Genomic DNA, 115343 nt, shown 5'->3' on the forward strand with positions numbered 1-115343 from the left:
GCGTGGGCGAGGCGGGTGTACAGGCTGCCGCCCGCGGCGAGTGGGAGCAGGACGCCGTCGAGTCCGTGGACTTCGGCCGGGCGGGTGTCCGGGTAGACGAGTTCGCTGTCCAGGGCGCGCGGTGCGGAGAGGGCGTCGTCGGTTGCCGAGTCGCGGCCGAGGTGCAGGCGGTGGCGCAGGAGGGGGGTGTCGCCGATATCGGCGAGGAGGTCACCGCGCCATTCGCCATCGTCCTCGCCGGTGCGGCCGATCTGGATGCGTTCGCGGATCCGCAGGCGCGCGTCCGGAGCCACTCGCACCGTGGTGCGCGCGTGATGCTGGGCGCCGCCCGCGATGATGGTCGGTTCCGGGTCGAAGTCCAGCTGACCGCCGGCGCCGACCTCGAAGTGCCAGTGCGCCGACGACAGCGCGGTCGCCGCGCTGGGCAGCGCGATGGTCGCGGCGACCGAGCGCACCGTGAGGCGGGCGCCGGCGCCCACGAGGATGCGGATGTCGAGTTCGTCGCCGCCGAGCGGGGTGGCGGCGGTGCCGATCAGGTGCACCTGGTCCGGGGCCGTGCGGCGGGCGGCCAGCCCGCCGACGGCATGGATCTCCGGTAGCGACCCGGCGGCCGCCACGATCCGTAACTCAGTGCGCAACAGCGGAATCGGAGGCGTGCGCGTCCGCGTGGGCGATCACCCGGAGCTGCTCGCGGACCCAGGCCAGGACCGGAGTCGCGGCCGGGTCGTCGGTGAGCGAGATCAGCGCGGTCGGGCGGTTCTCCCGGACCTTGGCGGCGTCGCGCTCCATGACGCCCAGATCCGCGCCGACCAGCGGGGCGAGGTCGGTCTTGTTGATGACCAGCAGGTCGGAGAAGGTCACGCCGGGCCCGCCCTTGCGCGGCACCTTGTCGCCGCCGGCCACGTCGACCACGAAGATCTGCACGTCGATCAGGCCGGAGGAGAAGGTCGCGGTCAGGTTGTCGCCGCCGGATTCGACCAGGATCAGATCCAGCGGCGGGTTCGCCGCGATCAGGTCGTCGATGGCGTCCAGGTTCGCGGTGATGTCGTCGCGGATGGCGGTGTGCGGGCAGCCGCCGGTCTGCACGGCGGTGATCCGCTCGTCCGGGAGCACCGCGTGCCGGCGCAGGAAGTCGGCGTCCTCGGTGGTGTAGATGTCGTTGGTCAGCACGGCGATGGACAGTTCTTCGCGCAACTGCCGGCACAGCGCGGCCGTGAGCGCGGTCTTGCCGGAGCCGACCGGGCCGCCGATCCCGATCCGCAGCGCCTCCCCCGGCGTGCGCTGCCGCTTCGGGCGATCCTGGGAATGATCGTGCGGTTCACCATCGATCAGGTGCGGGGGCATGGTGCAATCTCCTTCTCTCGGTGCGTGTTTCAGCTTGCGAACAGGGGCATGTCGCGATGCGGATGACGTTCGGCGAGCACGTCCTGCAACGGATCCGACAGCGCCGCGAGGCCGGTGACCGCCGCTGCCGCGGTCTGATCGCAGAGCTCGGCCAGGCGGACCGTGCACATCGCGATGGCCGCCGGATCGAGCGCGAGCAGGCGTTGCGCGGCGGTCGCGGCGCCGGTCAGCGTGGTGTAGACCACGACGCCCGCGATTTCCTGCGCGCTCACCCCGCTGGCCGCGCCGACGACTCCGAAGACGGTGGAAAGGTGCGGGCGAGCTCCCAGCCGGGCCCAATCCTCTTGCGGCCACAGCTGTTTCGCCAAACGCAGCAGCCCCCGCCCTTGCGCTCGCGAGGCGGTGCGCGCGGCGGGCGCGGGCGTGCGCGCATCAGCTTCGAGTTCGGCCCGCTCTACCGAGAGTTCCCCCAGGCACACGGCGGCGGCCAGCGACGCGGCCACCAATCCCGAGGTGCGAATCCGGCGGCGCAGATACAGCTCCACCGACCGCACGTCCCGCACCAGCCCGGACGCGACAGCTTCCTCGACTCCCCCGGAATGCACATGCCCGCCGATCGGCAGCCGCGAATCCGCGAGGGCGAATAACATCGCCAAATTTGTCGCGGAGGTCTTGTGCACCGCCCGATCCTATGCTCCGGCGTGTCGCTGCCGCGCGCCGGTCGGCCTGTGGGCGGCGCCGCACAGGTGGCGGCGGACTACAACCGGCCGAGACGGAAAGCGCGCTCCATGAAACGCGCGGCCTGACTGCGGCCGAGGTCGGTCCACGCTTGTACGGGCGCCTGCCACCACGGGGCGATCTCGCGCGGCCGGGCGGTGACCGCGTGGCAGATCAGGTCGGCCGCTTCGTCGACGGTGAGGCCCGGGATGTTGCTGAAGTCGGTGGGGGCGCTCATGCGGGTGTGCACGAGAGGCATGTAGATGGAGGTGGTGGTGACGCCGTCGCCGGCTATTTCGGTGGCGACCGTGCGTAGCCAGGTGTCGAAGGCGCCCTTCGAAGCCCCGTAGGCCGCCCAGCGGGGGGTCGGCGGCATGAGCAGGCCCCAGGTGGAGACGTTCACGATGTGCCCCTGCTTGCGTTCGCGCATGTGCGGGAGCAAGGACAGCAGCAGGCGCACCGGGCCCAGGTAGTTGATGTCCATGGTGCGCGTGAAATCGTGGAAGCGGTCATAGGATTGGTCGATCGGGCGGCGAATCGACTTGCCCGCGTTGTTGATCACGACGTCGATATGGCCGTGCTCGGCGAGCAGGTTGCGGGCCAGCGTTTCGACCGCGTCGAAATCAGTGAGGTCGGCCGGATAAGCGTGCGCCACACCGCGTTCGGCGCGAATGTCGGCCGCGACCGTCTCCAGATCGTCGACCGTGCGCGCGACCAGCAGCACCACCGCACCGGACGCGGCGAGTTTGCGGGCGCTGGCTTTGCCGATGCCGTGCGAGGCGCCGGTGATCAGGATGACGCGCCCGGAAACCGCCGCCCGCAGGGATTTCTCGCGCGGGCGCGTGGTCGGATAGAGCAGACGGGTGGCGACCCGTTCGGCGAGCGGTCGCCCGTTGGCAGGGGGCTGCGTCTCAGTCACCCGTCAAATGTATTGCATCTTCGGCCGCTGATCAGTGGATGTGGGCGTCGGACAGCACGGTGTTCTTGCGCAACGCCAGCCGCGCCACGACCGCCATCGCCAGCAGGATGATCGCGCCGGCGGTGGTCGCGAGATGCATACCGTTGACGAAGGATTCGCGGGCGCTCTCGGCCAGCGCGGTGTCGTTGCCGGCCTCGTGCAGCGTTTCGCCGAGGGTCTCGGCATAGTCGCCGCCGTTGCGGAAGACCAGCGCCGCAAGCGATCCCAGCAGCGACAGGCCCAGGGCGTTGCCGAGTTCGAAACTGGTTTCGGAGATGCCGACCGCCGAGCCTGCCCGTTCCGGCGGCACCGAGGACACCGCGACATCGGAGACCAGGGTGAAGGCCAGACCGTAGCCGACGCCCGCGATCGTGGATCCGGCGATATACCAGCCGATTCCGCCGTGCACGCCCACGCCGAGCAGCATCAGGTTGCCCAGCGCGGCCAGCAGCAGCGCCAGCACGAAGGTGGATCGCACGCCGATCTGGCGGCCCAGCCGGGCGCCGCTCATCGACACGATGAACACCGCCGCGGCGCTCGGGATGCCGAGCAACGCCGCGGCCAGCGGATCACGCCCGGTGACCGACTGCAAGTACATGCTGGTCAGATAGCCCATCGCGGCCAGCGACATCATGCCGGTGAGGCTGGACCCGATCGCCACGGAGAACGCGGGCCGGGTGAACAACCGCAGATCCAGCAGCGGTTCGGCCAGATGGGTCTGCCGGCGCACGAACAGCGCGAGCACCACCGCGCCGACCAGCGCCAGCACCAGCGCCTCGGGGTCGATCCCCTCGGCCGCGACGTGCTTGATCGCGTAGATCAGCGGCAGGATGCCGCCGATGGACAGCACGACGCTCGGAAGGTCCAGCGGCCCCAGGGCGCTCGCACGATGCTCGGGCAGCAGGACCGGGCCGAGGGCCAGCAGTACCAGCAGGACCGGCAGGTTGATCAGGAACACCGAGCCCCACCAGAAGTGGTGCAGCAACAGCCCGCCGATGATCGGCCCGACCGCCGAGCCGCCCGCGAAGAAGGCGGTCCACACGCCGATCGCGGCGACGCGCTGCCGGGCGTCGGGGAACAGGCTGGAGATGAGCGCGAGACTGGAAGGCAGCAGGGTCGCCCCGCCGACACCCATCAGCGCGCGGGCGGCGATCAGCACCGGGGCGCTCGGCGCGAACGCGGCCAGCACCGTCGCCAGCCCGAATATCGCGGCGCCGGCCAGCAGGATATTGCGCCGCCCGATGCGGTCGCCGAGGTTGCCCATGGTGATGAGCAGGCCGGCGATCATGAAGCCGTAGATGTCGAGGATCCACAGTGCCTGGGTCGCGGAGGGGTCCAGGTCGACCGTCAGCGTCGGCATCGCCAGGAACAACACCGAGACGTCCATCGACACCAGCAGCACCGGTAGCAGCAATACCGCCAATCCGAGCCACGCCCGCCGGGTGGCGGCGGGCGACTGCACCTGTGTCATCGAGGGTTCCTCTCACTGCTCGCGTACGGCGTACGCACGACCAACGGTACAGTGTACGCATGCTCCATCGGACCGAACAAGAAGACATGGGATGACCGAGCCGAAACTCACCCGGGCCGCGATCGTGGACACCGCGATCACCATTGCCGACCTCGAAGGTCTCGACGCCGTGTCGATGCGGCGCCTGGCCGACCGGATGGGCGTCGGCACCATGTCGCTGTACCGGCATGTGGCCAGCAAGGACGAACTGATCGCGGCGATGACCGACGAGGTCTCCCGGCGCAACCCCTACCCGCCCCCCGCGGGCCAGGGCTGGACCTGGCGCGATCGGATCCGCATCGCCGCCGAGATCGATTGGGCGCTCTACCAGCAACACCCGTGGGTACTGCTGACCTTTGCCATGCCGCGCTACAGCTTCGGCCCGCACGGACTGGCCTGCCTGGCCTGGCTGGTCGAAGGGTTCCGCGAACTGGACGTTCCGCCGCGCGAGGCGATGCAGATGTCGTTCACGGTGTGGAACTTCATCTCCGGCGCGACGCTGCCGCACATCAGCTCGGACCTGCTGGAACGCAAGAAGATACAACCCGAGGAGACCAACGGGCTGCGCGCGCTGCTGGAGGGCAGGCCCTCCACCCCGGTGCCGGACGCGCTCGCGGATCTGATCGGGGCGGGTGTCAGCGAACTGACCCAGGAGGACCTGCTCTACGCCGGATTGTCCACGCTCTGCGACGGATTCGAGGCGCGGCTCCGGCAGCCTTGACCGCTAGTCGAGAACCAGGGCGTAGGCGAACCCGTCCCAGCCCTTCGAACCCACGGTCTGCAGCACGGTGGCGTCCAAACGCGGTTCGGCGGACAGCAATTCGACCACCTCGCGGCTACCGCGGATCGCCGGATCGGTCGAGGACGCGTCCGCGAGGCCGCCCTCGCGGACCACATTGTCGACGATGATCACCGAGCCGGGACGGGTCAGCCGCAGCGCCCACCGCACGTAGTTCGGGTTGTTGACCTTGTCCGCGTCGAGGAACACCAGATCGAACGGCTCCGGGTTCTCCTCGGCCAGTACCGGCAGGCTGTCCAGGGCCGCGCCGACGCGGATCTCCACCCGATCGCCGACACCGGCGCTATCCAGGTTCCGGCGCGCCACCTCGGCGTGCTTCGGCTCGTATTCCAGGGTCAGCACCTGCCCGGCCTTCCCGACCGCCCGCGCCAGCCACACCGTGCTGTAGCCACCGAGGGTGCCGACCTCCAGCACCCGCCGCACCCCGGCCGACCGCGCCAGCAGATACAGGAACTTCCCTTGCGGTGCGGACACGTCGATCGCGGGCAGACCCGCCTTCTCGTTCTCGGTCAAGACCGCCGCGGTCTCCGGGTCTCGCACCAACTGCTCCACCAGGTAGCTATCGACTTCCGCCCATTCAGCACTCGTCATGCATGTCAGTCTGCCACCGGAACGCCGCGCTCGGCCGCGGCGATCAGAGCGCCGATGTGACCGGCGAAAACCGGCCACAGTTCACGAGGCAGGCTGTGCCCCATCCCCTCGAACACCACCAGCTTCGATCCCGGGATCGCCGCGGCGGTCGCCCGGCCGCCGCTGATATCGAAGATGCGATCGGCGGTTCCGTGCATGACCAGGGTCGGCACGGCTACGGCCGGCAGCCGTGCGGTGCGGTCGCCGGAGGCCAGGACCGCGACCGCTTGCCGCATCATGCCGGCGAAGTCGACGCCGCGGTCGAAGACGCGTCCGGCGTGCGCGCGCACGAAGGCTTCGTCGAAGGCGAACCCGGGCGAGCCCGATGCGCGCTTGGTCGCCACCGACCAGTCCTGATACGCCGCCCGGTCCGCCGGCGGCGGGCCCGCTTGCCCGAACGCGTCCGGATCCGATTGCCCCACAGCGGGATTGCCGGTCGTGGACATGATCGAAGTCAGCGACCGCACCCGCTGCGGGTATTCCAGCGCGATCGTCTGCGCGATCATCCCGCCCATCGACGCTCCGACCAGGTGCGCACTCTCGATGCCGAGCGCGTCGAGCAGACCGATGGAATCGGCGGCCATCTCCGAGAGCGTGTACGCCGCCGAAGACACGTCACCGGCCATCGCCGCCATGATGTCGGGCGGGGGCGCCGCGCTGAGATGCGTGGATCGCCCGGCATCGCGGCTGTCGAAGCGGATCACCTGCAACCCGCGGCCGATCAGTTCCGCGCACAGTCCGTCCGGCCAGTCGATCAGCTGCCCGGCCGCACCCATGATCAGCAATACCGGCGGATCGCCCGGATCCCCGAGCCGCTCATAGGTGATCTCGATGCCCGCCGGTTCCACTCGCGCCTGCTGTTCAGCCATCCGCACTCGCCTTCCCCTGACCGCCGGATACGGCTCAGACCTGCGATTATGGACCCTGTCCGGGCCCTTGCCGCAAGCCCACCTCGCCGGGTTATGGTGGAAGGGGCGAGGGATCCCCTGTACCACGGCAAACCTGTGGCATATTCGCGGCCATGCGCCTCGGAATGCTCGCTCTCGCCGCCGCACTCGCCATCCTGCCGTTGACGGGCTGCAGCGCGGACCAGTCGGTCGGCGACTCCACCACAACAGCCTCGACCTCTGCCGCCGCGGGCGCCGAACAGTTCGAGATCGACGTGGCCGACAAGGAAGCGCCCTGCACCGGTGTCGCGCCCATGCAATGCCTGCAAGTCCGAACCGAACCGGACGGCCCCTGGGAACTGCACTACTTCGGCATCGAGGGCTTCGATTACCAGCCCGGCTACACCTACCGCCTGCTCGTCGAAGAGCGCCCATGGGTCAACCCGCCCGCTGATGCCCCGTCGCGCACCTGGCACCTGGTGCGGGTCATCACCAAACAGCCCACGTCCTAGCGGATCATCGTCGTTGACGAGTTATGCCGAATCGGTGCCGGTTGGGCGGGACCGGTAGTAGTGTGCCCAAAAGCGGAACCAGCGCGTCTCACTTTGGCGTTCGATGCGGATGGAGCAAGGACATGGGTGGCAGCCGGAAGCTGTGGCGTGCGGGCATTGTGGCAGCGGGTCTGTTGTGCTCGACGGCAACGGCATTCACGCCGACGGCGCTGGCCGCGCCTGCCGACGGCGGGGCGGAGTATGTGGCGCTCGGGGATTCGGGGGCGGCGACGACCGGTGTGCAGAAGTTCGATCCGAGCGCGCCGCTGATGTGCATTCGGTCGACGGCGAATACCCCGAAGCTGGTGGCCGAGGGGCTCGGGCTGCGACTCGACGATCGGACCTGCAGCTCGGCCAAGATCAAGGATCTGACGACGTCTCAAGGGGCCGGTGTCGCACCGCAATTCGACGCGCTCGGGCCGAATACCAAGCTCGTGACGGTGCATATCGGCGCCAACGACACCAATGCGACCAAGTACATCTTGAACTGCCACACCGCGGGTGCGCGACCGTGCGCGGATCCGGCGTGGGACGGCGACATCGACAGCATCGCCGCCGCCTATTCCGCCGCGCTGCGCCGGATTTCGGAGCTCGCGCCGAACGCGAAGGTCTTCGTCGACGGCTGGCCGCTGTACGTGCGTGACGGCGGCTGCCCCGCACTGGTCGGTCTGCGACCGTCCGACGCCGCGACCGTGCAACGCGCGTTCGACCGGCTCAATACCGTGGTCGCCGCAGGCGCCGCCGCCAACGGCGCGACCTATGTCGACACCCGCGCCCGCGCCGCCGGGCACGATATGTGCGCGCCCGAAGGTGAGCGTTGGTTCGACCCGGTCCTGGCCACCGAGACCCTGATCCCCTACCACCCCACCCTCACCGGCATGCGCGGCGTCGCCGACATCATCCTGGATGCGATCCGCGCGAGTCGCTGACTCGAGCCCGAGATCACCACGCCCGGTTGCTCTTTCGATCACACCCGGGAGCGGTAGGCGGGATCGGACTCCGCCCGGTGCGATTCCACCGTGATGGCGAGGATGCGGTCCAGGTCGGCCGCCAGCAAGGAGCGATCAGCTGGTGACGCCTTCAGGGTGCCGCCGTTGCGGACCACATAGCGGCCATCCGGATAGTCCATGATGTGGAAACCCCGCGACGGCGCGGGCCGGTTGTCCCAGGCCGGGCCCGCGTAGACCGCGACATGCACCACCGCGCCGCGCGGGCGCTCGAAGAACCGGGCTGCCAGCTTGCGCGGCGACACCGGGGCGTCGTCGTGGAAACCGCGGAACGGACCGTCCTCGTCCAAGTCGTGGCGCGACACCTCGATCCCCTCGCCGGTCCCCCGCGCCGTATTCGGTAGCTGACCCAGCACCCGGCGTGAAATCTCGTGCGCCGGAACCATTGTCATCCGCACCCTGCCGCCGCGATCCGGGGCGTCGGTCGGCTCCTGCACCAGCAGCACCGCATGCTGATAATGCACCGCCGCGTGCACTCGCAGCTTGTCCCGGCCCAGCTTGCCGGCGACCTCGATGCGCGCTTCCGGTTCCGCGAGAATCCGCAGCGCCCCGAACATCGTCTCGTCGAAATGCTTGTGCAGAGCCGCCGCTTCGGCCTTCCACGCCTTGTCGTAGTCGGCGATCGTGTCCGCGGTCGACCGATACTGCAACGGATACGGCAGTACATCCCGATCCGCCGCCCGCCACAGCACCTTGAACGCCAGCGGCGTGAACGTCCACTCCCGCTTGCTCATTCGCCGATCACCGGCGGAACCGTCTTCACCCGATGCTCCGGATCCAAACCGGTCAGGATCTCGCCGTTCTCCTGATTGATCAGATAGTCCTTGGTCTGGTGTTCCTTGTCGTCATCACCCTGACCGCGGGCGCCACCCATAGCGCCCATGCCCGGCATGCCCGAGGTTCCCGTGCGGGCCGCCGCGGCGCGGTTCGCGCCCTGCGCGGCGGCAGCGGCGGAGCCCGGGGTGCCCGAGATCGTCTTTCCCGCACCGGGATTGGCGGAGCCGGGAGTGCCCGAACCGGGGGTGCCGGAACCTGGGACGTTCGAACCCGGTACTCCGGAACCGGGCACGCTCGAGCCCGGGAGATTCGAGCCCGGCTGACCCGTATTCAGTTTCGGATCAGTCGATTTCGGTGTCTCCGCGGCGGTCGGGACGGTCGATGCCGGAGTGGTCGGCACATCCGTCGTGGCCGGTTTCGTCGACGGATCGTCCGTGTTCTGCGGTTCGGTGCTGGGAACCGACGATGGAGGCAGCGTGGTCTCCGGGTTTTCCTCGGACTTCGGCTCGTCCGTGGTCTTCGGAGCCGACGGGCCGGCGGTCGGGGGCTGCGCGCCGTCCGAAGTCTTGGGAACCACGGTCCCCGGAACATCGGTGTTCTGCACCGGGTTGTACGGCTTGGGAACCAGCGGCACCTTGTCGTCCGCTTCCTTGACCGCCGGATAGAAGACGTTCTTCACGACGTTCGCGGCCGCGGTCTGATACGACTCTTCCCGATGGTCGTTCAGCTTCCAGGTCGGGCCCGGTACCCAGCTGGCGATATTGCTGGTCAGAGTGGTGTCGGGGGCTTCCTGCACGTTGGGTTTGGTGATGTCGATGGCGGAACGCACCAGCTTCACTTTCTCGGAGACCAGCGCGACCGAGTCGATCAGTGTGCTCGACTTCTTCACGTACTCGGTGATGCCCGTGGCAGCCGAACTCGCAGCGTCCCCCTGCCATTTTGCCTCGATGGCCTTCGTCATCTCCAGGCCGAAGTTGACGAATCCGTCGTTGAGCTGGTTGCGTAAGCCTTCCCAACGATCGTGCAATGTCTTAACCGCGCCAGGGTCCATGGCTTGAACGCGCTGGTAGAGATCATCCATGGTCTCCGGATTCTTGAAATTGGAATCTGGTACCTTCGACCCTTGAAAGTCCAAGCCACTGCCGCTGACCAGCTCTTGAATCCGGTTGCGCGCCTGCACTGCTTCGGGACTCTCATCCTTGCCAACGTCCGGCGGCCCGGACTTGCTCGACTCCCAGAGTGCGGCGGCGATACCCGCGAATAGCAGACCCACGTGTCCTCCCCCGATCAGTTCAGTAGTTTGTCTTGTTCGCCCGCGTTGGTCGTGTCCTGAGCTTCGTACTTGTCGACGGAAACCTGGATCGTGTCGCGGATGAGCGTTATTACCGAGATGTGCTCCATGAGTGCGGTGTAGACGTCCCCTTCACCGCCTCGCGCCTTCTGCCCAAGCATCGCCGCCAAGTCGTCAGAACAGTCGAACCGCCCAAAACCTGTAACTCGCTTCATAACGTCAAGCTTGCTGATCAGGCTTTCATACAGCGATATCTGCTTGTTACAGGCATCGCGACAATCCTTTGCTACCGATTGATCCAGATATAGACGACCAGCTTTGGCTTCGCTGGCGAGGTAGCTCCACCGAGTTTTATCTTCCTCGATTGTCATCGTCAGTCCTTCTGGTCAACTCGGCAATAGCGGCACAAGAGCCTCTGCCGCTGTACTGGCACGCAAGCAAGGCGCGACCTTATTCTTCGACGAGATGCGATTGGAAACCATCACATCAAACGACCCTTGCTTCGCGGGGAATATTAGATCGCAGATCCTGTCGTCCTTGTCGTCAACCTGTCGATAGCGCATTCCCGAGCGGCCTCCGACCGTCGTATCCACGAAGTCGACATTTTCGCTCTTCTTTTTGAACTCATCCACGGTTCGGAAGGTCGAGAAGACCACGAGGTTGAAGTCGTCGTTGTTCCACGTGCAGATCTTCCAGCCAGGCTCTTCCACTCCGGCGGCACCGGACGTCTTCGTCGCCGGATCGACCCCGACCTGCCGCAGCACCTGATCCGAAATCTGGGTGCATGGATCCCACAGCACCGTCGTGGCCGCGGAGGTGTCCGTTGTGGTCGGCTCCGGTTTGCCGTCGGTCTTCGAATTGCATCCCGAGGCCAGCAGCACCACCCCTGTCAGCGCCGCTACCGTCGCCGTCATCTGTCGTCCCACCATGCCTCCAGTCCCCGCGGTCAAAGTTGCCCCAAAGTCTAGGCCGCGGTTCGGGTCGTTCGGTTCGCGAAACGGGGCCTGGCGTTCTCGGTGATGCGGTCGTGCAGCGAGTTCAGCACCGATTCCGCGTAGGGCTTCACCAGGGCAACCCCTCGGGGTCAACCTTCACCTCATCAGTGCTCACATGCCCCGTCCTCACACTCGTCCGGCGTCGCCTTCGATCTGGGGGCCGCCCACCGGGCCCACATTAACTTCGACGCGGCCCGGCCAGTTCCGGTTCCATCGGCGGTGGTACGGCCGGCGGCGTTGGTGCCTGCCTACTTCGCTGGTAGCCGCTCCAAAATCGCGTGCAGCAGCTTCGTGTGCTCATCCAGAGTCTTCGAATGATCGCCGACAGTCTTCTCGAGCGCGGCGACAGACTTCTCGAGCCGTCCCAAGGACTCGGTGTGCCCACCAACAGTCTTCTCGAGCCCACCAACAGTCTTCTCGAGCCCACCAACAGTCTTCTCGAGCGCGCCAACCGACTTCTCGAGCGCGCCGACAGACTTCTCGAGCCGACCGAGCGACTTTGTGTGCTCGCCCAGGGTGTCCTTGATGTCGGCCAAGTCGTTGTGGACGTGGCCGAATTCTTCGATCACCTTTGCGTGGTTGCCGTTCATGCGGCGGCGTAGGCCGGGCAGGTCGGCTTGGTCGAACTTGGTCTCGAGCGTGGTGAGGCGTTCCTCGACGGATGGCATTCGTCTCCCCTTCTAGCCGACTGCGCGCAACTCGAACAGGGGAGCGACATTACCTCGATAGCCTTTGTGTATCAATAGGTTTCCGGCGGCTCAGAAGAGGAAGTAGCGCTGGGCCATGGGGAGTTCGGTGGCGGGTTGTTCGGTCCAGACCTCGCCGTCGATGCGGACGGTGAAGGTGTCGGGGTCGACTTCGATGTGGGGCATCGCGTCGTTGTGGGGCATGTCGGTTTTGGTGACGCCGCGAACGTTCTTCACCGGGGCCAGTTTGCGGCGCAGGTTCAGGCGGTCGGCCAGGCCGTCGTCGATCGCGTGTTCGGAGACGAAATGCAGCGAGGTGGCGGCCGCGGCGACGGGGGCGGCGCCGAACATGGGGCGCGGGAGGACCGGTTGCGGGGTGGGGATGGAGGCGTTGGCGTCGCCCATGGCGGCCCAGGCGATCATGCCGCCCTTGAGGACCGCGTGCGGGCGCACGCCGAAGAACGCCGGTTCCCAGAGCACGAGGTCGGCGAGTTTGCCGACCTCGATGGAGCCGACCTCGTGGTCGAGGCCGTGCGCGACCGCGGGCGCGATGGTGTATTTCGCGATGTAGCGCCGCACACGGGCATTGTCGGCGGCGCCGTCGCCGGGCAGGGCCCCACGCCGCTGCTTCATCACGTGCGCGGTCTGCCAGGTGCGCATCACGACTTCGCCGATGCGGCCCATGGCCTGGGAGTCGCTGCCGATCATGGAGATCGCGCCCATGTCGTGCAGCAGGTCCTCGGCGGCGATCGTCGACGGCCGGATGCGGCTTTCGGCGAAGGCCAGGTCCTCCGGGATGGAGGCGCTGAGGTGATGGCACACCATGAGCATGTCCAGATGCTCGTCGAGGGTGTTGACGGTGTGCGGGCGGGTCGGGTTGGTAGAGCTGGGCAGCACGTTGAGATACGAAGCGACAGTGATGATGTCGGGCGCGTGCCCGCCACCCGCACCTTCGGTGTGATAGGCGTGGATGCCGCGACCGGCGATCGCGCCGAGGGTGTCCTCGACGAAGCCGGCCTCGTTCAAGGTGTCGGAGTGCAGCGCCACCTGGACGCCGCTGGCGTCGGCCACGCGCAGGCACGCGTCGATCGCGGCCGGGGTGGAGCCCCAGTCCTCGTGCAGTTTGAAACCCGCCGCGCCGCCGCGCAATTGCTCCCACATGGAGTCGGCGCTGACGGTATTGCCTTTGCCGAGCAGCACGATGTTCATCGGCCAGCCGTCCAGGGCTTCCAGCATCCGGGCCAGGTGCCAGGAGCCGGGCGTGACAGTCGTGGCCTTGCTCCCCTCGGCGGGTCCGGTGCCGCCGCCGATCAGGGTGGTGATGCCGCCGCCGAGCGCTTCCTCCATCAGCTGCGGGCAGATGAAGTGCACGTGGCAGTCGATGGCGCCGGCGGTGACGATGCGACCGTTGCCCGCGATGATCTCCGTCGACGGGCCGACCACCAGATCCGGATGCACCCCGGACATGGTGTCGGGGTTGCCCGCCTTGCCGATACCGCAGATGCGACCGTCGCGAATACCGAGGTCCGCCTTGATGATCCCCCAGTGATCGATGATCACGACGCCGGTGATGACGGTGTCCGGGGCGCCCTCGGCGCGGGTGGCGCGGGACTGGCCCATGGACTCGCGCAGCACCTTGCCACCGCCGAAGACAGCTTCCTCGCCCGCGAGACCCGGTCCGCCGCAACGGTCTTCGGTGATCTCGATCAGCAGGTCGGTGTCCGCCAGCCGGATTCGGTCACCCGTCGTCGGCCCGAACAACTCGGCGTAACGGGCACGGCTCAGTTCGGTCATGTCCTACCTTGTCGAATCCAGGTGACCGGGCGGGGTCAGGCTGATGCCGTGCACTTCCCGGGAGCCGCCCAGGGGCACCAGCGAAACCCGCTGCGCCAGACCGGGTTCGAAGCGCACCGCGGTACCGGCGGGAATGTCGAGGCGATGCCCGTGGGCCGCGGCGCGGTCGAACTCCAGCGCGGCGTTGGCTTGCGGGAAATGTACGTGGCTGCCGACCTGCACCGGGCGGTCGCCGGTGTTGACGACCTCGAGGGCGACGCGCTCGGCGCCCGCGTTCAGCTCGATAACGCCGTCGGCGCACAGGTATTCACCGGGGATCACGGGAGCTATCCGATCGGCTGATGGACGGTGACGAGCTTGGTGCCGTCCGGGAAGGTGGCCTCGACCTGCACGTCGTGGATCATCTCCGGCACACCCGCCATGACGTCGGCGCGCGCGAGCACGGTGCGCCCGGAGGACATGAGCTCGGCGACGGTGCGCCCGTCCCGCGCCCCTTCGAGCACGTGATCGGTGATCAGCGCGACCGCCTCGGGATGATTGAGCTTGAGCCCGCGAGCCTGCCGCCGCCGGGCCAATTCGGCCGCGTAACTCAACAGCAGGCGTTCCTGCTCGTGCGGCGACAAACGCATTCGGGCTCCTCACCGAGTCGCGGGGCGGGTCGTCGGTCATTCTGGCACGCCCCGCGTTACCTGCGTGTTTCGGCGACGCTCAGCCGCGTTTGGGCAGATTCTGCAATCGCACCTGGCCGCGCGCGATCACCCGGTCCTGCTCGTCGGTCACCACGACCTGCCACAGCTGCTGCAACCGCCCGCGATGGATCGGGGTGGCCTCGGCGCGCAGGGTGCCGTCGCTGGCGGCGCGCAGGAAGTCGGTGTTGTTGTTGACGCCGACGACGTTGCCCTGGTCTCCGTACCAGTACTGCCCGCCCGTGCTGGCGAGCGATTCGATGACGGTGCACAGCACGCCGCCGTTCTGAATGCCGGCCGGCTGGTAGAGGTGCGGCTTCACCACCCATTCACCGCAGACCCGGTCGGGACCGAGCTCGGTGAACCGCAGACCGATCAGATCGGTGAAGGTGCCTTCGCTGAACTTGGTCATCATCTCGGGGGTCAGTTCCCCGATCGAGGTGGGCGCGAGCGGTTTGTCGGTCATGCAAGCCAGCCTAAACAGAGCGGCGGACCCCACCCGAAGGTGGAGTCCGCCGCGGCAAGGAACGGGGAGTCGACCGCAGCCCTCGGGACTCCCGCTCGATCCGAACGCCGAGATCGAGTATAGGTCAGGCTTACCTAAGTTGGCAAGCGTCCGGGACGACGGAGGGGCTGCGCCGCACCGGCAACCCGCGTTCCTCCAGCGCCAGCAGCAGACCCTGGCCGTGCCGGGCCGCCTCGACCGGACTGGTACGGGCGAGTTCGGGCACGTAAGTACTTGCCCCCACAATGGATTCACCGACCAGCGCCCAGAACCGGCGCGCACCCAGACCGGCACAGCGCGCCAGCGCGTGCTGAATCAACGTCAGCGAGGAGGCACAGCGATGCGCGAGCCACACATACATCGCCTGCTCGCACGGGAAGGTCACCACACCGGATTCGCCCGCCAGCCGATCGCCGGGCAGCACGCGAATCGTGGTGTCCAGCAGGCCCGCCCAGTCGATCCCGCCGTCGTTGTCGTTGTGGATCCACAGGTTCTCCAACCCCGGATCCCAGGCCCGCCCCTCGGCCATCAGCAATGCGCTGACCCGCCCGATCACCGCGTGAATCAGCGCCGTCGCAACGACTTCCGCCGCGATGTCCGCACTGATCATCTCCGCGGCGTGCCGGCGGTACATCAGCTCGATGCGGCCCTCGGCCAGTCCGGCGGACAGCTTCCACCAGCGCCGCTTGCCCTGATCAGCCATGTCGGCAACGGCGTAGACGCGCGGGTGCTCCGGTTGCAGTGCGCGCAATCGGGCGCAGGCGCGGTCGAACGGCTGCTGCGAGCGGATGGTCATGGGCTCGAGCATCGAACCTCCTCGGTGTCGGCTCCGTTGTGGGTCGCCACAGAACATAGGTTAGCCTTACCAGACCTAGCAAGAGCAAATGTTGAATCAGTCAGGAGAAGTTCGACCCAGTGACACCTCTCGGCACGATCAGGCGACGACGCCTGCTCGGACTTCTCCTCGGCGCCGCGCTGCTCTGTCTCGCGGTGCTCGCCAGCGTTGCCATCGGTACTCGATCCCTGTCCCCCGCAACGGTTTACGATGCCCTGCACAACGCGCTGACCTGCGCGGGCGGCCCGTTCCAATGCCCGGCGCAGTCGACGGCGGAGGAGATCGTGCGCGAACTCCGCCTGCCGCGCACGGCACTCGCCCTGGTCTGCGGAGTGGCGCTGGCTGTCACCGGTGCGCTGATTCAGGGCTACACCCGCAATCCGCTCTCCGACGCCGGGTTGCTCGGATTGAACTCGGGCGCGGCCTTTCTCGCAGCGCTGAGCATCTACCTGTTCAGTTTCACCGCCCCGCAGCAATACATCGCCTTCGCCTTCGCCGGGGCGCTGCTGGCCGGGCTGGTCGTCTTCGGGGCGGCGTCCCTGGGCGGCGGCAAGGCCAGTCCGCTGAGCCTGGTGCTGGCCGGCGCGGCGGTGGCGGCGTTCCTGCAAGCCATGACCAATGCCGTTGTCCTGATGGACCCCACGGCCCTGGACACCTACCGATTCTGGGTGGTCGGCGATGTCGCCGGACGCGACGCACAGGTGTTCTGGCAAGTGCTGCCGTTTTTGGCTGTCGGACTGTTGCTCGCGGTCGCCGCCGCGCCTGGGCTGAATCTGCTCACCCTGGGCGACGACGTGGCGCGCGGACTCGGCGTGCACCTCGGGCGCAGCCGCGCACTGGGCCTGGCCGCGGTCGTCCTGCTCTGCGGCGCGGCCACCGCGGCGGTCGGGCCGATCGTGTTCCTCGGGCTGATCGCGCCGCACCTCGCGCGCATGCTCACCGGACCGGATTATCGCTGGCTGATCCCCTATTCCGGATTGTTCGGCGGACTGCTGCTCCTGCTCGCCGACATCGCGGGCCGGGTGGTCAACCGGCCGGGCGAGCTCCAGGTCGGCGTTATGCTCGCGGCTATCGGGGCACCGTTCTTCATCGCCTATGTGCGCCGCCGGAAGCTGGTGAGCCTGTGATCGATTCGCAAGTGCTCGAACAGGTTCGCCCCGCCGTCCGCCTGGGACCGATGTCCCTGGTGTGGCGGCCGGCGATGGTGGCGATCACCGTCATCCTCGCGGTCGTGCTGTTCGCCGCGTTCTGCTGGGATGTGGCGCAAGGTGATTCGCAGATCCCGATCAGCCGGGTGCTCGATGTGCTGACCGGCGGCGGCACGCGCTCGCAGCGCTACATCATCCTGGAATCGCGACTGCCGCGCGCGCTCACCGCGGTACTCGTCGGTGCGGCGCTGGGGATTTCGGGCGCGCTCACCCAATCGATCCTGCACAACCCGCTGGCCAGCCCGGACATGCTCGGCATCACCACCGGCGCCAGCGTCGGCGCGGTCGCCGTGATCGTCGGCACCGGCGCGACGACCGGTTTCGCGGCCAGCGTCGGCACGCCGCTGGCCGCGCTGGCCTGCGGCCTGCTCACCGCCGTGCTGATCTACGCGCTCGCCTGGGGCCGCAGTCGCACCGGCGAGAGCGGCGCCACCGGTTTGCGTCTGGTGCTCATCGGCATCGGCGTGAACGCGGTGCTGGCCGCCCTGCTGAGCTGGCTGGTCGCGCGCGCGTCACTGCTGGACGCGATGCGCGCCCAGCAGTGGCTGACCGGATCGCTCAACGCCGTCGACAGAACCAAACTGGTGCCGACCGCACTGGCATTGGCGCTGGTAGTCACGGTGGCGATGGTTTCGGCCCGGACCCTGGCCGCGCTGCGCCTCGGCACCGAAACCACCCGGATGCTCGGCGTGCGGATCCAGACCCAGCAGGCGCTGCTGATCGGCGCGGCCGTGGTCGCGGCCTCGGTGGCGACCGCCGCGGTCGGGCCGATCGCCTTCGTCGCGCTGGCCGCGCCGCAAATCGCGCGGCGCCTGCTGCGTACCCCCGGCGAACCGCTCATCGGCTCGGCGCTCATCGGCGCTATCGGTGTGGTGGGCGCGGACGTGGCGTCCCGGACACTGTTTCCCGTCGATCTGCCCGCCGGCATCGTCACCGCCGCGTGCGGCGGACCGTTCCTGTTGTATTTGCTCGTGCGTATGAATCGGAAGGCGACCCTGTCATGACCACCGCGAAGGCCGAGCACCGACTAGCCGCCGAGGACGTCACCCTCGGCTACGGCGACCGCGTCATCGTCGACGGCCTCACCCTGGAAATTCCAGCCGGCGTCGTCACCACCGTCATCGGGCCCAACGGCTGCGGCAAGTCGACGCTGTTGCGTTCGCTGGGCCGGCTGCTCAAGCCGCACGCGGGCCGGGTCGTGCTGGACGGCAAGGCGATCTCGTCGATGAAGACCAAGGACGTGGCGCGAGTCGTCGGCATGCTGCCGCAGACCCCGGTCGCACCCGAGGGCCTGACCGTCGCCGACCTCGTCGCCCGCGGGCGGCATCCGCATCAGTCCTGGCTCCGGCAGTGGTCGGCGACCGACGAGGCCGAGGTGCAGACCGCGCTGGAGCAGACCGGCATCGCCGATCTCGCCGACCGTCCGCTCGACGAACTGTCCGGCGGCCAGCGCCAGCGCGCCTGGATCTCGATGGCGCTGGCCCAGGGCACCGACATCCTGCTGCTCGACGAGCCGACCACCTATCTCGACCTCGCGCACTCCCTGGAGGTGCTCGATCTGGTCGACCGACTGCACGACGACATGGGCCGCACCGTGGTGATGGTGCTGCACGATCTGAATCTGGCGATCCGCTACAGCGACCAGCTGATCGTCATGCGCTCCGGGCGGATCATCGCCCAGGGCGCGCCCTCGGACATCATCAGTGCCGAGTTGTTGCGGGAAGTGTTCGGGCTGAGCGCGACCGTGCTCGAGGATCCGGTCTCCGGGCGCCCCATGATCGTGCCGATCGGTACTCGCCATGTTTTGGCGTCCACGACCACCAAGTAATACAGTCGGACCCCGGGTATGACGAATCCCACACAGCAATCAGGCAGTTACGACATCGTGTAGTACGCAATTGTGTCGTTGAGTCCGTAAACTTGTGGGATGGCAGGACTTGGTGAACTCGAGAAAGCGGTCATGGACCAGCTGTGGTCCAGCGACGAACCGCAAACGGTACGGCAGGTGCACGAGGCATTGGCCGCACGTCGCGAGCTCGCCTACACCACGGTGATGACCGTGCTGCAGCGTCTGGCGAAGAAGAATCTGGTGGTTCAGCGCCGCGACGATCGTGCCCATCGGTACGCCCCCGTGCACACGCGCGACGAGCTGGTCGCGAGCTTGATGTTCGACGCACTCCAGCAGGCCGAGGAAAAGGGCAGTCGCGCAGCGGCACTCGTGCACTTCGTCGAACAGGTCGGACGCGACGAGGCCGACGCGTTGCGTGAGGCACTCGCTAAGCTGGAGGACAACGAGGGGAAGTAGACTCCTCACGTCCAGGCCCCACAACGCAGTGAGCTGAGTCGATGAACGCAACCGCGCCGGTATTCGCCGGACTCGCATTGCTTCTCGCGGGGCCTGCTCCAGCTCTGCTGAGCCGTGCGACCTGGCCCTACCGGGTTCCGCGTGCGGCGCTCGTGTTGTGGCAGGCCATCGCGCTCGCAGCCGTACTCTCGGCGTTCGGGTCGGGGCTGGCCATCGCCTCCGAGCTGCTGGTACCTGGGCCCAACGGTCGCCCCACCACCTCACCCACCCGTGAGATCGACGCGCTCGGCCTGCCGCTGTGGCTGGCCTACGTGACGGTGTTCGCGTTGACCCTGCTGGTCGGTGCGCGGCTGATCTTCTCCATCGTGCGGGTCGGCGTGCACACCCGGCGCCGGCGCAACCGGCATCGGATGCTGGTCGACCTGCTCGATCAAGGCGGGCTGCGCGGCGATCCGACGGCGCGTAGCGGCAATCACCTGCGCGCCGCCGACATCCGGGTGCTCGCCGCCACCGAGCCGATCGCCTACTGCCTGCCGGGCCTGCGGCAGCGCGTGGTGCTCAGCGAGGGCACGCTGACCAACCTCGACGATGCCGAGGTCACCGCGATCGTGAGTCACGAGCGCTCGCATCTGCGGGCCCGGCACGACCTGGTGCTCGAAGCGTTCACCGCGGTGCACGAGGCGTTTCCGCGGGTGGTGCGCTCCAAAGCGGCGCTCGGCTCGGTCAAACTCCTCATCGAACTGCTCGCCGACGACTCCGCGGTCAAGGTCACCGGCCCCAAGCCGCTGGCCCGCGCGCTCGTCGCGTGCGCCAAGTCCACCGCACCGCAGGGCGCGCTCGCCGCGGGCGGGCCCACCACGCTCATCCGGATCCAGCGGTTGAGCGGACAGATCGGTGATCTGCGTCTCGCCTCGGCCGCCTACCTGGGCTCCGCCGCAATCCTGGTGGTGCCGACCCAAGCTGTCGCGGTACCCTGGCTGGTCGAGATCGGCCGGCTTTTCTCCAGCTGACGCAGCTACCACCCCGATCCGCTATCCACCACGAGTGCCCGAAAACGGCGCACCGTGCGGTGAACCCCGACCCGTGTTCACCGACTCCGAACAGTGCGAGTTGCGCTGAACACGAAAGGCACCACTTGACCCCCTCGACTCCTGCCACCACGGCACCCGCCGTGACCTTCGCGGAGCTGGGCTTACCTGCCGTCCTCGTCCAGACGTTGCGCCGCAACGGCATCGAGGCGCCCTTCCCGATCCAAGCCGCCACCTGCCGCGACGCGCTGGCCGGCAAGGACGTCCTCGGCCGCGGTCCGACCGGCTCCGGCAAGACCCTGGCCTTCGGCCTGCCGATGCTGGCCACCCTGGCCGCGAACGCCGGCGCCAAGCCCGGCCGCCCGCGCGGCCTGGTGCTGGTCCCCACCCGCGAGCTGGCCATCCAGATCGAGCGCGCTCTCGACGAGCCCGCGCTCTCCCTCGGCCTGCGGGTCGCCTCCGTCGTCGGCGGCGCGCCCATCAAGCGCCAGGCCGACCGGCTCGCGCGCGGCGTCGACCTGCTCATCGCCACCCCCGGCCGCCTCGAAGACCTGATCAAGCAGCGCGCGGCGGACCTGTCCGACGTGCGCATCACCGCGCTCGACGAGGCCGACCACATGGCCGACATGGGCTTCCTGCCGCAGGTCACCAAGTTGCTCGACCGGACACCCAAAGATGGTCAGCGGCTGCTGTTCTCGGCCACCCTCGACGGTGACGTCGACAAGCTGGTCAAGAAGTACTTGCGCTCACCCGTCACGCATTCCACCGCGCCGCCGTCGGCGTCGGTCGCGACCATGTCGCACCACCTGCTGTTCGTGCGCGACAAGTTCGACAAGCGCGCGGTGGCCACCGAGATCGCCGCCCGCGACGGCCTGACCATCATGTTCGTGCGCACCAAGCACGGCGCCGACCGCCTGGCCAAGCAGCTGCGCGGCGCGGGCGTCAACGCCGGCGCCATGCACGGCGGCAAGGCCCAGAACAATCGCGAACGCACCCTGGCCGCGTTCGCCGACGGCACCACCCCCGTGCTGGTCGTCACCGACGTCGCCGCCCGCGGCATCCACATCGACGGTATTTCCCTTGTCGTGCACGTGGATCCGCCCGCCGAGTCCAAGGCCTACCTGCACCGCGCCGGCCGCACCGCCCGTGCCGGCGAGGACGGCGTCGTCGTCACGCTGGTCACCACCGAAGAGCGCGCCGACGTGGAGAAGATGACCCGCAAGGCGGGCGTCGACGTGGTCGGCGTCACGGTCCGCCCCGGCGACAAGAAACTCATCGAGATCACCGGCGCCAAGCAGCCCTCGGGCACGCCGATCGCACCGGCGAACGCCCCTGCGGCCAGCACTTCTCAGGGCGGCGGACGTCGGGGTGGCGGCGGGCGTCCCCGTCGCGGCGAAGGCACCGAGCGTCCCGGCGGATCCGGCCGCCCCGCAGCAGGCTCTGGCCGCCCCGCAGCAGGCTCTGGCCGCAGCGCAACAAGTTCCGGCCGCCCCGCAGCAGGTTCCGGCCGCAGCACAACAAGTTCCGGCCGCCCCGCAGCAGGCTCTGGCCGCAGCACAACAAGTTCCGGCCGCAGCACAACAGATTCCGGCCGCTCCGCAACAGGCGGTTTGGGCCGCAACACTGCAAGCAGTTCCGACCATGGCGCCACAGGCAATTCGAGCCGTGGGGGCGCGGGCGCGTCCGGCCGCAGCGCTGGATCAGGCCGTGGCGCAACCGCTCCCGCGCGGGGCGAGGGCGCTAGCCGCTCCACCGGCGGTGCGCGCACCGCCACCGCACCCAAATCGACTGGCGCGCACAGCCGTTCCACCGGGGGTGCGTCCACCGGTCGCGCGACGCGCGCGGGCGGCACTGACACGCCCGGAAACGCCCGCCGACGCGCCGGACGACCACAGGGCTCCCCGGCCCACCGCAACCACGGAGCAAACTAGCAATTCACGCTAGGTCTCGAGACCCATATACGGTGCTCTCCAACTCTGAGCGACAAAATCCGTCGCGAGCCGAGATTGTCGCTCAGAGTTGGAGTCACCCATATATGGTCCGAGAGATCTGGCCGGGAAGCCTGCTCAGCTCGTTGGTTGCTGGACGTCCAGGGCACGCAGGCGTGTACGGAGGCGGCAGCACCCAGCTGCGGCATTTCCCTCACCTATCGAGTTCTCGGATGACCCTGCGCGCCCGGCGGACCTCACAGGCCGCATTGGAGGCCGCATTGGAGGCTCAGAGGGGGTCACCCACCCGACATGGGTCGAGAAGCCTAGCCCCTGAGCCTCCTCAGATCGCCGGTTGCTGGCTGTCGAGGGCGCACAGGCGTGTACGGATGTAGTACATGCTCGACTGCGGTATCTCCCCGCACCGATAGCGTCCTCGGCCTATCCGGTACACCCGGCCACGGCGGACCTCACAGCGCAACGCATCGGAGATCGCCTTCGAGGCTCGTCCGGAAGGCGCGAAACCCTTCGCCGCCACGGCAGCCGCGAGCTCGGCCACAGACAGTGGCCCGCACACGAACAATTCGTTGATCAGCACGTAACGCAACTCGGCCCCGGTGAGCGCAATGTATGCCATGCGCAGAGTATTCCGGCAGGCACCGACAGGTAGGCGACATTTGTCAGTCCGGTCGGACGCACCGACCGAGTCCAAGGTCCAGGACCACAGTCCCTAAACAATGAGCAATTGCTCGATGCCCCCGATCTGGAGTAACGCTCAACCAGCCGACGCTCCCGGCGTGCCGAGCGTCGCCGGTGACACCTGCGGGTGGACACTGGCTCGATGTCGCATCATCCGCTGGGTGCCATCATCTGCGCGCTGGTCGCCGCGCTGTTGTTCGCGGTGGCGGCGGTCGCTCAGCAGCGGGCGGCTGCGGCGGTCCCGGAGGGCGCGTCGCTGATGGGGTCTCTGGCGCGGAATCCGCGCTGGTGGGCCGCGCTACTCGGGGACGGGGGCGGTTATGTCATGCAGGTTGTGGCGCTTGCGCTGGGGCCGGTGCTGCTGGTGCAGCCGATACTGGTGAGCGCCTTGGTTTTCGCGTTGCCGTTGTCGGCTCGGCTCAATGGCAGTCGGATCTCCGCTCGCACCTGGGGCACGGCGCTCGCATTGGTGGCCGCACTGGCCTGTTTTCTGATCATCGGTGATCCGACCGAAGGTAATTCCGATGCGCCGCTGGGTGATTGGGTGTGGCCGCTCGCCGTGCTGCTCGGCCTCATCGCCTTCGCGGTGGTCGTCGGGCTGCGGAGTGATCCGACTCGGCGGGCTCTGCTGCTCGGGGCGGCGGGCGGCTCGCTCTATGGGCTGGCGGCGGCTCTCACCGCCTGCGTCGCCGACCAGTTCGCGCGGGGATTCGTTCACCTGCTTACCAATTGGCAGACCTGGGCGCTGGTGGCCGCGGGCCTGATCGGCCTCTACCTCCAGCAGCGCGCGTTCCACGTCGGACCGCTCGCCGCGTCCCTGCCCGCGGTCACCATCACCGAACCGCTCGCCGCGGCCTTCCTCGGCCTCGCCGTCCTCGACGAACGCCTGCGCACCAACGGCTTCGGCGTGCTCGCCATCGGCATCGCGGTAATCGTCATGTGCGTCACCACGATTCGCCTGTCCCGCACGCAGGCCGACGCCGGGCTCAGTGCACCGTGAGGTGATAGGTCGTGTCGACCCAGAATTCGTCCTTGGTGCTCGCTTTGATCTCCAGCACGTACTGACCGGGCGTGAGCGGAGCCAGACCGGCCCACAGTCCCCAGGCGCGACGCCGCAGCAGCGACGCCCAGAGCGGCCGCACTCGCGCCCAGAACGGCGGCGAGACGAATTCGCGTAGTTCCAGCGGCACGCCGTTGAGGTAGGCCTTCGCCGAGGCGACGTCCATGGTCAGCGGTTCCTTCGACACCCGCATCGGATGCACCGTGTTGATCACCGGGAAGAACAGCGGCAGACCAGAGGGCACCGCACACCGCCGCACCACGCGGCCGCCGTAGGTCCCGGCCAGGAACCAGATCTCCGCGGGCTGGTTCCATCCGGCATGCTCGCCGGTCTCGTCGGCCACCGGGCTGCGATCGTCCGGCGCCGACAGCGCCCACTGCCACCAGCGCGCCGCCAGATACCCGCCGTCCTGCTCGTTCAACTCCCAGGAGCTGCCGCTCACCGACCCGATACCCATGCCACACACTCCGCGAACAGCCCGTCGTCGGGCAACAAACTCCAACGCCTAGACCATATCGTTGCGGCTGGGATGCCAGGCGATTGCACGGAACGCGGGCAAGCCGGTTAGTATTGGTCAAGTGCAGTTTCTCCCCGGCCATCAGCCGCCCTACGACCTGACCTACGACGACATCTTCCTCGTCCCGAATCGGACGGATGTGGCGTCCCGGTTCGACGTAGATCTGTCGACCGTCGATGGGTCCGGTACCACCATCCCGATCGTCGTGGCGAACATGACCGCCGTCGCGGGCCGCCGGATGGCCGAGACGGTCGCCCGCCGCGGCGGCATCGTGGTGCTACCGCAGGATCTGCCGATCAGCGCGGCGGCCGACACCATCGCCTTCGTCAAGAGCCGCTCGCTCACCGCCGACACCCCGGTCACGCTCGACCCGGAGCGTTCCGTCTCCGAGGCCGTCGCCCTCATGCACAAGCGCGCCCACGGCGCCGTCGTGGTGCTCGAAGGTGACAAGCCGGTCGGCGTCGTCACCGAAGCCGCTTGCACCGATGTCGACCGCTTCGCCCGCCTGCACGACGTGATGAACACCGACTTCGTCTCCGCGCCGGCCGACACCTCGCCGCGCGAGATCTTCGAACTGCTCGAGGCCGGCCGCGCCAAGTTCGCGGTCCTGACCAACGCCGACGGTTCGCTGGCCGGCGTGATGACCCGCACCGGCACCGTCCGCGCCGGCATCTACCAGCCCAATGTCGACGCCAACGGCCAGCTGCGCATCGCCGCCGCCGTCGGCATCAACGGTGACGTCGCGGCCAAGGCCAAGGCCCTGGTCGACGCGGGCGCCGACCTGCTGGTGCTCGACACCGCGCACGGCCACCAGGAGAAGATGCTGGAATCGCTGCGCACCGTCGCCGATCTCGGTCTCGGCGTCCCGCTGGTCGCCGGCAACGTGGTTTCCGCGCAGGGCGTGCGCGACCTCGCCGCCGCCGGCGCCACCATCATCAAGGTCGGTGTCGGCCCCGGCGCCATGTGCACCACCCGCATGATGACCGGCGTGGGCCGCCCGCAGTTCTCCGCGGTCACCGAATGTGCCGCCGCCGCCAAGGAACTCGGCGTGCACATCTGGGCCGACGGCGGCGTGCGCCACCCGCGCGACGTGGCCCTGGCCCTGGCCGCCGGCGCCGCCAACGTGATGATCGGCTCCTGGTTCGCCGGTACCTACGAATCCCCCGGCGACCTGCGCACGGACCGCGACGGCAACCGCTACAAGGAAAGCTTCGGCATGGCCTCCAAGCGTGCCGTCGCCGCACGCACCGCCACCGACAGCGGTTTCGACCGGGCCCGCAAGGCGCTGTTCGAAGAGGGCATCTCCAGCTCGCGGATGCGCCTGGATCCGGAACGCCCCGGCGTCGAGGACCTGATCGACCACATCACCTCCGGCGTGCGCAGTGCCTGCACCTACGCCGGCGCCCGCAGCCTGCCGGAGTTCCACGACAAGGCGGTGCTCGGTGTGCAGTCCGCGGCCGGTTTCGCCGAAGGCCGCCCGCTGCCGAGCGGCTGGTAGCCTCTCCCCGCAGAATTTCCGGTTACCGGCCCACGCGTTGCCTCGCGTGGGCCGGTAGCATCATTGGCACGCCGGTATTTCCGGCACCCCTGTTTTCCCCCGCCGAAAGGAACAAGTTGTCACCCGCGTCCAAGGGCGCCACCAAGGAGGGCTCCTCTACCGAGCCGGGTGACAAACCCGGCGCTCTCCATCCCGCAGCAGTCCCTGCCGATTCCGACGACCCTTCTCAACCCATCCGCGACGGGTGGTGCTGATCATGTCCGTCGCGCTCACCATCCTCAGTCTGGTCGGGTTCATCGCCCTGACCGCCGGCACCGCGCTGTTCGTCGCCGCCGAATTCTCGCTCACCGCGCTCGAGCGCAGCACCGTCGAATCCCATGCCCGCGACGGCGACCGCCGCGCCCGCATGGTTCGCCAAGCCCATCGCACGCTGTCGTTCCAGCTGTCCGGCGCGCAGCTCGGCATCACCATCACCACACTGATCACCGGTTACATCGCCGAACCCATCCTGGCCCGCCTGCTGTCCCCAGTGTTCCGCGCGGCCGGTCTCAGTACCGGTGTCTCGCAGGGCATTTCGCTGGCGCTGGCGCTGATCCTGGCCACCTCGCTGTCGATGATCTACGGCGAGCTGGTGCCCAAGAACATCGCCATCGCCAAACCACTGGCCACCGCGCGGTTCACCGCGGGTCCCATGGTCGCGTTCTCGGTGGCGTTCAAGTGGATGATCAATTTCCTCAACAACACCGCCAACTGGGTGGTGCGCCGGGTGGGCATCGAGCCCGCCGAGGAACTGCGTTCGGCCCGTTCCCCACAGGAACTGGGTTCGCTGGTGCGCACCTCCGCGTTGCGCGGCGCGCTGGATCAGCGCACCGCGCTGGTCGTGGATCGGTCGCTGCAGTTCGGTGAGCGCAGCGCCGAAGAACTCATGACGCCGCGCGTGAAAATCGAATCGCTGGACCAGGACGACACCATCGCCGACCTGATCGAGGCCGCCGGCCGCACCGGCTACTCCCGATTCCCGGTGATCGACGGCGATCTCGACAACACCCTCGGTGTCGTGCACGTCAAACAGGCGTTCACACATCCGGTGAGCGCCCGGCGCACCATTCCGCTGCGGCAGCTCGCCGCGCCGGTGCCGATCGTCCCCGCCAGCCTGGACGGCGACGAAGTGCTCGAGCGGGTCCGCGCCGACGGCATGCAGGTCGCGCTGGTCGTCGACGAATACGGCGGCACCGCGGGCATCGTCACCATGGAGGACCTGATCGAGGAGATCCTCGGCGACGTGCGCGACGAGCACGACGAAGAGGAGCGCGATGTGCGCCGGGTCGCCGACGGCTGGGACTGCTCGGGTCTGCTGCGGATCGACGAGGTCTCGCGGGCGACCGGATACGACGCGCCCGAGGGCGAGTACGAAACCCTGGGCGGTCTGGTGCTCACCCGCCTGGGCCGGATCCCGGAGGTGAACGACGAGGTCGTCCTGCCGAATTCGCCCGCACATCACCGTCATCCGTACGAGACCGAGGAGGGCGGTTGGATCGCCCGCGTCGAGCGCATGGACGGGCGGCGTATCGATCGGATCCGGTTGATCCCGGTCACCGGCGAGGTCCTCGAGGCCCGGGAACGCAAGGCCGACCGCAAGCTCGCGCCCGCCGCCGAAACCCCCGACGACCTGAACCAGGCGGACCAAGCCGAGTTGACCCAGACCGAGTACAACCACGCGGAGCACAGCCATGGGTGATCTGTTCGGAATCGTGCTCACGGTCGTCCTGCTGGCGGCCAACGCGTTCTTCGTCGCCGCCGAGTTCGCGCTGATCTCGGCCCGCCGTGACCGGCTGGAAGCGCTTGCCGCACAGGGCAAGCGCAATGCCAACACGGTGATCCGGGCCGGGGAGAATCTGTCCATGATGCTGGCCGCGGCGCAGCTCGGCATCACCATCTGCTCGATCCTGCTGGGCCGGGTCGGCGAGCCGGCCGTCGCGCATCTGCTGGAGGGTCCGTTCGACCTGCTCGGCCTGCCGCAGGGTCTGCTGCACCCGGTGGCCTTCGCCGTCGCGCTCACCATCGTGGTGATCCTGCACATCCTCTTCGGCGAGATGATCCCGAAGAACATCGCCCTGGCCGGACCGGAACGCAGTGCGCTGCTGCTGGTTCCGATCCATCTGGCGTGGTTGCGGCTGGCGCGGCCGCTGATCGCGGTCTACAACTTCGCCGCGAACCTCACCCTGCGGATGCTGCGAATCGAACCGAAGGACGAGCTGGAGGCGACAGTGTCCAGCGTGGAGCTCGCCGAGATGATCGGCGAATCCCGCTCGGAGGGCCTGCTCGACGAGGAGGAGCACCGCCGCCTGACACAGGCGCTGGGCACCTCCGACCGGACCATCGCCGATGTGATGGTGCCGTTGGCGACCACGCGTTCGGTACCGCTGCGCGGCAACGGCACCACCCTGGGCGATATCGAGACCGCCGTGGCCGAAACCGGGTTCTCCCGCTACCCGGTGCGCGCGGACGACGGCTCGCTGGTCGGCTATCTGCACGTCAAGGACGTGCTGGACAAGGTCGCCGACGAGAGCGCGGGTCCGAGCACGCCGATCCCGCGCACCGATATCCGTCCACTGCCGACCATGGGCGCGGCGACCACGCTGTACGAGGCGCTGGCCCGGTTGCGCCGGACCAGCAGCCATCTGGGCCGGGTCGTGGACAACCATGGCAACACCATCGGCATCGTGGCGCTGGAGGATCTGGTCGAAGAGTTCGTCGGCACCGTGCGCGACGGGACGCACCGCGTCGTCGAATAATGACCGTCCTGACCGCAGTCGAATGGCGGGCGCGTGCCGCCGTGCACCGCGCCCGCCTCGGCGAGCTCGCCGGCCCGTACCTGGAACGGCGGGCCGCCGGCTCGACGCACCCGGTGATCGACTTCCTGTTCACCTACTACGGGCACAAGCCGGCCCAATTGCGGCGCTGGCACCCGGGTTTCGGCGTCACGCTGGCAGACGCGGGCGAATACGACGGCGCGCGAGGGTATCACCGGGTCGAGGCGGGTTACACCGCCGATCCGGCCTACCTGGCCAAGCGCCGCGACACCATCGAGTTCATCGCGAACCTGCTGCGCGCCACCGCGGTCCGGCCCGCCCAGCTGTCCTGCTTCGGCCTGCACGAGTGGGCCATGGTGTACCGCACCGACGAGGTGCGCCACCAGCAGGTGCCGCTACGCCTGGGCCACGCGGGCACCGACGCCGTGGTCGAGTCGATGTCGTTGCGCTGCACGCATTACGACGCCTTCCGCTTCTTCACCCCCGACGCGATCGGCCGCAACATCGAGACGCTGACCCGCGCCGATCAGGTCGCCCGTGAGCAGCCCGGCTGCCTGCACGCCAACATGGACCTCTACAAGTGGGCGTTCAAGCTGGCCCCCCTCACCTCCTCCGACCTGCTACTGGACTGCTTCGAACTGGCCTGCACCGCACGCGAACTCGACATGCGGGCCAGCCCATACGACCTCACCGAATACGGCTACGAGCCGATCCCCATCGAGATCCCCTCCGGGCGCGCCGAATACGTGCGTCAGCAGGCCGCCATCGCGGAGCACTCGGCCGCCCTCCGAGCCGACCTGCTCGCCGTCTGCACGACCCTGCTCGATCGCGCCTGACATTGCCCTTGAAACGGAATGAATCATTCTGCTACTCTTCGAACAGAACAAATCATTCCGTTCCAAGGAGATCATCATGACCGACATCCGCCCCTTCCGGATCGACATCCCCCAGCCCGACATCGACGACCTCCGCGACCGCCTCACCCGGGCCCGCTGGACCCCGGCCCTGCCCGGCGCCGAGTGGAGCAAGGGCGTTCCGGTCGACTACCTGCGCGAGCTCGCGCAGTACTGGGCGAACGAATTCGATTGGCGCAAGATCGAAGCCGAGCTCAACCAGTTCCCGCAGTTCGTCACCGAAATCCAGGGCCAGCCGATCCACTTCAAGCACATCCGCAGCGAGCGCCCGGACGCGCCGGCGCTGCTGTTGCTGCACGACAACCCGGGCGGCGCGATGGGCCTGCTCGATATCCTCGAGCCGCTGTCGCGGGACTTCCACCTGGTCGTGCCGTTCATGCCGGGCTTCGGCTTCTCCACCCCACTCACCAGCATCGGCTGGACCGTTCCCCGGGTCGCAGCGGTCTTCGCCGAGCTCATGGACCGGCTCGGATACGAGCGCTTCGGCGCGCACGGCGGTGGCGGCGGCGCGAACGTGTCACTGGAACTCGGCCGCCAGGTGCCGGAGCGCCTGATCGGCCTGCACGTCAATGCCTATGTCGCGATGCCCGGCGAGGACGTCGAAGGACTCACCGAGGCCGAGCAGGCGCGCATGGCGACCGTGGAGCGATTCATGCAGGACGGGTTCGGCTTCAACATCATGATGTCGACCCGCCCGCAGACCATCGCGCACAGCCTCAACGACTCCCCCATCGGCCTGCTCGCCTGGGTCGTGGAGAAGTTCGGCGAGTGGAGCGATCCGGCCGCGCAGTTGCCCGAGCAGGCCATCGCCAAGGACCGCATGCTCACCGACGTCAGCATCCAATGGTTCACCGGCACTTCGGGTTCCATCGCGCAGAGCTACCACGATGTCGCGCACGACCCGGGCGCGTGGGGCCCGAAGGACCGGGTCACCGTGCCGACGGCGTTCGTACTGTCGGCCGGGGATGTCACCATCCGGCGCTGGGCCGAGCGGGACGCGAACGTGGCGCGCTGGACCGAATTCGACCGGGGCGGCGCCTATATCGCGCTGGAAGCGCCCGAGCTGGTGATCACCGACATCCGGGAGTTTTTCGAAAACCGTCCCTAAGTTACCGGCAGTTACTACTATTCAGTCAGTTCGATGCCGACTGTCTGAGTCGGTCGATTGCCGAAGAGATTTTGAGGGACGCAACGATGCGCTCACGGACGAGATCGCGCCGCACCAGACCACTGGCCTTGCTCACCGCGGGCGTACTCGCGGCCATGCTGCTGCCGAACAGCGCGACAGCCGACCTGCAGTCCGATATCGGCACCGCCGTCCAAGAACTCCTCGATGTCGGCCGCACCGCACCGCCGCGGGCGGATTGCGGACCGGGCTCGATGCCGGAACCCGGTCTGCAAGGCGATGTTCCGGCCGCAGACCGCGACAGCGGACGCTCCACGCTCGGCTATCGCTGCAATATGACGATGCTCGGCCAGTTCGCCGGCCGCGGCGCGGGCATCACCTCCACCAGCTTCGAGCACTGCGCCTACATGGGCTCGTTCTTCCCGGGTGACCTGATCAGCGAGGGTCGCGGAGTGCAGGTCCTCGACGTCTCCGACCCCGCCAATCCGCGCCCGACCGCCACCCTCACCGAACCCGCCATGCTCGCGGGCACCTGGGAGAGCCTCAAGGTCAACGTGGAACGCAAGCTGCTCATCGGAACGGGTGTCCCAGTCGGTACGGGTGTCGGTTATCTCTCGGTCTACGACATCTCCGATTGCGCGCACCCGCGCCTGCTCAACCCCGGGCCCGGCACCAATCTCCTGATGCCGCTGCCGATTACGACGCACGAGGGCGGCTGGTCGCCCGACGGCCGCACCTACTGGGCCTCGGGCATCGCGCCCGGTTTCGTCAGTGCCGTCGACCTGACCGATCCCGCCAATCCGCGCGTCATCTGGCAGGGGCTCACCGGCATCGAAGCGCACGGCTTCGGCATCAGCCCCGACGGCAACCGCATGTACCTGTCCGCGCTCGCCGGTTTCACCGTGCTCGACATCAGCGCGGTGCAGCGGCGCGATCCGAACCCGCAGGTGCACCACATCGGGCGCACCTTCTGGACCGACGGCTGGGCGACCCAGCACAGCGTCCCAGTCACCTATGACGGCAAGCCGTATCTGTACACGGTGGACGAAGGTGGTTCCGGCGGTGTGAAACTCATCGACATCTCCGCCGACACCAAGCCGAAGGTCGCGGCGAAGATCAAGCTCGAGATCAATCTCCCGCAGCACATCGACAGTAATATCGGCTCCTCGATGGGCGGTTCGGTCTTCGCCTACGAATCGCACTACTGCACCGCCGACCGCCCCGCGAACCCGACCGCGCTGGCCTGTGGCTGGATCTCCTCCGGCATCCGGGTCTTCGACGTCCGCGACCCCTTCGCCATCCGCGAGATCGCCTATTTCAACCCGCCCGCCCGCACCGGACGCAATCTGGAACTGTGGAACTCCCCGCACGCCCTGGCCTCGATCATCGGCATGCCGCTCATGACCGCGCCGCCGCTGGCCCGTTCGGTGCTGGAAGGCCAGTTCAATCCGTGGCAGGCGCTGACCCAGCGCTCCGGCCGCGTGGCCTTCGGCGACGTGTCCACCGACTGGTGCCTCTCGCCACCGGAGTGGCGCGGCGATCAGCTGTTCGTCACCTGCTCCGACAACGGCTTCATGGTGCTGCAGCTGGACAACGACGTGTACACGGCTCCGGCGGACCAGCAGTCCGTCGTCGGGTCGTAGCGTGCGGCGGAACATCCCGGTCCGGCTCCGGATCGCCGCGCTGGCGGCGGCCGCGTTCTCCCTGCTGGTTCTCGGCGCGGCCCTGCGCCCCCTCTTCTTCGCCGAGAACCACACGGCGGCACCGGTTCTCAACAGCATCGAAGTCGGATTCGCGCAGGACATGACCGCACACCATCAGCAGGCCTTGCTCATGGTGCAGCGCCTGGACCCGGCTGCGGGCCCGCCGGTCCGGCGCCTGGCCCAGCAACTCGCCGACACCCAGCGCATGGAGATCGGCACCATGCTCGGCTGGCTGCGCCTGGCCAACGCCTCCCCGATGTCACCCCGCCCCATGGCCTGGATGCAGACTGCCGCACATCATCATTCGGGCACCCCGGCCGCTTCGCCGACCAGCATGCCCGGCATGGCGACCATGCCAGAACTCGACGCCCTCGCGGCAGCCAAAGGCCGCGACGCGGAAATCCTGTTCCTGCAGTTGATGATCCGCCACCACGAAGGCGGCACCGCCATGACCAAAGCCGCCGACGAACTCCTCGAAGCCGGCCCGGTAAAGGAAGCCGCCCGCTCGATGTTCCAATCCCAGAGCCAGGAGATCGGCGTCATGAGCGTCCTGCTGACGCAACTGCTGCCGAAGGACGTTCCGACCGGCTCGAGCACCAGCGACCAACCACCTCCGGCAGGCCGGTGAACGTTTCTCGATGGCAATATTGCTGATAGTCGCAGGAATTGCGACAGCGGCGATTTCAGCTGGGATTCACGGGTCAACGGTGTCTCTCCCTGCCCCACGATGACCGCCGGTCGTCGGTCGTAGAAGCCCGCCTCGCCTGGGTGGCCAGCGTGCCTCCACCTCTGTTCTTGGTCAGCGAGGATCGCGTCATCGCGAGTTCGGGCCACGCGATATCACAGTCCACCTTGGTCGGTAGCGCTGAGCCCATCACCATCCCAGAACTGATTTTCCAGCGACCAGGCCAACGGGAGACGTCGAATCGCGCATTATCGGCCTGCTGGCCCTGGCGGGTGTCAAACTTGGTGTACCACGACCAAATCCAGCCCACATGAGTAAACGGTCACCCGTCCGGACAAGCGAGAACACAGAGTCGATTTACCTTTCTCCGCTGCAGTCGAGCAAACATCAGGGCGCTGCGCTCACACACGCTATCGAGCTTGCGGTGACGAGGGTTGGGCCGAGCGGGGAATCGATGCCTCGGGTGCGGTCGGAAGATCTCGTGGATGGAACGGCCACGGCCGTGGAGGAGGATCCGAGTGGACTCGGTATCGATCGTTCGACCAGACCTCATGCTCGTTGCGGTGCAACGGATTTATCCGACGGTGCGGCAACGAGTGACCCCCGACGAGTGGCGCAAGATTGAAGGTGAGCTCAACCTCGCGCTCGAGACGCTGGCCGACGGCCGCGATTCGCGCGGCCATTCCGCTGCGGTGCTGACCCTCGTCCGGCTGCTCTCGACGACCGAGGCAGGGCGTGAACTCCTCGCTGGCAGACTCGCCGCGCAGGACGCCGTTGCGGCATTGCCCCGAGCCCGGGACAACACAGCGGCGTTGTCGACGGTTCTGGCCGTCCTCGATCTGGATGCGGCACCGGCGTCAACAACAGAACGCGGTATCACTCTCAAGGCGGGCGGTCTCGGCGGTGGCAAGAGCTTCAAACTGAAGAACTTCCGTCTCGACACCGTCGAACTGCTCAAGCTCGGATCGGCCTCGGTCGTCGCCGCACAGGCTGCAGTTGCTGCCGCACTCACTCCGATCGCCCCGCTGGTGATCGTCGCCGGCGTCCTGACTGTCGTGCAGTCGCTGGTCGCCTCGACGACAGTGGCGATCGGCGAGGATGAAGCCAGCCTGTTCTGGAGCTTGATCCAGACCGCGGCTGAGCGTGAGGACAAGACGGCGACTGAGATCGAATTGCGCGCGGCCTCCGACCGGCACCGCCAGGAATTCGGTCTGGATCCGTTCACCCCGGCCGACTTCCTGCGCGCGTTGCGTACGCTCCAAGGTCTGTCCAGCATCACCGCCGCCGGCGAGGGCCGGTGGCGTCTTACCGAGTCCTACCGTGTCTCCTGACGATGACCCGCATGCCCAGATCATCGAGCAGACCATTCAAGACCTCACCGCGGCGTGGCACGCCGATCCGTCGGACCGGATCCGCGCGCAGCTGGCCATCGCCTACGGCCAGCGAGTCCTGGGCTCGCGTGAGGAGAACATCCACCAGATCCTGGTGCACACCGATTCGCTCGACGACCTGGACGACCAGGACAACGAACTCCTCTTGACAGCTCGTGTACTCCGAGGCCGCGCATTCCGCGACCTCGGCGATGCCTCCGGAATGGGCCCCATGAATCTTCAAGTGGCCCTTCACTTCTTCGAGGATGTTGTGCAGCAGCTCGACCCCGGTTCGGTGGAATGGGCCGACGTCGAGGTCGATATCGCGAAGACGCTGCTGCGGATGAATGACGTCTGGACAGACGCGATCGACCATCTTCATTCCGCCCTGCTCACGTATCGGCAGAACAGGTCGGCCCAGGGCGTCGGCGCCGCCCACGAACTGCTCGGCGAGCTCCATCATCGGCTTGCCGAACAAACCCGCACCGCCGCGCCACGATCGACGGCCCTGAACCATTATTCGCAGGCCCTGGCGAACACCGACCGAGTCACCTGCCCGGAACAGTGGGCGAGAATCCAGACCGCGATCGGCCGGCTGACATTGGGAGCAGGACCGGCGGCCTTCGAAATCGCGGAGTCCCACTTCCTCGCAGCCCGTGACGCAACAGCAGGCCTGTCAACTTCAACAGCCCGCCTCGACGCCCTGACGGGACTCGCGCACCTCCATCTCGCCGCCTCTCGCTGGGATGATGCGATCGCTCCGATTCAGGAAGCCCTCGAGATCGCCACCGACGGCCTGCGTATCGCGCGAACGGTGGACGGTATGCGCACGGCTGTCATCGACATCTCGACAATGTCACGCAACCTCGCATTCTGCTACTACAAGACAGGACAACTGGACCTGGCCGCTGTCACCGTGGAGTCAGGCAACGCACTGCTGCTCGCCAGCAGACTGCACTGGAACACAGACAACACCGACCTACCCTCCACCCAGCAGATGCGACAACTGCTGCGCCTGAGTCGAAAGATCCGCAAACTCGAGGCCCGCCAGTACGGCGGCGTGAGCTGGATCGAAGACAGTGATCGACTCACGAGCCTGCGCAATCGTTTCGACGCCGTGTTCGCCGGCGCGGACCCTGAGCACCAGCTAGCAGCAGGACGGGCTCTGACGGTGGCGCAGATTGCGCCCACCGAATCGGCGACCGCGCTGGTCCTGCCGCTCGTCAGCCCCAACGGCGGCGCCTGGTTCATCCTTACCCAGGGTGATCAGCACGTAGCCGCCGAGAACGTGCTGGACTTACCCGAGTTCACCACCGCCGCCGTCGACCGATGGCTGATCGGGGACCAGAACGCGCCCGGCTGGTTGGCGGCGATGCAACACCGCTACGACGCCCCCAACGGCCCTCAACGATGGCGCTCGACCATGGTCGAGGTCTGTGAGCAGGTCGGGGCGACGGTCTTCGACGCGCTGCACAGCCGACTTCTCGAACTGGGCGCGACCCGCGTGGTGCTGGTCCCGGTCGGCGGATTGCAGTTCTTGCCACTCCACGCCGCCGTCGTCGGAACCGGGCCCGGCCAGCAGTTCCTTATCGACGATCTAACCGTCGAATACACGCCCTCCGCCCGAGTCCGCACCTGGGCGAAACGCCGCAGGGAAGGGCTGCAGTTGACCGGCCAGGCACTCGTCGCCGGGGTGGGGCGCTACCAGTCCCACCCGCCGCTGCACGCAGTGCCCGATGAGGTCACGCTGGTCGCCGCAGCGCTCGAGACCACCGCCCTGCTCGATGAGCAGGCGTCCCGCAAGAAGATCTTGCGCCAGATGAGGACTGCGACCGCGATCCATCTGGCCTGCCACGGCGCACAATGGGCCCTGGGCGGAGCGTTGTTCCGGTTGGAGTGGTCACCGCCCGCGGTCCTTCATCTCCACCGCCTCGGGCTGTCGTTCCAGGACATCCTGCTGCAGGATCTGCGCAATGCCCGTCTGGTGTGCCTATCGGCGTGCGACACCGGGCTGGTCGACAAGGGCCTGCCCTGGGACGAGTTCGAGGGACTGGTCAACGTGTTCCTGCAAGCGGGCGCACCCGCCGTTGTGAGCAGCCTCTGGGCCGTGGATGACAGAAGCACCGCGCTGCTCATGGAGCGGTTCTATCGCAACCTCAGCGCCGCCGCAGATGACCCCGCCGCGGCGCTGCGCGACGCCCAGCTGTGGCTGAAGACCAGTACCCGCGCCTCCCTCGCCTCACATTACGAGCAGCACATAGAGCGGGGCATGCACCAGTTCATCGAACCCTATACGCAGCTTCTGCTCGGCGGCGCCCCGGACGAGCGCCCCTACTCCCACCCGGCGCACTGGGCCCCGTTCGTCTTCACCGGAGCGTAGAAAGACCGAGAAAGAGGAAACCCATGGGCCAGGACAGCGAATCCACCGAATCTTTGGCCGCGCGCGAGAACGAATGGGTCCGCGCGGTGCTCCTCAAACCCGACCACCCCATGCGAGACGATGCCCTCGATGTCGCCGAGGACGCACGTGCCATGGCCATGAACGCGCTCGGCGAACACCATCCCGCCTACGCCGAAGCCACCCAAAACCTGGGTATCTACTACTGCGTGCACGCCAACGACATCGCCACCGCGGCGGATTACTTCGACCAGGCACGACAGATCGTCGGCCCCTACCATCCGATCCTCGCACGCGGCTTCTACTTCCTCGGCCTGCACTACCGCGACGTCGGAAACAAAGACAACGCCCGCGAATTCTTCACCGAAGTCCTGAACATCATCCGCCGCGAAGGACACCCCGAGGATCCACGAATCGATCAGGTCACACAACTACTGACCAGCCTCGAAGCCAACTGACAGCGGACCCGATCGCCGGGACGATCAGTCGCCCCCGGACGGCCGGTGAACGTTTTACAGCAGGGTCGCTGAGGCAGGCGCGCCGGCGATCACGACGGTGTTGCCGCCTTGCTGTTTCGCCTGATACATCGCGCCGTCCGCGGCACAGATGGTGCGGCGGAACGGTTCACAACTTCGGGCCGGCCGGCCGGCCGCCGGAATGGGCGCGAGGCCGATGCTGGCGGTGACGGTAATCGCCCCGATCGGCTCGGCTACTGCACGACGCAAACGGTCGGCGACCTCGGCGGCCGGATCGACGGGGAGCCGGACGACGACGGCGAATTCCTCGCCACCGAAACGGGAGACGATGCTGTCGGCGGGCGCGGTGGTCCGCAGGCGGTCGGCGGTGCGGACCAGCACCTCGTCGCCGACAGCGTGGCCGAGGGTGTCGTTGACGGATTTGAAGCGGTCGAGATCGATCATCAGGACACAGGCCGGGACCGGCGCCGGATGCGCGAACCAGATCGCGGAGTAATAGTCGAGGCCACGTCTGCTCAGCAATCTCGTCAAGGGATCGGACAGCATTTCGGCGCGCAGCAATGAATAACAGAACTGCAATCCGGGCGGCACCATGACCGCGGCCGCCATCCCGAGCATCATGATCACCGCGGAGGTGATGTCACCGCCGCGAACGAGCGGTATCGCCAATAGCCCCGCCGACAACAATGACCACACCGTCTGCCCGGCAAGGACTTTCGGACCGTGCAGGGCGCTGACGTAGATGCCGAGGATCAACAGCATCATCATGCCGACCGCGCGCACCACGTAACCGGGGCTCAGCGCACAGACAGCGGTGACACAGACGTCGGCGACGCTGGTCAGGATCAACGACTCGGTCTGTGCGGGCCACGGCCGCAGCCACCAGCGCGCACACCACACCAGCCCCACCCCGACCAGCAGCCACAGCAGCGCCCGCGACCCCGAATCCGCTGGCCGCATGGGTGACAGCAGGATCAGCACGGCGATGATCGGCGTGGCCAGGCCGCACAACCCGACCGCGGTTTTCAGTGCGCCGAGCGCCGAGCGTGCGGCGATCGCGTCCACCACCCACTGGTAGTCGACATCCTCGTGCCACCAGTCTCGAACTAAGCGCAGATCACCGAGCACACCCTGCCCTTTCGGCGAGGAACGGAGCATCCAGCTGTATCGATCACGTCCGCCCGCACCACCTCCGGCCGGAAATCGCAGTCTACTCGCGAGTAATAACCGCATCACCGAATCAGGTGAAATACCGCAGCCACACATAGATCCAGGCCAGGAAGGTGCTCAGGATCGTGACGATGACGCCGGGTTTGGTGAACTGCCAGAACGAGATCGGATGCCCGGATCGCTGCGCGATCCCGAGCGCGACGACGTTGGCGCTCGCGGCGACCGCGGTGCCGTTACCACCGAAGTCGGCGCCGAACGCGAATGCCCACCACAGGCCCTGGCCGTGCACCGGGTCGGGTGTTTGCGCGACCAGCTCTTCGACGGCGGGCGCCATGGTCGCGGTGTAGGGAATGTTGTCGACGAAAGCCCCGACGATGGCGGAGCCGAAGAGGATGGTGGTCATCGCGACGAAGTGATTGTCGCCGAAGGTGTCGACCGCGAAAGCGCCGAGCCCGTCGATCACCCCGGTGTGGACGAGTCCGGCGACCATAACGAACAACCCGGCGAAGAACACCAAGGTCGGCCACTCCACTTCGGCGAGAACCTCGCCCACATCCAGGCCCGAGACCAGCAGCATGACTCCGGCGCCGACCAAGGCGACGATCGAGGGCGCGACATGGAGTACGGAATGCAGTCCGAACCCGATGACCACCCCGAGCAGCACGATCGAGCAGCGGAGCAACAGTCGCGGATCCTTGATCGCGCGACGTTCCTGTAGGGCGAGGACGGTGGTGGAGTTCTGGTGCTCGGCGCGCACCGTGTCGCGGAACAGCAGTCGGGTGAAGACCACGAACAGAAGAAAGATGATCACGACGGCCGGGGCCATATGGATCAGGAAGTCGTTGAAGCTCAACCCCGCTCGGCTGCCGATGATGATGTTGGGCGGATCACCGATCAGGGTCGCCGCACCGCCGATGTTCGCGGCGAGGACTTCGGCGATGATGAACGGTTGGGCGGGTATCTCCAGCCGTTCACACACGACGATCGTCACCGGGGCGACGAGCATGATGATGGTGACGTTGTCCAGCAGCGGCGACGCGATGGCGGTGATCAGCATCAGCATCACCATCAGGCGAAACGGACTGCCGCGGGAACGCTTGGCCGCCCAGATGGCCAGAAAGTCGAAAACACCTGTCTGCTTGATGATTCCGACGATGATCATCATGCCGAGCAAAAGGAATATGACGTTCCAGTCGATCCCTTCGTGCTCGGAATAGAACACCTTCTCCCCCGGCGTGAGGCCGAGCACGGTCATCAAACCCGCGGCGATCAGCACGACCTTCACCTTGTCGGCACGTTCGGTGGCGATGAACCAGAACGCACCGACAAAGATGCCCACGGCGATCAGCCCGTCCATCGGCCCCGCCGCCATCGGGCCGAGATCAGCTGCCGCGCTGGACTATTCATCGTCCGGGCCCGCGACCGCCAAGCTCGCCAGGAGCCGCTCCAAAGTCACCGCGCCGACCAGCGCCCGGCTCTTGTCGACCACAGCCACCAACGGAGTGTGCCGGGCCGCCATCAGCGCGGCGATCTCCAGCAACGTCGCATCGGAGCGAACAGTCGCGGGCTTCAGGGCCTGGGACGGCAGGCAGTCGCCGACGGTGCGGCTGCCGGGCACTTGCCAGAACAGGTCCGCGTGCACCTCGTCGATGGTGCGGACCAGCGCGGAGTCGGACTGGTAGGAGCTGGGGATCGCGAGCCGCAGCACCTGGGTTCCGGGCAGCACCGCCAGCGGACGGCCCGCGTCGTCGACGACGATGATGCCGGGCAGGCGCTTCACCACCATCAACCGGACGGCTTTGGCCACCGGGTCGCCCACCCGGATCGTGGGTAGGGAGATAGCGATCTCGTGTGCTTGCATGGTGTCGCTCCATTGCGGGCGTGCGGGGCTGGTAGTCATGGTGTCGGGGCCCGTCCGTGGGTGAGTTCGGCCAAGCGCCGCTCCAGGCGAGCGACGCGGTCGGTGATCGAGGTGCTGTGCAGCAACTGGGCGCACTCGTCGGCCTCGTCGGGGTCCAGCGCGATCTCCATCGCCGGCTCGTCGGCGTCGCCGTAGATCAGCAGATGCTTGCGGCCGCCGGCGGCGGTACGGATCGCGAAACGCGCGTCGCCGCGCGTTCGCAGATGATGAACAACGCCGAGTCCGGGGATAGTCGTGCGGTCGACCTGCATCCCGAACACCTCCCACCGGTTGCCGACTGAACTCCGAGTGCCTAAGAGTCTTGGGCCGGCGGGCGCGGTTGACTATCGGGGCGAGGCCTCATCTCCTGACCCCGGTGCGGGCTTTCGACGTGCGGAAATGGGGTCCGGACCTCATGGACAGCCGGGATCTCCGGCGCCGAGAATGGTCGGATGGACCGACGTCGCACCGGTGGGCTGGGCCGCCTGCTGCACCACACCCGTACCCCAGCCGGTGCGCTGTTCCGGCGGATCATCCTGATCAACGGCTTGGTGTTCACCTTCGGGACCCTGGTACTGGCGCTGTCGCCCGCCACCGTGTCGACCCGCGTTCGACTCACCGAGATCCCCGTGCTGCTGATCGGTTTGGCAGTCATGCTGGGCGCCAACGCTTTTCTGCTGCGCCGCAGCCTCGCGCCGCTGGATCACCTGATCGCCTCGATGCACCGCTTCGATCCCCTGCACCGCAACGACCGCCTCGACGACATCGACAACGGCGACCTCGGTCACCTCATCGATTCGTTCAACGCGATGACCGAACGACTGGAATCCGAACGCACCGCCGCCAGCGCTTCGGCGCTGGCGGCCCAGGAACGCGAACGGCAGCGCATTGCCCGGGAACTGCACGACGAAATCGGCCAGAGCCTCACCGTCGCCTTGCTGTCGATGAAGCGCGCGGTGGACAAAGCCCCCGACGACGTCGTCGACGTCTTGCACGGCGCCCAGGACGCCGTGCGGCAGTGCTTGGACGAAGTGCGGGGAATCGCGCGGCGGTTACGCCCGGATCTGCTCGACGAACTGGGCTTGCACAGTGCGCTCGCGGCGCTCTGCCAGGAATTCTCGGCCACCGCGGGAATCACGGTGTCCCGCGACATCGATCGCACCCTGGATCGGTTGCCACCCGACGTCGAGCTGGTCTGTTACCGGGTCGTCCAGGAGAGCCTGACCAACGTGGTGCGACATGCCGCCGCCGGCGCGGTCGTCGTCGGATTGCATGCCCGGAACGGGATGCTGGAACTGGGTATCACCGACAACGGGCGCGGCGGGATCTCCCAGGAAGGCGCGGGTATTCGAGGTATGCGGGAACGAGCACTGCTCATCGCGGGGACACTGACCGTGCACTCGCCACCGGATGGCGGTACCGACATCCGGCTGCGCGTCCCCCACGACACCGTCAGGAGCACCTGATGACCAGCCCGGCTCCGGCCCGGATCCTGCTCGCCGACGATCACGCGCTGGTGCGCAGCGGGCTGCGCATGATCCTCGACGCCGAGCCCGACCTCATGGTGGTCGCCGAAGCCGCCAACGGGCAGGAAGCCCTCGATCTGCTCACCGAAGTGCGCGTCGACCTGGCCATCCTGGACATCGCCATGCCGCGCCTGACCGGTATCCAAGCCGCCCGCGAGATCAGCCGCGTCGCACCGCAGGTCCGGATCCTCATGCTCTCGATGTATGACAACGAGCAGTACTTCTTCGAATCCCTCAAGGTCGGCGCCTCGGGATATGTCCTGAAGTCCGTCGCCGACCAGGATCTGATCGAAGCCTGCCGGGCCACCATGCGCGGTGAGCCGTTTCTGTATCCGGGTGCGGCGACCGCGCTGATCCGTGACTATCTGCAGCGTGCCCGCCGCGGATCAGCACTGCCCGACACCATCCTCACGCCGCGCGAAGAGGAGGTGCTCAAACTCGTCGCCGAAGGCCAATCGACGCGCGAGATCGCCGAAACCCTGGTGATCAGCGCCAAGACCGTCGATCGGCACCGCACCAACATTCTGGCCAAACTCGACCTGCGGGACCGAACCGCCCTGACCCGCTACGCGATTCGCGCCGGGCTGATCGAACCCTGAGGATTTCACGCGATGTCCAGGGCAGTGCCGTAGAGCCGGGTGACCCGCAGGGTGATGATCACCCGGTTTTCGCGCGCCTGCTGTTCCAGGTAGCCGGCGGCGTCGGCGGGATGCCCGGCGAAGGCGAGTAATTCCCGCGGGCTCGCCGAGACCTCGGCGTCGCCCTCGGCGACCGCGAACGACCAGACGTCCGGGCCGGAAACATGAAGAGCGACACGGGGATTGTTGCGAATCTGCTTGACCTTGGCGCGGTCGGCGGTGGTCGAGATCCGGATGACGCGCTCGGCGGGATCCCAGCGGTAGAGCACATTGGACATCGCGGGATGGCCCGATCGTTTGACAGTCGCCAGGACACCGAACTGCTGCGCGCCGAGCACCTCGACCAATTCCGCGTCGGTCAGCGATCGGGGGGCGGGTCCGGACTGGTTGTCGCTCATCGTGAATCTCCTGTCGGGCTTGTTAAGTCGGTATTCACACCGTAGAAGCCATCTCGGAGACAAGAAATCATCCATAGTCTCCCATTGATGTCCTATCGTCTTCGGCAGTATCGTTTCGGCATGGACATCCTCAGCGAAGTTCTCGCTACGGCGCGTACCGGGAGCCCGGCCTCTGGGATGTTCGTGCGCCACGCACCCTGGGGCCGCGCCTACCCCCGGATCGAGGGCGCCGGATTCCACGTCGTCCTGCGCGGCTCCTGCTGGCTGACCCGGCCGGAGGCAGATCCGATCGCGCTGGGCGCCGGTGATGCAGTGTTCATGCCGCGCGGGATTGCCCACGGACTCGTCGACCAGCCCGGCACCGCGCTGTCCGAAACCGCCGGACCGGCCGACGTGCGCCATGTCGACGGACCCGGCGCAGCCGCGGTCCTGCTGTGCGGCTCCTATCAACTGGCCGCCGACCGCACCCATCCGATGCTGGCCGAGCTGCCCGAAGTCGTCCACATCCCGGCCCGCCTCGGCGCCCACCCGGCCCTGCGCGCCACCGTCGAGTTGCTCGCCGACGAACTCTCCGACACCCGCCCCGGCAGCGATGCCGCGGTCCCACCCCTGCTGGAACTACTGCTGCTCTACATCCTGCGCGCCTGGCTCAGCGACGCCGCAGCACACGAAATATCCGGCTGGGCAGCGGCTTTCGTCGATCCGGGTATATCGGCGGCGCTGCGCTGCATCCACGAGGATCCCAGCCGCGGCTGGACCGTGGAATCGCTGGGCACCCGCGCCGGGCTCAGCCGCGCCGCCTTCGCCAAGCGCTTCACCGCCCTGGTCGGGGAACCTCCACTGGCATACCTCACCCGATGGCGCATGATCACCGCCGTCCGGCTACTCCGCGATACCGCCGCGCCCTTGGCAGTCATCGCCCGGAACACCGGATACGGTTCGGAATACGCGTTCAGCAAGGCTTTCAAACGCGAATACGGCACCGCACCAGGCCAATATCGCAATTCCGCGGGCGATGTCCTGCTCGCGGGAACCTAGGCGATGCGGCACAATCGCTCGTTCCAGCAAGTCGACGAAAGGATTCAGGTGTCCGGAACGCTCGATGATGGACCGTTCTTCCACGGCACGATCGCGGAACTGCGCGTGGGCGAGTTCCTGACCGCGGGCCGCCGATCCAATTACCGGCCCGAGATCGTGATGAACCACATCTATTTCACCGCCCTCGTCGATGGGGCCGGACTCGCCGCGGAGATCGCCGCGGAACTGTCCGGGGGCGCGGCGATTCCGCGGGTTTACGCGGTCGAGCCGACCGGGGAGTTCGAGAATGACCCGAACGTCACCGACAAAAAGTTTCCCGGCAACCCCACCCGGTCGTACCGCAGCAGCGCACCGTTGCGCATCATCGACGAGATCACCGACTGGACCCGACTCACGCCCGACCAGCTGCAGATCTGGCGGGATCGGTTATCGACCGTGGTGCGAGGCGAAATCCTGAACTGAATCGGCGAACCGAACGTTTTGAGAGCTCAGCTGACGAGGATCGGTTCGGCCGATACCGCCGGCGGCGCGGTGAGACGGCGGCTGCGCAGGTAGCCGGCGGCCACGGTCAGTAGTCCGAGCGCGGACATACCCGCGCCCACCCAGGCGGTGGACGGGTAGCCGAGTCCGGCGGCGACTGCCAGCCCCGCGAGCCATGGGGCGATCGTGTTTCCGACATTGAACGCGGAGGTCACCAGGGCGCCGCCGAGTGTTCGTACCTCCCCTAGGTGCGCGTAGACGCGGGCGTTGACGGCCGGATTGGTGGCCAGTCCGAACATTCCCATCAGGAAGACCAAGAGGATGACCGGGATCGGATGGCTTGCCAGCACCGCGATGCCTACCGAGGTGAGCAGGACTCCGGTCGTCCCGATGTACAGGGTCTGGAAAGGGTGTGCGTCGGCTACTCGGCCGCCGATGGTGATGCCGATCAGCGAGCCGACGCCGAACAGTGCCAGCACGACCGGAACCCAGCTCGCCGCCAGACCGGTGTCGGTGGTCAGCATGGCGCCGAGGTAACTGAACGATGCCATCATCGAGCTGAAGATCAGCGCGCTGGTGCCGTAGACGATCCAGAGTCCGGGGTTGCCGAGGCTGCGCAGTTCGTCGGCGAAACTTGGTATGGCCCTGCTGGTTTCGCCCGTTCGGCGCGGTTCGGTGCGCAAGCTCCACGCGACGCCGACAGCGGCGACGGTAGCCAGTACGGCCACGGTCCAGAATGCGGAGCGCCAGCCGAGGTGCTGACCGATCACGGTGCCCAGCGGGACGCCGAGCACTGTCGACACCGTGATCCCGCCGATCACAATCGACAGCGCCCGGCCGGCCCGGTGCGCGCCGACCAGGTCGACGGCGGTCACCGCCGCGACACCGAAGAAGCCGGCGCACGCGATCGCCCCGAGCACCCGCGTGGCGAACAGCAGCGGATACCCGGTGGCGACCGCGCCCACCACATGGGCGGCGACGAACACGGCGAGGAATGTCAGCAGGGCGCGGCGTTTGGGCCAGCGCAGGGTCGCCATGGCCAGAATGGGCGCTCCGATCACCATGCCGATGGCATAGGCGGAGATCAGCAGACCCGCGTCCGGGATGGAGACACCCAGATCGTGCGCCATGTCGGGCAAGAGCCCGGACAACATGAATTCCGATGTGCCCTGCGCGAAGATCGCGAGTCCAAGCACGTAGATGGCCAACGGCACAGCTATCCCTCTCTCAGTTTTGTATCAATCAGTCCATAACTCGGGCGCGCGCTGACGCGAACATCCGAACCGAATCAGGTCAGAGCGCGGTGAGAGCGTTGGTGGCGATGGCTTCCAGCGTCGCCCGATCGGCGCCACCTCGCGCGGCCACCTGCATCCCACTGATGGTGGCGATCATGAAATGTGCCAATCCGAGCGAATCACGTTCGGCGGCAATCTCTTTCCGGCGACGGCCGGACTCGAACGCCGCCCGGAGCAGCTGCACCCGCTGATCCTGGTCGCGGCGCAGCGAGCGCGCGATCTGCGGGTCGCGCGGCGCCAGTTCCACCATCGAGTTCACCACCAGACACCCGAGTGGTTCCTCGATCTCCTGATCGATCACCCGCCACAGCAGCGCCCGCATCTTGTCCTGGACCGGACCGTCACCGTCCATGAGATCCAGGACCGGCGCGTTCTTGGTGTCCATATAGCGGCGCAGCGCCTTCGCGAACAGCGCGCTCTTGGATTTGAACGTGTTGTAGATGCTGCTGCGCCCCAATCCGGTCGCCGCGCACAGGTCCGCGGTCGAGGTGGCCTCGTAGCCGGACGCCCAGAACGTCCGCATCGCCGCCTCGACCGCCCGGTCCTCATCGAAGTGCCTCGGTCGCGCCATAGGAAGCACGCTAACACAGTTTTGGACCAACCGTTTCAATACCTGACTTGAAGCAATGAGAGACTTCAAGTCTATGCATCTCACCGGCGGCATGCTAGACATGCTGCGGACAGCTAGGAGGAGCTTGTGACACCGCCAGCCCACGATGGCCCGAAGATCGTAGTGTTCGGCGCGACCGGATACACCGGCCGCCTGACCGCCGAAGCCCTTGCCGCCCGCGGGATCTCCCCCGTCCTGGCCGGGCGCAACCCGGCTGCCCTGAACGAACTCGCCGCCGCGCTCGGCGGCGCCCGAACCGCGGTCGCCGATGTCGCCGACCCCGCGTCGGTGCGGGCCCTGCTCGGCCGCGGCGATGTCTTGGTGAGCACCGTCGGCCCGTTCTTGCGCCACGGCCGCCCCGCACTCGACGCGGCGCTCTCCGCGGGCGCCCACTACCTCGACTCCACCGGCGAAGGCCCCTTCATCCGCACGGTCTTCGAGCAGGACGACCGTGCCCGCGCCGCCGGTTCCACCCTCCTGACCGCCTTCGGATTCGACTATGTACCAGGCAATTTGGCCGCCGGGCTGGCCTTGCGCGCGGCGCCGGAGGCGGTACGCGCCGAGGTCGGCTACTTCATGGACCACCCCGGCACCAGCGGCGGCACCCGCGCGTCCATGGCGGGGATGCTGTTCGAATCCGGCTTCGCCCTGCGCTCCGGGCGGGTCGTCACCGAGCGCACCGGAGCACGAATCCGATCCTTCGACGTTGCCGGGACGCCTCGCACGGCGGTATCGATCCCCGGGTCGGAACACTTCGCCCCGACCCGCTCGCACCCGCACCTGCGCGAGGTCGACGTCTACCTCGGCTTGCCCACGCCGGCGGCCCAGGGATTCCGGGCTGGATCCCAGCTGGCCGCGGCGCTCGCGAAGGTGCCCCCGCTCAAACGCGGCCTCGAAGTCGCGCTGACCCGGACGGTCAAGGGCTCGACGGGCGGTCCTGGCGCCGCATCCCGGGGACGCACGCGCGCCTGGGTGGTCGCCGAAGCTCGCGACAACTCCGGAAATCCCTTGGCAACAGTCACTTTCAGCGGCGGCGATCCTTATGACTTCACCGCCGCAATCCTGGCCTGGGCCGCCCAGACAGCGTTGGGCGGCGGGTTACTCGCAGCGGGAGCTCTGGGCCCCGCCGACGCGTTCGGCTTGGACGTGCTCCAAACCGCGGTCGTCGAGGCCGGGTGGACTCGCCACCCGGCCGGCTGATCGCACGCTCGTGCGCGGTCGTGCATATTGGAGGCATGAAGTATGTCTTGCTGATCTGCGATGACGAAGCTTCCATACCCAGCCCTGCCGAGATCGGCGCGGATCCCGCGCATCAGGCGTACACCCGAGAGGTGGAGGGGCGGAACGCGGGACGGGGCGGCGCACGCCTACGTCCGGCCGCCGAGGCGAAAACCATCCGCGTGCGCGACGGTGAAACTCTGGTGACCGACGGCCCTTTCGCCGAGACCAAAGACTTCATCGGCGGCATCGATATCCTCGAGTGCGCGAACCTGGACGAGGCGATCGAGATCGCCTCGCGTCATCCGTACGCACTGCATGGGTCGATCGAGATCCGACCGGTATGGGAGTGACTGCGCCGCAACTCGTTCGGGACGCGGTGGACGCGGCCTATCGCACGGAGTGGGGCCAGATCGTCGCCACACTGATCGGCGCGACCGGGGATTGGGACCTGGCCGAGGATTGCGCGCAGGACGCCTTCGCGACCGCCCTGACGACATGGTCGCGGGACGGCATCCCCGACCGGCCGGGCGCCTGGCTCACCACCACCGCGCGCAATCGCGCTATCGACCGGCTGCGCCGCGATTCGGTCGCCGGCGCGAAGCTGCGCCAGGTCGCCGTGCTCGAACGCACCCAGGTCGAGCCGTCCGTGGAAGCGATCCCCGATGACCGGTTACGGCTCATCTTCACCTGCTGTCATCCGGCGCTGCCGCTTCCCACCCGGGTCGCCCTGACCTTGCGCACGCTGACCGGGCTGAGCACAGCCGAGATCGCGGCGGCCTTCCTGACAGCGGAATCGACTATGGCGCAACGTTTGGTGCGCGCCAAGCGCAAGATCGTCGACGCGGGTATCCCCTACCGAGTGCCTGCGCCGGAGCAACTCCCGCAACGGCTGCCCGCGGTCTCGGCGGTGCTGTACCTGATCTTCAACCAGGGCTACAGCGCGACCGACGACCAGCGCGGGCTGGCTTCGGAGGCGATCTTCCTCGCTCGACTGGTCGCGCGACTGCTGCCCGCCGAGCCGGAACCGGCGGGCCTGCTGGCCCTGATGCTGCTCCTCGAAGCGCGCCGCCCGCAGCGTATCGACGACGGGGTACTGATACCCCTCGAAGAGCAGGACCGATCGCGCTGGGATCACGCGATGATCGCCGAGGGTGTCCAGATATTGGATCGGGCGTTGGCGTCCCAGCGCCCCGGCCCGTACCAGGTACAGGCGGCGATCGCGGCCTGCCACGCGACCGCGCTCGACGCCGCCGATACCGACTGGCCGCAGATCGCGGCCCTGTATCGCGAGCTCTCCCGGCTGACTCCCTCCCCCGTGGTCGAGCTCAACCGTGCGGTAGCGGTGGCGATGGCCGAGGGCATTCCGGCAGGGCTCGAGCTCATCGACGAACTCGCCGACTCCGGGCACCTGGACGGGTATCACCTGTTGCCGGCTACCCGCGCCGATCTGCTGCGCCGCGCCGGGCGCTCCGGGGAGGCCGCCGCCGAGTACGCGACGGCCTTGGAACTGGCGCCCACCGACGCCGAACGGCGGTATCTGGAGAGCCGGCTGCGCCGACTCTGATCAGTCTCGAAAATTTTCTCCGCAGCGTTGTCGATCCAGCCGAAGCCGGTTCGTCGGTGGGGTAAACCACCCGAGGAAAGGAAAAGACAATGCCGAACACCGAGCACCTGACCGCCACGATGTCCGTGAACCGAACCCCGGCCGAGGTGATGGCGGCGATCGCCGACGTGCGTGGCTGGTGGAACGCGAACATCATCGGCAATACCGCCGCCGTCGGCGACGAATTCGTCTTCACCGACGACAGCAAATACCCCGGCGAGACCGCGAAAGAAAAGGAAGGAATCCGCTTCGCCCGCTTCCAGATCACCGAGGTCGTGCCCGATACCCGAATGGTCTGGCAGGTCGTCGATTCGGAACTGACCTTTATCGATGACCACTCCGAATGGACCGACACCACAGTCGTCTTCGACATCAGCGCGACCGACGACGGCGCCACCCTGCATTTCACGCATGTGGGCTTGTCGGCGGCCGAATCCGAGTGCTTCGAGGAATGCTCGCGCGGCTGGACGTTCTACATCACCAAAAGCCTCCCGCAGCTGATGACCACCGGAACCGGCGATCCCATCCCGCACTACAGCACCTGACCCGCCCTATGCGCAGCCCCTTGCGCGAAAGATCCCGATGAATGGGATAGCTCGTAGTCGATCCGCGTGAATAGCTGCTTCTGTGAGACGCGCCACCCCCGAATTCCGATTTTTCGGCATATCTGTAGTGGCGTCGCCACGACGAAAGGCATTCCCACCCATGCGAATCCGATCCCTCCGAGTCTCCCTTGCGGTGGCCGCGACCGCGGTTGCGGCCACAACCGCTACCACCGGCGTCGCGGCCGCCGATATCGACCTCGGAAACTCCGGCAGCGGCTCCGGCAGCAGCTCCGGCGAAATGGTCATCACCCTGGTGCGCCATACCGAGTCCGCCGGTAACGCCTCCGGCCTGATCGACACCAAGGTGCCCGGACCCGACCTGACCGCGCGCGGCCGGACCCAGGCCGACAACGTGGCCCTGCAGCTGGCCGACAAGGACTACGACTGCGCCTTCGCGTCGAACATGGTGCGTACCGAGCAGACGGCGGCGCCGACCGTGGCCAAGCACGGCCTGAACCTCAACATTCAGCCCGGTTTCCGGGAGATCGAGGCCGGCCAGTACGAGGGCACTCCCGAGGCCGAGGCGATGTCGGGGTACCTGCAGGCGCCGATCAAGTGGCTCTCCGGCGACCTGACCGCGCGGATTCCAGGATCCATCGACGGCAAGGAGTTCGACGGCCGCGTCGATCAGGCGCTGGTCGAGGTGCAGCGCCGCAGCTGCGCCAAACCGGTGATCTTCTCGCACGCCGCCACCATCATGTTCTGGTCCATGCTGAACGCAGACAACGCCGACCCGAACAAACTCGGCACCGATCCGATCCGCAACGGCGGGCGCGTCGTCCTCAAGGGCAGCCCGAAGAAGGGCTGGACGATCGTCGAGTGGGTCGGCCGCCCCGACATCGGCTGATTCACCCTTCCGCGCCCGGTGTCACAATCGGTGGCACCGGGCGCGGTTGTGTCTCAGCCGGAGCGTCGAGCGTCCCTTACGCAGGAGCGCTGAGCGGCGGGTGCTCGAGCACTCGGGGCTTGTACTCGACCAACTGGATGCTGTTGTCGAAGGTGCGGTGCTCGATCATCTCGAGCGCCACGTCCGGATAGCCGTCGTAGATGCGTTCCGCACCCGTGGCGCCGGTGATCACCGGAAACATCACCACCCGGAATCGGTCGACGAGTCCGGCACGGAGCAGGGACCGGCACAAGCTCAGGCTGCCGATCGTGCTGAGGAGCCCCGAACCACTCGACTTCATGGCGCGGACCGCCTCGACGGCATCGCCGCGAACGAGCTGGGAGTTGGCCCAGGTCAACGGCTCCGCGAGCGAGTTGGAGAACACCACCTTGGGCGCTTTGGTGAGCCCGTCGACGGACGCCTCTTCTTCGGGCCGGAACTCCGCTTGCCCGTCCGGGACCTCGCCGGCGGCGAAGCCCGACATCAGACGGTAGGTGTTCGCCCCCATCAGCTGCGTGGACTCGGGCTGTTCGCCGAGCCATGCGAGGTACTCCGGGCCTTCCAGACCCCAGAATCCGGGCCATCCCTCGCCCGATGCGTAGCCGTCGAGTGAGGTGATGAAGTCGACGAGAAGTTCCGACATAACACTGTCCTTTCCTCGGGTGTCACAAGTTCTGACCGGCCGGCGGCCGCAAACTCATCGGCCACGCCGACGGCGGGCGGTCATGCGCAACCAGCTAGGGCCACACCGCCCGTGAGGTCTCGTCTACTTGGAGCACGAAGACGTCTTGGCGTGCGTAATGCCCGACTGGATCGAAGTCGAAACGGGCACGGGCGAGTTCACCGAGGTCGAGTTCTGCCAGCAAGATGCCCTCGGTATCGCGCAGCGGCCCGGCCAAGACCGTGCCGAGTGGGGAAATGATTGTGCTGCCGCCACCGATCAGAACGACATCCGCGGCATCGCCTTGAACTGGCGAGACGTCGACGGGCAGATCCGAGCGAAGTAGGTACTGATTCGCGCTCAACACAAAGCAGCGCCCCTCGAGGGCGATGTGCCGCATGGTGGCTTGCCAGGTTTCACGGTCGTCGACGGTCGGCGCACACCAGATGTCGATGCCCTTCTCATACATCGCCGCGCGGAACAGCGGCATATAGTTCTCCCAGCAAATTGCGGCGCCGACCACAACGTCACCGGTCGCCACGACCGACAGCGTGGAACCGTCGCCACATCCCCAGATCAAGCGCTCCGCCGCCGTCGGCATCAACTTGCGATGTTTGCCCTGGAATCCTTCCGGACCAAAATAGAGCGCCACACAATAAAGCGTGCCACCAGCGCGTTCGATCGCCCCCACAACCGCGTGCACACCTAGTTCCCGGCACAGGCCGGCCAGACACTGCGACCCTGGTCCCGGCACGTCGATCGCCGACGCGAAGTATCGACGAAACAGCTCGCGGCCTTCCGCCGTGCGACTTCCGACCGTCACACCGAAGTCGAGCCCCTTGGGGTAGCCGCCCAGAAATGCCTCCGGCAGAACCACGAGTTCGGCACCGCGCCCGGCGGCTTCGCGAATAAGAGCCTCGGCCTTGGCGAGATTGGCAGTGGTGTCGAACAAGCGCGAACCCGCTTGCGCCACGGAAACAACCCGGCTACCGGTGGGAACTGGCATGCCGACACAGTAGGGCTCCAGCGCTCTTCGCTATTTCCATCAACGGGAAGGCCCGGTACGAGAACGCCTTCAGCGTAACGTCGCGGCATGGAGTTCACCGATGAAGACCTGGAGCGGTTCGTGCGGGGCCTGATCGTCCCGGGGTTCCGAACGCTCCCGGAGGTCCTGGAAACCGTCGAGGAATGGGCAGGCGACGAGGGCGTACCCGTAGTCTGGGCGCGCGCGGTGGCATACGAGACCTGGCAGGAGCGGTTGGCCGAACAGCGGGAATGGTCCACCCCCGGCGACTACGACCGGCTGGTCCGCGCCTTCGCCGAGCTGGAGAGCCAGGGATTCCTGGCGCGAATGAACTTCGCCTGCTGCACGAAATGCGCGACCACCGAGATCGCCGCCGAGCGCACCGCCGACCCGAACCCGAAAGACTGGTACCACTACCGCGAATGGGCCTACGTCTTCTTCCACGAACAAGACACCGACCGACTGGGCGGCGATCATCCCCAATTGTTCCTCGGGTACAGCGCGTTCCGAGCCCTCCCGGATACCCCCGACACCCTGCTGGCGGCCGCCAAGGCAGGCGATGAGACCGCGACCCGCGCCATCTTCGCCCGCACCGAACAGGAAGCGGGCCGCCGCGTCACCAATACCCTTGCGCGCCACGGACTCGACGCACTGTGGTCCGGCGACCCCGCCGACCGCATCTCCCTCCGGATCCGCGACTGGCGCAAACCACTTCCCGAGTGATCGATCGCTAGGAAACCTGCAATGTCGCCGAATAGTCCTGCTGATCAATCGAATTCGCAAACTTCCGCCCCGGGGCGAGGGCCTGCAAGGTGACCAGGTGCGGCGCTAGCGTCGCGGCTTTGGCCCCCCAGTCGGTATGCAACTCATAGGTTGCGCCCGACGAGCGGATGACCACGGTGGCATCGCCCGACCAGACACAAGCGACGTCCTGCGCCACCGGGCATCGTGTGTCGTCGACGACCCGGACAAAGGTCAGCGAAATACCGGTGTCCGAGATAATGGCGGTCTGCCCCGGGGACAGGGTGAAGGGCTGGCCCGACGGCACGGTGACAGTCGGCTCGGGTGGAATCGGCGGCGGCACCTTGGCGGCACATGCTGTCGCGCACAACAGCAGCGCCGCGACCGGGAGCCTGCGAATCAGCACCAGCACACCATCTTCCAGCTATTTCGCAGGCCAGGGTGCGCCCAGAACCTGTCCTTCGCGCCGAGGGTCCGCACCGCCGGTCCAGCTGTTGCCGTCGCGCCGTAGCGCGCTCAGGCCACTGATGTGTGGGGCGACCGAGACCTGGTGGCCGAGCTCGCGCAGGGCCCGGACCAAGGGGTCGCGCTCGCCGTTGTCAGCGGTCACGATGAGCGGATGCTCACCGCCGACGCCCGTGGTCGGGGTGTTCCCCGCGCCGAAGGAGACCGCCGAGATCGCCTGCTGCGGATCCAGGCCCCAATCCAACATGTTGACAATCGTTTTGACGACGAACTGGATGATCACCGAGCCGCCGGGTGAGCCGAGGACGTAGGCGAGCCGGCCACGGGCACCGTCCGCGTCGCGGTTGAAGATCAGGGTCGGGCTCATCGAGCTGCGCGGTCGCTTACCGGGTTCCAGGCGGTTGGCAACCGGGTTTCCGTCAGTGCCGATCGGGTTCGCGGCGAAATCGGTGAGCTGGTTGTTGAGCAGGAATCCGCCGACCATCGGGGTCGCGCCGAAGGCGGATTCGATCGAGGTGGTCATCGCCGCCGCGTTGCCGTAGCTGTCCACGACCGAGATATGGCTGGTGCCGTGTTCCGGCGGCTGTGGTCCGCTGCCCAGGGCGATCGGCGCGAAAACGCCCGGGTGCGCGACACCCATGCTGCGGCGCGGATCGATGAGCGCGGCACGGCTCCGCAGATAGTCGTCCCCCAGCAAGGTCTGTGGTGAATTGCCGGGGAGAGCTACGAAATCCGGATCGGCGAGATACTTGTCGCGGTCGGCGTAGGCGAGGCGCTCGGCCTCGGCGATGAGGTGCGCCGCCTGCGGGTGCGGCCGGCCGCCATCACGCTCGACGTGCTCGGGTCGGAGCGTGTACAGGTCGAAGCTTCGCAGCACACCGAGGGTCGCCGCGACGGTGCTGCCTCCGGACGACGGACCGGGCATGCCGCAGATGTCGTGCATGCGATAGGCGATACACAGCGCTGTCCGTTTCTTCGGTTCGTAGGAACTCAGATCCGCGAGTGTCATCACCCCGGGCGTGCGATCACCGGCGGTCGAGGCGGTCGCGTCGACGATGTCCTGCGCTATGGCTCCGGTGTAGAAAGCCTTCGCCCCTTCGGCGGCGAGGGCGTGCAACGTTTTCGAGTAGGCCGGATTGGTGAGAACCGTGCCCGCGGTTTTCGGCTTGGCCTCGGCGTCCAGGAAGTACGCACGAGCGGCGGCATCGCGGGCCAGATCCGCGGCGGAAGCGGAAATCTGTTCCGCCAGCCGGGGACTGATGGCGAATCCGGCATCGGCAAGGTCCGCGGCCGGGGCGAGCAGGTCGCGCCAGGGCTGACGCCCGTGTTCGCGGTGCGCGAGTTCCAGCATTCGCACAACTCCGGGCACCCCGATCGACCGGCCGCTGGCGCGCACTGTGGGTTTCGGCTCGACCTGCTGTTCCGGACTGATCCAGCGCAGATAGTTCTCGGTGGCCGCGAGCGGGGCGACTTCCCGGCCGTCATAGGCGTCGATGGCAGCGCGCTCGGCGTCGTAGTACAGCACGAACGCACCGCCCCCGAGACCCGAGCCCTGTGGTTCGACCAGCCCGAGCACCGTTTGCGCGACAACCAGCGCGTCGGCCGCGGTCCCACCGTCCCGCAGCACCCGGCAGGCGGCCGCGGTGGCAAGCGGGTTCGCGGTCGACACCGCATAACGCCCGGTCCGCACGGCGGTCAACCCGCTGCGGTATCCGGACGCGATCTCGGGATTGGTTGCCAGACTCGAGATGGTCGCGTCCGTGCTGCCGGGCGCCGCCGGCGACGTAGTCCCGATCGCGGCTCTCGGGCAGGGTGGCGCGGAGTCCTCCGCGGCGGCAGTGCATCCGGTGAGCACGCCGAGGGCCAGCAGGGTCGCGGCGGCGGAGTTCCAGAGTGGTCGCAGGCGGCGCATTCGCGAACTCTAAGCGCCGAGTTCGCGACTTCCCGCTGGTGGCAAGGTTTTTCAGAGGATGTCGATCGCGCGGTGGTCGGCCGGGCAGGCAGGCGCGGCGATCATGACGCTGCTCGAGTTTCCGGTGCGCAATGCCCGGATCGCCTGGTATTCCGGTGAGTCGTACCAGGTTCGGACGGCCGCCAGATCGGCGAACTCCACGATGACCGCCATCGCGTCCGAGGGACCTTCCAGAGCGTCCTGCGCACCGCCGTGCACCAGGAATCTTCCGCCGTAGCGCGTCAGCGTCGCGTCGATCTGCCGCAGGTACTCGACCAGCTCCGGCCCAGGCCGGATGGCGTGCAGGTGGGCGATGGCGTAGGCGGGCATGAGAACTCCTGAGGGTGCGGGGACCGGTATTACCAAGTCTGGCAATACATTCGATATCGAGCCGTTGTTCAGCGGTACGTTGCGAGCCAGTATGACCGCTCAGGCTTGAACAAACGAGATAATGATGACCAAGAACAGCGCTCTGACAGTATTCGCTGGAGCCGCTTTGGCGATCGGCTTCGCCACTACCCCTGCGACCGCGGAGTCGCCCGGCGCTGCTTGCCTGTGGGCGGGCGGCGTTCATGCCCAGCAGGCCGAGATCGTCGCGGGCGGCTGGGACTTCGACTGCGGAACCGATCCGCAGGGCATTCCGCAATGGTTCCGTGGCGCGCGGTCCGACCGCGCCGACACCGTGCCGAATCCGGGTGCCCACGCCAACCCGACCGGCGAATTCAGCGCCGGGGCCCTGCAATTCGGCACCGACTACATGGACTACTGCGTGGGTAGTCAGCTGATACCGGGTGTCGAGGATGTCTTCGTCGCGGTTCCTGGCGGGCGCATGCTCTATTGGAAATTCGCCGGTCCGATCTCGCAGTGGCGGTTCGAGAATGCGGCGGCGCGTCCGCGAGCCGGCGGTTCCGCTAGCCAGTGCTATCACTACTGAGACGTTCTCAGTGCACGGCATGGACTTCGTGCCGATAGTGCACCCCCACCACCGCGCTACCATAGGTCGCCACGTCCACGAGACGCAGGCCGGATCGATCGAATGCGCTCGGGAACAACGGGATTCCGCTGCCCAACAGCAGCGGGTGCACGAACAGCCGGAACTCGTCGACCAAGTCGTGCCGGATGAAGGCCGACGCGGTCGCGGCGCCGCCGAACAGCACCATGTCGCAGTTGGGCAGTGCTTTCAGGGCGCGGACCTCCGCGACCAGGTCCTCGCGCACCACCCTGGTGTTCCAGTCCGCCCCGCACAGGCTGCGGGAGAAGACGAGCTTCGGCGTCTGCTTCCAGCAGCGGGAAAAGTCCACGTAGAAGGGGGAAATCGCGGGGTCGGCGTCCGCGGTCGGCCAGAACTCCGACATCAGCTCATAGGTCTTGCGCCCATAAAGGAACAGGTCCGCCTGGCGTAGCTCGTCGAGGAACGCGGCATACAGTTCCTCATCCACGACCGGCCAATGGATCTCGTCGTCCGGCCCTTCGGCGAATCCGTCGAGGGACATCTGCATCCAGAGCGTGACGCTTCCCATAACCCTGCACCTCACCTGCTGAAAACGGGTTTGCGAGGCCCAGACTGTCAGCGTGCGCGCCCGCCCGCATCGGTAGATCGGGTGCGCGTCTACCTAGGTAGGCTCAGATACTTCCGGACCGATGCGCCGACCAGCCCGGCCATCGCCTGCGCCGGAACCATCTGCGCCAGTTCGATCCTCTCCTCGAGCTCGGCGTCGTCGGTCAGCACCGTCCGCTCCAGCAGGTCAGCGAACCGGCGGGCCACACGGTCGGCATCGATCCGTAGCTTCTCCAGCTCCTCGACCATGTCCGCGACCGGAATACCCAGGGCCAGTAGCTGATCGGCGACTCTGGCGAGATCCGGGTCGGCCGATCGATAGGTGGTGGCGTCGACCGGCTCGTAGAGACCCACCGCGACGATCCGGGCGAATCCGTTGGGCACCTCGCGATAGCGGTCGGCCAGCTCGGTCGCCTCGATGGTCTGTCCGGGGGCCGCCTCACCGACGGGCTGCGCGGCCGCGGGCACGCCCACGCCGAGTACGACGCCGAGGTCCTCACCCCGGTCCCACGCTTCGAGCAACTCCCGGATTCCGTTCAGTTTGATGCCGCGCTCGAGCAGCCGGCTGATCGTGCGCACCCGGTTCAGATGGTCCTGGCCGTAGAAACCGGTGCGGCCTTTCACCTGGGGTGGCGGCAGCACGCCGCGTTCATGGTAGACACGCACACTGCGCACGGTGGTTCCCGCTTCCCGCGCCAGCTCATCGATTGTGTACTCTGCACCCGCCACCATGGGACAAGGAAACCATACCGGCGCCTAGCCAGACGGTGCGGCCAGCCGACCCGCGGCCTCGGCCCGATCCTCGGCACGGTGTCGCAGTAATCGCCGTTCCTGCTCCGACATCCCACCCCAGATGCCGTACGGCTGCGCGGTCACCAACGCGAACTGGCGGCATTCGCGTTGCACCGCGCAGGAACGGCAGATCCGTTTGGCGCGCCGCACCCGTGCTTCGCGTTCGTACCCGCGTTCGCCGTCGGGGTGGAAGAACACCGAGGAGTCCAGCCCGCGGCACGACCCGGACAACTGCCAGCCGCCGAGCTCGTATATACCCTCGGACATCGCTCGCTCCTTGCTTTCCGGGCCCTCCGGATCCTGTCGCCGCCAGCCTAAAGGCTTCCCTGAGCTGGGAACTTCCACTGTTCACCGAGGTCATCGCGGCCCTATCGTCGCCCTATGCACGACGACCCGGATACCCGAATCAGCACCGCGCAGCGCGAACAGGCGCTGCGGGAGCTGGTCCGGCATCTCGGCACTGGTCGCCTCGATCTCGACGAATTCGACCGGCGCTGCGCGCGGGCCACGACCGCGACGACCGGGCCGCAGCTGGCCGAACTCTTCACCGATCTCCCCGCGAGCGAGCCCGATGCGCCGCCCGAGCGAACCGCCGGAGCGCTGCCGGTATTCCTGGGCGCTTCAGGCTGCTGGCTCGTAGTCATCGCGAGTGTCGCGGCAACAAGCGGCGAGGTGCGCTGGCTGCTTCTCGTGCTTCTCCTGCCCGGGATATTGCTCCTCGTGGCCCGCGGTCGCTGAGTGTCCAGCATTACCACCAGGTTCGAGGTCGCACGTGGTTGGCCAGGTCGACCAGGCGGTAGCGGTGGATTCGATCCGTCGCGCCGCGGGCGAGCGCGCGCAGACTCGACTCGAGGGCGTTGCCCAGACCCGGCTCGGTACACGGGTGTCCGAACAGAATCGGCTCGACCGGACGCCGGCCCAGCCGCAGCCACTCCAGCGCCGCGCCGATGACGAGCACGCGCATCTGCAATGAGCGCGGCTCGTCGGCCAGTGCCGCCAATCGTCCTGCCGCCGCGGCCAATTCGGCCTCCTGGAGATCCTCGACGGGGCGGGTGATCAGCAGCAGGCAGCCGGTCAGGCTGGCTACCCCGTGATGCCGGGAAGCGAGCGGCACCTCGTCGAGCACCGCGACCGCGCCGGGCAGGTCGCCGTCCGCGGCCAGGCAGCGCGCCGAACCGAACGCCGCGCTCACCACACCATGATTGGTGCGCCACACCGACCGGTAGTAGCCGCCGGCCGCGCGACGCCACAATTCGCCGTCGGCTGACTGATCACTGTCCGCCAAGACCAGCTCGGCCGTCGCCGCCAGCGCCAGCAACGGCGCCAACTCCCCCGGCAGCATGGCGTGCACGATGTCGAACTGCTCGTAAGCGGCACGATGGTTGTGATCGAGAAGCAGGCAAACACCCGTGTACCACACTATCCGCCAGTCGTTTTCGTGCCCGGCGCGCAGTCGCGCAAGGCGCGCCAAGGCGGTGTCGACGGCCCCGAGATCGAGTTCGGCGCGGACCTCGACTAGGCCGCACTCCAGATCGAAAGTTTCCGGGGCGCCGATGATTCCGCCGTCGACGCGGTCCCGGGTACGACCTGCCGCATCGAGGGCATGGCGGGGTTCGGTATGCAACAGGGCCGCGAGCAGCTCGGCGCTGGGATCCTCGCTGTCGATCAGCGGAACCGGCAGCGCCGCAGCGACATCCGCGGCTTGCAGGCGCACGGTCCGGGTACGGCCGTCGGTGATGCCATCGGTGGGGCCGATCAGCGTGTCGATGCCGAAATCGCCCCGCAGCGCGCCGAATTCCATGGAAATCTGTGGATGTTCCCGTCCGGATTCGGCGGCAAGCACCGCGCGCAGCACGCCCGCCAGCTGGTTGTACATCGCGTGTGCGGACGGAAAACGCCGGTCCGGTTCGGCCGCGGTCGCCCGCACCAGCAATCGGTGCAACGCCGGATACCGGCGCAGGACCGGCTGCCCGTCCAGGTCGGGAAAGCCGTCGGCCCGGTCGGCCGGCGGTTCCAGGATCAGCACCGCCAGCGTCCGCCCGACCATATAGAGATCCGAAGCCACGGTCGGACCGGTGCGGGTGATCTCCGGAGCCTGGTAGCCGGGTGTTCCGTAGATGCTGCCGTAGGAGTCGAGCGCGGCGACCGCGCCCAGATCGATCAGGGTGATGCCGTCGTCGTTGACCATCATGTTGTCGGGTTTGAGATCGTTGTAGGCCAGCCCCGCCGCGTGCAGGTAGTCGAAGGCCGGCAGCACCTCCATCAGGTAGGCGAGCGCTTCGGCGACCGGAATCCGTTCCGGTGCGGCGTGTTCGAGCATCGACTTGAGCGAGCGGCCGCCGACGTACTCCATCACGATGTAGCCGTCGGCGATGTCGCGGGTGCTGCCGTGCTTGACGAAGTTGTAGATCTTGACGATGCCGGGACAGGCCACCTCGGACAGGAATTGGCGTTCGGCGAGCGCGACGACGTGGGCCTCGAAGTCGAGCGGATTCTGCAGGCCCTTGAGCACCACCCAGCGATCGCTGACATTGCGGTCGACGGCTAGATAGATCCACCCGAGCCCGCCGTGCGCGATGCATCCTTGAATCTCGTACTGGTCCGCGACCACTTCACCGCGCCGCAACTGCGGCCGGAAGTGGAACGGCGCCGCGCAGCGCGGACATACGCCGGTGACCTCACCCGCGCGCCGCCCGACCGGATCCTGGCATTTCCAGCAGAAGCGTTTGCGCTCAGGCACTTCGGGGTCGGTCAGCAGCACCGAACGCGGATCCCCCGACGGCACCCGCGGCGCGGGCACCAAGCCGCCGCCGAGCCTGCGCACAATGGGCCGGGATCCGGCCGTCCGGCCGGATCCGGTCGCCACGCCGTTCGCCGCGGGTTCAGCGGACCGGAAGGTATCCGGCGAGGTCCGCTTGGCCCACGGCGTCGGGCGGCGCGGCGGCAGGCCGGGACCGGGTGACGTGCGGCTCACCCACATGGGCTGCTCCGGCATGTCCCCCCTTCCACCCTGGCGTTGCTCGCGCGCCCCATTGTGTTCGGCTACGGCGGACGTGCCCAGGGGCTCTTCCCAGAATCGGGAAGAGCCGCACTACTGATCGACGCTTCGCAGCGCCGCCACCCGAGCCACCCGGTTCCGGGTGAGGAACCACCCACCGACGAGCGCGGGCAGCAGGACCACCACGGCCGTGCCGAGCGCCAGCCGCTGTACTTCGTCACCACTGCACGCCATCAGGACAACGACGACGCCGAGGAATCCCAGCGTGGCGATGCTCGTGTACGGAGTGCCGATCAATCGAAACGCCGGTCGCTCCATCGCCCCGCTGCGCCATCGCCGCCACAACTCCAATTGGCACAGCACGATGACGGCCCAGGTCGTGATGATCCCGACCGAGGTCATATTCAGCACGATCTCGAAAGCCTTGTCCGGCACCACCGCATTGAGCCCGACCCCGAGCAACGCGATCGCTCCGGTCGCCAGGATCCCCACGTAGGGCACGCCGCTCTTCGACATCCGGGCGGCGACAGCGGGCGCGCTGCCGTTCATCGACATCGACCGCAGGATGCGCCCGGTCGAATACAGGCCGGCATTGAGACTGGAGAACGCCGCGGTCAGCACGACCAGGTTCATGACCGAACCGGCGCCGCCTACCCCCAGCTTGGCGAAGAAGGTGACGAACGGACTCTCCCCTGACCGGTAGGCGGTGTAGGGCAGCAGCAGTCCGAGCAGAACCAGCGATCCGACATAGAACAGCGCGACGCGGGCGATCACCGAGTTGATCGCCCGGGGCATGATCTTCTCCGGATTCTCGGTCTCCCCCGCCGCGATCCCGACCAATTCGACTGCGCCGTAGGCGAATACCACGCCGGTCGTCACCAGAACCAGCGGCAGCACCCCGGTCGGGAACAGGCCGCCGTTGTCAGCCAGCACACCGGGTCCGGTAGCGGCGCCGTCGATCCGGAAGCGTCCGGCCAGGAAGATCGTGCCGATGACCAGGAACGCCACCAACGCGACGACTTTGATCAACGCGGCCCAGAACTCCAGCTCGCCGAACCATCGAACCGACACCATGTTGATGCTCACGACCACCACCAGCGCGATCAAGGCGATGAGCCACTGCGGTACCGCCTCGAACAGCCCCCAGTAGTGCATGTAGGACGCGATGGCGGTGATATCCACGATCCCGGTCATCGACCACAGGAAGAAGTACATCCAGCCCGCACCGAATGCCAGCTTCTCCCCGTAGAACTCGCGCGCGTAGGACACGAACGATCCCGTGGTCGGGCGATGCAGCACCAACTCGCCCAGGGCGCGCAGGATGAAAAAGACGAACACCCCGCAGACCGCGTAGACCAGGAACAGGCCCGGTCCCGCCCCTGCGAGCCGTCCGCCCGCACCGAGGAACAGGCCGGTGCCGATTGCGCCACCGATAGCCATCATCTGCACTTGACGGGGGCGCAGCGCTTTGTGATACCCCTCGTCCTCGGCGTGCGGAGCGCCCGTGGCCGGGTATGGCTCGGACTGTGGTCGGACTGCGGTCATGGGATGGCCTTTCAGGCGGCAGCAATCATAACGTCGCTCAACGTACCGTTGTACAACGGCACGTTCAACGACATCGGTTCTCAGCCTTGGCAATACGCGCGTCGCCCTGATCGGTACGCTGACCTGGTCAGACCTACCTGGAGCGCGCATGGCATGGTTCGATCGCGAGTTCATCGCGGCTCCCGACGACCGCAAGAACCACTTGGTGTACAAGTGGCCGGACCTGAACATCCGGCGCTACACCCGGGTGATCGTCAACGCCGACCAGGTGGCGCTTTTCGTCAAGACCGGCGCGGTCGTGGCGACCATCGGCCCGGGCCGCCACCGCGTCGACGCCGACGAGCTCCCCGTGCTCGGCACGTTGATCGATGCGCTCACCGGCGGCAACTACTACCGCGCCGAGCTGTATTTCATTGCCAGGCGCGAGGTTTCGGGGCACAAGTTCGGCGGCTACCTGGCCGAGGTGCTCGATCCGGTCAGCCAGCAGGTGGTCACGCTGCGGGTGTACGGCGAGTTCGCGCTGCAGGTGCGCGATCCGGCCGAGTTCGTGACCACCTGCGCCGGAACCGTCGATCTGGCCGACGGCGGCGCCGTCCAGGCCTGGAGCGCGAACCTGTTACTCAAGGCCATGAAGGTGGTTGTCACCCAGGGAGTTTCGAACGGGGACTGGCCGCTGCTCGGGCTCTCGGCACGGCTGCCCGAAATCGAATCCGCAGTGGTTCGGCAGACGAATGTCGCACTCTACGAATACGGTCTGCGTATACCGCGACTGGGCAACTTTGACATCACGCCCGCACCGGAGGACGCCGAACGGCTCAAGCGACTGGCCAAGGACGTCAGGTACATTCACCTGACCGGCGACTTCCAACGGTACGCGGCAGGCGAACTCGCACTCGGCGCCGGACATGGTATGGCGCGCGGCGGCGAGGGCGGCTTCCTGAGCGCGGCGCTCGGCCTGCACGCGGCCGGCCACGGCACATCGCGGGTCGCGCCGACGTCCGGCTGCCCGTCCTGCCGGGCGGAGATTCCAGCGGATGCGCGGTTCTGTTCACACTGCGGCACACAGCTTTCCCCCCTCGGCCCGCAGGGCTGCGCGAAATGTCACGCCCCGTTGCCCGCGGCGGCTAAATTCTGTGCCGAATGCGGCGCGCCCACCAGCGGCGGCTAGCCGATCAGCGGCCCGGTGCCGTCCCCTCCGTATCGGCGCTGCTCACCAATCCGCGAACCTGGCTGGCCGCCACCGACAACGCGGCAAGATCCAAGGTCTGGGCGGCCAGGATGTCGCGCAACGCGGCGTCGACACGGGCGATCCGGGAGCGGTTCGTCGAGGCCCAGTACTCGATCTTCTCGGCGGTGTCCTCCCCCTGCTCGGTCGCAGTGAGCACGCCGATTGTCAAGGCGCGCAGGCAACTACCGAGATCTTCCCGGATCGCGAGGCGAGCCAGTACGCTCCACCGATCGCCGCGGTCCAGTCGTGCCACCGCCGCCAGCAACCGATCGATCTCGAATCGCGTGCTCAGCGCGGAGTAGAGCTGGGCGACCTCGCCGGGATCGCGGTCCCGGATATCGGCGATGTCGAGCACGTCCAGCATCGGATACAAGTGGATGAGCCCGAACACATCGACCGCCAGGTCCGCGGGCGCGCCCGCGGCGCCGGCCTCGGCCTCGGCCTCGGCCTCGATGTTCGCGGCCAGTGCGGCGGGCAGCCAGGCCTGCCGCCGCAGTGCCAGCGTGCGAATACCCTCGCGATAGCGGGCGACCTCCGCGCCGATGGCCAGCGGCTGCGGCCGATTCGCCAGCAGCCACCGCGCGACCCGATCCAGGGTCCGCCGCGTCTCGAGCTCGAGCCGGCCGCGCACCGCGGCGGGGACCGGCGCCTGGCGAATTCGCTCCCACAGCGGCCGCAGATCGAAGATCCGGACCGCCGCGCCGAAGGCCCGCACCGCGTCCTCGGCGTCGGCTCCCGCCTCTTCGGCGAGCCGGAACGCGAAGCTGATGCCGCCATCGTCGACCAGCTCGTTGGCCGCGGCGGTGGCGATGATCTCGCGCCGCAGCGGATGCCGGGAGATCGCGTCGGCATAGTCATCGCGCAACGGCCCCGGAAAGTACCGCAGCAGCACGGCTCCGGAGGCCGGGCTGTCGGGCAGTGAACCGGTGAGCAGATCGGCTTTGAGCGACAACTTCACCTGAGCCATCAGCGTGGCCAGCTCGGGCGAACTGAGTCCGGTTGTGCGCCGGGCCAGTTCCGCGTCCGCGGGCAACGCGTCGCGTTCCCGGTCTACCACCCCGCGCTGCTCCAGCTCACACAGCAGCCTGCGGTGCACGCTCACCATCGCGGACGCACTGGCCCGCGACAATCCCAGGCAGCGGTTCTGCGCGTGATTGTCCTGCAAGACCAACTCGGCAACCGCATCGGTCAGCCCGGCCAGCAGACGGCCGCGCTCGCCGGGCGTGCGCGCCTCGTCCGCGGCCACTGTGTCGAGCAGGATCTTGATGTTGACCTCGCGGTCGGAGCAGTCGACGCCCGCGGAATTGTCCACGGCGTCGGTGTTGATCCGGCCGCCGCGGCGGCTGAACTCGATGCGTCCGAACGGGGTGACGCCCAGGTTGCCGCCCTCGCCGATCACCCTGGCGCGCACCCGGTTCGCGTCCACGCGCACCGCGTCGTTGGCTTTGTCGCCGACCTCGGCGTGCGCCTCGGCACTGGCCTTGATGTAGGTGCCGATGCCGCCGTTCCACAGCAGATCGACCGGTGCGACGAGGATCGCCTGAATCAGCTCCGGGGGCGACAGCGCCTGGATGTCGTCGTCCAGACCCAGCGCGAGGCGGACCTCGGGACCGATCGGCACGGATTTCGCCGTGCGGTCGTAGACGCCGCCGCCGTCGCTCAGCAGCGCACGGTCGTAATCGGCCCAGCTCGAGCGACTGAGCCGGAAGAGCCGCTCGCGTTCGGCGTAGGAGTCCTCCGGGTCGGGGTACGGGTCCAGGAAGATGTGGCGGTGATCGAAGGCCGCCACCAGCCGGATGGTCCGGGACAGCAGCATGCCGTTACCGAACACGTCGCCGCTCATGTCACCGATGCCGGCGACGGTGAACTCCGCGGTCTGGATGTCGATGTCGAGCTCGCCGAAATGCCGGCGCACACTCACCCACGCGCCTCGCGCTGTGATACCCATGATCTTGTGGTCGTAACCCACCGACCCACCGGAGGCGAAGGCATCGCCGAGCCAGTAATCATACTGCGCGGCAACATCATTGGCGATATCAGAGAAGGCTGCGGTGCCCTTGTCCGCGGCCACCACCAGATAGGTATCGGCGTCGTCGTGCCGCACCACCAGGTCGGGCGGCAGCACCGCGCCCGTCGCCCGGTCCACGTTGTCGGTGAGGTCGAGCAGGCCGCAGATGAAGGTCCGATAGCAGCGCACACCCTCGGCCAGCAACGCCTGCCGGTCGGCGTCCGGGACGCCATCCGCGGCCGGCGGCTTCTTGACCACGAAACCGCCCTTCGCGCCGACCGGCACGATGACGGCGTTCTTCACCGCCTGCGCCTTCACCAAGCCGAGGATCTCGGTACGGAAATCGTCCAGGCGATCCGACCAGCGCAAGCCGCCGCGCGCGACCGGCCCGAAGCGCAGGTGCACCCCTTCGAACCGCGGCGAATAGACGAAGATCTCGAATCGTGGTCGTGGCCAAGGCAACTCGGCGATCGATGCCGGATCGAACTTCAGCGACAGATAATCCGGTGCCGCGCCGCCGGCGCCGCGCCGGAAGTAGTTGGTGCGCAACGTCGCCTGGATCAGGCCGAGGAAGGCGCGCAGGACCCGGTCGGCGTCGAGACCCGGGACCGCGTCGATCATCTGCTGTAGCCGGGCGGCGATCTCGTCGGCCGGCGCCACGCCTTCCGGGCGCGGGTGGTCGGGATCGAAACGCGCGTCGAATAATTCGGCGTACAGCCGGGCCGCGGCGGGGTGGGCCAGCAGCACGCGGGTGATGCCCGACAGGCCATAGGCGAAACCGGCCTGCCGCAGATACCGGGCGTAGGCGCGCAGCATCACGATGTGGCGCCACCGCATACCCGCCCGCAACACCAGTTCGTTGAGTCCGTCGGCCTCCGCACGCCCCGACCACATGGCGGTGACCGCGTCCGGCAGTCGCCGGCGGATGTCACCGGCCGAGTCCGGCTCGCCCGGGCCATCCAGCGCCGCTTCCATGTCCGGATCCAGTGAATCGCGCAGCAGCGCGGCGGGAACTCGCAGGCCGAAGTCGTAGATCCAGCGCGGCTCGGCCGCGCGCGGCGACACCGGGTAGGACTGTTCGTCGACCACCTCGAGGCCCAGGCTGTGCAGCAGCGGCAGCAGCTCGCTCAGCGAAACCCCGTGGCCCGCCTTATAGAGCGTGAACCGCCACTCCCCCGGCCGTGCTCCCGCACGCCGATACAGCCGGGTGCCGATCGCACCCTCGGCCAGGCCCTCCAGCCGCCGCACGTCACGCAACGCGGCCTCCGGCCCGAACTGCTCCTGGTAGCCCGCGGGGAAGGCGTCCGCGTAATCGCGGACGGCTGCTCGCAACTCGGTGGAACTGCCTGCGGCAGCGAACATTACCCGATCCGGCCAGGTGCGGGTGGCGGCGAACAACTCCTCCTGGACCCGCTCCCGGTCCACCTCGGCCAGTACGACGGGCGCCGCCTGCGGCGACCGGTACACGGTGAAATAGACCACGGCGAGCTCCGATTCCGTGGCCCGGGCCGAATAGCTGATCCGCTCACCGCCGAATTCGGCGAACAGGATGTCCCGCATGCGATTACGAGATTCGGTGGAGTAGCGATCCCGTGGCAGGTAGACAAGGCAATATACCGCCCGTTCGTCCTGCCGCACGAACAGCCGGACCTGCCTGCGCGCGCCCAGATTCATGACCGCCGAAACGGTTTCGAGCAGTCGGCGCGCGTCGCTCGAGAACAGCTCCCGGCGCGGAAAAGCCTGCAGCACCTCGAGCATCGTCTGCCCGGAGAACGACCTCAGGTCGAATCCGGCCCATTCGATGGCTTGCTGGACGCGGCCGGCGACCACCGGAATGTCCAGGACGTCCTCGTGCAGCGCGGTGACCGTGAAGGTCCCCACGAAAACGTGCTCGCCCTGCAGCAAAGCCGTGGTGTCTCCGGTCGCGCCGGCTCGGCCGGGATCCACGGTCCCGAGATCGGCGACGCTGACGAAGTAGAGGTCGGGCACACCCGGCACGAAGCCGGCCGCCGTCCCGTTGGCCAGCCGCAGCACCGGGCGCGGCGCACCCGAAACCGGTATCGGCAAAGCGGTTTCGGAGCCGTCCCGCAACAACCCCAGGCCGGTGCCCGGCACCAGCCACGGCTCGAACTCGGCGTCGATCGCCGGTCCGGACCGCCGATTCTGGTACTCGCCGTAGCCGAGGATCGTGAAGTGCCCGTCGGCGAGCCAGCGCAGCAGGTCGGCGCAATCCGGCAGTTCGGCATCGGCGGCCCACTCGGCGGCCAGGTTCAGCCGATCCGCCAGGGCCAGCGTAGCCGCGGACATTCGCGGCGTGTCCTCGGTGACGCGCCGCAGGTCGACCAGCAGTGTGCGCAGTGTCTGCTCGATTCCCGCCGCCAGCTCTGAGCTGATCTCGGAGGACAGCTGGATGTGCATCCAGGACTCGGCGAAGACGTGGCGCCCGGTGACCTGGGCCGGCATAGCGCCGTTTCCCGGTTCGATGGTGCACAGCCGCCCGGTGCGATCGCGCACCACCTGGCAGATCGGGTGCACGACCTCGGCGACCTCGACGCCCAGCCAGCGCAGTGCGGCCGTCACGGTGTCGACCAGCAGCGGCATGTCGTCGTTGACGATGTGCACCGCCGCGCCGAGTCCGTGCTCGTCACCGGGCAGGTAGACCCGGACGTTCGCCGTCGCGTGCGCACGGAATTCGGCCAGCCTCAGGTGCTCGGCCAGGATGCGCTCGGGCCGGTTCCTGGATCCCGAATCCGACTGGAACCAGCGTAGATACGTTGCGGCCAGGCCGGCCCGATCCGTGTGATAAGGCCGCGAGGTGACGGCCTGCTGGGTGGTGGCCACTGTGGCACCGTGCTTTCCGAGGTGAGGTGAGTGCGTCATCCGAGGAACCCCGATCGCGCGAGGAAGACCTGGGCGCCTTTGCGATCGCTGAATGTGCCGGTTTCCAGCTGCAATCGGTTGCCGGTGTGCGCGACGTGCAAGGTGGCCGAGCGGCCGATCGCCGCGAAGACCGCACCGTCCGTGACCACCGTCGCGCCGGATCCGCGCCAGCGTTCGATAGCGGCCGCCAGCTGGTCGGCGGCGCCGGTCTGCACGTAGAGGGTCAGGTCGCGACCACCGGTGATGCCTCCTGCCAGCAGCGGATTCGCCGCTCGGATCACACATTTCTGCATGGTCTCGACGTTCAGGGGGGCACAGGACACGGCGCCGCGCAGGGGGCCGGGCAGTTTCTCCGGACCTGCCGCGCTGTGCCCGGGCAGCAGATCCGGCGGCGCCAGCTCGATCGAACACGAGCGCGCCACGAACACACCGGTCAGCACGGTCAGCACGGTGCCGCCGAGCACGGCGGCCCACTGCCACCCCAGGCGCTGTCCAATTCGCCGCTTGCGGCCTTCGGCGCGCGCCGCGCCGGGCTGCGCCGCGGAGTCGCCCGGCTCGGCCGCCGCTGCCCGGCCGGCACCCACGCTCAGCGGAGCGCCGCAGTCGCCGCATTTGGTCGTGGGCGCCGGGTTGCGATGCCCGCAGTACTCGCACGTGCTTTCAGACATTTCAGTGCCCCGTAATCACGATCGAGGAAATGGCGGTGGTATTGATCGAAGGCGGGCCTTTGGATTCCAAGATCGTCACAACGACACCGGACGCCTTGATCGGCGGATCGAATTTCGTGACGACCAAGGTGCGTTGATCGAGGGTCTTCTGCGTATAGGTGGTTTCGTCGGCGTCGTCGAATTGATAGGACAGCCGGCTGACGGTGCGGTATTTCGTCCACTGGTCCTCGCCGGCTGGGTTGACGTGGTCCCAGCCGGGGACGATCCCGATGGTTTCGATGGTGAAGCTGCCGCCGAAGTCGATTCGCAGCAATTGCCCGTCGACTCGGTAGGCGCGTACGCAGGACCAGGCCTTGCCCGGTTCGCCGCCGAACGCGTCCATCCCGTCGGTACTGCCTGGCGGGCAATGCGATTCGGCGGCGCGGACCGCGACCGTACTCGCCTCGACGACCGGACTGCTGGGGGGCGGCGATGACGGGGCGGGCGCCTGCGGGGTCGGCGTGATCACCAGCACCTGGTCGGACTTCCCGGTGTCCTCGCCGCTGGAATTCAACAGCCAGGCGACGAGCACGAGCGATAAAGCCAACAGGGCGAGAGCAACTCTGGGCTTGCGCAGTTGCGCCAGAAACCTGTTCCCGCGAGCCGCGGTGGCACTATGGGCCGCCGGCCATTCCGCCGCCGGGACCGGGGCGTCGGGCTCCGGGCTCCCCTGCAACCGAGCAGCGGGCAGTTCGGCCGAAGCCCCGGAGAACGGGTGCGCGGCGGTACTCGGATCCCGCGCACTGAGGAGTTCGTTGATGCGGTCGGTGGCGGACGGGCCTGGGCCGCGAGTCCGCTCGACGGGGCTCGGCACCGAGGCGGTGTCGAACTCCGGATCGGAGAGGAGCGCGTCGAGGACCGCTTGCCGATGCCGTAGAACGCTGTCGCCGGGATCCTCTTCGGGCATGTTCCGGATGCTATCGGCCTGGACCTGCCCCCTTCGCCGTCACATTCCCCGTGCTGGGAAATGCACTGCTGGAGTGCGATTCAGCGCTTTTCCTCCGGAGTGACGAAGTATTCCGGAGGCACGTCGAATACCCGTGCCAACGCGATGATCAGATCCAAACGCGGAATTGCTTGACCGTGAATCAGCCGATAAAGGCCCGATTGTGAAACCGGCACATCCGGATAGGCCAATTCCAGATGCTGCGCAAGGGAATACAGCGTCAGTCCGCGAGTGGAACCGTCCTCGGTCGACACCACTGATTCGGTTACCAGGGCTGCCAGCCGCCTCGAGAAGATCGCGGCCGCAGTCTGCCGGGGCGTCGGCCCGGCCTCGATCCGACTGCCGAATTCGCCGTTCTCCGACGCTGAATTCGCTACCACATCCGCAGACATTACCGCTCCAGCACAATCGGTCCCATCAGCTCGGCACCGCCGGCGGCACCACCGCGCGCGGCGCCTGGCTCTCCTGCGGTGCGCCGCCGAGATAGCTTGTCTCACCGTGCGGTTCGATCAGGTCGACCCGCACGGTCCGCATCGGGATGCTCACGTCCACGGCGGCCGCACCCACTTGGTCGATCGCCAGGTCCGCCGCGGCGCGGCGCGGACCGCCCGGATCATTGATGGTCATGGTGGTCGGCGCACCGGAGCTGTGCGGCGGCACATGGTCGAAGACCACGATCGTGGCGGCGGACCCGCCGTCCACCTGCCGATCCGGGTCGGCCAGACGCAGCGCCTGCGGATCGCCGACCGCCGCGACCAGCTGCCGCCACCGGTCCGGCCGGGCCGTGTGCACCTCCACGTCCGCGCCGACCGCCATCGCACGCAGGATGATCTGTTGTGCGACCGGCAAATTCGCGTGCACGTCTACTGCGCGCCGCCGCGGTTGATACGGCGCGGGGTCGAACAGCGGTAGCGCCAGGGTGTGCCGGGGCTGCCCGCTGATCGCGCCGAGTATCTGCCCACTGGGGCCGATGGCCACGGCCATCCGCGCCACCAGTTCCGCCGGTGCGCCTCCGGCCTGCGGGGCAGGCAGTGCGGGCATCGAAGCGCCGGTCGGCAACGAGGCGAGCAACGCCTTGGATTGGCACCCACCCAGGAGACGGAGATAGCCGGGCACGTCGGCCATCGCAGGCCCGATGAACCGGACCAGCGCCCGTGGCCCGCTTTCGGGACCGGTGTAGTTGAGCACCACCGTGGTGCGGCCGTTGTTCCAGGTCCAGCAATCGTCGAAGTCCGTGCCAGGCAGCCGATTCCAGTCGATGACGTAGCTGGTGACGAAGCGGCCCGGCACCGCGGTCGCCAGGCTGCCCCATTTCTCCCGCAGCGCCGAGAGCTCGACGCCCTCGTGTAACACCCGCACGGCGTCGCGCAGCGCCACCGCGGGCAGCGCGTGCGCGGCGATGCCGCGCTCCCGGAATCGCCCGGCGATCCGGTGCGCCGCACTCGCCAACGCTTCGGGAGCCGTGCGGGCGACCGGGCCGCGGCGGGCCAGGACGGCCAGATTCCGCTCCGGGTGCAGGCGCAGCACCAGCCAGGTCAGCCGGTCGCCGACCACCGGCTGGGCGCCGATCAGCTGGTCGTAGAGCATGCTGTAGCCACCACCGGCCCGCAGCCGCCGGCCGGTGGTGATGATATCGATATCGATATCGACGCCGAACTGGTCCAGCAGGTCGCCGATCAGCGCGAGCGGGACGGTGTCCTCGGTATAGACGGTCTTGTCACCGACGACGGTGGGCAGATCCAGATCCGGGGCGAGCTGGATCATCGCGGTCAGTACGCCGTCCGCCGCGCCGATCCCACAGACCCCCGCGGCGACCGTCACCTCGGCGACTTGCGGAGTCCGGGCCCGGGCGCGCGCCTGCGCGGGCCGGCGCACCTGGAACTCGACCCAATCGGCCCCCCACCGGAACAGTGTGCGCCCGTTGATCTTCACCGTCGCGGCGGCCAGCAGCACGGCGGCGGCGATCGCGCTGACCCACCACACGGTGAGCCCGGAGAGTGCGACCACCACGACGCTGCCACCGATCACTGTTGCCGCGACGACACCGTGTTCGGTGTTGCCGGTCCGGTTCACCGCGCCCTCCGCGAGGTCCGCCCCGGCAATACCACGCAGAGCCCGAGGGCCGCGATCACCGCGATCACGATCAGTGCCGTGCGGCGCGGGCGGGTATCCGGACCCGGTCGCGGGGGCGGCACCGGTAGCTCGGCGGCCCGGAACAGACCGGCGGGGGCGGCCGGTGGCGTGCGATAGCTCAGTGCCGCAAGCGGATCGATGACGCCCGCTCCCACGGCATTGTCGATCCGCCGGGCGGGCGCGTGCGCTGCGCCCACCAGGCGGGCGATGATGTCGGCCGGGTTCTCGTTCGGATACCGCGAACGCACCAGCGCCGCCACCCCGCCGACGTATGCCGCGGCGAACGCCGGGCCGCCGATCGGCGCCAGCTTCCCCGGGGGGCCGATCCCGTTGACCAGGCCCGCGCCGTCCGGTCCGAGCGATTCGATGCCGGTGCCCGGCGCCGCCGCGAGCACCCAGGGGCCGTTCAGCGACTCCGGTACCGGCGTTCCGTCGGCAGTGGTGAACCCGACGGTCAGCACCGCCGGCGCGAACCAGCCCGGCACCGCGATCGTCTTGACCCCGGCCCAATTCCGCGGGTCGGCCGGGTGGGCGGGATCGATACCCGGATTCTGCGCACAGCTCGATCCCGATCCCGCGGTATCCCCGGCGCCCGCGACGATCAGGGCGCCGCGATCGTAGACGGCGAAGCCGATCGCGGCCGCCAGCGACGTCTGGTCTACCGGCAGATCGACCGGCACGCACAGCGCGCTCGGCACCACGATCACACCTGCGCCGAGGTAGGCGGCGTGGGTGATCGCCCGCGCCAGGGTGCGGACCGGTAGAGCGAGCCGTTCCACCGGATCCTGACCGATCGGCCGTTCCTCGGTGAACGCGGCGGAATGCGCCCGGATGGCGATGATCCGCGCGTCGGGCGCGACACCGGCGAACCCGTCGGCGGGATCGCTCGCGGCACCGATGATTCCGGCGACCAGGGTGCCGTGCGCGTCGCAATCGGTGAGCCCGTCACCGGCCACGACGAAGTCGCCGCCGCCGGACAGGTTGGGCAGGCGCGGGTTCGGGTGCACGCCGGTGTCGACGACCGCGACCGTGACGCCCGCGCCGCGGCTGAGCGCCCGCGCTTGGCGTAGCCGCAGCGCCAGGTCCGCGGGCGGCGGCTGGGCGAGGTCGCTGGCCGGCAGGACGCCCGCGGTCTGACACTGCGTGTTCTGCTTCATCGGAAACTCGGGCGCCACAACCGGATCCGGCGGCGGCGGCCCGGTGACCACATCCGGTGGGCCGATCGCGGCGGCAGGCGCCGGGGCCGCGGCGAACAGCAGCACCGTCAGCGCCAGCCCGATGGCTCTCCCCCGCGTCATCAAATCTGCCGCATCGCGGTGTAGACGCCCATGATCCAGAAGGCGAGCACCGGCACGACGACGAGCAGGGCGTACTCGACCAGGTCGATGACCCGTCGCGTCACCGGCGACAGCCGCTTGTCCGGCAGTCGAACCGCGGCCACGCAGCCGCCGGCCGACGCCAGCGCCACCAGCAGCGCGATCAGCAACCAGACCGGTGGCGCGGCATGGGACGCCGCTGTCACGAACGCCGATCCGGCGGCGGTGACCACGGCGGCGGCGATGAGTGCGATGGCCTGCACCCGGTCCGGGAACCAGCGGGCCCGCATGCCGAGTATCCCGGCTATCGCGAGGGCCAGCACGATTTCCCGGATCCCGCCCGGGAACGCGGCGCAGATGGCAAGCACCGCGAAGGACAGCGCGGTCGCGATCGCGACGATCAATCCGCGCAGGCTGGTCACGGCCAGCCGGGCGCGGCTCTCGATGCTCTGCGGCATACGCGGATCGGGATGTTCCGGATCCTGCCCGGTGGCGGCGTCGAAGATGTCGTTCAACGTCGCAGGCGTGACGTCGCTGCCGGGGTCGGGCAGATCCGGTGGCCGGATCCGCGCGATCACCACCGCGACCCGCGGCGCCGCCGTCAACAGGATCACCGCCACCAGCACCACCCCGGCGGCCACCTTCCCGACGGGAATCTCCGTGTACGCCAGCACAATTGCGGCTACCGCGGCCAGTACACCGAGCATGGTCATCGCCATCAACGTCGCGATGCCGACTCTAGTGAGCCGGATCAGTGCCGCCGCCGCAACGGCCACCGCCACCGCGCCTGCCGCGTTGTTCGGGGCAGCGAACAGGCCGGGGATTCGGTCCGGCGTCGGCACGAGCATCGCGGCGCCCGCGAACAACAGCGGCAGCGACGACAACGCCAGGCCGAGACAGGCCAGGGCCGACTGCTGCCGGGTCCAGGCGACCAGCGCCGCACCCCAGCAACTCGCGCCGAGCAGCAGCGCGGGTAACGCGAACCAGGCGATCGAACCGCTGGCGCTCCAGCCCGCGCACAGCAGCGCCGCGATGACGGTCGCCCCGACGCCGAGCACACCGAGCCCGACCACTCGCGAAGTGGGCGCATCGAATTCGGCGAACTCGCGCTCGTTGATCAACGCGAGGGCGTCGGTGATGTCCTCGACCACCGGAGTGAAAATCTCCGCCGACTCGACCGCCGACAGGGCGAGCACCGCGCCATCGGCGATGCCGTGATCGGCCAGGCTGCGCCAGCGCGGTATCGGCAGCTGCCCGGGCCGGGCCAGGCTCCATTGCCCCTGCGCGGGAACGAAATCGACGCTCTCGTCGGCGATGGCCTCGGCCAGCACGGCCACCAGATCGTCGATGTAGGTCTCGACGGTGAACCTGGTCGGGATCACCACGTCCACCTGATAGGCGGCCACCATCACCGCCACCCGCACCCGCTCGACCTCCGCGGTGGGCGCGGCCGGTGCGGCGGCCGGGGCGCTCACCGCCACCGCCCGTTCTCGGTGAAGCCGTCGGCGCGGCCCACGACGAACCCCGGAAAGTCCTCGGAGACAACAGCGGCCAGCTCCTCCAGCGCCACACGGGTACCCTCGCCGAGCAACCGCAGATCGATCGGTCCGCCCTCGGCCAGATGCGCGTCGTACGGCACGCTCAGCGTAGGCCGCTGCGCAGCCTCGAAAAGGCCCTCGACGACCGACATGTCGACCTGGGGCTTGCGCGACGGCTGCTGCACGATCGCGACAACCGATCTCGCGGCGAGCTCACCGAGCCCATGCGCGCCCAGCCAGTGCAGGGTCGCAAGAGCACCGTTCACACCGCCGACCGTCGCCGGGGTGACCACGATGACGGAGTCACTGCCGAGCAGCACCGAACGTGTAGCCGAATCCATTACGCCCACACCGCAATCCACCAGGATCAGGCTGTAGTGCTTGCGCAGGATATCGGTGCCGACAACGTATTCCGCACCGGTGAGCGCCGTATCGGTCGCCGTGGTCCAGACCGAACCGATGGTCGCGAGATCCGATCGGTTCACCGAAACATAAGCTTGCACTGCGGAGAACGAGTCCAGCCGGGTCGCCCGCGCCAGATCACGCAGCGACAGCCCGTACGGGTGCCGCCGAGTCCGGGTGGCGAGATCGCCGAAGTGCGGGCTGGCATCGACGGCGATCACTCGGTCCGGACGGATGGCCGCGAATACCGAGCCGAGCGCCGCGACCGTAGTCGTGCGGCCCACACCACCTTTCACGCTCAGCACCGCGACCTGGTAGGGATTGATCAGCTGCCGGCGGATCCGTTCGCGCCGCTGCTCGGCCGCCTGCTCGGCCGGCGAGAGCCCGATCCGGAACCCGACCCGGTTCAGCGCACCACGCACCCCGGTGGTCGAGCGCAATGCCGCACCGCCCCCCGAGCCGACCTCGGCCGGCAACTCCGGCGAGTCCAGCACCCGCGTGAGTTCGGCGCGCGGTGGACCGGCCGGTCGTGGCCGGGCCGGGAGCATGGCGAGCGTGCCACTCGACTCCGGAACCTCTTGTGCGACAACCACATCGGGCTCGCGACGCCACCGGTAGCGACGGCCGGATACCTCCGCAGATGGGGCGTCGGCGGCTGACGGTCCGTCCGCCACGACCGGCTCGGACTCCACGATCTGCCGCGGGGCGGTCGCGTTGTCATCCAGGTTCACATAGCGATACGGACCTGATCCCGCGACCTCCTCGTCCTCCGATTCGAAGAACGCGTCGTAGCCACTCGCCAATTTCTCGTTCACGTTTTCAGGCCTCTCGCCACCAGATTTCACAGAGTCGACGGCGTCCGCGTCGAGTCGAACCAACTGCCGCTCGGCAACAGCTCGATCAGCGCCGCCAGACTCGCCCGCAAAGTGGCCTCGTCACCCGGCGCATAGGTGGACCAGGTCTCGCCGTCCGCGGCGACCCGCGGCGTCACCACGATCCGCCCGTCCGGTGTATCCAGCACGCTCACACAGAGATTCGGTTCCGGGGTGACACCGTCGTGGTGTTCGAGCAGCACGATCTCCGCGCGGCGGATGATCGAATCCATCGCCCGGGTCAGTACGGATGCCGTAGCACGTCCCGCACCAAGGTCCCGCAGGGCCGCCTCGCGTTGCCCCGGATCCGCCGGGACCTTCTCGAACTCCGGCAGGGTGGCGGTGAGCGGCTCGAAAGTCAGACCGTCTCGTCCGCCGAGCGCCGCCAGCAGCGCCGTGGTCAGCGGATTCAGCTGCCCCTCCGCGATATCGATCGACTGCACGACCAGGTGGTCGTCGCAACGCGCGGCCAGCACGTGGGTCCGGCCCGCGCGCACGAGCGACAGCCGCAACATCGCGCGCAGTCCGCCTACCTGACTCAGCTCCGAAACACGGACTGCCAGTTCGGCATCCGGCCGCTCCAGACACCGAAGCCATCCCGCCACCGCGGGGTGCACTCGCTTGTCCTCGACGATGCCCGCAACAGCGAGCTCGCCGAGTACAACCTCGTGCACCCGTTGCCGGTCTTCCTCGTTGTCGATGTTCGGCATGAGCGCGAGTACCGAAGGGTAGCTGTCGATTCCGACGATCGATTGCAGGACCAACGCCGCATCGACGTTGAGATCGACAGCCGTCGGATCCGAGTTCACATCGCTCCCGTGTGGTCACAAACCGGACTCTACGTAGAGAAGAACAGATTCCGGTTATTGGTATCCGTAACTTCCATGAGCTTGCCAGCGTCTACGATGGCGCTGCGCAGCCGTGCCAACGTCTCGTCGTACTGCCTCAACTGCGTGTCCAATCGCGACGCGATCTCGTTATATGCTTCGGCGGCCTGACCGGTGAACGCATCCGCTGAGGCGAGCAATTCGGTCTTTAGCTGATGGATGTTGGCGGAATTCGACTGCATTCCATTCACAATCACTTGCAGCCGAGCGCCACTCGCCTCAATTGCTACAAAATTGTATTTGACGACGCTGGACATTGCTTCTCCATTCTGTAGGGTGCCGATCACCAGTTGGTCTGCACCTTGGCCGTGTCTGCGGTCGACCACCCGCCGGCATCGACGACACCGTCTCCACCAAGTGCGGCGTTGACTTTTGCTGCACCCTCCAAGTCCTCGATATTGACCGAGTACCCGGTCTTCTTGAGCTGATCGGAGAGGTGCTGCAACACCGTGGCCAGCGGCCGACCAGCCGCGTGCGCCTGTCCCAGTGCGTTGTAAATCGCGTGGCCGGCCCCTTGGCTCACCACCGCGACGCGCAACTCGTCCTGCACGAACGACAGTGCTTTCAAATGACTCTCCAATTCGCCGAGGCACGCGGCGGTGTTGTTCGCCGTATTCTGCAGGCGCACCTCATCCGAGATCACCCCACTATTGGGACTGGTCATGGTAGAAAATCCTTTCTTTGACTTTTCGTCCACGGCAGGGCGCCGCGTACGTTCAGACAGCTACTCGCTCGTCGTCGGCGAAGTCGATGACACCGACTGCTGGCACGGGCTCGAGTGTCGAGACTTCCTGTCCGGCCGAAGGCGCGAAAACCGCACTCTTCTGGTCCTCGGTGTAGCGGCGGCGCTGCTGAGCGCCGGGTGCACTAGCCCCGCGCGGTGCGGCGTTCTGCATCAATGGCGCGGCCGTATTCGCCTGTGGCGCACCGAAAGTGGTACCGACAGTCCAGTTCGGCGGCATCCGGAGGCCGGCGGCAGCACTGGACACAGCTCCCACGCCACCGCGCAGCATACCGAGCACAACCGCGCTGCCCATGCCCCCTTGCAGTCCGGCCAGGGTCGCAGAACTCGGCGAGGTGCCGAGGAATCCGGTCTCCCTCGGCATGCCTTCGGGGAGCTCGGCGTGCCTCGGATGCATCGACTGATCGGCCGCCGCCAGCTGATCCGCCGGGGACGTGAGCGGTGCGCCTTCTGGCCCGAGGCCGGAGGCGACCGGATCCGTTGCCCCAGTTCCAGGTCCAGTTCCGGGATTGGACGGAGGAGCGGTGCCGTCGGCCATTCCACCGCCCAGCTGGGCCGACCCCGGCATCCGCGAAGCCTCCTGCGAGAGAAAACCTCCGCCGGTGATGGGCGGCGCCACGGTCGGCGGTGGAAGCATCACATTGGGGATAGTTTGGGCGAAGTAGGTGGTCATCGACATAGCCGCCTGCGTCCACATGACCCCGTAAATGGTCTCGTTCACGGCGATGGCAGCCGTGTTCTGGGACATGCTGTTGGTCGCGATCAGGCCTACTGTGACAGCGCGATTCAGCACAATCGCCGGCAATTGTGGCATCGTGGCGCGGGCGGTGGCATTCGCCGCGGCCTGCGCCGTCGCCTTCGCGCAGGCCACATCGGCCACCGCGGCCAGCTCGAGCAGTCCCAGTGTGTGCGTCGTGAACGCCTTCTGCGCCATACTGGCGGTCGGTCCGTGCCAGGTCGTGAGCAATTCCCCCATGTGCGCTTGCCGCGCCGCCGCGCAGGTCCGCAGGCCGTCGGCGAGGGCTCGATACGCGGTCGCGGTGGCGAGCATCGGTGCGGGGCCCGGCCCGAAACTCAGAAGGAAGGAATTGACCTCGGGGGGCCGAGCCGCCCAAATCCAGTACATCGCTGGTTCCTACACAGATACGGGATGGGCGGCGACCATCGCGCCACCCGCGACGTCCGTAGCTCGGTAGGCGGCGCCCGCCACAGCCAAGGCCGCGTCCCCGCACTCCTGTTTGACACCTGCGTCCGCGATAGCCGCGAGAACCAGAGCGCCGAATTCGGTGAACATCGAACTCGCGATTGCGCTCACTTCGTCTAACCCCGCTGGAATCGGCGCCAGCGCCGGTGCGGCGCAGGCAGAACCCGCCGCCATCCCTGCCTGGTCGGTGGCCAGTTGCGCACTGGTCACCGGAAATTGTTCTGTGACAGCCTCGACGAGCATTGACCCACTCCTTTCACAGACTCCGATCGTCACGACCGGTCCTGATCGAAACGGTAGGCCATTCCCAATACCGGGAAGGCGACCGCAAACCTCACTCGGGCAACGGCAGCCACGCCGCCTGGACAAGGTCTTTTCGGCCGTTAAGCGGTTCGACGAACGTGCCGCGCCCAGTGGGTTGCGGGGTCGGGCGAACATCGCCGACGACGACGCCGTCGAATTTCGAACCGTCCATCACGAATCCGGAGGAGTTGATGTTCTTCATCTGACCGAGCACGTTGTCGTACAGCGCCATATCGGCTTGGGCGATATTGCGGGCGGCGATGATGTGCAGGCCAGTGTCGCGAGCGTCGACGATCAAATCCTTCAGCGGCTCTAGCGGATTCAGTGCACCGCGTTTGACGACCATGTGATAGTCGTCGACCACGACGAATATCTCGGGCCCGCTCCACCAGGAGCGCTCACGCAATTGGCGCGAGGTCACCCCATCGGGTGGACGCCGGGTCTGCATCTTCGCGACTAGCGCGGGAAGTCCTTCGGCGACATCTCTTTCACTGGTCAGATGGCCGATCAGCCGGTCATCGGTCACCGCGTCCAGGTGGCGGCGGCGATAGTCGACGAGCACTATCTTCGCTTGGTCCGGCTCGAACTGCGCTTGAATGGAGGACAGCAGCGCGGCCAGCACAGTCGATTTCCCGCAGCCGGAGGAGCCGAGCACGATCAGGTGGGCCGACACTCCGAAGTCGATACTGGCTGGACCGAGGTCGGATTCGCGCACACCGAAAGGAACCACCAGCCGGTCGGCCAAGACGTCGGGGGCCGGCCGATCGGCCCGAACTTCGGCCAGCGTGATCGTAGTTGGCAGCAGCCGCACCTCGGGCGCCTTCACAGCGGGATACTGCGCCATCAGATGCTGCACTGCCGCGGCCAATCCCTCTGCTGCCGTCTGTGATTCGCGAACTCCGTCGATACGAGGCAGCGCGGTCAGCATATGCAGTGCTTCAGTGGAAACGCACCGACCGGGCCGATGCGGCGGGATGGCCGCGACAGTGCCTCGGTGGGTATGGAACACCGTGTCGGTGAGATCGCCTAGCCGCATCTCGATCCGGGTCTGGATCATGTCCTTGATGGCGGGCCGCACCACCGCCCAGCGGGAGCTGGTCAGCACCAAGTGCACGCCGTGGTTGAGACCCTGCACCGCGAGCGCTTCCATTACGCCGAGATAGTCGTCGAAATAGGGTCCGTTGGTGGCGAACCCGATGTCCCAGCCATCGATGACGAGGAAGACGTCGCCGTGCCTATCACGGCCGACCAGCCGTGGATCCGCACTCCCGCGCATCGCGCGGAACTTGCGCATGGTGTCGATGCCGAGCTCGGCGAACAACGCCTGCCTGCTCTCCACGAGCGCGCTGACCAGCGCCAGGGTGCGCCGGATCCGTTCCACCTCGCGCGCGGTCGCGACCGAACCCACATGCGGGATATCACGCAAGGCCGCCAGGGCGCTCCCGGAGAAGTCGATGCAGTAGAACTGCATCTGCTCGGGCGTATGAGTGCACGCCGCCGCGACGACAAAGGTTTGCAGCGCAGTCGATTTGCCCGACTGCGGGCCACCGACCACCGCCACGTGACCGCCCGCACCGGACATGTCCGCCGACCACACCTCCTGGGCTTGCTGTCGCGGTTTGTCGATCAACGCGAGCGGCAGGCGCAGCGCACCCGGGGTCACCGCGGCGACCAGAGTGTCCACGGTCGGCGGGAGACCCAACGGCGGCAACCACATTCGATGGGCCGGCCTGCCGCGACCGGCCAGCTGGCGCAGCACGACTTCCATGACGGTGTCGGTGTCTTCCTCGGGCTCATCGACGACCGGTTCCGGGGGCTGCGACTGCGGGCGGATCTCCGCGATGGCCGCCGCGGTGAAGCGGCGCGGCGGACGATAGCCGCCGATCCCGCGCCGCGCTCGCGCCGTCGAAGCGGCGGCGATCTGTCGCGGCGGGCTGTATGGCGCTCCCACGTAGACAGCTTGAAAGCGTTGCAGCTCGGCGGATCCGGCACGCAGATAGCCCGAGCCCGGTTTCTTGGGCAGGTGGTAGGCGTCCGCGGTGCCGATCGCATCGCGCGAGTCGCTGGTCTGGTTGGTGCGCAACGCCACTCGGTAGGACAGGTGCGCTTCCAGCTCGCCCATGCGATGGGTGGGCACCTTCTGCGAGGACAGCAGCAGGTGGATGCGCAATGACCGCCCCAGGCGGCCGATGGCGACGAACAGTTTGGCGAAATCCGGGTACTGCTCCAGCAGTTCGGCGAACTCGTCGAGAATGATGAACAGGGTGGGCAGTGGTGGCAGGTCCACGCCGGATTCGCGGGCCTTTTCATAGTCCGCGACGCCCGCGAAGTTGCCTGCCTCCCGCAGAATCCTTTGCCTGCGCGCGATTTCGCCGTTGATCACGTCCTCCATACGGGTGACGAGATCGGCCTCCTCCTCCATGTTCGTCACGACCGCGGTGACGTGGGACAGTCGATCGAAGCCCAGAAACGTCGCGCCGCCTTTGAAGTCGACGAGCAGCAGATTCAACACGTCCGGCGGATGCGTCGCCACGGCCGACAGCACCAGCGTGCGCAGGAATTCCGACTTCCCCGCGCCGGTGGCCCCGATACACATCCCGTGCGGGCCCATCCCCTCCTCGGCCGGTTCCTTGATGTCGAGATAGACGACCGCGCCCGCGGTGTCGTAGCCGAAGGGGATGGTGAGCCGGGCCCGATCATGGTCGCGCCGGCGCGGCCACTGGCGAGCGAGGTCGAAGGTGGTGAGATCGGCCAGGCCGACCATGTCCTCCCACGTGGTACCGCCACTGGCCTGATCCGCCGTCACCGCCTCCACCACGGAGGAGAGCCGGTACGGCGAAATATGGCGCGCCAGGGCGGTGATGGCGCGCACCGACATCACGTCCGCGGTGCCCACCGGCCGGGTCCCGCGTGAGTTCAACTCGTCCACGGCACGCTCGTCGTCCACGTGGAATCGCAGCGCCCGCGGCAGCGCCTGTTCGGTCTCGCCGACCCGCAACCAGGTGCAGCCGTCGATGCCGGAGACGTCGCGTTCGTTGGCCAACCCCCCGACAGCGACCAGCAGTACGAAATGCTTGCGGTCAGCCGCGGGTTCGGTATTCGGGGAGAACGGGCCCCGGTTCAGCGGTGCGAGCACCTTGGCGCGCAGCTCCCCGACTGTGCGATAGACCATCCGGCTCGGCCCGATCGCGTCGGTGTCGCTGCGATGCTGGGTATGCGGCAGCCATTTCAGCCATGACCATTCCGGCGCGTCCGGATCCGGCAGCGCGGCGGCGATCGCGACCTGGTCCGGGCCGTGCAGCACGGCGATTTCCGCGATCATCGCCCGCACCAGACTCGCGACGGTCTCGGCATCGCCCTCGATGCCGACCTGCGGCACGGAGAGCAAGTTGATCGCGACCGGCATGCCGCCGACGGTCGAATAGGCCTTCGCGAAGCGGGTCAGTTCCACCACACCCACCGGATCCAGATCCGCGGTGGGCGCGGCCTCGGGCACGATGACCCGCACCTGATTGGCGATGCGGCCACGACCCACCCGCACTCGCAGGAACTGCGGGCTCGCCGCCTGCACCTCCCACATCCGCGGCCCGCCGACCAGTCGGCCGATCTCGGCCGGGCCGGGGTGGATGTAGCGCAGGTACGTATGCAGCTCCACCTCGGATTCGTGCACGGTGGCCCGGTTCTCGGTGATGCTGCGCAGGTAGTCCTTGCGCTCCTCGTTCAGGTTCGCGGCGCCGCCGGTGCCCGCGCCGAACGACCCCATCATGCCGAACATCGACGCCAGCATCATGATCGGAAAGAGCATGGCCATCGGTGACGCACCCATGCCGCCGCGGAACATCATCACCATCATCCCGGCCATGGCGGCGACCATCACGACCGGCAGGATCATCTTCAGCTTCGACAGCGGCACCGACAGCGGCAGTTCGGTGGGCGGCTGCAACCGTAACTCGGTGACCGCGGGCGCCTTCGGGCCCGCGATCATGCGCGCCGGGCGCACGAAACGACGCGTGGTGGTCACCGGGCGCCGCCGAGGCCGGTGGCGGTCAGGTTCGGCGGCAGGCCGTCGTGCTGGATGCGCGCGTCACGCTGAGACAGCGTGGGACCGACTGCGAACAGCGACACGATGCTCCACGGCGCGGGTACCGGACTCTGTAATGCCAACGCGCGCAATGTCTGTTCCAGATCCGAGGCCCGGTCGCCGGCCTCGATGCCGTAGCGCACGCCGCTGTCGGAGATCCAGAACAGCGATTCGCGCAGCGGCGAGGCCGGATCCATGCCGGTCACCTGGACGAACTGGCCGGTGTCACGCGGCAGATAGGCGCTATCGGCGGTACGGCCGCGTGAGGCCGCTGCCGTCACCAAACTCACTGTGCGCGACTGCTCTTCGGTCGAAAGCGGCAGGCGGCGACCAACCACGAGCGTAGTCACGGCCTGCTGCTCGCTGCCCGACCGCGCCCAATGCAGGCAGGTCACCGGCAGGCTCGACGGGTCGAGGATCCGGACCGGTCGCGTCGGAAAGTTGGCGGTCCCGGGCCAGCCACCAGGCCGCAGCGTGGCCGCGACCAAACCCGGTCCCACCCAGCCGGTCTGGGTCTTCTCACCCACATCGCCGAGGCGGATCATGCCCGCCAGCACCGAACTCACCTGCACCACACCGGAATTCGAGACCAGATAGTAGGAAGCGTCGCGGTCGGGTACCGATACCGTCAGGATCGACCCGACCGGCACGGTCAAACCCGTAGGGAAGGTGATCATTTCACCCAATCCGGGCAGCTCCGGCACCCGGATCGGCGGCACCTCCGGAATCGCGTCGATCAAACCACGCGAGGCGGGCAGCACCGGCGCGTCCGTGGCGATGCCGAGGGCCATGAGCACCGGCGCGCTGGCGAGATCGATGGCCGCGCGGACCACGCCGCGTTCGGTGTCGGCATAGATCAGCCAGGTGGTGCCCTCGGCCCGCACCAGGCGGGCCTCGTCGGGACCCAGCATCCGCGTCGCATCCCCGTCGACCCGGAGCTTCGCGCCGATCACGGTGCTGGGCGCCTCCGGTCCCAGCGTCGTCGGCAACCCGGTCCGCGGGTTGATCGCCGCCCCGCCTCGAGGTGTGGTGTCACAGACGGCCCACGATGAATCCCGGTCCGCGCCATCGACGATATGGCCCGGCGCGCCGGAGATCCCCACCCACGGACCGCGCGGGAACTTCGCCAACTCCGCCCGCGAGACCTGCACCGGCTTGTCCGGCGACCCGATGATCAGTCGCGCCGAGGTCAGGTTCAGCGCCGGATGCAGCCGGTCGTCCACGCGGACATAGAGCGCGCCGGTCTCCTTGTCGGCGACGATCCGCGCGTTGCCCATCGTCTTGGCCGGTTTGAAGAAGGCAAGCACCGCCGCACCCGCGATCACCACACAGGCCAGCGCGAACCCGATGGACAGCGCCGTCGACCGGCCGCGTCCCGGGTCGTCTCGCATCGAGGTATCACGGCGCACCAGCGCGTGCTCGATCCGCCGCAACAGGAAGCGCCAGCCCGACACCTGGTGTTTGGTCACCACCCGGAAGCGTGCCATCAGGCCGTGGGCGCCAGACCGGCGAGGGCCGTGGTGATATCGAAGGCATCGATCGTCATCAAGTCCGCGTCCGACAGCTCCGTCATCTCGATGCCGCTGCGGGTGACGCGGTAGTCGCGCTCGGCCTCGGCGGCTTCGATCACATTGCGCACGAACCGGCCGTTACCCACCAGATCGATCAGCCTGCGCCCGTCGCGTTCCCGCTCCGCCAGCTCGCCGCAGCGGTCCCGCAACACCTCCCGGGCCTCCTCGGAGAGAATCGAATCCTTCTTGAGCGCGATATGTTCCGCGATCTGCACCAGCTCGTCGGCCCCATAGCTCGGGAAGCGGATCCGTTTGGTGAACCGGGAGGCGAGCCCCTCGTTGGAGGCCAGGAAGCGGTCGATCTCGTCCTCGTAGCCGGCGATGATCACGATCAGTTTGCTCCGGTCGTTCTCCATCCGGGCCAGCAGCGCGTCCACGGCTTCCTTGCCGAAGGCGTCGCCGCCGAGCAGGCCCTGCTGGATCAGCGTGTAGGCCTCGTCGATGAACAGCACCCCGCCCAGCGCGGAATCCACGAGCGCGTTGGTCTTGGGCGCGGTGTGCCCGAGGTGACCGGCCACCATGTCGGCGCGCGAGGCCTCGACCACCTCCGCATTGTCGACCACACCGAGCCCCGCGAAGATCTTGGCGATCACCCGGGCGATCGTGGTCTTCCCGGTGCCCGGCGGGCCCGAGAAGATCAGGTGCTGCGAGCGCGAATCCACGGCGAGACCGCGTTCGGCGCGCACCTGATCCATCTGGATGCCCGAACGCAGGCGCTCGACCTGCTCTTTCACCGAACCCATCCCGATCTGGGCGCGCAGCAGCTCCGACGCTTCGGCCAGCAGCGCACCCCGCTCGGCGCTGGCGGCGGAGGCCAATACCTCCGCCGGATCGTCGCCGGAGCCGGGATCCCACGGGTCGGTCCGGGACGCGATGACCTCCGCGGTGGTGACCTCCAGCTGAAAGCTCTTGTCCCGCAAGGCCCGCTGCCATTCCGAGCGGTCCGGCCACAGTCCCGAACCTTGCAAGCCCTTCAGTATCTGATCGGCACGTTCGTGCTCGCCGTTGTGCCGCAGCAACATTCCGAGCAGGAAGTGGGCGTCGGCCCAGATGTAGGACAGACTGCCCGACGCGCTGTCCTGGACTATGCGCTCCGCGCGCGGCAACGACTCCCCCGCCCGCCCCAGGTGGGCGAGCGACCGCGCGGTCATCAGTTCCGCGGCGATGTCGAGCAGGCCGTCGTCGAGTTTCGCCCACCGGGCCCGGGCGTCGATGACCTCGGGCCAGCGTCCGGTCCGGAAACACAGTGACATGCGGACGAATTCGACGATCTCGTCCTCCGAGCGCAGGCCGTCGAGAATCGCGGCGGCCTCGCGCCATTCACCGTCGGCGGCGTATGCGCACGCCTGCGCGACGGCGATCTGTTCCCGGTCGGCCATGGGCAGCCGCAGTCCGTATATACCGATCTCGACCTGGCACCACAGCGCCCGGTCGACCAGACCAGCACGCTGCTGGTCGCGGTACAGGTTGTGCAGGGAACGATAGGCGCCGTAGACCACCTCGGGGGTGACCTCGCCGGCCATGGCCCGCCCCAGCCAGGCGTCGCACATATCCGGATCCAGATCCGTGGCGGCCTTGAATGCCGCTATCGCCCGCTCTTCGTTGCGTATTCCCCCGGCCACCAGGCCTAGACATTGCACACCCGTGTAGAACGCGTCCTCGGCCGCTGACACTCGCGCTTCCTTCCGCCGATCTCGCCTGGTCGAAAGATACGACGAGATCCGCGCCGGTCTTCGGCAACTGTTCCCAGCGGTGGGGACAGTCCTGGAGTGCAACGGTTTACGAACAGTATGCGCACCGCCAGACCTCGAGCCGTTGTCGACTCGTTATAGGCGCACTTCGGATCAGTTCCCGCCGCGCCTGAGCGGCTCGGCATCATCGCCGAAATCACTTGCAGCTCAACCATTATGCGAAAATCGAGTGACACCTACGTAGGTATACCTACCGAGGATCCCCTCCCAGGTATGGGAACAAATCGCCGTTCGCCAGCGTATTGCCACTCGTATCGTGAGTCCCGTTCGGAGCCGAGGAATCGGTTCGACTTCTCCAGAGGATTGGCGTCATGTCGTCGAGCCAGCTGATTATCGTTGTGGTGACGCTGATTTCGGGCCTCGCCATCACCGTTCTGTGCGTGCTGCCCAGCCGTCACCCCGATGTGAACATCACCTACCTGCCGGAACGCCGTTCCGCCGGCTATCCGCTCCGCCCGCCCGACACCTGGCCCGGCAGTTGGCAGCACGACGCCCCGGACCATCCCCTCGGCACTCTCGAGGCGCACCATGTAATGCAACGACATCGGGACTGCACGGTCGACGGCTGCCGGCACAAGGCAGCGGCGTTCTACACGCTGGTGGCGGCAGGGCGGATACGCCCGGATTCCTCACGCTCGCACTGATTCCGCCCGCACCCGTCTTCGGCGGTGTCCAGCAGCAGCACTACCCGGGGTTGAGGGTCGCAAGCACCGCCGGGGAGGTCGTCTGCCTGTGGTCGACGGGATTCGTCCGCGAACCGCTGTCGTGCCACTCGCACCGGACGTCGCCTCCGCACCTCGCCTGCCCTGGCACGAGCCTGATCCGGCCCCAGATGGTCACTCGAGCAGACGAATCAGCGCGCGGGCGCGTTCTCCGGTTTCGGCTGCGGATCCGGGGTTGGGGCGGGCGGCGATGGACTTTCCGGCGGCACGGCCGGCTGGGCCGAGGGCGCAGGCGCAACTTCGGCTTTCCGCTCCGACTCCTCTTCGGCCTCCGATTCCTCAGTCTTCTCGCCGTATATGCGGTCGAGAATCAGCGGTAACACGGCGGAACCCGCACCGGCGATGACCTGCACGACACCTGTCAGCCAGCTCATGTCGCCACCGCCGCCACCCTGCTTCGCGGGGGTTTCCTCGGTGGCGCTCGGCTCCTTCGTCTTCCCCGCCATGTCCGCGTTCAACAAGGCGACCGCGGCAAGCTGGTCATAGACTTCCGTGATCGCGGTCTCGATGTCCGCGTACTTCGGGATCTCGGCGGTCGCGTTCGGTTTGCCGCTACCCAATGCGTCCAGCTGACGCTGAAGCTTGGCGATCGCGGCGGTCATATCCAAGTACGCCAGATCCTTCTTCTCGCGCAGCCGTGCGGCATTGCCGACCATCTTGGCGTTCAGTGCGGTCAACCGCTGGTGTTCGGACCGGACATCTTTCAGTGCCTGCTCATATCCGGCCGCACCCTCACCTTTGCCGAGCGCATCCTCGGTCGCGGATTTGAGCAGCTTCGCCAAGGGTTCGGTCAGCTTCGACAATTCGGGTGGCAGGACCGCCTCGCCCCGGCCGAGCAGGTTGAAAGCAAGCAGAAAAGAGTCGTTCGCCAACCCCACATATACTTGCAGCGCCGGAGTCCAGCTGACCGTATTCACTCGCACCGACTCAGAATTCGGCGGACGCTTACGTCCCAACCCGAGACCGGCGAACTCCAACCCTGATGTCATCGACGAGACCTCCTCTGCGCCCGAGTATCCGGCCTTCCCCGAGGTGAGAATGCCGCCCGCTATAGCCAATACTGGGAACGCCCACGACGGCACCGGGCGGGACAATGACATGGCAATCAGACGTGATCGCGCGATGACGACCGGTGGATCGACGAATGGCACCCGAACTGGCAGACGACATCAGCGCCGCGCTGCGGAACCTGCTCGGTCTCTACGGCAATGCTGAGCCCCTGCCCGCACAGTGGGCCGAAATCCCGCAACTCGCCGCACCGCGCCCAGCGGCGCTACCTGGTTCCGCGGCTGCCGGCTACGCCCGCACCGTGACCGCCCTCACCAGCATCGCCGAAACCCACCGGGGTCCAGATCTTTCCGCGCAGCGGGCCCTATCCGGCACGGTCGACGCAACAGCGGGCGGACGGAAGCTGCTCACCGACCGCATCGCGGTCCTGCAATCGCAACTCCAGGCGATCGGCACTGTCGGCGACACCCGCCTCAGCGTTCCGGCAGTGCTCGACGCCGCGAAAGCGACACTTGCCGCCGCCACGAAACAGGTCGACGCCGACTTCGCGGCGGCACGGCAGCGCGCGGGCCAGATCACCGCGCCCACCGCCGTCAAAGCCACGCGCCGCCGCCGCCCGCAACGGCGGCGTCGCACCGAAACTAGTTCTGCCACAAGGCAACGACTGATGCGGCGTACCGGCGCAACAGATACGACCGCGGGCAAGAAAGCCGTATCGGCGGCCACGAACCAGCTGGACATGCCGTACATCTGGGGTGGCGGAGGCCCCAGCGGCCCGACCGGCGGACTCGCGCGCGGATCCGTGCAAGGCTTCGACTGTTCCGGTCTCACCCAGTACGCGATCGCCCAGGCCACCGGCGGCGAGGTGATCCTGCCGCGCACCACCTACGACCAGATCAACAGCGGCGTGCGAGTCGACCCCCGCGATGTCCGCGCCGGGGATCTGATCTTCCCCGGCAGCTCCTTCAACCCCAGCACCGGCCGCCCCGAACACGTCCAACTCGCGGTCGACAAGTACTGGGTCGTCGAAGCCCCGCAACCCGGCCAAACCGTCCGATACACCCCGATGCCGCACGACGCCGTCGTCCGACGAGTCCTGTAGCGCGCGAACGGAGCAGATGTGGCGATCCAGCTACCCCATGAAGTGGCGATGTTCTTGAATTTCTGCGGCGTGCCCTATCCAGACATCAACGAGGATCATGTGCGTGAACTCGCCGGGTATGTACGCACTTTCGCGGGCGACGTCCGCGATGCCCACTCCAGCGCGACCGACGCGGTCAAGGATATGGCAGCCGTCTACGCCGGCAGCTCCTATCAGCAACTGCTGTCCACCTGGGGCGGCATGAGCCGCGACAACATGGAGATCCTCGACAACGCCTGCGGTGTCGTAGCAGCCGCCCTCGAAGTGGCGGCCGAAGTCATCACCGCGGTGAAAACAGCAGTCCTGGCCGGACTCGCAGCTCTCGCCACCAGTTATGCCACCGCCATGGCCGCCTCCGTCGCCACCGCGGGATTCTCGGCCGCCCTCGGCGAAGCCTTCCGCACGGCGGCCCGCCGCCTGTGCAAAGCCATGCTCGAAACCCTGGTCGTGTATATCGGCGCCGAAGTAGTCAGCAAGGCCGTCGAACCTCTCGAAGATGTCGTCGCCGGGATGCTCAACCGCTTCGCGCACGCCGTCCTCGGAGTACCCGCGCCAGCCACCCCCGAGTTGCGGGTCGAACCCGAAGAGGTCCAACACTACGCAGGCGCCATCGAGAAGTTCGGCGATCGAATGATCGGCCATGTAACGGATCTCGCGGACAAGCTGGCTACGCTGGACTTCAGCACCCAGGCAGGCTGAGTCGGCTATGGCTCCGATGATGTCGACGGTGACGACGTGGCGAGAATACTGCCGCGACGATCCGGAAGCGATTGCGATACACCAGTTGGAAGCCAAATGCTGGGCGCCCTTCACACTTCAGCCACGGGGCATCATGAAGGGCAGGATGGACGCGTACCCGGATGGTCAGCTCTGCCTGGTGAACGAAGGGAAGCTCCTCGCTACGATCTCGACCAACCGTATCGACTGGGACGGCGATCCTGCGAGCTTGTCGACGCGGTCCTGGGACAGCATCGCCGGCATCAGCCAAACCTTCGAGGACAGTTACCGTCCTGGCGGCAACACTTTCTGCTTGATGGCGACGAATGTCGACCCGGACGCACGCGGGCAGGATCTGGTCGGCGAACTGATGGGTGCGCTGATGGCGATCGCCGGGACGGCGAACATCGACTACATCATCAGCCCGTTCCGTCCGAACGGCTACGGCGACATGGTCATCCAGGCACACCTTGTGGGCCGGTCGATTCCGTCCTTCGAAGAATATGTAGCGGGCCGCGGGGTGGACGGACTCCCAATAGACCACTGGCTGCACCAGCTCGAAAAGAAGTTCGGGATGGTTCAGATGAATACCGCGCGCGATGCGATGGAAATTCCGATCTCCGGTCGGGAGTTCCAGTCGTTCCGGGCCGCCGCCGACCATCAGGCCGACCGCCGAGGGAAGCCACGGTGGCAAATGATCCGGACGGAACGAGGCCCTGCCTGGTGGTGTGGCGAGACCGGGTTCTTCTATCCGGAGCCTGATGGCCGATTCGTATACCGAGAGGACAACATGTGGGGTCGCATTCGGCGTCCAGATGGGGGTTGGCGATCCTGATCGTCTGACCTACCCGGACCATGGCGTGATGGCGGAAACTCGCGGACGGGTGGGGCGCAACGACGCCGCACCGGTCCAAGCTACCGCTGTAGCGAGTGAGGCGAACGCGATGGTGACGACGAACATCGGTTGGCGCCCTACCCAATCCGCGGCCCAACCCTGAATCACGGTTCCCACAGCGGCACCCAGACCAGTACCGGTCGAGATCCAGGCCAAAGCCACTGTCAGCGATTGCCTCGGACTGATCTGCTCCGCCAATCCCGTCACCACGGCCATCGCAGGAGCCATCGAGGTCCCGCCAATGGCCAGCAGCACAGTCATCGGCCCCAGATCGTGGACGAACAGCAGCGGAACAACCGCCACCCACACGAGAGTTGTAGCGAGAATGAATCGCCGGTTGGTCGCCACTGTCTGCCGCATCGCGCCGTAGATCATGCCGCCGACCACGCTTGCCGCCGTCCACAATGCGAGCGCCACCAGACCGATCAGCTCGTGTCCACGACTGACAGCGAACGCGATAACAGCGACATCGAGGGCGCCGAGCATGCCACCGTAACTGAAGGAAACGACGAAGAGTATCGGCATACCGCGCACCAGCACCGCCAGATTTCGCTGTGGACCCGTCGTGACCAACGGCGGCTCGGTTCCCGGCTGAGCCGCCAACCACAGCATGCCGACCAAATTGATCGCAACCACGATCGGCAATCCAATGGACGGGTTGACAAGGTGTAGAAACCCCATGACAGGTGGGCCGATGGTGAAAAGGGCCTCCTCGAGCGACGACTCCAGCGAGTAGGCGACTCCCAGGCTCGGGGTCTCGGCATGCATTCGGGTCCAGCGCGCTCGAACCATTGCACCGGCCGGCGGTATTCCTACCCCGATGATGACCGCTGCTATCAGCAGGTCCGTTACGGATCCTTTTCTGGAGACAGCGAGGACCATGCCGAAGGCGCCGACCACCAGGATCAGCGCAGTTCGGTGCAGCACCCACCGCTGCCCTCGAATATCAGCCAGCCTGCCCCAATATATCCCACCGATGGCCGCGCAGACCATATACGTTCCACAGGCGACGCCCGCGAGCCAATATCCGCCATATTTGTCGGAGACCAGCTGAAGGATCCCCAGGCCTATCGTGGACAGGCCAGCTCGCGACATTACTCCAGCCACAGTCAAGGCGAATGCGCCCGCTGGAGCAAAAACATGCCGATAGTTATCCCAGGCGAAGAGGCTCAACGCGAGAACTCCTACCCGCCACGGTGATCATTGTTCGGAGACACATTCGGATCATATCCAGTCGAAAACCCCTACTTCGCAGTCCCCTTCCCATAAATGGCGATAGAGGAAAACGCACAGGTTCTATCGTGAAGTGGCGACCGGCGCTTCCGTCAGCAAATTCTGACTTCAACATCCCGTGATCGAACAACGTCGACACCAACCAAGGGACGATATGCAGAATAGTGAATGCAACCACGATACAGACATGCATCAAGCAGATTCGACATCCCGTTCGGTCGGCATCGAGTATGCGCATGTGTACACGGATCAAGAATTCTCCGTTCAACACCTGCTGAGCATCGAAGAGTTGCATGAATTTTCATACGATGCCAGCTTCTCGAGGATTGTCCTCATAGATGACTACAGCACAGGAATCCCTGTGGACGAGTTCGGCTTGAATGAATTCCTGCAACACCTATCCGAGAATCTTGCGCAGCCAGATGCTGTAGTGCTCGAGTCCGAACTGCTTGGTTACTGCCCGATCGTCCTGGACCTGATCGACGACAAGAAGATGAAGCGAGGATTGGAGAGTTATCACAGGACGAAGGGGACCTACCCCTGCTCATTGATGGTGGCAACCTGGTATCTGCTGAGGCTCGGAGCATTCGGCAGGCCGGAGATCGAATGCATCTACGGCACGCCCGGCAAGCTGTTCACCGACACTCTGGTATCCATCTTGCCAGAATATTTCGTATCGCCCGAAACCTATGCCAAGAGGATTATTGAAGCGGCCGGTCACTCGGCACTGCTCGATCGAATCGAGCACGTATATTTCCAGCATCGACCGGAAATTTTCAACGACTGGGACGATTTCGATGCAGAGGAGTATGTGGAGCGAAATTACGGCAGAGGCGTTCTATCCGAGGATCGCCAAATCATAGAATTCGTGACATCGGCATTGCGGGAGATGGAAATCGACATCGATAGCCAATGCACAGTCGCCGATATCGGTTCGGGCCCTAATCTATACCCTTCTTTGCTTATCAGTCCCTACATCTCAGAAGACGGCTCTCTCGAATTGGTTGATATCGCCGCCCAGAATCTCGACCATCTCCAGTGCGTACTCGACGGGATCGACGACCATAGGCTATCCAAATGGAAGAGATTCGAAAAATATATTCATAGCTTGGGCGTTCCCGCCGACCTCCAAAAAGTCAGGAGACTGTCAACCATCAAAAAGGGCAGCATCTACGAACTGGAGCCGACACGTTACGATGCCGTGCTTTCGTTCTTCGTCGGGGATTCGATCACCGACAAGGAGACCCAGTTCGATTTCGCCACCACATCTCTCATGAACTCACTCAAGCCGAGCGGGCTGTTCATTGTCGCGCACATGATCGGATCCACTGGATATTTTGCCGGCGAACAGACTTTCTTCCCCGCGGTGAGCCTCACCATGGAACAGATTCAACGGAAGTACAACCAGTATGGATCGTGCACGTACCGTGCGGTCGTTCGAGGAGATCACGAACAGGCGCGCAGCGGCTACAAAGGGATGGCAGTCGTAGTCGGCCGGAAGGGGCATGGCGGTACGTCATAACCGAGGCGCCGCGGGGCGCTCGACGGTCGGGATCGCGGCATACTCGCGTTCCAGCGCCTTGGCCGGCCCGCTCGCCCAGCCGGCTGCCATGGTTCGCGACATCGCATCGGGAAAGATGTCCTCCTGCCCGGTCTCGACGCCATCGAAGATCGCGCTCGCGACCGACGCCGCAGAAGCCTTCGGAGCGTCGAAGTCCCGAGACATCTCGGTGTCGGTTGGTCCCGTGAACACCGCGTGGACACAGACGCCACGGCCCGCGAAGAGCGTCCGTTGCGACTGCGTCAGGGAATGCGCGGCTGCTTTCGAAATCGAGTACGACGGGATGATGGGCAGCGGGGCAAGCGCCGCGACCGACACATTGTTGACAATCGCCCCACGCGAACGCTCGAGCAGGGGCAGGAACACCTGGGTCACACAATGGACTCCGAAAAGGTTGACAGCTAGGTGGTATTCGACGACTGCGGGATCCGCGAGATCGTCGTAGGCGGCGACGCCGGCGTTGTTGACGAGGATATCGAGTGCGGGCACGCCCTTCGCCGCCTGCTCGATCCCCTCGGAGTCGGTCACGTCCATCAGCAGGGCTGTGACTCGTTCGTCCTCGTGCTCGAACAGGTCCCGCGTGCAGGCATAGACATGTGCGGCGCCACGTCGCAACGCTTCCTCGAGCAACGCCTTTCCGATCCCTCGATTCGCGCCCGTGATCAGGATCGCCGCACCCGCGATGGTTGCCACCTCAGACTCCGCTCGACTTTGCCTCAGCCGCAGCGTTTCGCGGGACGGAAAGCGTGTCACGAGCTGCTGTCGCAGCGGCTTGATGGGAGGGTGCGTCGCCGTTTTCGCGTGGATTGGGTTGACCGAGCCCGGTGCTGATCAAACTCCGCAGACTGCCCTCGAGGTAGCCACCCCACGCGTTGGAACACACGTCGTAGCACTCGTATTGCGGCACCAAGCCGACGTGAGTGAACCGCACCTCGGCACCGCCGTCGGTCGCGACGATGTCGAAAACGATCTCCGTGTCCTTCCATTCGGCCTGGTCGTCGATGAAATTGAAGTAGTTGTCCACGACGCGCCACACCACTTTTCGGCCGGGCACGAGCTCCACGACCCGAATCGTGCAGCGGTGCACATCCTGGTAGCGGTAGTCGAACTCTTCGTCGACCTCATCGGTCACACCGTTGATCTCGCGCGACCACCACCCGCGGACATCGATGATCGCCGAGAAGACATCGTCGGGCGTTCGGTCCACCTGAAACGTCGTAGTGAAATCGGGACTAGCTGCTTGCATCATGCAAGTGATGTTAGCGCCGTCACTTTCATGACGCAAGCTCCCTGGTAGGGTTGTCCCCATGCTGGGGAAGACTTACGACGCACAGGTCTGTTCGATCGCCCGCTCTTTGGAAGTGATCGGCGAGCGCTGGAGTCTGCTGATCGTTCGTGACGCAGCCTTCGCCGGTGCCACCCGCTACAGCGACTTCCAGCGCAGCCTGGGCATCGCAACCAACGTCCTCAAATCCCGGCTCGATCGGTTCGTCGACACCGGGATCATGCGGCGCCACAAATACAGTGAGCAGCCAGAGCTGTACGAGTACCTGCTCACCGACAAAGGCCGTGCATTGGTGCCGGCGCTGGTTGCGCTTACCGAGTGGGGCGACCGATGGGCCACTGAGGGGGACCCGCCGATTCTCTATACCCACTCGGTGTGCGGCGCGGGGATCACCCAGCAGACGATGTGCGCTCAGTGTGGACAGGTAGACGAACCAGCCGAGATTCAGCCCATTATCGGGCCTGGCATGCCGCCGACCCGGTAGCGATCAAGCCCGCGCGGGCGGCGCGGCGCCGGTCGGCTCCGAACCAGACAGGGACGCAGTCGTTCTGGGCCGGAAGAATCCCAGGAACTCACCATAGCTGCCCTGCTCGCCGGTCGGCGATGTGGTCGAATCGACCTGATGGCGTCCGTTGCCGACCAGCACATAAACGACGCCGTTCTCGATCAGAACCTCGGCAGTGCCGTTGGCGTACTTGGCAAGATCGCCGTTTCGGAGCCCGCCCTCCTCCGGTGCGCGGCTGGGGTCGACAGCCACCAGGTCCTCACCGCTCGGCGCGGACGCAAGAGTGGCTGCGGGCGGCGATCCGGCTTGGTCCGCCGGCGGAGGCGGGGGTGTGCCGTCCCCGGGCGCGGTCGCACCGGGCTTGGGACCGAGCGCCAGCGCCGCTTCACTGCGCTCCCGCTCCTTCTTGGTCCGTCGAACCTCGGCCGCGCGCACCTGTTCAGAGTTCTGGGACTGTGCGCGGAGCGAGTACGCGTCTTGTTTCGAGAGCAGGCTGCTCAAGACAGCCTGTTCCATCGCCGAGCCCGCCCCACCCGCGGCGTTCCTTAGAGAGCTCTCGGTTGCCCCGGCCGACAGCGCTTTTCGCAACTCTCCGAACAGTGTGCTCGACAGTGCCGACGCTGCGGTGTTGGCGGTATTCGCGGTATTCGCGTTGGCACCGAACAGACCCGAGTAATCGATGCCTGATCCGGGGACATAGCCCGAGTCGCCGCCACCGCCGTTGTCCTCTCCGTCGCCGGGCTTCACCGGGGTAGTCGGTGGTGGTTTCGGGACGTCACCAGCCAGTTTGGCCAAATCCGCGGTGAGTTGTGTGACCCGTTTCTCGACAGACTTGATCGTCATGGGAACAGCGTCCATCAAACCCCGTTCAGCGGCTTCCTCCAATGATGCCGATCCGAGAGTCGCGGGTATACCTTTCCTGATTTCGCTCCGCAAACCCGCGACATCCTTCTTCACCATGTCTTTCGTATCGAGCACCAGGTTCATCGCCTTGTCTGTCAGCAGCGCGACCTTCTTGGTTTCAGTGTCCAGAATGGTGGTTGCGGAACCCGCCTTCGCCGTGGCATCGCCTGCGGCCTGCGCGCCGTTCCCGGTATCTCCGGCGCCGGGCGCACCACCCGGGATGACCGGCTTCGTCGACGCCGCCGAAGGCACCACGGGCCTCGATTCTATCGCTCCCAGCTGATACCAGAGACCCTTCAATGTCTGGTTTGCATCGATGACCAACGAGCGCAGTTTGGGCGATGCCTCCAGCGGCGCGTACAGATCGTCCCAGGGCGATGTCTTGCCGGTATCCGGCCGGACGATCCGCTCGACCAGCTGCCCGTCGCGGTCGTAGGCGACCAGGCTGCCATCCTTCTCGAGCTTCAGATAAGCGGCGCCACTGTCGCCGGCCTGGGTCGACCAGATCTTCACGGGCGTCACCTGGTACTGCGGCGGCGGCCCATACCCTATTTTGACGATATCAATCGATCCGTCCGCACCAATTTGTGCGTACGAGGCTGTTTGACCGCCGGTCCCGGAGCTCCAAATCCGCCGGTTGCCGGGCCCGTAGAGAACGAGGTTTCCGGTCTCGTCACCGGGCCCAACCATCTCCAGGCGGTATTGCCCGCCCTCCGAGACCAAGGACTGACTGCAATGCAGCTTTTCTCCGACGTTGAGCCGGTCACGAGGAGTGCGCACAACCTCTTGATCTCCGAGTTTCTTCGGAAAAAAGAGGGGAGAAACAGCATTCAGTAGTTCCGATATGGGGTTGTCACCCATGGTCTCGATCCTCCCGCTCAAGCATCGGCCGCCTCATTCCACCCACCGCGTCGCTCGATACCCTTTCGGCAGTGGCGAGATCTGTACAGGGTCACCGGCGTGGATGACGCTCGGAACTCCGTTATAGTTCCCGATAAACATCTGAACGTGCCCCGGCCCGCCGGGTACTCTCTTGTTCCATTGAGCGTCTGGATATATGAGATCTCCTGGCTTGATAGATCTCGGATCGACCGGCCAAGTTTCCCGGTACTGGGCGAACGCGTTATGGGTCACCTTCTTTCCCGCCGCGGCCAACGCAACCTTCGTCAGCCCGGAGCAGTCGAAGTTGATCGGCCCCGTTGTGTTTCTCTTATAGCGCTTGCCCAGATGCTTCATCGCCTCGGCTATCGCTGCTCGGGCGGCCGGATGCATATCGCTCTTCGGCTGCCGGAGATCCGCGCCGTACTGGTCGGTGAGCCGGTCCACCTGGGCGGCGATCTCCGCTGCCTTGGCTTCGCTGCTGCCGACGAGCGCATGCGCCTTCCGTAGACCGCGCGCGACGATCTCGTCCTTCTGTTTCTCGCCGGCAGGGGTCATCGCGCTGTCACCCAGTGCCGCGATCTGGGTGAGCATGTCGATGCGGATCTGTTTGAGCGCTGCCGCGGTGGCCTGGTTTCCCTTAGCCAGGGCCGTCATGTAGGTGTTGAGCTGGCCGTCCAGGTTCCCGATGGCGGCTAGCCGGTTCTGCAGGAACAGTTGCCGGCGGAGGTAGGGGTCGGGGACAGTGCCGTCGGCGGCGATCCCGGCGCCGGTTCCCGCAGCTCCCGCGGCGGCTCCACCACTGCCGTACAGCGCCTCGAGCGCGTCGATAACCTTCAGCACATGGTCCGAGGTCGGCGCGGCCGTGCCGGCGCCACCACCTCCTGCACCACCACCGAGCATGCCCGCGAGCGAGCTCGCGAGCATCGGCGCTGCGGCAAGTGTCGAAAGTGCCATCGGAGCAACGGTTTCGACGAGAGAACGATCGACCAGCGGTGGCACCGCTGTCTTCGGGGCGGCAGGCGGCTTCGGCGGCGCGGGCGTCTCGGGACCGGCCGGCGGAGGAGCAACCGGCGGCTCTGCTTTGGGCAGCGCATTCGGTGGCGCGAAAAGCAGATTCTGCACGCCGACCAACAGCTGGCCTGGGTCCAGGTCCCCTGGCACAGGAATCGGGTGACCCACAATCCCATCGACGGGGACGACCGGAGATCCGGAGGCGGCTGCCGCGGTCACACCCGCACGCGATCCCGCGGCAGGCGACGATTCCGCTTCCTGCCCACGATCTCCAGCGACGACTACCGCGCGCGCCAACCCAGACCAAGGTGTCACCTGGGCCGCGGGCCGATCGACCTCAGGCAGTGTCTCAGCGCTGGTCACGTGTACCTCCCGTCCGGCTCAGACCCTTCCGCGTGACTGTCTCAGGCCCGCTTGGGCGCTGTCGCGCGGTCGGAATCCCCATCTCCTGGCGCGGCTGCGCTCGCGCCTTTCGGCGGACCACTCGCTGCGCGACCCGCAGCGGTGCCGAGGCCCAGTCCAACCGGCCCGCGGTCGAATCCCGGAGCAGTCGCAGTGAGCGGAACGAACTGTGGATGGTTCACGATCTGCTCGTACGCATACACACTGTCGCGCAAGCACTGCCGGGTCGGCTCCTCGGCCAGCAGCAATACCAGTTCGTTGCAACGCCGCTCGAATACAGCTCGGCGCAGCGCGCCGTCGTCGTCGATTCGCAATTCGCCCAGGGGAATTCGGCTCGCGTCTATGCGGCGCACAGCCATCGCCACGCCCAGCACGTCGTTGGCGTCACGTAGTTCGTCCCACCACTGTTGCGGCACCTCGGTTTCGGAATCGACGGCGGCGATGACCCGTTCCCGCAGCCCCCACATTCCGAGCTCGCCACGCCCCGGTTCGTCGCTTCCGAGCAGTTGCTGCGCTTCCGCGGCCAAGCCGTTGCAGCGGACGCCGACCTCCGAATCCGGGGTCTGGGCAACGAACTCCAGCGCGTCGGAGGAACCGGCCAGGCCGAGCCGGTCGGTGGTGTCGGGTGTCCATACCCGAAGGTCCGGTTCCGGGGTGGGGCCGATGTTCCCCTGCGTTGCCACCGCGTGCCGACGCAGGTCAGGGTCGATCGGTCCAGAGGAGACCAGCGCGGTCAAATTCGCACCGGCTCGCGGGCCCCATCGAGTGCCGAACTCCACCAGGATCCGAGCCGGATCGGCGAGTCCCTCCCAGCGCGCCGAGCCGCCGTCCGAGCCGTCGGCAAGCAGGTCGTCCCACACCCAGGGCGTCGACACCTCCTGCGGCACAAACACTCCGGCGGGCAACCAGCCGCGCCCTTCATTCGAGGTGAGGAAGACACCGATGCCGTCCGCACCACGCATGACCGACACCGCCCAGGTCAGCCCAGCCGTCGTGGAGCCAGCCGCGGCCAGGACGGCGCTCAGCAGAGTACGGGCGATCACGAGGTCCTCGTCGACCGCCTCGCCCACGACATGGGCGGGCTCGGCGGCCTTGTCCTTCGCTGCCGATACGGCCGCGGCGAACGGTGTCGGCACCGGCACGGGCGGGATATCCGCGCGGCCCGATGCACCCGTCGGTGGACGTTCGGCTCCGCCGCTTCCAAAGGTTCCCGATCCGCCCGCACCTGGCAGTGCTGACGAAACACCCTGTGGTGCTGCGGTTGCCGCCAAGGGCGTCGACCCAGTCTGTGCGGGGGTTGCGTCCGGCCGGTCTGGAGCCGGCGTGGCGGCGACCGGTGCCGGGCCCGCGGCCTGGACCGGGCCCGAGTGTTCGGGCGCCGTCCCATTCACTCCGCCCGGCGCACCAGTACCACGCGTCGGTTCGGCGTCCGGAGCTCCGGCGGCGTGAATTCGGGCTGAGTTGCCGCTGTCGGTGCGCTCGTATGCGTCCGCGGCATCGCGCAGTGCTTGTGCTGTCTCATCGTGGTCGTCGGCCAGCGCGAAACCGGCTCGTTTCCGCGCGTCGAAGAATTCGTGCACCGATTTATTGACCGGGTCGTTGATCGTGCCGAACATCGATTCGAAATTGCGCAGCCACTCGTGCGGTGGCTCGGCCCATTCTCGGATCTTGTCGGCGACCCGCGAATGGTCGGCTGCCAGCCGACGCATGTCGGCGAGATCGATGTCCAGGCTCTCCGTCACGACGGCTCAGCTCCTCTGCACCTGAGTGCCGACGGCCACGATCGTTGCCGCGCTGTCGCTGTCGTTGCTCAGAACCAATGCCTTGGCGTGGCGCAGCACCTGGCCGATCAATTCGTGGCGGCACGCGAGATCGGCGTAGCCCGAGGCAAGCTCGTTACGATAGGCATTCACGAACTCATGGCGCATAGGTTCCCCGCACTCGCCGTGACTGTCGTGGTAGCGGTCCAGCCACAGCTCCGTTTCCGGTGGCCGCACCAGCTGCCGGAAGTAGCTCGCCGCCTCCAGGTTCACCCTTGCCAGCCGATCTACCGCATCGAGGTCGAACGCAAATTCAGCCGCCACCGCACACCTGCTCTCTCGGAACCCGTTCCGCCCATTGTCGATCGTTCCCACTCGTGGGAGCCCTCGCGCAGACGCCGTTGTAGCTAATACGGCCGAGTACCCTGCATTTCGCGGTCGATGGCCCGGATATTTGCCGACATTTCGCTGTCGGTCTCGTCATACGCGTCAGCGCCCCTGCGCCTGCCGGCGGCGATTCCCTCCCGCGCAACGGCGTTCGCCTCACCTTCCTCGGCACGCCATTCATAGAATCCGCACAGCGCGACATACAGTGCGTGCGCGACGTTTCCGCACTCGGCGGGAAACGCCTCCAGCTCCGCCGGTGGAGCCTTCATGGCTCGGTCCTGCGCGGCCGCGGCGTCCTGTTCCGCGCCGTGCCGCCGCCAGTCGTCGGTGTCGACTCGGAGGTTCACCATGGCACACGTGTCCTTTCATCCCCAGTGGACCTCATTGTCGAGCCTTCCCAACGCCGGGAGCAGGGACCTATCTCGGCCTGACAGCTTGTGCGGCGTTGTCCTGGCCGGCGGCGGGAAGTAGCTGACTGTGCGCGTAGACGGCGTCGCGCAGGGTTTGCCGTGACGGATCCTCGGACAGCAGCAGGACGAGTTCGTTGCGCCGGCGCTCGCAGACCTGTTCGTAGAGCACGGCCACATCGGCATTGGCTGTGCCAGTGCCTGATTCGTTGGCAACAGCTCGGCCGAACACACGCCTCCCCAAGTCAGCCCGATGCGTGCGCAAGGTCGCGGTGAGCAGAATATCCGCGTCCTCGAGTTCATCCCACCAAGCCGCCGCGATCGGCGTGCCCGCGTGGTATGCGTCCAGGATCCGTCGCCGAAGTTGGTGCAGCCCGTTCTCTTTCGAATAGGCCGAACCCATCGGTTCGGCCCGAGCGTGGGCGTCCGAGGCCAGAGCCAGGATCTCGGCAGCGATGTTCGCGGTCGGCGTCCGGGCTACATCCGCCAAGAGGCGCGCAGCCCCTACCAGCCCCAGCCGATCCACCAAACCTGGTGCTGGAGCGCTGAAGTCGACCGTCGTCGGCCCCGGCAGCGGACCGGCCCATGGAACGTCGCGGAGTCGCTGGCGCAAACCGATGCCGATCGGCTCCGACGAGGCGAGCGCCGTCAGCCGGGCGCCCCGCTCACGCCGCACCAACTCGCCGAACTCGAGCAGGATCCATGCCGGATCAGGGTGCCTGTCCCAGCCCGCGGTGTCCGCACTCTCCCACGCCCAGGGCACCGAGAGCTCGCGCGGCAGATACAACCCCCGCGGCAGCCAGCTCCGCCCCTCGTTCGAGGTGACGAAAACGCTCACGCCGGCCGGGTGCCGCATGGCCGACACTGCCCAATTGAGCCCAAGCGTGCCGGTGCCGACGGCCGCAAGCACACCGCTGAGTAGCGTCCGCACCAGGACCAGATCGGCATCGACGTCATCGCCGATCACGAAGTTCGGCGCGGCCGCAGCCAGCATCGCCGCCCCGAGCGCATCGCGCAGGGTGGCGTCGCTGCCCTCATTCGCGGCTGGGCCGTGGACGCCCGCTCCGCCGCGCGAGAGCTGGCCGGGTTGCCCTGTCCCGGTCGGCGCGACGGCCGCGATGCGTTCTCGTCCGTCGTGCCTCGGAGCATCCACCGCCCCACGACCCGGGTGCAGATTACCTGCTGCCGCGCCCGCCGGCCGGATGGGCGACGAAGCAGCCGGGGCCTGAGCGAGGTTCGGCGGGATGCCGGCACCGATCATCGGCGGCGGGCCCAGCACCGGGTCGGTCTTGACGCCCGGCGCACCCAGCTCCGGCGCCACGCCCACCGACTCGTTCTCGCGCTGCTCCCGAGCAGAAGTCGTCGGCTCACTCTGCGAAACCGGCCGCCCAGCGTCGTCGATCCGATCCCCCGAGTTGGTCGCGCCACCCGCCAACGGCGGCTGATAGCGTTCTCGCCCAGGCGATTCCGGTTCCTCGAAACTTCCGACCGGTCCGATCAGAGCCTGCGACATCGCCCCAGGGCCGCTGCCCTCGCGCACGTCACCGGCGACCGGAGTCTGGCTGAAAGCGGGCAATGGTTGCGTCGCTCCGCCCGTCGGCTGCAGCTCCGACCCGCCGGGTGCCGGGCGCCAGCCGGGCACCGGGGTTTGCGCTATCTGCCGTCCCGGCCCGCCGAGCAAGTCGGCCAGCAACATGAGCGCTGGTTGCGCGATCCCTGCGACGTGACGACGGGCGGTGGCCGCGACGTCGGCGACTTCCGAGCCAGCCTGTCGGAGAATGGACTCGATATCCGCCGGTGATTGCTCCGCCGCGGCGATTCTTCGCAGCGCCCGGTCGAGGATGTCGAGCATCTGGTGTCGCGTGCGGCGCACCAGCTCGGCTGACTGACCGAATGCGTTACCCGTGGCGTCCAGCGCCGAGCTCAGGGTTTCGGATCGCCGTTGTTGCCCGCGCAGGTCATCGCCGAGGGCTTCCAGGCCCGCGCTCGCGCGTACCGACGCATCGAATGCTCGCCGCGCACTATCGATTTCGGTATCGCGGCGCAGGTCGCCGGCCGTCGTGCGGGCCACCGATTCCAGCTGCCGCCAGTCCTCCGGCGAGATCGCCGGCCACTGCCCGCGCAGTATCGCGTCGCGATAGGAGTCCTCGGCTCGCCGCTCCCCGGTCACATTCGGATTGCCTTGGCATTCAGTTCGTCTGCCGCGATGAGCGCCGCGAGCGCCGCCCGCACGGCGGCGACCGAGCGGTCCGCGCGTTGTTCCTGCGCGGCCGCGCAGGCGCATAAACGCTCGGACAGCGCATCCCGAACCGCGAGCAGGTCTTCGTCCAGGGTGGAGGCAGGCTTGTTCTGCACAACGAACCGCGCGGTCGTCGACCGGACCTCGTCCGCGTGCGCCGCCAAGGCAGCGCCGAGGCGCTCGACGTTCGCCAGAACAGTTGCGGGATCATCGATATCCAGCACCGGATCGTTCACTCCGGCTGGCTGAACTCGGCGCGCTCGGCCGCGAGATAGGCTGCCTCCGTGGGCAAATCGAACGCGTCGACGGTGTAGGACGGCACGCCCTTGTACTCCATTTCGGCCCGCAGACCTACCCGTGACTTCATGTGCGCCAGGGTGGTGATCCGCAGAATCTCGGCGGACAGCCAGGAGTCACCCTGGTCGCGCGCGGCGTCGGTCAGGTGCAGTCCCCGCACCTGACCTTCGCGGTCACAGGCCACTCCGACGGTGTGATCCGGATTGAACACCTCGTAGGACATCGCACGCCAATCAGGTTCCTCGGAGTTCTGGTCTTCGAAATCCGGCTCGCCGGGTATCTCGCTCATGTGCTGCGCTCCAAATGTGTTCTGTCATCCAGTGTCTCGGTCAAGGCAGCCCAGACCGGCTCGTTCACGCCGAAGACCGTCCGGAGCGCCCAGTACCTTGCACCCAGGTACATCTCGCCGACGCCATCGGCATCCACGTCGAGGTGGTCGGGACCGTCGGAGTTGGAGTTCAAAGCGATCGTGGTGATCGGAGGGTGGCGGTCGTCGACATTGATCACGGTGCCGCCCGTGCCCGGCAGAAACGCGTGTACACACCGATCCCCCGCCGGGACCGCGAAATCCGCGCTGTTGGTGGTGAGCGCGACCTCACGGTTCAGTAGCAACTGCGCCACCCAGGAGCGGATGATCCGCACCGGGTCGAAGGCGTTCACCGAAATATTCTGCGCCACAGCTAGGTCCACGACCAGGATGCTCTCCGTGAGCGTGACTCCCACGACGACAAGCCGTTTTGAAGTACCCACCGGGTACGGCAGGTCGTCAGCGGTCAGCGTAAGCACATCGGAGCCCAGCCCGACTCCGGTGACCGGATGACCGGTCACCGAACCGGTCGCCACATCGATGGTGTACGCGCACAACGGATTCGGCATTCGCTGCGCGATACCGGCCAATCGGGCCAAGCCCTCCTCGTGCAGCCACCGCACAGTCTCGGCGACGGTCACCGCAGCGGGTTCGGTCATGACGGGGCCGCCGCAGGGTCGGCGGCATCGATGAGATCCGACGGGATCGAGTCGTTCATGATCGCGTGATGCTGGCGTGCCGCGTCGGCGGTGCTCTCCCCGATCGCCGCCATGATCTCCGCGGTGAGTTCGGCTGTGGTGAACCGAGCCGCCGTTCCCGGCGCCAGATACAAACCGGTGAGCCGCCCCATCGCGTCGACCTCGGGGATGACCGCACCGCTCGGTGATGGACGGCGGGCCCGGACCTGATCGATCCGCTCCCGCAGATCGGCGATGCGGTTACGCAGGTCGCGCGCCATGTCGAGGGCAGCTTGCACCTCGGGGTGAATCGAACTCATGCGGTACCTCCGGAACGGGTGGGCGACTGCGGCGCCGGAGTCGGCGGTGTCACTGTCGGTGCGATGGTTGGTCTTTCGCCGATGACGAGGTCGGTATGCGGAGTGTCGTCGACATACATCAGGCGATCCGGATGCCAGGCGACGACTCGGTTGCGTTCGTTGTTCGGTCCGGCACCCTGGCCCATACCTGGCGCCATCGGCGCGTACGGCATATACGGCATGCCGGTGCTGCGCATCGCCGAGCTGGTGGGCAGGCTTGCGCGCGGTTCGACAGCGGCGGCTCTCGGCAAGTTCGCACCCGTCGTGGAGGCCGCTGCGCTCACCGCGGCGGCGGGCAGGACTGTCTGCGCGGCCACCGGTCCGGCGGCGGGCGTACCCGATGGGTAATAGCCGGGAGAGGCTGGGCTGTAGGGGTATTCGTCGTCGTAGAGTCCCTCTTCGAGGTAGGGGTCATCGACCGGGGCAAGCTGCTGACCGGCCGAGCTCAAAGCACTGATCAACGGCAGCATCGAGCTGAGCGCGCTGGCGTCGCCGCCACCGTTCTGCCCGTCCGCCGGACTCCGGCTCGCCACCGCGCTCTCGTAGGCGCCGGCCGTCTCCGCTGAGCGGGCATGCAACTCCCGGAACTCGGCCAGCGCCTTCTGTATTGCGACTTCGTCGTCGGCCCGGACCGCCGCCAGCAGCTTTTCCCGCACCGCGCGGATCTCGTCCGGGGTGGGGTGCTTGTCCTTCGCGGTCTCGAAGTCCCGCAGGTACGCGTCGATGTCGTCGGCGACGCCCGCGAAGCGCATACCGGCCTCGCCGAGTTGCGTGCCGTAGCGTGAAAGTTCCTCGGCCGCCGCGTATCCGTGTGGGGTCCAAGCTCGGAGCACGTTCTGCGTCACCGTCAGCTGATCGTTAGCCGCAGCGAAGGGACCCGCGAGGAACGCGCGGATATCCCGAGCGAACTCCGCTGACGCGGTCGGCCCAGGGCCTGCGCGCAACTGCCGTGCGTAGGTCAGCATGTCGACCGGGACGCCGGCCGCCGGACCGATCGCAATCGGTCCCGCCCACAGCCGCCCGGGCCCAGGCTCCGGAACGGGGTTGCTCAGGAGATCCGCGCCCGCACCGCCGATCAAGCGCGCACCGTCGTCATCGGCGCGACTGTATTCCTGTGCGGCCTTGCCGATATCGTGCGCGGTCCGGTGGGCGCCACCCAACAGATCAGTCAAGGCCTGGCGGTCCGAGCCCGCCCGCGCGTCCAACCGGGGCGCCTCCACCGCCGACGTCCGGTCCACACCCGCCGGCACGACCTGACCGGACGGAATCGCGGCCTCGGTCTGGGCGAGTACCCGCGCCAAGGCCGAAGCGGCATCGGCCTGCGCCCGTGGGTCGACGTTGAGCTCCATACCTATGCGTCCCTGTCACGTCGCTGTCGGCATTGCGATCGCCGGCGGCGTCGCCGCAGCCGCGGGCTCGGGCGGTGCGGACGATGCGTTCGACGGCTTCGCTGCGGCCGCAACCTCGATCCCCTTCGGATGGAAGAACCCCGCGAAATCCCCGAACTCCCCATCTCCATCCCCTATTTTGGCGGTGAACGGCTTCAGCTCACCGATCACGACAACTTCTAGGGTGCCGCTGGATTCGGTACCGAACACCGCAAGCAACGCCGACCGGTTCTCCCACACCGCGACATCACCGGTCATGGACTGATACGGGTCGACCCGTTCACCCGGATCCTCGATCTTGCCCTTCACCTTGGGCCAAGTTGCGGGTGTCTCCACGTACGCCGCATGAGCATCGGTGCCGCTCTTGTTCGCGAACGCTTTGTCCAGTGCCTGAGCCACGACCACGGACACCTTCTGCGTGCGACCGTCGGGGAAGGTGTAGACCACCGCACCATCGGGTCCCGGCGTGCGCGTCCCGGCTGGTGTTCCGGCACCCTGCCCCGCCGGTGCGGACGCTCCTGGCTGCGTCGGCGAATTCGGCACCGCGACCGGCGGTTTCGCCGCACCCGCACCGGGCTGCGGCGGAGCTGCGGGCTCGGGTACAGCTTTGGCCTTCGGTTCAGCTTCCTTGCGCCGCCGCAGCAAATCACGATCGGACAGATTCTGCCCCATCGCGCGCTGCATCAACATCGGCAGCAGCGAACTCATCGCGCCCAAGCCTGAACCGAGACCCGAACCGACCCCCGAATTCGCGGCCTGCGTCCCGACGTTCCGCAAGCCGTCCAGAGCTCGGTCCAAGGCCGCTGTGGCATCCTTACGCAAGTCGGCAGCGCCCGTTCCGAGCCCTCCCCCACCTGGGCTCGATCGGTACAAGAGATCGTTGAGTTGCTGCCTGGCGGCTTTCAGTTCCGCTTCCAGTTCCTTGATACGAGCAGTCGTGGCGTCTATCTTTCCGGCGCCATCCTTCGACACAGATGAAGCAGCATCGGCGATTCCTCTCAGCTTCGTGACCCCCTCGGTTATATATCCCCACATATGCTCGTCCTGCCGCTGGCCAGGCAGCGCCGGCGTGGGCGCTTTCGCATTGATGTCGGTCTGAATGGAAGTGTTTATGAGTTCCTGCGCCCGCTCTGCCTGTTCGCGCATGTTGTCAACGAACGGTGGAATTTTCCCGGTGGCATCCGACAACTCCTGGAGAGCGCTCCGCAGCCTATTGGATGTAGCCACATAGTTCCGAAAATTTGCCCGCACCTGAGGGCTGACGTCCGGCCCATCGGGAACACTCAGCCCTTTGGGAAAATTCATCCTCGGAGGATTACCGAAACTATCGTAGACACCCCGATAAATTTGCGGAAGCCCTGGATATTCGCCCGATCCCGGGAGCCCCTCATACATCAGCCGTGTCGGCTCGCCAAATTTGTAGTCCATCGGGTACGGCGGGTCGGTCGACTGCATGTTCGGCATTTCCAAGTAATTCATTTCGCCCACGGCCGCCGCCTCATACCCAGGTCGATGCTAGTTTTCCGACACCATTGCCGATGATCTTGGTTGGCAGCCAGACCGGCGACGCCTCTCCACCAGCACCGTTCGGTTGAAGCTTGTTCTGCGCAAACCAAGTACCAACCCCGCTTCCGAGCGCTTTCCCGCCGTATCCGTAATTCCGGGCGAAAGTCTGGCCGCCCTGGATAGCGCCATAATTGTGTCGCATAGTGAAGATCGGATTGCGCAGATTTCCCAGTCCTTTGACCGGATCCATGGCAGCGGTGAGCCCTTGCTTTCCAAATTTTCCAGCGCCCCAACCGATCAGCTTGCCGGCCCCCATGCCGACAAGCCCACCACCCAGTCCACCGAGTCCACCGAGAACGGCAGCTTGCCCGAGCTCCGGGAACGTGAATCCGTCGTCATCGTTGATCGCTTGAACGATGACATTCGCGAGCGCACCCCCGACAATTCCACCGACTCCGGGAAACATGATCGTTGCCGCCACCGGCAAGGCAAAGGTCAGAGCACCTTTGCCGATTTCTCCCCAATCCCACCCGGAAGCCATCGGAGCTCCTCCTTCCACCTATGAGACCGGTCCGGCAATCACCACCCGGGGCTGCGCACGTCGTCGTCTTGTCCTTCAGGGCACACCCGGTCCAATTATCAGGTGTTCCCAGTCATGGAAACGACTGATCTAAGCCCCTACACCCCGCATCTCCCCGTCACGAACGCGATTCGATCGACGAAGTCGAACGAATCCCCGGGGTTCGGCATCGCCTCGATGCCTTGCTCGAGTTCCTCGTCGTCGAACCTCGACAGCACAGACAGATAGCGGCTGCGTACCATGCGCACATACCGGGACCGAGGAATCGACAACCGGTAACTCCGATACTCCAACTCGACTGCGAGGCCCGCGGCCCGCATCTCCTCCGCGACAACTTCTGGATCCGGCTGCAACTGTTCGAACAGATCCAACGCGTCCGGGAACAGCGGGTGGTCGATTCTCTTGGGCGCCATGACCACCAGCAGGCGCCCTGCGCTCGACAGCAATTGCGCCAGCCCCACCAGCACGGTCCGCCGATCCACCATGTGATGCACAGCTTCCTTCACCAGGACCGCATCGAAGATGTGGTGTGGCAGCTTGACTCGCCCCAGTACCAGATCTTCGGCCGACGCCTGCAAGGTGACACAGGACGGGATGGGCGGAAACTGACCGAGCATCGCGGCCGATGGGTCGGCGCACAGCACCCCGGCTGCCCGTTTGGCCAGAGCACGACTGAAAAGGCCGGTCCCGCATCCGATATCCGCGGCCCAGCCGTGGCGTCCCGGTAGCGGAAACAAGCGGGCGACGATAGCGGCGCTCATCCACGACACGAACTCGACACTGTGCGACCAGTTCTTGTCGAATTCGCTTGCCAGTCGCTCGTAGTGCGCCAGTTCGGGCCCGGTCACGGGCCGCACATCATTTCGGTTGTCCATGAAAGACAAAGATTCCACAGACCTTGAGCGGCGAATTGCCAATACTGAGAAGATGTTTCAGACGATCAATAGCCGACGTAGGACCTCCCCTGCCGCAGCCGGACGATACCGGGTACATTGTCCAGCGACCCGTATCGATCGATTGCGTAACGCACCCCGGCAACGATGTTATCCACTGGATTCCAAATATTGCGATGCCCCGGCAGCGCATAGGAATTGAAGGTGGGATCGATGGTTTGCATGAGGCCCTTCGAGGGGACGCCCGCCGCCGCGTTGCTGTCCCATCGGTTGATCGCATTGGGATTGCCGCTGGATTCGTGCTGAATGATCGCCGCGATCGCCGCTCGATCGATCCGTCGCGTGTCATAGCCGTTGTCACGCAGCACTTTCAGCGCCTGATCAATCCATTGCCGCTGCGAACCGCTCGGTCTTCGAAGCGGCACGCCATGATTGCCGGCGCCGGCAACCGGAGCAATGCTTCGACGCCTGGTGCGCCGGTCGGGCCGGTAGCGGCGTGACAGCTCGGCCACCCGATCCGAGGTCACCCTCGACGACACCGCTCCGCGCTCCGCTACCTCGCTCGCCCGTCGCAGTGCACGGTCCGACACCCCGAGGAACCGATGTCCGGCTGCCGCACTGTCAGGCACAGTAGCCAGTGCGGTCAATGCGGCATTCACCTCCGCCACCAGCGAGCTCACCAGATGACGGCCATCGAGCGTGGCCCCGGCGGCACCTGTGAGCAGTCGTTCCCATTCCCGGTCCACGCGTGCCAGCGCCTCGACTCGTCCCTTCACGGCCGGTGGATGGGCTACAGCCAAGGAGCTGGCGGAGAAGGACTGCGGTACATAGCGAGTGCCTGTCTGCGCGGTCGGGTTGCCCTGGCCGAAACTGCTGGCGATCGAGGCCAGCGCATCGAGTGCCGGCGCGGCGAATGCCGCACTGCTCCACTGCGATTCCGACTGCGTTGCGTTCACGGCATGCTCACCCCGCCTCCGCCAGCACCCGCTTCACGCGGACATCGTTCCGTTCCGGCAGCACAGCCACGACGAACCGACCTGCGGAGTCCTCCAGGGTGACCATTCTCTCGTCGTCGACGGCGATGCCCACGCGCGTCGGCGCACCATCCCGGTAACTCCAGAAGACCAGGTCACCGGCCGACACCGCACTCGAGTCGACTCGCTGGCCGCACAGACCTTGCGCTGCAATGGTTCTCGGCAGAATCACGACTTGATCGACAGAATCCGTCATGCCGTACGTGCGTCGGTCACAGCGTTCATCGCGGGCATCGACGGGCAACCCCACACCGGCATCCGGTATCTCGGCAATGTCCGCGTTCGCACAATGCCCGGTGAGCACCGCAGTGGAGGCGAGGTGCACCACTGCACGGGTCATGGCCGCGGCGCTCTCCGTGGCCACCGAACGGTACTCGTGTCCCGCGAAAGCCAGCGCATGTCTCCCAGCACACTCCACTCCGATGCCGGTGGCGCTGGTTCGCAACGGCGCGAGCTGAAAGGGCGCGTACTCCATGGCCGCCACACAGGCGTGAAGCCAGCCCGACACCGGGGGGCCGCTGGCGGTCGCCAGTCCCGCATACGGGTTCGTTGCCGGAATACCGGACGTTCGAACCGGTTTCATGCAGGGCGATGACTTGCTCGCGGCGCTCTGGCGCACTGTCACCGAGGGATCGGGACCAACCACACTGTCACACTGGCAGCTCACAAAGTCCTTGGTGCCGCCCAACACAGCGGAACCCAACAACACTGGTATCGAGACCAGCACCACTATCGCAATCAGGGCGGCGAAGATCGCTTTGGATGTTCCATTCCCGAGCCGCCCTGGCAGTGTCCCCTGCATTTCCCACCTCTAAACTGAATAGATGTCCGCCCCTTGGGTGGGGTGAATGTGATCGAGGATTTCGTGCATATCCCGCAACTTGAACAGCTTCCTATAGGCTTCCTCCACCGCATGTTTCTTACCAAGTTCGGATTTTGGAACCGAACCGTGCATGCGGACAGTGCGTACGAAATCTTGCGCCGCTTTTTTGTACCGCTCGTTCAGCTCCTTGGCGATCGTTATTCTTGTGCCCGCCCCCATAGAGTTCCATACGTCAGCCTCGGTGCCGCCTTTGTTTCCGACCTTCAGCAGCTCTTCCCTCAACTGTTTGGCTGAATGAGCATTTCGCAGCACCAGATCGACCATCGTCCTGTCGACCGTCGCACCCTCAATCCTTCGAAGCAGCGGAGCCAGGTTTTCGTCCATGATCTGCGAGGCAAATTCTGCTTGCTCGGCATATGTCAGGAGGCTACCTTTCGCCAAACGCGGCTCGATGAGATCGACGCTTCCGATGATGGTCTGCGCGGGTTTGAAGGCAAACGGGCTACTTCGCGCCGCCCGATTCCCCTGCAGATGGAGCGCGTTGGCCGCCAGCACCGCGTTATTCTCGGGGATTCCGCCCCACATCAGCGCCCGGACCCAGGCTTCCTTCGGGAGGCCTTCATCGGTCAGTTCATCCAGCGCACGGACGGCTGTTCGTGGATTGTTCAGTCCGCCGTGCTCAGCCGCGGCGTTCCTGATGACGTGAATCCACCGCGATCGCTTCACAGCGTTCTCCCGGTACTGGTCGATACGATCCTGCGCGACTTTCGCATTCGCCAATGCGCTGATCTTGTTGGCCCGTGCCAACGGACTCAGCGGATTCGGGGTTCCAGCCAGGAGCCACGCCAAGGGCGCGGACGAGTTGAGGGTGTTAAGTGTCCCCAGGTCGGCCATCACACCGCCTGCGTTCGTGGCGCCCATTCCTCCACCAGAACCGCCTCCGCCCCCAGCGCCGGAGCCTTCGCCGCCATTCCGTACCGCGGCCGCGACTCGGTCGGTGAGGAATTCACCACGAGTGTGTATGGCCGCGCTGACCTTCCGTAGCTGTGGTATCGCTCCCGCCTGGACCACCGCGCCGATGATGAGCACCGAGGCGGCTTGGTCGGGACCTGCTTGCCGCGCGAAGTTCTCGGTGACCAACAACCACAGCCAGATGACGACGATGTGCCCGACCATCTGCGCGGCAAGCACGCCACCGTGCACGATCGGCCCGATCACCAGTCGCGGGTCGGCGTACCCCGGTCCCACACACGCGATTATCAGGCGAAATCCTTGGATAATTCCGCCACAGGCAGCGACGGGGATGCGCACAGCCAAATAGCAGAGCGTGCCCAACTGGATGAGGGCAGCGATCAGCAACACCAGGCCGGCCCCGACCTGACCGATTCCCGGGTTGTCGGCCGCGACGGCGGCATCGGCGGCTCCGCACCCACGCAGGCCGTCCTTGATCCGGTCGGCATCCCCCGACCGCACCCCGTAGGACCACGCCGCACGGCACGCGGGCTGAGTGTCCACGACACGGCCGAAGTTCCAGGCTTGCACTACGGAACGCTGCGAACTCGCCATCCGCTCCTGGAGCTTGGCGGTCAGGCCCGCGGGATCTGGATCGGAGTCCCCGGTGAGTCCAGCCGCCAGGGACACTCCCAGATCCCGGCCCACCACCAGCACCCCGTGCGAGGAAAGGGTCTCACCGAGCGGCTGCGCCAGAACCAGCGGCGCGAACACCGCCAGGCACACCATCCACAAGGTCCGCGATGTGGCGGCCGCGAACTTTCCGCGCATCAAGTAGAAACCGATCAGGAGGCCGCCGATCGTCACTACGGTGGCGATCAGCAATGGTGTGTCGAGTTGCTCGGTCAGCTGTGCGGCGACGCCACGTAGCGGTTCAGCGATCAGGTCGAGCCACTGGAAGCTCAGGATGTAGCCGATCAACCAGATGCCGATGATGACAATCGTCAGGTATCCGGTGAGTTCGAGATCGATGATGAGGGAGATCGTGCTGTCGATCGGGTCGAGGAAACTGTAGTTCGACGCGAAGATATAGTCCGCCAACGCGACTCCATCGGAATCGCGAATCTCCATCCAGCTCAACGCACTGTTGCCGATCGCCCCGCCGCTCGGCTCCGGCGTCGCGGCCCTGGCGATCGCACCGACCACACCAGGAAACACCAGTAGTCCGACGACGCCCAGCATTACGAAGACAACTCGGCGTCGCCACCGCGAGGCAGCGATCCAGGCACGAAACCTCACGGCGCGCCCCGGCGAGGTAGTGCGGGCCAACGACTTCCGGCCATCGAGGTCGGTGTGCTGCTGATCGCTTCTGCCCGGTCCGCTCTAGCCGGCCCGAACACTTTCCCGCGGCCGATCCGATTCAACGCGTCGCGCATGAACATCTCGCCGCGACGTTCCTCCGGAACCTGGCGCCCCGGGCCGACCGGCGGCGAGGTTTCCTCGCGCAAGATCTGGACCAGGTAAGGCGCTTCCTCCAGGTCCACGCCGAGCCAGGCCAAGCTGTTACGTGCCAGGGTGTCATCGCGCTGCCGGAAGACGAACCGGTTCGGAATCAGATTGTGGGCCGCGCCCTGGAAGTCCGTTGCGGGATCATGAGACGCCAACCCGATGGCTGCCAGGTGTTTTCGTCCATCGCGACTGAAGTCCGAGGTAACCGCCGCGCCGACTTGCGTTTGCGTGAAATGGTGCGCCTCGTCGCCCACCAGCAGCCCGAATCGTCCGTTGTCGGTCAGGAAGGCTTCCCTGGCCGCGACGCCCACCAGCTCGTACAGTGCGGTGCCGAGTCGCTTGGTCAGCGGCAATCTGTTGTAGAGGTGCGGCGTGGTGAGCTCTTCGGCGGTGGGCAGCGCGAGCTTGTGGCTGCGGACCACGGTCGCGGCGGCATTGAGACGCAAAGGCTTCAACGTCGGATCGAACAGCACGGGAACCCGTTCGATCAGAGATTCCAACCGCACTGCCAGATCCGCGAAATCGGCGCCCGCCCCAGCGCGGTCCCGCAGCTGGCCGGCTACCTGAACCAGGTCGAGCAGACTTCG

General features: G+C 66.9%; 112 protein-coding genes and 1 pseudogene (2 of these 113 cut by a window edge). 39 read left to right on the forward strand and 74 right to left on the reverse strand.

The features are described from left to right. The 5 genes from AB0M14_RS32950 to AB0M14_RS32970 all read right to left on the reverse strand — a co-directional run. On the reverse strand, nt 1–638 hold the 5' portion of the coding sequence (locus AB0M14_RS32950; protein WP_365002350.1) for an urease accessory protein UreD. 22 nt of this gene lie to the left of the window's left edge; only the first 638 of its 660 coding nucleotides appear in the window; the start codon lies at nt 636–638; the stop codon falls past the left edge of the window. Beyond that, the gene (ureG, locus tag AB0M14_RS32955) at nt 628–1344 is read right to left on the reverse strand and encodes an urease accessory protein UreG (RefSeq protein ID WP_365002354.1); all 717 of its coding nucleotides are present in this window, start codon (nt 1342–1344) and stop codon (nt 628–630) included. Before ureG ends, AB0M14_RS32950 begins: the two co-directional genes overlap by 11 nt. A 29-nt stretch (nt 1345–1373) precedes the next feature. Beyond that, nucleotides 1374–1994, reverse strand: coding sequence for an urease accessory UreF family protein (locus AB0M14_RS32960; RefSeq protein WP_365002357.1), 621 nt, complete (start codon nt 1992–1994; stop codon nt 1374–1376). 107 nt (nt 1995–2101) lie between these two features. Then, nucleotides 2102–2980, reverse strand: a complete 879-nt coding sequence (locus AB0M14_RS32965) for an SDR family NAD(P)-dependent oxidoreductase (RefSeq protein WP_365002360.1) — start codon at nt 2978–2980, stop codon at nt 2102–2104. 31 nt (nt 2981–3011) lie between these two features. Beyond that, on the reverse strand, nt 3012–4490 hold the full coding sequence (locus AB0M14_RS32970) for an MFS transporter (RefSeq protein WP_365002363.1): 1479 nt from the start codon (nt 4488–4490) through the stop codon (nt 3012–3014). A 91-nt stretch (nt 4491–4581) separates the two neighbouring features. Here AB0M14_RS32970 and AB0M14_RS32975 point away from each other — a divergent pair, with 91 nt between their 5' ends. Beyond that, nucleotides 4582–5250, forward strand: a complete 669-nt coding sequence (locus AB0M14_RS32975; RefSeq protein WP_365002366.1) for a TetR/AcrR family transcriptional regulator — start codon at nt 4582–4584, stop codon at nt 5248–5250. Nucleotides 5251–5253: 3 nt separating this feature from the next. On the opposite strand, the gene AB0M14_RS32980 is transcribed toward AB0M14_RS32975, so the two are convergent. Together AB0M14_RS32980 and AB0M14_RS32985 are read right to left on the reverse strand one after the other, a co-directional pair. Further along, a complete protein-coding gene (locus tag AB0M14_RS32980; RefSeq protein WP_365002368.1) occupies nt 5254–5919 on the reverse strand; it encodes an O-methyltransferase in 666 nt (221 codons plus the stop codon). A 5-nt stretch (nt 5920–5924) separates the two neighbouring features. Beyond that, on the reverse strand, nt 5925–6827 hold the full coding sequence (locus AB0M14_RS32985) for an alpha/beta hydrolase (RefSeq protein WP_365002371.1): 903 nt from the start codon (nt 6825–6827) through the stop codon (nt 5925–5927). Between the two features lie 152 nt (nt 6828–6979). On the opposite strand from AB0M14_RS32985, the gene AB0M14_RS32990 reads away from it, so the two are divergent. Both AB0M14_RS32990 and AB0M14_RS32995 read left to right on the forward strand, forming a co-directional pair. Further along, the gene (locus AB0M14_RS32990) at nt 6980–7357 is read left to right on the forward strand and encodes a DUF4377 domain-containing protein (protein WP_365002374.1); all 378 of its coding nucleotides are present in this window, start codon (nt 6980–6982) and stop codon (nt 7355–7357) included. A 122-nt stretch (nt 7358–7479) separates the two neighbouring features. Then, the gene (locus tag AB0M14_RS32995; protein ID WP_365002377.1) at nt 7480–8325 is read left to right on the forward strand and encodes an SGNH/GDSL hydrolase family protein; all 846 of its coding nucleotides are present in this window, start codon (nt 7480–7482) and stop codon (nt 8323–8325) included. Nucleotides 8326–8363: 38 nt separating this feature from the next. Here AB0M14_RS32995 and AB0M14_RS33000 read toward each other — a convergent pair whose 3' ends face one another. The 10 genes from AB0M14_RS33000 to AB0M14_RS33045 all read right to left on the reverse strand — a co-directional run bounded on the left by AB0M14_RS33000 (nt 8364) and on the right by AB0M14_RS33045 (nt 15945). Beyond that, on the reverse strand, nt 8364–9137 hold the full coding sequence (locus tag AB0M14_RS33000; RefSeq protein WP_365002380.1) for an ESX secretion-associated protein EspG: 774 nt from the start codon (nt 9135–9137) through the stop codon (nt 8364–8366). Further along, nucleotides 9134–10453, reverse strand: a complete 1320-nt coding sequence (locus tag AB0M14_RS33005; RefSeq protein WP_365002383.1) for a hypothetical protein — start codon at nt 10451–10453, stop codon at nt 9134–9136. Before AB0M14_RS33005 ends, AB0M14_RS33000 begins: the two co-directional genes overlap by 4 nt. A gap of 14 nt (nt 10454–10467) precedes the next feature. Then, the gene (locus AB0M14_RS33010; RefSeq protein WP_365002385.1) at nt 10468–10842 is read right to left on the reverse strand and encodes a hypothetical protein; all 375 of its coding nucleotides are present in this window, start codon (nt 10840–10842) and stop codon (nt 10468–10470) included. Nucleotides 10843–10857: 15 nt separating this feature from the next. Then, nucleotides 10858–11385: a DUF3558 domain-containing protein gene (locus AB0M14_RS33015; protein ID WP_365002388.1), complete on the reverse strand. Its 528-nt coding sequence runs from the start codon at nt 11383–11385 to the stop codon at nt 10858–10860. A gap of 329 nt (nt 11386–11714) precedes the next feature. Continuing rightward, nucleotides 11715–12134 (reverse strand): hypothetical protein, encoded by a 420-nt coding sequence (locus AB0M14_RS33020; protein WP_365002390.1) that lies wholly within the window; start codon nt 12132–12134, stop codon nt 11715–11717. Nucleotides 12135–12224: 90 nt separating this feature from the next. After that, complete coding sequence (locus tag AB0M14_RS33025; RefSeq protein WP_365002392.1) at nt 12225–13946, reverse strand: urease subunit alpha; 1722 nt, start codon at nt 13944–13946, stop codon at nt 12225–12227. 3 nt (nt 13947–13949) lie between these two features. Then, nucleotides 13950–14267 (reverse strand): urease subunit beta, encoded by a 318-nt coding sequence (locus AB0M14_RS33030; protein ID WP_365002396.1) that lies wholly within the window; start codon nt 14265–14267, stop codon nt 13950–13952. A gap of 5 nt (nt 14268–14272) precedes the next feature. Beyond that, a complete protein-coding gene (locus tag AB0M14_RS33035; protein ID WP_365002399.1) occupies nt 14273–14575 on the reverse strand; it encodes an urease subunit gamma in 303 nt (100 codons plus the stop codon). Between the two features lie 79 nt (nt 14576–14654). After that, nucleotides 14655–15047 carry a PaaI family thioesterase gene (locus AB0M14_RS33040; RefSeq protein ID WP_365003032.1) on the reverse strand — a complete coding sequence of 131 codons (393 nt, stop codon included), beginning with the start codon at nt 15045–15047 and terminating at the stop codon, nt 14655–14657. 181 nt (nt 15048–15228) lie between these two features. Continuing rightward, the gene (locus AB0M14_RS33045; protein ID WP_365002401.1) at nt 15229–15945 is read right to left on the reverse strand and encodes a hypothetical protein; all 717 of its coding nucleotides are present in this window, start codon (nt 15943–15945) and stop codon (nt 15229–15231) included. Nucleotides 15946–16052: 107 nt separating this feature from the next. Between AB0M14_RS33045 and AB0M14_RS33050 the strand changes: the two genes are divergently transcribed. The 6 genes and pseudogenes from AB0M14_RS33050 to AB0M14_RS33075 form a co-directional block, all read left to right on the forward strand. Beyond that, on the forward strand, nt 16053–17099 hold the full coding sequence (locus AB0M14_RS33050; RefSeq protein ID WP_365002404.1) for an iron ABC transporter permease: 1047 nt from the start codon (nt 16053–16055) through the stop codon (nt 17097–17099). Nucleotides 17100–17149: 50 nt separating this feature from the next. Continuing rightward, the gene (locus AB0M14_RS33055; protein WP_365003034.1) at nt 17150–18184 is read left to right on the forward strand and encodes an iron chelate uptake ABC transporter family permease subunit; all 1035 of its coding nucleotides are present in this window, start codon (nt 17150–17152) and stop codon (nt 18182–18184) included. Next, on the forward strand, nt 18181–19008 hold the full coding sequence (locus AB0M14_RS33060; RefSeq protein WP_365002407.1) for an ABC transporter ATP-binding protein: 828 nt from the start codon (nt 18181–18183) through the stop codon (nt 19006–19008). Before AB0M14_RS33055 ends, AB0M14_RS33060 begins: the two co-directional genes overlap by 4 nt. Nucleotides 19009–19107: 99 nt before the next feature. Continuing rightward, nucleotides 19108–19485: a BlaI/MecI/CopY family transcriptional regulator gene (locus tag AB0M14_RS33065; RefSeq protein WP_356980661.1), complete on the forward strand. Its 378-nt coding sequence runs from the start codon at nt 19108–19110 to the stop codon at nt 19483–19485. A 41-nt stretch (nt 19486–19526) separates the two neighbouring features. Continuing rightward, nucleotides 19527–20495: a M56 family metallopeptidase gene (locus AB0M14_RS33070; protein ID WP_365002411.1), complete on the forward strand. Its 969-nt coding sequence runs from the start codon at nt 19527–19529 to the stop codon at nt 20493–20495. 161 nt (nt 20496–20656) lie between these two features. Next, nucleotides 20657–21835, forward strand: a pseudogene (locus AB0M14_RS33075) (DEAD/DEAH box helicase); the annotation flags it as partial. Nucleotides 21836–22784: 949 nt separating this feature from the next. On the opposite strand, the gene AB0M14_RS33080 reads toward AB0M14_RS33075, so the two are convergent. Then, the gene (locus tag AB0M14_RS33080) at nt 22785–23078 is read right to left on the reverse strand and encodes a hypothetical protein (RefSeq protein ID WP_365002414.1); all 294 of its coding nucleotides are present in this window, start codon (nt 23076–23078) and stop codon (nt 22785–22787) included. A 204-nt stretch (nt 23079–23282) separates the two neighbouring features. Between AB0M14_RS33080 and AB0M14_RS33085 the strand changes: the two genes are divergently transcribed. Further along, on the forward strand, nt 23283–24140 hold the full coding sequence (locus tag AB0M14_RS33085) for a DMT family transporter (RefSeq protein ID WP_365002417.1): 858 nt from the start codon (nt 23283–23285) through the stop codon (nt 24138–24140). Here the strand turns inward: AB0M14_RS33085 and AB0M14_RS33090 are convergent. Continuing rightward, on the reverse strand, nt 24127–24657 hold the full coding sequence (locus tag AB0M14_RS33090; protein WP_365002420.1) for a hypothetical protein: 531 nt from the start codon (nt 24655–24657) through the stop codon (nt 24127–24129). The two genes, AB0M14_RS33085 and AB0M14_RS33090, sit on opposite strands and share 14 nt — an antisense overlap. Before the next feature lie 121 nt (nt 24658–24778). On the opposite strand from AB0M14_RS33090, the gene AB0M14_RS33095 reads away from it, so the two are divergent. The 10 genes from AB0M14_RS33095 to AB0M14_RS33140 all read left to right on the forward strand — a co-directional run bounded on the left by AB0M14_RS33095 (nt 24779) and on the right by AB0M14_RS33140 (nt 37682). Then, complete coding sequence (locus AB0M14_RS33095) at nt 24779–26215, forward strand: GuaB1 family IMP dehydrogenase-related protein (RefSeq protein ID WP_365002423.1); 1437 nt, start codon at nt 24779–24781, stop codon at nt 26213–26215. Between the two features lie 256 nt (nt 26216–26471). Then, complete coding sequence (locus AB0M14_RS33100) at nt 26472–27953, forward strand: hemolysin family protein (RefSeq protein WP_365002425.1); 1482 nt, start codon at nt 26472–26474, stop codon at nt 27951–27953. After that, nucleotides 27946–29010 (forward strand): hemolysin family protein, encoded by a 1065-nt coding sequence (locus AB0M14_RS33105; RefSeq protein WP_365002428.1) that lies wholly within the window; start codon nt 27946–27948, stop codon nt 29008–29010. Before AB0M14_RS33100 ends, AB0M14_RS33105 begins: the two co-directional genes overlap by 8 nt. Then, on the forward strand, nt 29010–29864 hold the full coding sequence (locus AB0M14_RS33110) for a 3-methyladenine DNA glycosylase (protein ID WP_365002432.1): 855 nt from the start codon (nt 29010–29012) through the stop codon (nt 29862–29864). The genes AB0M14_RS33105 and AB0M14_RS33110 overlap by 1 nt, the downstream gene beginning before the upstream one ends. Before the next feature lie 76 nt (nt 29865–29940). After that, nucleotides 29941–31050, forward strand: coding sequence for an epoxide hydrolase N-terminal domain-containing protein (locus tag AB0M14_RS33115; RefSeq protein ID WP_365002435.1), 1110 nt, complete (start codon nt 29941–29943; stop codon nt 31048–31050). Nucleotides 31051–31136: 86 nt separating this feature from the next. Then, nucleotides 31137–32711, forward strand: coding sequence for a hypothetical protein (locus AB0M14_RS33120; protein WP_365002437.1), 1575 nt, complete (start codon nt 31137–31139; stop codon nt 32709–32711). A 1-nt stretch (nt 32712) separates the two neighbouring features. Beyond that, nucleotides 32713–33399, forward strand: coding sequence for a DUF305 domain-containing protein (locus AB0M14_RS33125; RefSeq protein WP_365002439.1), 687 nt, complete (start codon nt 32713–32715; stop codon nt 33397–33399). Nucleotides 33400–34052: 653 nt separating this feature from the next. After that, nucleotides 34053–34787, forward strand: coding sequence for a hypothetical protein (locus AB0M14_RS33130; RefSeq protein WP_365002442.1), 735 nt, complete (start codon nt 34053–34055; stop codon nt 34785–34787). Then, on the forward strand, nt 34777–37206 hold the full coding sequence (locus tag AB0M14_RS33135; protein WP_365002445.1) for a CHAT domain-containing protein: 2430 nt from the start codon (nt 34777–34779) through the stop codon (nt 37204–37206). Before AB0M14_RS33130 ends, AB0M14_RS33135 begins: the two co-directional genes overlap by 11 nt. Before the next feature lie 23 nt (nt 37207–37229). Continuing rightward, nucleotides 37230–37682 (forward strand): tetratricopeptide repeat protein, encoded by a 453-nt coding sequence (locus tag AB0M14_RS33140; protein ID WP_365002447.1) that lies wholly within the window; start codon nt 37230–37232, stop codon nt 37680–37682. Nucleotides 37683–37736: 54 nt separating this feature from the next. Here the strand turns inward: AB0M14_RS33140 and AB0M14_RS33145 are convergent, their stop codons facing one another. The 4 genes from AB0M14_RS33145 to AB0M14_RS33160 all read right to left on the reverse strand — a co-directional run bounded on the left by AB0M14_RS33145 (nt 37737) and on the right by AB0M14_RS33160 (nt 41042). Beyond that, entirely contained in the window at nt 37737–38858 is a 1122-nt protein-coding gene (locus AB0M14_RS33145) for a GGDEF domain-containing protein (RefSeq protein ID WP_365002450.1), read from the reverse strand. An 82-nt stretch (nt 38859–38940) separates the two neighbouring features. Further along, nucleotides 38941–40227 carry an ArsB/NhaD family transporter gene (locus AB0M14_RS33150; protein ID WP_365003037.1) on the reverse strand — a complete coding sequence of 429 codons (1287 nt, stop codon included), beginning with the start codon at nt 40225–40227 and terminating at the stop codon, nt 38941–38943. Between the two features lie 42 nt (nt 40228–40269). Continuing rightward, nucleotides 40270–40731: a CBS domain-containing protein gene (locus AB0M14_RS33155; protein WP_365002453.1), complete on the reverse strand. Its 462-nt coding sequence runs from the start codon at nt 40729–40731 to the stop codon at nt 40270–40272. A 35-nt stretch (nt 40732–40766) separates the two neighbouring features. Beyond that, nucleotides 40767–41042: a hypothetical protein gene (locus tag AB0M14_RS33160; RefSeq protein ID WP_365002456.1), complete on the reverse strand. Its 276-nt coding sequence runs from the start codon at nt 41040–41042 to the stop codon at nt 40767–40769. Between the two features lie 180 nt (nt 41043–41222). Between AB0M14_RS33160 and AB0M14_RS33165 the strand changes: the two genes are divergently transcribed. Further along, a complete protein-coding gene (locus tag AB0M14_RS33165; RefSeq protein WP_365002458.1) occupies nt 41223–42236 on the forward strand; it encodes a sensor histidine kinase in 1014 nt (337 codons plus the stop codon). Next, on the forward strand, nt 42236–42895 hold the full coding sequence (locus AB0M14_RS33170) for a response regulator transcription factor (protein WP_365002461.1): 660 nt from the start codon (nt 42236–42238) through the stop codon (nt 42893–42895). Before AB0M14_RS33165 ends, AB0M14_RS33170 begins: the two co-directional genes overlap by 1 nt. Nucleotides 42896–42900: 5 nt before the next feature. Here AB0M14_RS33170 and AB0M14_RS33175 read toward each other — a convergent pair whose 3' ends face one another. Continuing rightward, on the reverse strand, nt 42901–43332 hold the full coding sequence (locus AB0M14_RS33175; RefSeq protein WP_365002463.1) for a TIGR03618 family F420-dependent PPOX class oxidoreductase: 432 nt from the start codon (nt 43330–43332) through the stop codon (nt 42901–42903). Between the two features lie 87 nt (nt 43333–43419). Between AB0M14_RS33175 and AB0M14_RS33180 the strand changes: the two genes are divergently transcribed. Together AB0M14_RS33180 and arr are read left to right on the forward strand one after the other, a co-directional pair. Next, nucleotides 43420–44370, forward strand: a complete 951-nt coding sequence (locus AB0M14_RS33180; protein WP_365002466.1) for an AraC family transcriptional regulator — start codon at nt 43420–43422, stop codon at nt 44368–44370. Between the two features lie 48 nt (nt 44371–44418). Further along, nucleotides 44419–44832: an NAD(+)--rifampin ADP-ribosyltransferase gene (gene arr / locus AB0M14_RS33185; RefSeq protein WP_365002469.1), complete on the forward strand. Its 414-nt coding sequence runs from the start codon at nt 44419–44421 to the stop codon at nt 44830–44832. Between the two features lie 26 nt (nt 44833–44858). On the opposite strand, the gene AB0M14_RS33190 is transcribed toward arr, so the two are convergent. Then, complete coding sequence (locus AB0M14_RS33190; protein WP_365002472.1) at nt 44859–46064, reverse strand: Cmx/CmrA family chloramphenicol efflux MFS transporter; 1206 nt, start codon at nt 46062–46064, stop codon at nt 44859–44861. A 79-nt stretch (nt 46065–46143) separates the two neighbouring features. Then, nucleotides 46144–46716, reverse strand: a complete 573-nt coding sequence (locus AB0M14_RS33195; RefSeq protein WP_365002476.1) for a TetR/AcrR family transcriptional regulator — start codon at nt 46714–46716, stop codon at nt 46144–46146. 126 nt (nt 46717–46842) lie between these two features. On the opposite strand from AB0M14_RS33195, the gene AB0M14_RS33200 reads away from it, so the two are divergent. The 5 genes from AB0M14_RS33200 to AB0M14_RS33220 all read left to right on the forward strand — a co-directional run bounded on the left by AB0M14_RS33200 (nt 46843) and on the right by AB0M14_RS33220 (nt 51031). Beyond that, nucleotides 46843–47955, forward strand: a complete 1113-nt coding sequence (locus AB0M14_RS33200) for a saccharopine dehydrogenase NADP-binding domain-containing protein (protein ID WP_365002479.1) — start codon at nt 46843–46845, stop codon at nt 47953–47955. A 35-nt stretch (nt 47956–47990) separates the two neighbouring features. Further along, nucleotides 47991–48326: a YciI family protein gene (locus AB0M14_RS33205; protein WP_365002481.1), complete on the forward strand. Its 336-nt coding sequence runs from the start codon at nt 47991–47993 to the stop codon at nt 48324–48326. After that, entirely contained in the window at nt 48317–49540 is a 1224-nt protein-coding gene (locus AB0M14_RS33210; RefSeq protein WP_365002484.1) for an RNA polymerase sigma factor, read from the forward strand. The genes AB0M14_RS33205 and AB0M14_RS33210 overlap by 10 nt, the downstream gene beginning before the upstream one ends. Nucleotides 49541–49629: 89 nt before the next feature. Next, nucleotides 49630–50124 (forward strand): SRPBCC domain-containing protein, encoded by a 495-nt coding sequence (locus tag AB0M14_RS33215; RefSeq protein WP_365002487.1) that lies wholly within the window; start codon nt 49630–49632, stop codon nt 50122–50124. A gap of 160 nt (nt 50125–50284) precedes the next feature. Further along, the gene (locus AB0M14_RS33220) at nt 50285–51031 is read left to right on the forward strand and encodes a histidine phosphatase family protein (protein ID WP_365002489.1); all 747 of its coding nucleotides are present in this window, start codon (nt 50285–50287) and stop codon (nt 51029–51031) included. Between the two features lie 76 nt (nt 51032–51107). Here AB0M14_RS33220 and AB0M14_RS33225 read toward each other — a convergent pair whose 3' ends face one another. Both AB0M14_RS33225 and AB0M14_RS33230 read right to left on the reverse strand, forming a co-directional pair. Then, the gene (locus tag AB0M14_RS33225; RefSeq protein ID WP_365002492.1) at nt 51108–51713 is read right to left on the reverse strand and encodes a dihydrofolate reductase family protein; all 606 of its coding nucleotides are present in this window, start codon (nt 51711–51713) and stop codon (nt 51108–51110) included. Nucleotides 51714–51807: 94 nt separating this feature from the next. Further along, the gene (locus AB0M14_RS33230) at nt 51808–52737 is read right to left on the reverse strand and encodes a nitrilase-related carbon-nitrogen hydrolase (RefSeq protein ID WP_365002495.1); all 930 of its coding nucleotides are present in this window, start codon (nt 52735–52737) and stop codon (nt 51808–51810) included. A gap of 87 nt (nt 52738–52824) precedes the next feature. Between AB0M14_RS33230 and AB0M14_RS33235 the strand changes: the two genes are divergently transcribed. Next, nucleotides 52825–53478, forward strand: a complete 654-nt coding sequence (locus tag AB0M14_RS33235) for a hypothetical protein (RefSeq protein WP_365002498.1) — start codon at nt 52825–52827, stop codon at nt 53476–53478. Nucleotides 53479–53485: 7 nt separating this feature from the next. On the opposite strand, the gene AB0M14_RS33240 is transcribed toward AB0M14_RS33235, so the two are convergent. Genes AB0M14_RS33240 through AB0M14_RS33250 form a run of 3 tightly spaced genes read right to left on the reverse strand, consistent with a single transcriptional unit; the run spans nt 53486 to nt 56242 of the window. Further along, entirely contained in the window at nt 53486–53908 is a 423-nt protein-coding gene (locus tag AB0M14_RS33240; RefSeq protein ID WP_365002500.1) for a hypothetical protein, read from the reverse strand. A gap of 12 nt (nt 53909–53920) precedes the next feature. After that, nucleotides 53921–55873 carry a gamma-glutamyltransferase family protein gene (locus AB0M14_RS33245; RefSeq protein ID WP_365002503.1) on the reverse strand — a complete coding sequence of 651 codons (1953 nt, stop codon included), beginning with the start codon at nt 55871–55873 and terminating at the stop codon, nt 53921–53923. A 51-nt stretch (nt 55874–55924) separates the two neighbouring features. Then, nucleotides 55925–56242, reverse strand: a complete 318-nt coding sequence (locus tag AB0M14_RS33250) for a DUF1330 domain-containing protein (RefSeq protein WP_365002505.1) — start codon at nt 56240–56242, stop codon at nt 55925–55927. Nucleotides 56243–56366: 124 nt separating this feature from the next. On the opposite strand from AB0M14_RS33250, the gene AB0M14_RS33255 reads away from it, so the two are divergent. After that, on the forward strand, nt 56367–56846 hold the full coding sequence (locus AB0M14_RS33255; RefSeq protein ID WP_365002508.1) for a hypothetical protein: 480 nt from the start codon (nt 56367–56369) through the stop codon (nt 56844–56846). 7 nt (nt 56847–56853) lie between these two features. Here the strand turns inward: AB0M14_RS33255 and AB0M14_RS33260 are convergent, their stop codons facing one another. The 3 genes from AB0M14_RS33260 to AB0M14_RS33270 all read right to left on the reverse strand — a co-directional run bounded on the left by AB0M14_RS33260 (nt 56854) and on the right by AB0M14_RS33270 (nt 58529). Beyond that, the gene (locus AB0M14_RS33260; protein WP_365002511.1) at nt 56854–57432 is read right to left on the reverse strand and encodes a dihydrofolate reductase family protein; all 579 of its coding nucleotides are present in this window, start codon (nt 57430–57432) and stop codon (nt 56854–56856) included. Between the two features lie 89 nt (nt 57433–57521). Further along, on the reverse strand, nt 57522–58202 hold the full coding sequence (locus AB0M14_RS33265) for a MerR family transcriptional regulator (protein ID WP_365002514.1): 681 nt from the start codon (nt 58200–58202) through the stop codon (nt 57522–57524). Nucleotides 58203–58226: 24 nt separating this feature from the next. Further along, nucleotides 58227–58529 carry a WhiB family transcriptional regulator gene (locus tag AB0M14_RS33270; protein WP_365002517.1) on the reverse strand — a complete coding sequence of 101 codons (303 nt, stop codon included), beginning with the start codon at nt 58527–58529 and terminating at the stop codon, nt 58227–58229. A 114-nt stretch (nt 58530–58643) separates the two neighbouring features. Here AB0M14_RS33270 and AB0M14_RS33275 point away from each other — a divergent pair, with 114 nt between their 5' ends. Further along, the gene (locus tag AB0M14_RS33275; RefSeq protein WP_365002520.1) at nt 58644–59000 is read left to right on the forward strand and encodes a DUF1707 domain-containing protein; all 357 of its coding nucleotides are present in this window, start codon (nt 58644–58646) and stop codon (nt 58998–59000) included. Between the two features lie 10 nt (nt 59001–59010). Here AB0M14_RS33275 and AB0M14_RS33280 read toward each other — a convergent pair whose 3' ends face one another. Beyond that, nucleotides 59011–61257 (reverse strand): tetratricopeptide repeat protein, encoded by a 2247-nt coding sequence (locus tag AB0M14_RS33280; protein ID WP_365002523.1) that lies wholly within the window; start codon nt 61255–61257, stop codon nt 59011–59013. Between the two features lie 96 nt (nt 61258–61353). Further along, on the reverse strand, nt 61354–62805 hold the full coding sequence (locus AB0M14_RS33285) for an amino acid permease (RefSeq protein ID WP_365002526.1): 1452 nt from the start codon (nt 62803–62805) through the stop codon (nt 61354–61356). A gap of 148 nt (nt 62806–62953) precedes the next feature. Between AB0M14_RS33285 and AB0M14_RS33290 the strand changes: the two genes are divergently transcribed. Next, nucleotides 62954–63973 (forward strand): SPFH domain-containing protein, encoded by a 1020-nt coding sequence (locus AB0M14_RS33290; RefSeq protein WP_365002529.1) that lies wholly within the window; start codon nt 62954–62956, stop codon nt 63971–63973. Between the two features lie 4 nt (nt 63974–63977). Here AB0M14_RS33290 and AB0M14_RS33295 read toward each other — a convergent pair whose 3' ends face one another. The 16 genes from AB0M14_RS33295 to eccA form a co-directional block, all read right to left on the reverse strand. Further along, nucleotides 63978–68921 carry an NAD-glutamate dehydrogenase gene (locus AB0M14_RS33295; RefSeq protein WP_365002532.1) on the reverse strand — a complete coding sequence of 1648 codons (4944 nt, stop codon included), beginning with the start codon at nt 68919–68921 and terminating at the stop codon, nt 63978–63980. Then, on the reverse strand, nt 68918–69589 hold the full coding sequence (locus tag AB0M14_RS33300; RefSeq protein ID WP_365002535.1) for a hypothetical protein: 672 nt from the start codon (nt 69587–69589) through the stop codon (nt 68918–68920). Before AB0M14_RS33300 ends, AB0M14_RS33295 begins: the two co-directional genes overlap by 4 nt. Before the next feature lies 1 nt (nt 69590). Beyond that, entirely contained in the window at nt 69591–70535 is a 945-nt protein-coding gene (locus tag AB0M14_RS33305; protein ID WP_365002538.1) for a hypothetical protein, read from the reverse strand. A gap of 80 nt (nt 70536–70615) precedes the next feature. After that, nucleotides 70616–70966, reverse strand: a complete 351-nt coding sequence (locus AB0M14_RS33310) for a helix-turn-helix transcriptional regulator (RefSeq protein ID WP_365002541.1) — start codon at nt 70964–70966, stop codon at nt 70616–70618. A 25-nt stretch (nt 70967–70991) separates the two neighbouring features. Beyond that, nucleotides 70992–72647, reverse strand: coding sequence for a type VII secretion protein EccE (eccE, locus tag AB0M14_RS33315; protein WP_365002544.1), 1656 nt, complete (start codon nt 72645–72647; stop codon nt 70992–70994). Beyond that, entirely contained in the window at nt 72644–74005 is a 1362-nt protein-coding gene (gene mycP / locus AB0M14_RS33320; RefSeq protein ID WP_365002547.1) for a type VII secretion-associated serine protease mycosin, read from the reverse strand. Before mycP ends, eccE begins: the two co-directional genes overlap by 4 nt. Further along, nucleotides 74005–75498 (reverse strand): type VII secretion integral membrane protein EccD, encoded by a 1494-nt coding sequence (eccD, locus tag AB0M14_RS33325; RefSeq protein ID WP_365002550.1) that lies wholly within the window; start codon nt 75496–75498, stop codon nt 74005–74007. Before eccD ends, mycP begins: the two co-directional genes overlap by 1 nt. Further along, nucleotides 75495–76778 carry a MinD/ParA family protein gene (locus AB0M14_RS33330; RefSeq protein ID WP_365002553.1) on the reverse strand — a complete coding sequence of 428 codons (1284 nt, stop codon included), beginning with the start codon at nt 76776–76778 and terminating at the stop codon, nt 75495–75497. Before AB0M14_RS33330 ends, eccD begins: the two co-directional genes overlap by 4 nt. A gap of 26 nt (nt 76779–76804) precedes the next feature. After that, on the reverse strand, nt 76805–77644 hold the full coding sequence (locus tag AB0M14_RS33335; RefSeq protein WP_365002556.1) for an ESX secretion-associated protein EspG: 840 nt from the start codon (nt 77642–77644) through the stop codon (nt 76805–76807). 29 nt (nt 77645–77673) lie between these two features. Beyond that, nucleotides 77674–77979 (reverse strand): WXG100 family type VII secretion target, encoded by a 306-nt coding sequence (locus tag AB0M14_RS33340; protein ID WP_365002560.1) that lies wholly within the window; start codon nt 77977–77979, stop codon nt 77674–77676. Between the two features lie 26 nt (nt 77980–78005). Next, the gene (locus tag AB0M14_RS33345) at nt 78006–78386 is read right to left on the reverse strand and encodes a hypothetical protein (RefSeq protein ID WP_365002563.1); all 381 of its coding nucleotides are present in this window, start codon (nt 78384–78386) and stop codon (nt 78006–78008) included. A gap of 52 nt (nt 78387–78438) precedes the next feature. Then, complete coding sequence (locus AB0M14_RS33350; RefSeq protein WP_365002566.1) at nt 78439–79590, reverse strand: PPE domain-containing protein; 1152 nt, start codon at nt 79588–79590, stop codon at nt 78439–78441. A 9-nt stretch (nt 79591–79599) separates the two neighbouring features. Further along, on the reverse strand, nt 79600–79911 hold the full coding sequence (locus tag AB0M14_RS33355) for a PE domain-containing protein (protein WP_365002569.1): 312 nt from the start codon (nt 79909–79911) through the stop codon (nt 79600–79602). 91 nt (nt 79912–80002) lie between these two features. After that, complete coding sequence (eccCa, locus tag AB0M14_RS33360) at nt 80003–83992, reverse strand: type VII secretion protein EccCa (protein ID WP_365002572.1); 3990 nt, start codon at nt 83990–83992, stop codon at nt 80003–80005. Next, a complete protein-coding gene (gene eccB / locus AB0M14_RS33365; protein ID WP_365002575.1) occupies nt 83989–85521 on the reverse strand; it encodes a type VII secretion protein EccB in 1533 nt (510 codons plus the stop codon). Before eccB ends, eccCa begins: the two co-directional genes overlap by 4 nt. Nucleotides 85522–85538: 17 nt before the next feature. Beyond that, nucleotides 85539–87296, reverse strand: a complete 1758-nt coding sequence (gene eccA, locus AB0M14_RS33370; RefSeq protein WP_365002578.1) for a type VII secretion AAA-ATPase EccA — start codon at nt 87294–87296, stop codon at nt 85539–85541. A gap of 389 nt (nt 87297–87685) precedes the next feature. On the opposite strand from eccA, the gene AB0M14_RS33375 reads away from it, so the two are divergent. Then, nucleotides 87686–88018, forward strand: a complete 333-nt coding sequence (locus tag AB0M14_RS33375; RefSeq protein ID WP_365002581.1) for a hypothetical protein — start codon at nt 87686–87688, stop codon at nt 88016–88018. A 209-nt stretch (nt 88019–88227) separates the two neighbouring features. Here the strand turns inward: AB0M14_RS33375 and AB0M14_RS33380 are convergent, their stop codons facing one another. Beyond that, the gene (locus AB0M14_RS33380; protein ID WP_365002584.1) at nt 88228–89247 is read right to left on the reverse strand and encodes a hypothetical protein; all 1020 of its coding nucleotides are present in this window, start codon (nt 89245–89247) and stop codon (nt 88228–88230) included. On the opposite strand from AB0M14_RS33380, the gene AB0M14_RS33385 reads away from it, so the two are divergent. Genes AB0M14_RS33385 through AB0M14_RS33395 form a run of 3 tightly spaced genes read left to right on the forward strand, consistent with a single transcriptional unit; the run spans nt 89241 to nt 91797 of the window. Next, the gene (locus AB0M14_RS33385) at nt 89241–90206 is read left to right on the forward strand and encodes an NlpC/P60 family protein (RefSeq protein WP_365002587.1); all 966 of its coding nucleotides are present in this window, start codon (nt 89241–89243) and stop codon (nt 90204–90206) included. The genes AB0M14_RS33380 and AB0M14_RS33385 overlap by 7 nt on opposite strands. 18 nt (nt 90207–90224) lie before the next feature. After that, a complete protein-coding gene (locus tag AB0M14_RS33390) occupies nt 90225–90944 on the forward strand; it encodes a hypothetical protein (RefSeq protein WP_365002590.1) in 720 nt (239 codons plus the stop codon). A 28-nt stretch (nt 90945–90972) separates the two neighbouring features. After that, nucleotides 90973–91797, forward strand: a complete 825-nt coding sequence (locus AB0M14_RS33395; protein ID WP_365002593.1) for a hypothetical protein — start codon at nt 90973–90975, stop codon at nt 91795–91797. A 9-nt stretch (nt 91798–91806) separates the two neighbouring features. Here AB0M14_RS33395 and AB0M14_RS33400 read toward each other — a convergent pair whose 3' ends face one another. Further along, complete coding sequence (locus AB0M14_RS33400) at nt 91807–93030, reverse strand: MFS transporter (RefSeq protein ID WP_365002596.1); 1224 nt, start codon at nt 93028–93030, stop codon at nt 91807–91809. 247 nt (nt 93031–93277) lie between these two features. Between AB0M14_RS33400 and AB0M14_RS33405 the strand changes: the two genes are divergently transcribed. After that, the gene (locus AB0M14_RS33405) at nt 93278–94612 is read left to right on the forward strand and encodes a hypothetical protein (RefSeq protein ID WP_365002599.1); all 1335 of its coding nucleotides are present in this window, start codon (nt 93278–93280) and stop codon (nt 94610–94612) included. On the opposite strand, the gene AB0M14_RS33410 is transcribed toward AB0M14_RS33405, so the two are convergent. Next, nucleotides 94607–95344 carry an SDR family NAD(P)-dependent oxidoreductase gene (locus AB0M14_RS33410; RefSeq protein ID WP_365002602.1) on the reverse strand — a complete coding sequence of 246 codons (738 nt, stop codon included), beginning with the start codon at nt 95342–95344 and terminating at the stop codon, nt 94607–94609. The genes AB0M14_RS33405 and AB0M14_RS33410 overlap by 6 nt on opposite strands. Before the next feature lies 1 nt (nt 95345). Then, nucleotides 95346–95960 (reverse strand): SRPBCC domain-containing protein, encoded by a 615-nt coding sequence (locus tag AB0M14_RS33415; protein ID WP_365002605.1) that lies wholly within the window; start codon nt 95958–95960, stop codon nt 95346–95348. Between AB0M14_RS33415 and AB0M14_RS33420 the strand changes: the two genes are divergently transcribed. Then, the gene (locus AB0M14_RS33420) at nt 95959–96420 is read left to right on the forward strand and encodes a helix-turn-helix domain-containing protein (protein WP_365002608.1); all 462 of its coding nucleotides are present in this window, start codon (nt 95959–95961) and stop codon (nt 96418–96420) included. The genes AB0M14_RS33415 and AB0M14_RS33420 overlap by 2 nt on opposite strands. A 3-nt stretch (nt 96421–96423) precedes the next feature. Here the strand turns inward: AB0M14_RS33420 and AB0M14_RS33425 are convergent, their stop codons facing one another. The 18 genes from AB0M14_RS33425 to AB0M14_RS33510 all read right to left on the reverse strand — a co-directional run. Further along, nucleotides 96424–98205 carry a hypothetical protein gene (locus AB0M14_RS33425; RefSeq protein ID WP_365002611.1) on the reverse strand — a complete coding sequence of 594 codons (1782 nt, stop codon included), beginning with the start codon at nt 98203–98205 and terminating at the stop codon, nt 96424–96426. 33 nt (nt 98206–98238) lie between these two features. Continuing rightward, on the reverse strand, nt 98239–99348 hold the full coding sequence (locus AB0M14_RS33430; RefSeq protein WP_365003039.1) for a DUF4226 domain-containing protein: 1110 nt from the start codon (nt 99346–99348) through the stop codon (nt 98239–98241). 293 nt (nt 99349–99641) lie between these two features. Beyond that, a complete protein-coding gene (locus AB0M14_RS33435) occupies nt 99642–101381 on the reverse strand; it encodes a type VII secretion target (protein WP_365002614.1) in 1740 nt (579 codons plus the stop codon). 6 nt (nt 101382–101387) lie between these two features. Continuing rightward, nucleotides 101388–101723 (reverse strand): hypothetical protein, encoded by a 336-nt coding sequence (locus AB0M14_RS33440; protein WP_365002617.1) that lies wholly within the window; start codon nt 101721–101723, stop codon nt 101388–101390. 83 nt (nt 101724–101806) lie between these two features. Continuing rightward, complete coding sequence (locus AB0M14_RS33445) at nt 101807–102136, reverse strand: type VII secretion target (protein WP_365002620.1); 330 nt, start codon at nt 102134–102136, stop codon at nt 101807–101809. A 67-nt stretch (nt 102137–102203) separates the two neighbouring features. Next, complete coding sequence (locus AB0M14_RS33450) at nt 102204–104363, reverse strand: hypothetical protein (RefSeq protein ID WP_365002624.1); 2160 nt, start codon at nt 104361–104363, stop codon at nt 102204–102206. After that, the gene (locus AB0M14_RS33455) at nt 104360–104668 is read right to left on the reverse strand and encodes a hypothetical protein (protein ID WP_365002627.1); all 309 of its coding nucleotides are present in this window, start codon (nt 104666–104668) and stop codon (nt 104360–104362) included. The genes AB0M14_RS33450 and AB0M14_RS33455 overlap by 4 nt, the downstream gene beginning before the upstream one ends. Continuing rightward, nucleotides 104665–105018 carry a hypothetical protein gene (locus AB0M14_RS33460; RefSeq protein ID WP_365002630.1) on the reverse strand — a complete coding sequence of 118 codons (354 nt, stop codon included), beginning with the start codon at nt 105016–105018 and terminating at the stop codon, nt 104665–104667. The genes AB0M14_RS33455 and AB0M14_RS33460 overlap by 4 nt, the downstream gene beginning before the upstream one ends. Further along, a complete protein-coding gene (locus tag AB0M14_RS33465; RefSeq protein ID WP_365002633.1) occupies nt 105015–105695 on the reverse strand; it encodes a hypothetical protein in 681 nt (226 codons plus the stop codon). Before AB0M14_RS33465 ends, AB0M14_RS33460 begins: the two co-directional genes overlap by 4 nt. Then, a complete protein-coding gene (locus AB0M14_RS33470; RefSeq protein WP_365002636.1) occupies nt 105692–106033 on the reverse strand; it encodes a hypothetical protein in 342 nt (113 codons plus the stop codon). Before AB0M14_RS33470 ends, AB0M14_RS33465 begins: the two co-directional genes overlap by 4 nt. Beyond that, entirely contained in the window at nt 106030–107421 is a 1392-nt protein-coding gene (locus tag AB0M14_RS33475) for a hypothetical protein (RefSeq protein WP_365002639.1), read from the reverse strand. Before AB0M14_RS33475 ends, AB0M14_RS33470 begins: the two co-directional genes overlap by 4 nt. 15 nt (nt 107422–107436) lie before the next feature. Continuing rightward, a complete protein-coding gene (locus AB0M14_RS33480) occupies nt 107437–108948 on the reverse strand; it encodes a hypothetical protein (RefSeq protein ID WP_365002642.1) in 1512 nt (503 codons plus the stop codon). 10 nt (nt 108949–108958) lie between these two features. Next, nucleotides 108959–109507, reverse strand: coding sequence for a hypothetical protein (locus AB0M14_RS33485; protein WP_365002645.1), 549 nt, complete (start codon nt 109505–109507; stop codon nt 108959–108961). 137 nt (nt 109508–109644) lie between these two features. Then, nucleotides 109645–110463 carry a class I SAM-dependent methyltransferase gene (locus tag AB0M14_RS33490; RefSeq protein ID WP_365002648.1) on the reverse strand — a complete coding sequence of 273 codons (819 nt, stop codon included), beginning with the start codon at nt 110461–110463 and terminating at the stop codon, nt 109645–109647. Between the two features lie 23 nt (nt 110464–110486). Further along, nucleotides 110487–111395, reverse strand: a complete 909-nt coding sequence (locus AB0M14_RS33495) for a transglycosylase SLT domain-containing protein (protein ID WP_365002651.1) — start codon at nt 111393–111395, stop codon at nt 110487–110489. A gap of 7 nt (nt 111396–111402) precedes the next feature. Beyond that, nucleotides 111403–112275: a hypothetical protein gene (locus tag AB0M14_RS33500; RefSeq protein ID WP_365002654.1), complete on the reverse strand. Its 873-nt coding sequence runs from the start codon at nt 112273–112275 to the stop codon at nt 111403–111405. 9 nt (nt 112276–112284) lie between these two features. Then, the gene (locus tag AB0M14_RS33505) at nt 112285–114489 is read right to left on the reverse strand and encodes a hypothetical protein (RefSeq protein ID WP_365002657.1); all 2205 of its coding nucleotides are present in this window, start codon (nt 114487–114489) and stop codon (nt 112285–112287) included. A gap of 53 nt (nt 114490–114542) precedes the next feature. Beyond that, nucleotides 114543–115343, reverse strand: partial view of an ATP-binding protein gene (locus AB0M14_RS33510; RefSeq protein ID WP_365002660.1) — the 3' end only. It continues 1728 nt past the right edge of the window; the window shows 801 of its 2529 coding nt (coding positions 1729–2529); the start codon falls outside the window, past its right edge; the stop codon is at nt 114543–114545.

The sequence above is a fragment of the Nocardia sp. NPDC051832 genome, assembly GCF_040681285.1.
GTDB lineage: Bacteria > Actinomycetota > Actinomycetes > Mycobacteriales > Mycobacteriaceae > Nocardia.

Coding starts and splice junctions, on each gene's coding strand:
- AB0M14_RS33150 (WP_365003037.1), bottom strand. CDS start 40,227: ATGGACGGGCTGATCGCCGTGGGCATCTTTGTCGGTGCGTTCTGGTTC.
- AB0M14_RS33090 (WP_365002420.1), bottom strand. CDS start 24,657: ATGGGTATCGGGTCGGTGAGCGGCAGCTCCTGGGAGTTGAACGAGCAG.
- AB0M14_RS33415 (WP_365002605.1), bottom strand. CDS start 95,960: ATGGGGACAACCCTACCAGGGAGCTTGCGTCATGAAAGTGACGGCGCT.
- AB0M14_RS33460 (WP_365002630.1), bottom strand. CDS start 105,018: ATGAGCGAGATACCCGGCGAGCCGGATTTCGAAGACCAGAACTCCGAG.
- AB0M14_RS33205 (WP_365002481.1), top strand. CDS start 47,991: ATGAAGTATGTCTTGCTGATCTGCGATGACGAAGCTTCCATACCCAGC.
- AB0M14_RS33485 (WP_365002645.1), bottom strand. CDS start 109,507: ATGGCTTCCGGGTGGGATTGGGGAGAAATCGGCAAAGGTGCTCTGACC.
- AB0M14_RS33015 (WP_365002388.1), bottom strand. CDS start 11,385: ATGACGGCGACGGTAGCGGCGCTGACAGGGGTGGTGCTGCTGGCCTCG.
- AB0M14_RS32975 (WP_365002366.1), top strand. CDS start 4,582: ATGACCGAGCCGAAACTCACCCGGGCCGCGATCGTGGACACCGCGATC.
- AB0M14_RS33265 (WP_365002514.1), bottom strand. CDS start 58,202: ATGGTGGCGGGTGCAGAGTACACAATCGATGAGCTGGCGCGGGAAGCG.
- AB0M14_RS33420 (WP_365002608.1), top strand. CDS start 95,959: ATGCTGGGGAAGACTTACGACGCACAGGTCTGTTCGATCGCCCGCTCT.
- AB0M14_RS32990 (WP_365002374.1), top strand. CDS start 6,980: ATGCGCCTCGGAATGCTCGCTCTCGCCGCCGCACTCGCCATCCTGCCG.
- AB0M14_RS33350 (WP_365002566.1), bottom strand. CDS start 79,590: ATGTACTGGATTTGGGCGGCTCGGCCCCCCGAGGTCAATTCCTTCCTT.
- AB0M14_RS32960 (WP_365002357.1), bottom strand. CDS start 1,994: ATGTTATTCGCCCTCGCGGATTCGCGGCTGCCGATCGGCGGGCATGTG.
- AB0M14_RS33115 (WP_365002435.1), top strand. CDS start 29,941: ATGACCGACATCCGCCCCTTCCGGATCGACATCCCCCAGCCCGACATC.
- mycP (WP_365002547.1), bottom strand. CDS start 74,005: ATGACGCGGGGGAGAGCCATCGGGCTGGCGCTGACGGTGCTGCTGTTC.
- AB0M14_RS32970 (WP_365002363.1), bottom strand. CDS start 4,490: ATGACACAGGTGCAGTCGCCCGCCGCCACCCGGCGGGCGTGGCTCGGA.
- AB0M14_RS33270 (WP_365002517.1), bottom strand. CDS start 58,529: ATGTCCGAGGGTATATACGAGCTCGGCGGCTGGCAGTTGTCCGGGTCG.
- AB0M14_RS33120 (WP_365002437.1), top strand. CDS start 31,137: ATGCGCTCACGGACGAGATCGCGCCGCACCAGACCACTGGCCTTGCTC.
- AB0M14_RS33295 (WP_365002532.1), bottom strand. CDS start 68,921: ATGACGCACTCACCTCACCTCGGAAAGCACGGTGCCACAGTGGCCACC.
- AB0M14_RS33465 (WP_365002633.1), bottom strand. CDS start 105,695: ATGACCGAACCCGCTGCGGTGACCGTCGCCGAGACTGTGCGGTGGCTG.
- AB0M14_RS33100 (WP_365002425.1), top strand. CDS start 26,472: ATGTCCGTCGCGCTCACCATCCTCAGTCTGGTCGGGTTCATCGCCCTG.
- AB0M14_RS33280 (WP_365002523.1), bottom strand. CDS start 61,257: ATGCCGGAGCAGCCCATGTGGGTGAGCCGCACGTCACCCGGTCCCGGC.
- AB0M14_RS33045 (WP_365002401.1), bottom strand. CDS start 15,945: ATGCTCGAGCCCATGACCATCCGCTCGCAGCAGCCGTTCGACCGCGCC.
- AB0M14_RS33175 (WP_365002463.1), bottom strand. CDS start 43,332: ATGAGCGACAACCAGTCCGGACCCGCCCCCCGATCGCTGACCGACGCG.
- AB0M14_RS33260 (WP_365002511.1), bottom strand. CDS start 57,432: ATGGGAAGCGTCACGCTCTGGATGCAGATGTCCCTCGACGGATTCGCC.
- AB0M14_RS33160 (WP_365002456.1), bottom strand. CDS start 41,042: ATGCAGGTCGACCGCACGACTATCCCCGGACTCGGCGTTGTTCATCAT.
- AB0M14_RS33475 (WP_365002639.1), bottom strand. CDS start 107,421: ATGGAGCTCAACGTCGACCCACGGGCGCAGGCCGATGCCGCTTCGGCC.
- AB0M14_RS33340 (WP_365002560.1), bottom strand. CDS start 77,979: ATGTCCAGCGTCGTCAAATACAATTTTGTAGCAATTGAGGCGAGTGGC.
- AB0M14_RS33235 (WP_365002498.1), top strand. CDS start 52,825: ATGGAGTTCACCGATGAAGACCTGGAGCGGTTCGTGCGGGGCCTGATC.
- AB0M14_RS33470 (WP_365002636.1), bottom strand. CDS start 106,033: ATGAGTTCGATTCACCCCGAGGTGCAAGCTGCCCTCGACATGGCGCGC.
- AB0M14_RS33375 (WP_365002581.1), top strand. CDS start 87,686: ATGTCGTCGAGCCAGCTGATTATCGTTGTGGTGACGCTGATTTCGGGC.
- AB0M14_RS33505 (WP_365002657.1), bottom strand. CDS start 114,489: ATGCTGGGCGTCGTCGGACTACTGGTGTTTCCTGGTGTGGTCGGTGCG.
- AB0M14_RS33155 (WP_365002453.1), bottom strand. CDS start 40,731: ATGCAAGCACACGAGATCGCTATCTCCCTACCCACGATCCGGGTGGGC.
- AB0M14_RS33140 (WP_365002447.1), top strand. CDS start 37,230: ATGGGCCAGGACAGCGAATCCACCGAATCTTTGGCCGCGCGCGAGAAC.
- AB0M14_RS32995 (WP_365002377.1), top strand. CDS start 7,480: ATGGGTGGCAGCCGGAAGCTGTGGCGTGCGGGCATTGTGGCAGCGGGT.
- AB0M14_RS33000 (WP_365002380.1), bottom strand. CDS start 9,137: ATGAGCAAGCGGGAGTGGACGTTCACGCCGCTGGCGTTCAAGGTGCTG.
- AB0M14_RS33345 (WP_365002563.1), bottom strand. CDS start 78,386: ATGACCAGTCCCAATAGTGGGGTGATCTCGGATGAGGTGCGCCTGCAG.
- AB0M14_RS33405 (WP_365002599.1), top strand. CDS start 93,278: ATGCATCAAGCAGATTCGACATCCCGTTCGGTCGGCATCGAGTATGCG.
- AB0M14_RS33220 (WP_365002489.1), top strand. CDS start 50,285: ATGCGAATCCGATCCCTCCGAGTCTCCCTTGCGGTGGCCGCGACCGCG.
- AB0M14_RS33310 (WP_365002541.1), bottom strand. CDS start 70,966: ATGTCTGCGGATGTGGTAGCGAATTCAGCGTCGGAGAACGGCGAATTC.
- AB0M14_RS33010 (WP_365002385.1), bottom strand. CDS start 10,842: ATGACAATCGAGGAAGATAAAACTCGGTGGAGCTACCTCGCCAGCGAA.
- AB0M14_RS33250 (WP_365002505.1), bottom strand. CDS start 56,242: ATGCCCGCCTACGCCATCGCCCACCTGCACGCCATCCGGCCTGGGCCG.
- AB0M14_RS33040 (WP_365003032.1), bottom strand. CDS start 15,047: ATGATGACCAAGTTCAGCGAAGGCACCTTCACCGATCTGATCGGTCTG.
- AB0M14_RS33070 (WP_365002411.1), top strand. CDS start 19,527: ATGAACGCAACCGCGCCGGTATTCGCCGGACTCGCATTGCTTCTCGCG.
- AB0M14_RS33215 (WP_365002487.1), top strand. CDS start 49,630: ATGCCGAACACCGAGCACCTGACCGCCACGATGTCCGTGAACCGAACC.
- AB0M14_RS33305 (WP_365002538.1), bottom strand. CDS start 70,535: ATGCCCGAAGAGGATCCCGGCGACAGCGTTCTACGGCATCGGCAAGCG.
- AB0M14_RS33285 (WP_365002526.1), bottom strand. CDS start 62,805: ATGACCGCAGTCCGACCACAGTCCGAGCCATACCCGGCCACGGGCGCT.
- AB0M14_RS33085 (WP_365002417.1), top strand. CDS start 23,283: ATGTCGCATCATCCGCTGGGTGCCATCATCTGCGCGCTGGTCGCCGCG.
- AB0M14_RS33025 (WP_365002392.1), bottom strand. CDS start 13,946: ATGACCGAACTGAGCCGTGCCCGTTACGCCGAGTTGTTCGGGCCGACG.
- AB0M14_RS33170 (WP_365002461.1), top strand. CDS start 42,236: ATGACCAGCCCGGCTCCGGCCCGGATCCTGCTCGCCGACGATCACGCG.
- AB0M14_RS33210 (WP_365002484.1), top strand. CDS start 48,317: ATGGGAGTGACTGCGCCGCAACTCGTTCGGGACGCGGTGGACGCGGCC.
- AB0M14_RS33035 (WP_365002399.1), bottom strand. CDS start 14,575: ATGCGTTTGTCGCCGCACGAGCAGGAACGCCTGCTGTTGAGTTACGCG.
- AB0M14_RS33145 (WP_365002450.1), bottom strand. CDS start 38,858: ATGCTCCGTTCCTCGCCGAAAGGGCAGGGTGTGCTCGGTGATCTGCGC.
- AB0M14_RS33195 (WP_365002476.1), bottom strand. CDS start 46,716: ATGGCGCGACCGAGGCACTTCGATGAGGACCGGGCGGTCGAGGCGGCG.
- AB0M14_RS33060 (WP_365002407.1), top strand. CDS start 18,181: ATGACCACCGCGAAGGCCGAGCACCGACTAGCCGCCGAGGACGTCACC.
- AB0M14_RS33385 (WP_365002587.1), top strand. CDS start 89,241: ATGGCACCCGAACTGGCAGACGACATCAGCGCCGCGCTGCGGAACCTG.
- AB0M14_RS33425 (WP_365002611.1), bottom strand. CDS start 98,205: ATGGGTGACAACCCCATATCGGAACTACTGAATGCTGTTTCTCCCCTC.
- AB0M14_RS33290 (WP_365002529.1), top strand. CDS start 62,954: ATGGCATGGTTCGATCGCGAGTTCATCGCGGCTCCCGACGACCGCAAG.
- AB0M14_RS32980 (WP_365002368.1), bottom strand. CDS start 5,919: ATGACGAGTGCTGAATGGGCGGAAGTCGATAGCTACCTGGTGGAGCAG.
- AB0M14_RS33080 (WP_365002414.1), bottom strand. CDS start 23,078: ATGGCATACATTGCGCTCACCGGGGCCGAGTTGCGTTACGTGCTGATC.
- ureG (WP_365002354.1), bottom strand. CDS start 1,344: ATGCCCCCGCACCTGATCGATGGTGAACCGCACGATCATTCCCAGGAT.
- AB0M14_RS32985 (WP_365002371.1), bottom strand. CDS start 6,827: ATGGCTGAACAGCAGGCGCGAGTGGAACCGGCGGGCATCGAGATCACC.
- AB0M14_RS33355 (WP_365002569.1), bottom strand. CDS start 79,911: ATGCTCGTCGAGGCTGTCACAGAACAATTTCCGGTGACCAGTGCGCAA.
- AB0M14_RS33065 (WP_356980661.1), top strand. CDS start 19,108: ATGGCAGGACTTGGTGAACTCGAGAAAGCGGTCATGGACCAGCTGTGG.
- AB0M14_RS33180 (WP_365002466.1), top strand. CDS start 43,420: ATGTCCTATCGTCTTCGGCAGTATCGTTTCGGCATGGACATCCTCAGC.
- AB0M14_RS33225 (WP_365002492.1), bottom strand. CDS start 51,713: ATGTCGGAACTTCTCGTCGACTTCATCACCTCACTCGACGGCTACGCA.
- AB0M14_RS33255 (WP_365002508.1), top strand. CDS start 56,367: ATGACCAAGAACAGCGCTCTGACAGTATTCGCTGGAGCCGCTTTGGCG.
- AB0M14_RS33500 (WP_365002654.1), bottom strand. CDS start 112,275: ATGCAGGGGACACTGCCAGGGCGGCTCGGGAATGGAACATCCAAAGCG.
- AB0M14_RS33245 (WP_365002503.1), bottom strand. CDS start 55,873: ATGCGCCGCCTGCGACCACTCTGGAACTCCGCCGCCGCGACCCTGCTG.
- AB0M14_RS33275 (WP_365002520.1), top strand. CDS start 58,644: ATGCACGACGACCCGGATACCCGAATCAGCACCGCGCAGCGCGAACAG.
- AB0M14_RS33105 (WP_365002428.1), top strand. CDS start 27,946: ATGGGTGATCTGTTCGGAATCGTGCTCACGGTCGTCCTGCTGGCGGCC.
- AB0M14_RS33020 (WP_365002390.1), bottom strand. CDS start 12,134: ATGCCATCCGTCGAGGAACGCCTCACCACGCTCGAGACCAAGTTCGAC.
- AB0M14_RS33165 (WP_365002458.1), top strand. CDS start 41,223: ATGGACCGACGTCGCACCGGTGGGCTGGGCCGCCTGCTGCACCACACC.
- AB0M14_RS33110 (WP_365002432.1), top strand. CDS start 29,010: ATGACCGTCCTGACCGCAGTCGAATGGCGGGCGCGTGCCGCCGTGCAC.
- AB0M14_RS33445 (WP_365002620.1), bottom strand. CDS start 102,136: ATGGTGAACCTCCGAGTCGACACCGACGACTGGCGGCGGCACGGCGCG.
- AB0M14_RS33300 (WP_365002535.1), bottom strand. CDS start 69,589: ATGTCTGAAAGCACGTGCGAGTACTGCGGGCATCGCAACCCGGCGCCC.
- AB0M14_RS33055 (WP_365003034.1), top strand. CDS start 17,150: ATGTCCCTGGTGTGGCGGCCGGCGATGGTGGCGATCACCGTCATCCTC.
- AB0M14_RS33230 (WP_365002495.1), bottom strand. CDS start 52,737: ATGCCAGTTCCCACCGGTAGCCGGGTTGTTTCCGTGGCGCAAGCGGGT.